The following is a 113,409-nucleotide window of genomic DNA, read 5'->3' as shown; positions in this document are numbered from 1 at the left end:
TGATCGAGCCATAGACCGGCGGCGCGGTAACCAGGTTGTAGCAGGCGGAGCCGCGGCAGCCGCCACCGGCCTGGGCGACCGAGGCGCCGAGCAGAAGCGCCGTCGCGAGGCTGGAAGCGGCGATGAACCCTGAGGAAAGCGAGCGCACCATGTTGGACCTGACCTGTCGGTTTCGGCGCCAGGCGCCGTTCGTTGAGGACAGGAAGCCCGCTCGAAGTGATGAACGCAAGGTAAACGCTAAAACAAGGTAAAATTAACCAGTTCGGCGCGGCCCGCGCATTCATGCAGATTGCGTCCAAGTAAAGGTAAACGCTCGATTTTTAGGGATCCGAAGGGCGGCCGACGGGGCGGCTGGGAGCGCTCCCGATATTAACGGCGGCGATCGAAGCGGCCTGCGGCCTGCTCGATCCCGTGCCCTTCGAACGAAGGATGCAGGGCCCGTGATCGTCCCGCTATGACACCCGAAAGGCATGGCCCAAACGCATGCCGCGGCCTCGGGCTGGCTCGTTGAGGGAAAAGGTCGCTGCGTCGCTTTTGCCGGAAGGTCACATGGACGATCTCAAGGACAACGCGTTCGTCGCGCTCTGCCTCGGCCTGGCTGGGGTCGTGACGCTCGCCTGGATCGGTGTGGTCGGTTACGGCGTCTGGCATTTCCTGTTCGGATAGCTCATCGCCTGCCGTACCGTTTCAGGGAAGGCGATGGTCCGGGCCCACCAATGGCCGGCAGCGGCGGTTCGGGCGATCAGGTCTGCCCCGGCCGTAGCTGATAGAAGACGTGCTGGCCGATCGTGTCCATCTTCTTGAGCTTCTTCGCCCAGTACGGACGCACGTAGTTCGCGTGGTAGTGAGTCGAGGCCCCGACATCCGGCAGGTAGGTCGTGCCGTCATAGACCTCGCGCGCGATCCTGACCGCATCGCGCCAGGAGGCAGGCTCGGTGATGCGCAGCGACTTGCCCTCGCAGGTGAAGGTGAACTGGCAGGCGAGATAGCGGTTGCTGTTCTGGTAGACCACCCCGCAGACGCTGCTCGGATAGAGCCCGCTCTTGACCCGGTTCAGCACGACCTGCGCCACGGCCGCCTGGCCGAGGAGCGATTCCGAGCGGGCCTCGAAATAGACGGCTTCCGCGAGGCAGCGCTGCTCCTTCGCCATGCTCTCCGGCGCGATCAACTGGGTATAGTCCTGCTTCACGCCGGGCTCGGCCAGCCGCAGGTCGCGACCGGCCGGCGCCGAGGCGAGCGCGATGCGTGCGCGCTGCTGCTGGGGTGCGGAGTGAGCGGGCAGAGCCGGCGGCGTGAGCGTGCCCATGACGGAGCCGACGAGCGGCGTCGACGACGAGACCTGGCTTGCCGCTGGCACCAGGGGCGAGGAACCGTCGATGCTTTCCAGATGCAGCTCGGCCTGCCGCGCCGAATGGATCTTCGGCTTCAATGGCGATACCGGCGAGGAATCCGACAGGGCCGGATCGGTCAATCCCTCGTCATTGGCGTCGAGCTCGAAGCCGATCTGCGGCCCGTCGATGGCTTCGGCCGCGCGCATCGCATCGATCGAGAATCCGCCCGAAATCAGCTTCGGCTGGGTCTCGCCGAAGACCACGCGCTCCAGCTCGACGGAAGGATGTTCGGTGAGGCCCGGCCGCAGGCTCGGCAGCATGTCGCCCTTGGCGGTGCGGTCGACCTCGGGAAAGGTCGCCGCGGCGGAGCGCTTCATGTCCTCGCGCGGCGCGCGCGGGTCGACGACGATGCGGCGCTCCGGATCTTCGAAGGAGAGTTTCGCCTGCGTGACGGCCGAGGTCAGGGCGAGGCCCGGTAGCCGGAAAGCGCTGGCGGCGACCAGCATGGACGGACCCTCGGCCAGTTCCGAGACGGGGCCGGGCGCGACCCGGGCAATGGCGCTCGACGGTAGGCCGTTGGGCCCGAAATTCTGGCCGGCGGAGGCGGTGAAGGACACGAGCATGCCGACGGACAGGGCCCAGGGCGCGACGGTGCTCGCGGCCCATCTGATGCCGAGGGGGCGCGCATTCCGCCCATGCCTGTGGACACGCCAATGACTCAAAGCGACAAAACCCGTCCCGATCGCACGGAACGAAAAGCGCAGCCGAACCCGCGCGCCTTCGTTGGATTCCGTTATCGCCTCGGTAAGGTTGAGCGCCGGTTAACGGCCGCTGCGCCTCTTGTCTTTCATCTGTCGCCGTGATGCGAGATTTCACGAAATCGCGCTGGTTGCCGTGCGGGCAGGGCGCTAACGTGTAGGCACACATTTGATGCTTCGGAGACATCCATGACGCCCACTCCAGCGCGCAGCTATGCTCCGGAGATCATCGTCGCGGCCGGCTGCCTGATCGCCCTGATCACCTTCGGCCCGCGGGCCAGCGCCGGCCTGTTCCAGATTCCGATGACGGTCCAGTTCAACTGGGGCCGCGATACGTTCAGCCTGGCACTGGCGATCCAGAACCTGCTCTGGGGCCTCGGAGCTCCCTTCGCCGGGGCGATCGCGGACCGTTACGGCACGGTGCGCGTGCTCTGCGTCGGCGCGCTGCTCTATGCCGGCGGTCTCGTCATGATGGCCTATGCGACGACGCCGCTGCAGCTCCATCTCGGCGCCGGCGTGCTGATCGGTTTCGGCCTCTCGGCCTGTTCGTTCAACCTCGTGCTCGCTGCCTTCGGCAAGCTCCTGCCGGAACAATGGCGGCCGATGGCCTTCGGCGCCGGCACGGCCGCCGGCTCCTTCGGCCAGTTCCTGTTCCCGCCGATCGGCAACATCCTGATCGACACGCTGGGCTGGCAGCAGGCGCTCGTCGTCTTCGCCTTCACGCTGCTGCCGATCCTGCCGATCTCGATCGTCATGGCGACGCGCAAGACCGGCGCTGCGGCCGGTGCCGCCGCGGCCAATCTGCCCAACCAGACCATCGTTCAGGCGCTGGGCGAGGCCTTCAAGCATCGCAGCTACGTGCTGCTCGTGCTCGGCTTCTTCACCTGCGGCTTCCAGCTCGCCTTCATCACCGTGCACATGCCGGCCTATCTCAAGGATGCCGGCCTGCCGGCCTGGGTCGGCGGCTGGACCTTGGCCGTGATCGGCCTCGCCAATGCCGTCGGCTCGCTCTCCTCGGGCTGGCTTTCGACACGGATGCCGAAGCGCCATCTCCTCGCCTGGATCTATCTCGGCCGGGCGGTGGCGATCGCCGCCTTCATCCTGCTGCCTCCCAGTCCGACGACGGCGATCACCTTCGGCGTCGTGATCGGCCTGTTCTGGCTCTCGACCGTGCCGCCGACCTCCTCGCTGGTCATGCTGATGTTCGGCACGAAATACATGGCGATGCTTTATGGCTTCGCCTTCTTCTCGCACCAGGTTGGCGGGTTCCTCGGTGTCTGGCTCGGCGGCGTGCTCTACGAATCGATGGGCAATTACCAGTTCGTCTGGTGGCTCTCGGTTGCGCTCGGTGTCGCCTCGGCCCTGATCAACCTGCCGATCGTCGAGAAGCCGGTGAACAGGCCGGAAGCGCAGCCGGCCTGATCGGGAAGACTGACCTACACACGGCCGATGGGGTTGCGGTGGCGCCACGCCGCTGCAACCTTGTCGGCGTTCGTGTTTGTGCATTTCGGAGATGGTGATGACGACGTTCAAGGCTCTCGTGGCGACCAAGGGCGAGACGGGGACCAATCTCGCCTTCACCGATTTCGCCGAGAGCGACCTGATGGAGGGCGACGTCACCGTCCGCGTCACCCATTCGACGGTGAACTACAAGGATGGCCTCGCCATCACCGGCAAGGCCCCGGTGGTGCGTCGCTGGCCGATGATCCCCGGCATCGACTTCGCCGGCCGGGTCGAAGCGTCCGACCATCCGGATTTCAAGCCGGGCGACCTCGTCGTGCTCAATGGCTGGGGCACCGGCGAAACTCATCTCGGCGCCTACGCCCAGAAGAGCCGGGTCAAGGGCGACTGGCTGGTGCCGCTGCCGGCAGGGCTGACGCCCGCCGAGGCGATGGCGATCGGTACTGCCGGCTATACCGCGATGCTCTGTGTGCTCTCGCTCGAGCGGCACGGCCTCAAGCCCGCCGACGGTCCCGTCGTCGTCACCGGCGCGGCCGGCGGCGTCGGGTCGGTCGCGATCGCGCTGCTGGCCAAGGCCGGCTGGCATGTCATCGCCTCGACCGGGCGGGCCGAGGAAGCCGATTACCTGAAGAGCCTCGGCGCCGCCGAGGTCATCGACCGCAACGAGCTTTCCGCGCCGGGCCGTCCGCTCGGCAAGGAGCGCTGGATTGCCGGCGTCGATGCCGTCGGCTCGCACACCCTCGCGAACCTGCTCGCCATGACGAAATATGGCGGCGCCATCGCCGCCTGCGGCCTCGCCCAGGGCATGGACCTGCCGGCCTCGGTCGCACCCTTCATCCTGCGCGGCGTCGCCCTGCTCGGCGTCGATTCGGTGATGTGTCCGAAGCCGCGCCGGATCGAGGCGTGGGCGCGCCTCGCCAGCGATCTCGACCGCGACAAGCTCGGCCTGATCACGACGACGATTCCGCTGGACGCCGTGATCGAGACCGGCAAGGCCATCGTCGAGGGCAAGGTCAAGGGCCGGGTGGTCGTCGAGATCGGCTGAGGCCTACCCCTCGAACAGCGCGCGCTGCCGTGCGAGCTCGTTGCTGCAGAAATCCATGAAGGCGCGCACGCGCGGCACATGCCGGATATCGGGATGGGTCAGCACCCATAAGCCGGTGGCGAAATCCGGATTGGGCGGCAGGAGCCGGATCAGGTCCGGCCGCTGGTCGGCGATGAAGCAGGGTAAAGGCCCGATGCCGAGCCCCTGCGCGACCGCTTCCGCGATGCCGAGAACGGCCGAGCTCTTCAGCGCGATCCGTTCCGGCGCGACATGCTCGCGCACGAAGCGTGCCGCCTTCACATGCGAGAGCTGGTCGCCGAGCGCGACCCAGTCGCGCTGGTAGAGCAGCGCCGGGCTCGCCTCCTCCTCCGTCGTGATGCCGTCCTGCGCGCGGCCATAGATCGCCCAGGCGATGGTGGCGATACGCCGGCCGACCAATGTCTCGCCCGGCGTGTCGCTGGCGCGGATCGCGATATCGGCGTCGCGTTTCGACAGGTTGAGCGCCTGGTTGCCGATGACGACATCGAGCCGGATCAGCGGGTGCGCCCGGCGAAACGCCGCGAAGATCGGCAGCAGCACGTTCTGGTAGAGCGTGTCCGTTGTCGTGATCCGCAATTCGCCGGATGGAGCGACGTCGCGCCCGGCGAGGCGCCGGGCGAAGGCGGTGACATCCTCGTCCATGCGGCTGGCCAGCGCCGCCATCTCTGCGCCGGCGACCGTCGCGACATAGCCGGTCTTGCGCCGCTCGAAGAGCGGCAGTCCTACCAGTTCCTCGATTTGCCCGAGCCGCCGGAACACGGTGGAATGGTTGACGGAGAGCGCCGCTGCCGCCCCGGTCAGCCCGTCATGATCGGCAATGGCCTTGATCAGTCGGAAATCGTCCCAGGCAAGCTTGGCATTCATCGGTAAGGCGTCCTCCAGTCGGCACGCAAGCCGATATCTTGCATCGTTGCAAGCTGGAGGAATTCAAATCCCGGAGAGCGGGGCTCAGCGTGGCGCGGCGGCGCGCCGCAAACGGTCGTTGATCGCCTCGCCGAGCCCATGCTCGGGAATGCGGGCGACTGCGATGGTCTTCCGCCCGATCTCATCGAGCTGGCGCATGTATCCAAAGAGATGGGCGGCTGCTTCGCGGAGGTCGGCGGTGGGGCTCAGATTGAGCGAGGCAGGGTATTCGCGCTCCCCGGGGCCGAAGCCGAGCCAGGCCTCGCCGTCATGAGGTGCGTCGGCATCCAGCCTCACGCGCGCCGCGGGCGCATAATGCGAGGCGAGCATGCCGGGCGAGATCGGCGCATGGCCGGCATCGCCCGCGATGACGAGCGGTCGGCCGATCACATGCTCGATCGCCTCCCGCGGCACCCCGCCGGGGCGCAGCAGCCGCGGCGCGCCGTCGAGGCAGGCGACGATGGTCGATTCGACGCCGACCTCGGTCGGGCCCGCATCGATGACGGCGTCGATGCGTCCATCGAGATCGGCCATCACATGGGCCGCGCTGGTCGCGCTGATCCGGCCGGAGCGGTTGGCGGAGGGCGCCGCGATCGGCCGCCCGGCCGCCTCCAGCACTGCATGTGCGACCGGATGGGCCGGAACGCGCAAGGCGACGGAGGGAAGTCCCGCCCGCGCCAGATCGCTCACCGTGCAGCCCGGCGAGGCCGGCACGACAAGCGTCAAGGGCCCTGGCCAGAAGGCTTGCGCCAGCGCCAGCGCGTTCGCATCGAACAGGCCCTGCCGGCGCGCGCTCATGAGATTCGGCAGGTGCGAGATCAGCGGGTTGAAGCTCGGCCGCTCCTTGGCGGCGTAGATGCCGGCGACGGCGGTGCCGGAGGTCGCGTCGGCCGCAAGTCCGTAGACGGTTTCCGTCGGCAGCGCCACGAGCCCGCCCGCCTGCAGCAGCGCCGCCGCATCGGCGATGCCGGAGGCATCGGCGGCGAGCAGCTTGGTCGGGCGGGAGGCGAGCATCTGATGGTTCACGACGAGATTGACCGAAGATAGTTTATATATAAACTAATCGGCGAGCAGGCCTTCGGACGAAGGTCGCGCTCGCTTGCGCGTGGCTTAGGCGATAGTTCCTCGCTACCATCGCGGCAATGGCAAATGCAGGTTGCAGCTGCCCTTGCGGGTTCATGCCGGCCTTGAGGAGAGAGAGATGAGCTATCGCGCCCCGGTTTCGGACATGCTCTCGACCATGCGCCATGTCGCGGGCCTTGATCGACTGATCGCTGATGGGCTGGCGCCGGAGCTCGAAGGCGGGGTCGCTGAGGCCGTGCTCGACGAGGCTGCGAAGTTCGCCGCCGATGTGATCGCACCGCTGAACCGCGTGGGGGATGCCCACGGCTCCAAGCTGAAGGACGGCGCCGTCACCACGCCGCCGGGCTGGAAGGAGGCCTACAAGGCCTGGGCCGAGGCCGGCTGGAACGCATTGCCGGCGCCGGAAGCCTATGGCGGGCAGGGATTGCCGACGCTGCTGCAATCGGCCTGCATCGAGATGTGGAACTCCGCCGCCTTCGCCTTCGCGCTCGGCCCGCTGCTGACCGTCGGTGCCATCGAGGCGATCCATGCCCATGGCTCGGACCATCTCAAGGAGACCTATCTCGCCAAGCTCGTCTCCGGCGAATGGATGGGCACGATGAACCTGACCGAGCCGCAGGCGGGCTCGGACCTCAACGCGCTGCGCAGCAAGGCCGAGCGCGTCGGTGACGGCACCTACCGCATCACCGGCCAGAAGATCTTCATCACCTATGGTGAGCACGACCTGACCGAGAACATCGTCCATCTCGTGCTGGCGCGCCTGCCCGACGCCCCTCCCGGCACGCGCGGCATCTCGCTCTTCCTCGTGCCGAAATTCATGGTCAATGCCGATGGTTCGCTCGGCGCGCATAACGACCTGCGCTGCTCCGGCATCGAGCACAAGCTCGGCATCCATGCCTCGCCGACCTGCTCGATGGCCTTCGGCGACAAGGACGGGGCGATCGGCTGGCTGATCGGCGAAGAGAACCGCGGCCTCGCCTGCATGTTCACGATGATGAACAACGCCCGCCTCAACGTCGCGCTGCAGGGCGTTGCCATCGCGGAACGTGCCTATCAGCAGGCGCTCGCCTTCGCGCATGAGCGCAAGCAGGGCGCGGCGCTCGATGCTCCAAAGGGCGCGCCGATGAGCCCGATCATCGTCCATCCGGACGTGCGCCGCATGCTGATGGACATGCGCGCCAAGACTCAAGGCGCCCGCGCCATTTCCTATCAGGTCGCCGAGGCGCTCGACCGCTCGCATCGCGAGACCGACGAGGCGAGGCGCAAGGCCGCTTCCGAACGCGCCGCCATCCTGACGCCGATCGCCAAGGCCTATGCGACGGATATCGGCATCGATGTCGCCTCGACCGGCGTGCAGGTCCATGGAGGCATGGGGTTCATCGAGGAAACCGGCGCAGCCCAGCATCTGCGCGACGCCCGCATCGCCGCGATCTACGAAGGCACCAACGGCATCCAGGCAATCGACCTCGTCACCCGCAAGCTGCCGCTGTCGCAGGGCGATGCGGTGCATGCTCTGATCAACGAGATGCGCGGCATCGTCATGGAAGTCGAGCGTGCCAACACGCCGGGCTTCGGCCATGCTGCCGCCCGGCTTGGCGCGGCTGTCGATGCGCTGGAGCGCGCGACCGAGTGGATGCTCGGCGCACTCGGCGGCAAGCCGGCCGACGCGCTGGCGGGTGCCACCCCCTATCTCAAGCTCTTCGCGCTGGCGCAGGGCGGCACGGGTCTCGCGAAGAAGGCGCTCGCCACCCGTTCGGAAGCCGACGGCACTGCCGATCTCGCCACCGCCCGCTTCTATGCCGAATGCATCGCGACCGAGGCTCCGGCCTTGGAACTCGCGGTCACGGAAGGTGCCGGCGCCATCGCCGATGCGGCTGCGGTCTTCGCCGCGTGAAAGCAGCGGCGCCCCGTTCAGGCGGCCGCGCCCTTGCGGGCGCGAATATGCAGGAACAGCGGGACGATATGCGTATCGGCGAGATAGGGGATGGCCCGCGCCGTCTCGGCGTCGACATGCGGCTCGGCCATGTGCTCGATCGTGAGCCCGGCCACGACGATCATCGCCACCCATTCGCTCAGCGTGCGGTGGAAGCGCGGCACGCGGAAGGGCACGACGCTGGCCTTGACCTCGGCTGGCGCGGCGCCGAAGCGCCAGGTCTCGATCTCGCCGTCGATGCCGTCGAAATAGCGGCCGACCTCGATCGCACGGATTTGGCCGGCATCGTCGCGCAGAACCTTGCGATAGGGCGGCGCAAAGCAGGGATGCAGGATAGAAAACTGCAAAAAACCGCCGGGCTTCAGCACGCGCGCCGCTTCCGCCAGCGCCTTGTCCTGCCGCGGCATGTCCATCATCGACATGAAGGCTGTCGCGAAGTCGAACTTGGCGTCCGGGAAGGGCAGGGCGGTGCCGTCTCCGAACCGGTAGTCGATGCCGAGCGGCGCTGCGGCTTCCGCCTCCTGCGCATGGCGGATGAAGGTCGGGGCGATGTCGACGGCAACCATTCTCCCGCCGGCTTCGGCCAGCTTGCGCGTGTTCGAGCCCTCGCCGCAGCCGATATCGAGACCGTTCAGTCCCGTGATATCCGGCAGGTTCGCCAGGAAGACCGGCGTGTTCAGCGCGTCGCGATAAAGGTCGTAGCCGGCCCGCGCATGCCGGGTCCAGGTCTCGGCATTGGCCTCCCAGCAGGCGGCGACATCGGTGCTGTCCATGGTGCGGCTCCGTTGCGAGGGGAGCGGGGCTATAGAGCAGGGGGCCGGCTCTGGCCAGCGGCGATTCGCCGGGAATGCTCATGACCCCCATGCAACCATCGCTCTCCGGCCGCATCTGCCTCGTCGCGGGCGCCTCGCGCGGGCTCGGACGCGGCGTCGCCAAGGCTTTGGGCGATGCCGGCGCAACCGTCATCGTCACAGGCCGCTCCAGCGAGGCGGGTCCCCGCACCGACCAGCGCCTGGAGACCTTCGAGGATGCCGCCCGCGAGGTCGAGGCGGCCGGCGGCAAGGGCTATCCGTATCGCTGCGACCATACCAGCGAGCGCGAGGTCGACGGGCTCGTGGCCTGGTCGTTACGCCGTTTCGGCCGGCTCGACTGCGTCGTCGATGCGGTCTGGGGCGGCAATGAAGGCTATGATGGCGAGCGCTATCCCGATGGCTCCGGCTTCGGCACGCCGTTCTGGCGCCGTCCCGTCGCAAGGCTGGGCGAGAGCTTCGAAAGCGGCGTCTATGCCCAGCTTTTGCTGGCGCGAGCGGTGGCGCCGGCCATGGTGCAGGCGCGCTCAGGGCTCATCGTCACGCTGAGCTTCGACATGGCCGGGGGCTATCTTGGCGATGTCTTCTATGACCTCGCCAAGGCGGCGATGAACCGCTTGAGCTTCGCGATGGCTGAAGAGCTGAAGCCCTTCGGCGTCACCGCGCTCGGCCTGTCGCCGGGCCATGTTCTGACCGAGCGCGTCCGCGATGCGGGTCTCGGCGCCGAGACCACCGAGACGCCGCTTTATGCCGGCCGTGCCGTCGCGGCATTGGCTGGTGATCCCGACGTCGCACGCCATGCCGGCCGGATGCTGCATGTGGCCGATCTCGCGCGCGCCTATGGCTTTACCGACCGGGACGGTTCGCAGCCGGCCCGTTACGTCATCAGCAACGAACAGGGAGGCGGGGATGTCGCTCAAGGGTAAGACGCTTTTCATCACCGGCGGCTCGCGCGGCATCGGTCTCGCCATCGCGCTCAGGGCAGCGAAGGACGGCGCCAACGTCACCATTGCCGCTAAGACCGCCGAGCCGCATCCCAAGCTTCCGGGCACGATCTACACCTCGGCCGCCGAGATCGAGGCGGCCGGCGGCAAGTGCCTCCCGCTGATGGTCGATGTCCGCGACGAGCAGAGCGTGGCCGAGGCCATCGCGAAGACCGCCCAGACCTTCGGCGGCATCGACATCGTCGTGAACAACGCCAGCGCGATTTCGCTGACCAATACCGAGATGACCGACATGAAGCGCTACGATCTGATGAACCAGATCAATACGCGCGGCACCTTCATGGTCTCCAAATACGCCATTCCGCATCTGGAGAAGGCGGAGAATCCGCATATCCTGATGCTTTCGCCGCCGCTCGACATGAAGACGCAGTGGTTCGCGCCGCATCTGGCTTATTCCATCGCCAAATACGGCATGAGCCTGTGCGTGCTGGGGCTTGCCGGCGAGCTGGCGCGCAAGGGCATTGCGGTCAACGCACTCTGGCCACGCACGACCATCGCGACCGCGGCCGTCCAGAACCTGCTCGGCGGCGACAAGATGGTCCAGGCGAGCCGCACGCCGGAAATCCTTGCCGACGCCGCCCATATGATCTTCTCGAAACCGTCCCGCGAGTTCTCCGGCAACTTCCTGATCGACGACAGCTTCATGGCCGGCGAGGGCGTCACCGACTTCACGCCCTATCGCGTCGATCCGTCGGTGCCGCTGATGCCGGATTTCTTCGTGCCGGCCGACAGCCTGCCGCCGCAGGGCGTGAAGGGCGGGGTTTGACAGCACGCAGTGCTCCGATCCGGGCCGTCATCGGTTTGACACGCGCCCCATATCGGAGTTCCTGCCGGTTTCCATCCCGACCGTGCAGCGAGATTCGCGCCCATGCTGACGATCCACGGCACATGCCCCGATTCGCGCGACAAGCTCCGCCCTGGCACGCTCGGTACGGAGGGTGCGTTTCCCGACGATATCGTCTGGATCGATCTGCTCAATCCGACGCCCGAGGAAGACAAGCGGGTCGAGCGGCATCTCGGCATCTCGATTCCGACGCGCGAGGAAATGCACGACCTCGAGCCGTCCGAGATCATCTATACCGAGAACGGCGCGCGCTACATGACGGCACGGGTGATCTGCCAGTCAGACACCATCGTGCCGGTGCTGGCGGACGTCACCTTCATCCTGACCGACAAGGCGCTGGTGACCGTGCGCTATGACGAGCCGGGCGCCTTCACCATCTTCCTCAACCGCGCGACCAAGCCCGGCGGCTGCGGCCAGCAGCCGGAAGCGGTGCTGGACGGGCTGATCGAGGCCATCGTCGACCGCGCCGCCGAGGTGCTGCGCGGTGTCGGCGACAAGATCGACATCGCCTCGCGCCGCGTCTTCGCCGGGCGCGGCCAGGATGTCGAGCGCGGCGGTGTCTATCAGCTCGTGATCCAGAAGATCGGCCAGTACGAGCACATCATCTCCAACGTCCGCGAGAGCATGGTCTCGGTCGAGCGGGTGCTGCTCTTCCTTTCGGCCAACTACACGCGCCCGAAAAAGGCGCAGACCGGCTTCTCGGCCGAATGGCGTTCCGCGGTCCGCGATGTGCAGGCGATCGAGGAGCACGCCGCCTTCCTGTCGAACAAGCTGCAATTCATGATGGACGCCACGCTCGGCCTCGTCTCGATCGAGCAGAACAAGATCATCAAGCTCTTCTCCGTCGTCTCCGTCGCGCTGATGCCGCCGACGCTGATCGCCTCGATCTACGGCATGAACTTCAAGACGATGCCGGAGTTGGAATGGCAGTGGGGTTATCCGCTGGCGATCGGACTGATGATCCTGTTCGCGGTGCTGCCCTATCTGTTCTTCCGCTGGAAGAAGTGGCTGTGAGATGAGAAGCGTGCGCGACACGTTGAAGACCGGATGACCCAGCCGCAGATTCTCTCCGTTCTTGTCGTCGCCGGCATGATGGCGGCGTTTCTATGGGGACGGCTGCGTTACGACATCGTCGCGATGCTGGCGCTGCTCGTCGCCGTCGCGCTCGGGCTGGTGCCGGCGGCCGATGCCTTCAAGGGCTTTTCCGACGACATCGTCATCATCGTCGGCAGCGCGCTTGTGCTGAGCGCTGCGGTCGCGCGCTCACGCATCATCGAGCGGCTGTTCTCGAAGCTGGGCACGGGCCTGACCTCGACGCAGCTGCAGGTGCCTCTGCTCGTTTTCGTCGTCGCGGTGATGTCGGCGATCATCAAGAATATCGGCGCGCTCGCGATGATGCTGCCGATCGCCTATCAGCTCGCACGCAAGAGCGGGAAATCGCCCTCGGTCTTCCTGATGCCCATGGCCTTCGCCTCGCTGCTCGGCGGCATCGTCACGCTGGTCGGCACCTCGCCCAACGTCATCGTCGCGCGCGTCCGGCAGGAACTCGGCGGCGAGCCGTTCCGCATGTTCGATTTCGCACCCGTAGGCATCGTGGTGGCGCTGGCGGGCTGCCTCTTCCTCAGCGTCGGCTACCGCCTGCTGCCGCGCGACCGTCGCGGCGCCGTCTCGCTCGACCAGGCGATCGACATCAAGGACTATCTGACCGAGGCCAAGCTCCGCGAGAAATCTCCGCTCGCCGGCAAGACGGTTGCCGATCTCAAGGCGATCGGCGGCGAGGCCATCGAGATCGTCTCGATCCTGCGCAACGAGCGCCGCGTCCAGGCGCCTCTTCCGGATGCTTCGTTGAAGACTGGCGACATCCTGCTGTTGCGCGGCGACGCCGCCGTGCTGGAGCGGGTCGTCGCCGAAGGCGGGCTCGATCTCACCGGCAAGGACCGGCCGACGCAAAAGGAGGATGCGCTCGACCCCGACCGCATCGCCGAAGCCATCATCGGCCCGGATTCGACGCTGATCGGCCAGTCGGCCGGCGACATCGCATTGCACAGCCGCTTCGGCGTCAACATGATCGCGATCAGCCGCTCGGGCGAGCGCTTCAGCCAGCGGCTGCGCGATATCCGCCTGCGGGCCGGCGACATCGTCGTGATCCAGGGCGACGAAAAGCTGCTGCCGGAGAAGCTGTCTGAGCTCAGCCTGCTGCCGCTCGCCGACCGGCTGGTGCCGCTGGGCTCGACGCGCCGCGTCGTCCTGACCGTGACGATCGTGCTGACGGCCATCATCGCGCTGGCCGCGGGGCTGGCTCCGGTGCCGCTCGTCTTCTTCGCAGCCGCCGTGCTCCTGATCGCCTGCCGTTGCGTGCCCCTGCGCGAGGCCTATCACAGCATCGATGCGCCGATCCTGCTGATGCTGGCCGCGCTGATCCCGGTCTCCGACTCTCTGCGGACGACCGGGGCCACCGATCTCTTCGCCTCGTGGCTGGCGATGATCGGCGGCGGATTGCCCGGCTGGGCATCCGTCGCGCTGATCCTGGTGGCGGCGATGGCGGTGACGCCGTTCCTCAACAATGCCGCGACGGTGCTGGTCATGGCGCCGATTGGCGCCGGTTTCGCGAAAAACCTCGGCTACAATCCCGATGCCTTCCTGATGGCCGTCGCAATCGGCGCGGCCTGTGACTTTCTCACGCCCATCGGGCACCAGTGCAACACGCTGGTAATGGGGCCGGGCGGCTATCGTTTCAGCGACTATGCCAGGCTGGGCGCACCGCTCTCGCTGCTGGTCATCCTGCTCGCCGTGCCGATGATCCTGCTGGTCTGGCCGCTGCGCTAGCTAAAGCCATCCGTTCTGCTTGAAACGCCAGTACAGGATCGAGCAGGTGCACACGATCACGCCGATGACCGCGAAATAGCCGTACTGCATCTCCAGTTCCGGCATGTTCTTGAAGTTCATGCCGTAGATGCCGGCCAACGCGGTCGGCACCGCCAGGATCGCGGCCCAGGAGGCCAGGCGCTTGGTGATCAGGCTTTCCTGGCTCTGCCCGACCAGCAGGCTCGCCTCGAAGGCGAAGGCCAGCACTTCGCGCAGGCTGTCGATCTTCTCCTGCACGGTGCGGACATGGTCGGTCACGTCGCGGAACATCGGCGCGAGCGTCGGCCGGACCTGCGGGACGGTGCCGTTCATCAGGCGCTGGCAGACATCGACCAGCGGCGCCACCGCATTGCGCAGGCGCAACAGGTCGCGGCGCAGCATGTAGAGCCGCTCGATATCGGAGCGCGCCATCGGCTTGGCCAGGACCTTGTCCTCGATCTCCTCGACCTCGTCATGGATCGCTTCCAGCACCGGCATGTAGTTGTCGACGATGAAATCGAGGATCGCATAGAGGATGAAATCCTCGCCCTTCGCCAGCGAGGTCGGGCAGGTCTCCCAATGCTGCCTGACCGACTTGTACGAGGTCGAGGCGCCGTGCCGGACGCTGACGATATAGCCGCGGCCGACGAAGATATGCGTCTCGCCGAAGGCGATGCGCCCGTCGGTCAACTGTGCCGTGCGGGCGACCACGAAGAGCGCGTCGCCATATTGCTCCAGCTTGGGCCGCTGATGCGCATTGGTGGCGTCCTCGACCGCGAGCGGGTGCAGGTTGAACTGCTGCTGCACGCAGCGCAGCAGTGCAGGTTCCGGTTCGAGCAAGCCGATCCAGACGACATGGTCATCCTTGCGCGCCCATTCGCCGGCTTCGGTGACGGGGATGTCGGCGACGCGCACGCCATGGACATAGACGCCCGACGCGATGACGCCGTCCTGCGGCTGGTGATCCTGCTCGAGCGGAACAGCCGCAGGCGCCGTTTCCAGCGTGGCGGAGGAGGTAAACCGGACTTCCGAGACTGACATGCGACCACCTCGCCGATCGCTGGATCATCGGAGTGCAGGCTAGAACTGTTCGATCTCCGTGGAAATCACTTTTCCGACAAGCGAGAGCGCTGCTGCGCGGCAGTTTTGGTCCTGACGAGAACATCATTCGCGCGGCAGCCGGCCTTCTGCTTGGGATGGGTAGCGAAAGAGAATATTTTTATCGCACGGTGGTCAAAAAACAAAAATATCCGCTTTTGCGGAGGCTGGTTCCGGAGGTGTATAGGAACATTCATCTACGGCCAGGGGCCGAGCCAGAAGAGATCCTGTCATGACAACCGCAATTCCCCGGACCGGCACAGCCGGAGCCGGTTCGAAACCGTTCTACTCCAGCTTCGGCTTCCAGGTCCTGGCGGCCATGGTGATCGGCCTCGTGCTCGGCTGGGTCGCCCGCAACATGGGCCCGGTCGCGCCGGGCCAGCCGAACTGGCTCACCGTCACGCTTTCGACCACCGGCTCGATCTTCGTGCAGCTCCTGCAGGCGCTGGTGCCGCCCCTGATCTTCACCGCCATCGTCGCCTCGATCAGCAACCTCCGCCAGCTCTCGAACGCCGCCGCTTTGGTCTGGCAGACGTTGCTCTGGTTCGCGATCACGGCCTTCATCGCCGTGCTGATCGGCATCGCGCTCGGTCTCCTGATCCAGCCCGGCATCAACGCCGGCGTCGCAGCCGCCAGCGCCAAGGCGCCGGGCAATGTCGGCTCCTGGCTCGATTTCCTCAAAGGCCTCGTGCCCGCCAACATGTTCGGCCTGCAGGCGACGACGCGCGTCGAGGGTAGCGGCGCGACCACCCGTCTCGGCTTCAACGTGCTGCAATTGCTGGTGATCTCGATCGTCGTTGGCGTCGCCGCGCTGAAGGTCGGCGAGCGCGCCAACAGCTTCCTCGCGCTGAACGAGTCCTTTCTGGCGATCGTCCGCAAGGTCCTGTGGTGGGTGATCCGTTTGACGCCGATCGGCACCATCGGCCTGCTCGGCAATGCCGTCGCGCAATATGGCTGGCAGACGCTGGAGCAGCTCTCCTGGTACGCCTTCGCGATCTATCTCGGCCTCGCGATCGTGCTGCTCCTCGTCTATCCCGCGCTGCTGGTGCTGCACGGCCTGTCGCCGGCGCGCTTCTTCGCGGGCGCCTGGCCGGCGATCCAGCTCGCCTTCGTCTCGCGTTCCTCGATCGGCACCTTGCCGGTGACCGAGGCCGTGACCGAGAAGAGCCTCGGCGTGCCCCGCGAATACGCCGCCTTCGCCGTGCCGCTCGGTGCGACAACCAAGATGGACGGCTGCGCCGCGATCTACCCGGCGATCTCCGCGATCTTCGTGGCGCAGTTCTACGGCGTGCCGCTCGGCATCCAGGAATATGTGCTGATCGCCTTCGTCTCGGTGATCGGCTCGGCCGCGACGGCCGGCCTCACCGGCGCGACGGTGATGCTGACGCTGACGCTCTCGACGCTCGGCCTGCCGCTCGCCGGCGTCGGCCTGCTGCTCGCCATCGACCCGATCCTCGACATGGGCCGCACGGCGGTGAACGTCGCCGGCCAGGCACTCGTGCCGACGCTGGTCGCGAAGCGTCAGGGCTTGCTCGATCAGGCGCAGTACGACCGAGCCGGCGATATCGAGGCGATCGACGCGACGCCGCGCGCGGCGTGATCTCGAATGGCCTGGGGCGGCTGCCGCCTCAGGCCATGACCTTGCTGACGACCTGCTTCAGCGCCGAGCCGTCACGCTCCAGCCAGCCGGGAACCGGCAGGTTCTTCGAACGCAGGAACTCCGGGTTGAACAGCTTCGACTGGTAGCGCGTGCCGTAGTCGCAGAGCACCGTCACGATGGTATGACCCGGTCCCATCTGCTTCGCGAGCCGGATGGCCCCCGCGACATTGATGCCGGACGAGCCGCCGAGGCAGAGCCCCTCATGCTCCAGCAGGTCGAAGACGATCTGTACCGCTTCCGCATCCGGGACCTGGAAGGCGATATCGACGGGCGCGTCCACAAGATTGGCGGTGATCCGCCCCTGGCCGATGCCCTCTGTGATCGAGGAGCCTTCGGCCTTGAGCACGCCCGCCGTGTAGTAGGAATAGAGCGCCGCGCCCATCGGATCGGCGAGCCCGATCGTCACCATTGGATTGCGCACCTTCAGCGCGATGCCGACGCCGGCGAGCGTTCCGCCCGAGCCGACCGCACAGATGAAGCCGTCGACCTTGCCCGCCGTCTGCTCCCAGATTTCCGGGCCGGTCGTGTCGATATGGCCCTGCCGGTTCGCGACATTGTCGAACTGGTTGGCCCAGACTGCTCCGTTCGGCTCGGTCTTCGCCAGTGCCTCGGCGAGGCGGCCCGAGACCTTCACGTAGTTGTTCGGATTGGCGTAAGGCGCCGCCGGCACCTCGACCAGCGTCGCGCCGGCCAGCCGCAGCATGTCCTTCTTTTCCTGCGACTGCGTCTCCGGGATGACGATGACCGAGCGATAGCCCAGCGCGTTGCCGACGAGCGCGATGCCGATGCCGGTATTGCCGGCCGTGCCCTCGACGATGACGCCGCCGGGCTTCAATTGTCCCCTCGCCTCGGCGTCGCGGATGATCGCGAGCGCGGCGCGGTCCTTCACCGACTGGCCGGGATTCATGAACTCGGCCTTGCCGAGGATGGTGCAGCCGGTTTCCGCCGAGGCGCGCTCGAGCTTGATGAGCGGGGTGTTGCCGATGGCTTCGATGACGCCGTCTTTAATGGCGCTGCTTGCGCGGATGGTCATGGCCGGATTTCCCAATTCGTCCCTGACCTGATAGGCGAAAGCCTTGCTTAGGTCATCAGTGAGCGGGCTCTGCGCCCCGAGTTCGGAACAATGTCAGTCGCCAAGCCGCAGGTCGGAGAAAATTCTTCTCCGAAGCTCGCCATGAATGAAATCCTGACCGTCGATCGCCTCGGCCAGCGCGGCGATGGCATCGTGCAGGCCGCCTCCGGCAGCATCTTTATTCCCTATGCATTGCCGGGCGAGACCGTGCGTGCCGTGGTCGATGGCGAGCGCGGCCAGCTCGTCGAGATCATCGCGCCGTCCGAATCCCGCATCGCTGCGATCTGCCCGCTCTTCACCCGCTGCGGCGGCTGCGCCGCCCAGCACATGGCGCCCGGCCTCTATCGCGAATGGAAGCGCCAGCAGGTCGTCACCGCCCTCAGCCGCGCCGGCATCGAGGCGCCGGTCGGCGACCTCGTCGATGCCCATGGCGCTGGCCGTCGCCGCGTCACCTTCCATGCTCGCCGGCAGGGCGAGACCATGGTCGTCGGCTTCATGGCGGCGCGCAGCCATGACCTGATTTCGGTCGAAGCCTGCCCGGTGCTGGCCTCGGGGCTCGATCGCGCGCCTGCCGTCGCCCTGATGCTGGCGAACCGCATGGGCGGTGCCAACAAGCCGCTCGATATCCAGGTCACCACCTCGGAAGCCGGGCTCGATGTCGATATCCGTGGCCACGGCCCGCTCGGTGACAAGCTCAGGCTCGCCCTGACGCAGCTCGCCGAACGGCTCGACCTTGCCAGGCTCTCCAACCATGGCGAGATCGTCGTCGAGCGCCGCCCGCCCTTGCAGCGCATGGGCAAGGCAGTTGTGGCCCCCGCACCGGGCGGCTTCCTGCAAGCGACGGCGACAGGCGAGGAGACGCTCGCCGGGCTCGTCATGGCGGCTCTGCCCAAGGGCAAGCGCGCGGCCGATCTCTTCGCCGGCTGTGGCCCGTTCAGCTTCCGCATCGCGGAGAAGATGCAGGTGCTCGCCATCGAAAGCGACAAGGCGGCGATGCTGGCGCTGGCCAAGGGTGCAGGGGCGACGCAAGGCCTGAAGCCGATCGCGACCGAGACGCGCGATCTCTTCCGCCGCCCGCTGCTGGAGCATGAGCTCAACGGCTTCGACGCCGTCGTGCTCGATCCGCCGCGGGCCGGCGCGGAGGCGCAGGCCAAGCGCTTGGCGGCGTCCAAGGTCAAGGACGTGATCTACGTCTCCTGCGATGCGGCGAGCTTCGCGCGCGACGCCGCGACCCTCGTTGCGGGCGGCTATGCGCTGGAGGCCGTGACGCCGGTCGACCAGTTCCGCTATTCCGCTCATGTCGAGCTCGTCGGCGTGTTCCGGCGAGGCAGGAAGGGCTAGGGCAGGGCTTCAGGATGAGCGCAATTCTCGATCGCATGGCCGGCATCGTCGGCGCGAAGAACGTCATCACCGATGCCGACGCGATGGTGCCCTATCTCAAGGAATGGCGCGATCTCTTCCGCGGCAAGGCGCAAGGCATCGTCCGCCCCGGCTCGACCGCCGAGGTCGCGGAGCTGGTGAAGCTCGCGGCCGAGACCGGCACGGTGCTGGTGCCGCAGGGCGGCAATACCGGCCTCGTCGGCGGCCAGATCCCGATCTCCGAGGGCAAGGAAGTCATTCTCTCGCTGCAGCGGCTCGACAAGGTCAGGGCCGTCGACACCGATGGCGATACGATGATCGTCGAGGCCGGCGTCACCCTGAAGCGCGCGCAGGATGCGGCCGAGGCGGCCGGCCGGCTGTTCCCGCTCTCGCTCGCCTCGGAAGGGTCCTGCACCATCGGCGGCAATCTCTCGACCAATGCCGGGGGCACCGCCGTGCTGGCCTATGGCAATGCCCGCGAACTCTGCATGGGGCTGGAGGTCGTGCTGCCGGACGGGCGCATCTGGAATGGGCTGCGCCAGCTCCGCAAGGACAACACCGGCTACGACCTGAAGAACCTCTTCATCGGCGCCGAAGGCACGCTCGGCATCATCACCGCGGCGGTGCTCAAGCTCTTCCCTGCGCCGGCTGCGCGCGCCACCGCCTTCCTCGCGGTGCCCGATCCGGCGGCTGCACTGGAGCTGCTGAACGCCGCCAAGGCTGGCGCCGGTGGCACGCTCACCACCTTCGAACTGATGCCGCGCATCGGCATGGATTTCGTTCTGCGCCATGCGTCCGGCACGCGCGATCCACTCTCCGAGCCGTCGCCCTGGTATGTGCTGATGGAGGTCTCGGCCCAGCAGGCCACGGGGCTCGACGAGCATGTGGAGACCTTCCTTGGCGAAGCGCTGGAGAAGGGCATCGTCACCGATGCGGCTTTGGCGGGTTCGCTGACCCAGCGCGCCGATTTCTGGAAGCTGCGCGAGATGCTCTCCGAGGTGCAGACCTATGAGGGTGGCTCGATCAAGCACGACGTCTCCGTGCCGATCCACGCGACGCCCGAGTTTCTGGCACGCGCCATCGCCACGGTGGAGGCGATGGTGCCGGGCTGCCGGCCGGTGCCCTTCGGCCATCTCGGCGACGGCAACATCCATTTCAACGTCAGCCAACCGGTCGGCGCGGACAAGGCCGGCTTCCTCGCCCGCTGGAGCGAGATGAACGAGGCGGTCCACGCCATCGTCGCCGAATTGCATGGCTCGATCTCGGCCGAGCACGGCATCGGCCGCCTGAAGCGCGACCTGCTGCCGGGCGTGAAGGACCCGGTCGAGCTCGATCTGATGCGGACGCTGAAGAAGACGCTCGATCCGAAGGGGATTCTGAATCCCGGAGCCGTGCTTCAGGCGTAGGGCACCGTCATTCTCGGGCGAAGCGAAGCTTCGACCCGAGAATCTCATGACGAGAAGGCACTCGTTTCCGAGATGCTCGGGTCAAGCCCGAGCATGACGGCTCTCGACTACGGCGTCGCGACATAGCCATCGCGGCGCGGATCGGCGGCGCCGGTGAACACGCCCGTCGCCGGATTGACCGCTACCGCCTGCATGCCGCCGCAGCGCATCGTCCAGCCGACATCGAAGGCGCGTGCCTCGTGCCCGCGCCTGACCAGCTCGGCGATCGTCTCCGGCGTGATCCGGTTCTCGATCTCGACGAGCCGCCCGTCCCAGAGACGTGCCCTTGGCGCCTCGATCGCCTCCTGCAGCGGCAGGCCGTAGACGAGATGCTGGACCATGGCCTGCGCCTGCGTCTGCATGATGCCGTAGCTGCCGGGCGTGCCGAGCGCGAGCACCGGCTTGCCGTCACGGGTCGAGAGCGAGGGCGACATGCACATCGGCAGTTCGTCGCCGGGCTTGGAGCGGTTCGGGCTGCCGGGCTGGACATCGGCCCAGTACAGGAAGTTGTTGAAGCATAGCCCCGTGCCGGGCACGACCACGCCGCTGCCGAAGGGGCTGCCAAGGCTCTGCGTGATGCAGATCAGATTGCCCTCGCTGTCGGCGACCGAGAGCGAGGTCGTGTGCGCCGGGTCTTCCTTATCCTGCGGCACCCATTGTTCGGTTGGCCCGGTCACCGGCTTGCCGTCGGTCAGGCGCTGGCGCAAACGCGCGACCGAGGCCTCCGACATGATCTCGGCGAGCTTCTCCGGTGAAGGATTGTTATGGGCGATGCGCTCGCCTGCGGCGAGGCGGATCGCGCGATAGACGAGGTCGAGATGATCCGCCCCGTCCCTCGGCTTGGACGCGAGATCGACCCCGTCGAGCAGCTTGAGCGTCAGCAGGAACTGGAAGCCTTCGCAGGGCGGCGGCGGCACATGCACCGACAGCCCCTTGAAGCTCACGGCCATCGGCTCGCGCCAGACCATCTTCACTGCGGCGAGATCAGCCATGGTCAGCGAGCCGCCGAGCGCCTGGAGATGGGCGATGACCTTCTCGCCGAGCGCGCCGCGATAGAAATGGTCCGGCCCCTTCTCCGCGATCTCGCTCAATGTCTTCGCCAGATCGGATTGCACGAGCACGGAGCCGAGATGCATCGCGCCGTTGGGCTGGTAGTTCTTCGACCAGGCCGGATAGAGCGCGGGAATCTTTTCCAGCAGCGGGTCGTTCTCCTCGAACTCCGCCGCGCCGAACTCGGCCAGCGCGAAGCCGTCCCGCGCCAGCGCGATCGCGGGTGCGAAGACCTCGGCCAGCGATTTGCGGCCATAGGTCTTCACCAGCTCGCACCAGCCGGCGAGATTGCCCGGCGAGGCGATGGCGAGCGCGCCGCGCTCCAGATCGGTGCGCTTGCTGAAGCGGTCGGCGGGGAAGCTCGCCGGAATCGGCGGCACGAAATCGAGCACGCGCACCCGCTTCTCGGCCGCGACCCACATCGTCGAGAGGCCCATGCCCGCAAGCCCCGACATGAAGGGCTCGACCACGTTCAGAGCAGCGGCGGTGGCGGCAGCGGCGTCGAAGGCGTTGCCGCCCTGCGCCAGCAATTTTGCGCCGGCCTGTGCCGCCAAGGGATGGGCCGCGGCAACCATGCCGTGGCGAGAGGTCATCGTGGGGCGGCGGCCGTGCATCTTCAATCTCCTCCTCGTCGTCTTCTGGCGACGATCAGAGCACGAATCCGGCGCTAGAACAGGCTGCCTTGCCCGTCATCTGCGGGAGGCCGGGTCGCTTTGCGCGCATGGCGCTTCGGTTCGTCGGGAACCTCCTCTTGCGGAAGCTCGGCCAGCGGCAACTGGATCTCGGCCGCGTCATTGGCGACCTTGTTGACGGCATTGCCGATGGCGACGGCCTCGAGCAGATCGTCGGGCGGCGGCTTCAGCAGGCGCCCGGTCTGCTCCTGTGTCGCCTGCGGATCGAGCCAGGCGTCGTGATCGCGGGGATCGAGGATGATCGGGCTGCGATGATGGATTGGAGCCATCGTGCCGTTGGCAGGTCCCGTCATCATCGCGACCGTGTCTATCTCGGACCCATCCGGCGAATGCCAGGTCTCCCACAGCCCGGCGAAGGCGAAGAGGCCGCGATCCGGCTTGCGGAACAGGAAGGCCTCGCTGCGGGCCTGCTTGCCGGTGCCGCTGCGCCGCCATTCGTAGAAGGCATCGGCCGGCAGCAGGCAGCGCCGCCGCGTCAGGGCGTTGCGGAAGGAGGGCTTCTCGGCGGCGCTCTCCATCCGGATATTGATGACGAGCGGGAAATCCTTGGGGTCCTTGACCCAGCCGGGAATGAAGCCCCAGCGCATCAGCAGGAATTGCCGTGCTCCGTCATGCAGCCGGACGATCGGCACGGGCTGCGTCGGCGCGATGTTGTAGCGCGGCGGGAAGTTCGGCTGCTCGCGATAGCCGAAGGTCTCGCGCATCGCCTCGGGGGGCAGGGTGATCGCATAGCGTCCGCACATGCCCGCTGTTTACGTCGAGACGAGCGTTCGGAATCAACACTTTATTTGCGGTTGGGCCAACATAGTCGCCCCGGTTTGGGGTAGCGGATGAGCGTCATCGCGACGGAGATGCTGGCTGGAACGGCGGCCGATCGGCTTGATGCCGGTGTCCATCCGCGTCTGTCGACCGACTTTCTCAACCGTTACAGCGAAGCGCTGATGCTGATCGAGATGGTCGCGATGGATGAGAGCATCCTCGCCGATCTCCAGGCCTGGCAGGCTGTCGGTTATCGCGAGCATTTCGCGACATCCGCACTGCGCTGTGCTGCTTCTGCGCTCGCCGCCTATGACGAGCTGAATCCGAACAGGGCCCGTGCCTTCGACGAGGCCTGCCGTGCGATGACGCGCCTGATTCGTACGGTCACCGCGCTGCTCACGGAAACGCCGCCTCCGCCGGAATTGCCGGCGATCATCGAGGTCGCTGGTGAAGCGCTGCGCCGACAGATCGCCCGCGCGACCCAATTCATCAACGCGAATGGCGCGATCGATATCGGGCTGTTCGAGGATACGGCCCTGCAAGCCGAGATCGACGCGCTGTTGGCGCGCTGATCAGGCTGGCCGACGCGCCCCGACCAAAAACTCGCGATTGCCGTCGCCGCCCTCGATCGGTGAGGGGATCGGCCCATCCACTGCAAAGCCAAGTGTCTTCAGCACCGCGACGATCTCCTCGCAGACCTGAAGCTGGATCGCCTCGTCGCGCACGATGCCCTTCTTGAGCGCGGCACGGCCGGCTTCGAATTGCGGCTTGATCAGCGCAGCGATGCCAGCCTCAGGGGAGAGCAGGGCAGCGACCGCCGGCAGGACGAGCTTGAGCGAGATGAAGCTGACATCGATCGCGGCGACGCTCGGCGGTTCGGGTAGCGCGCCCGCATCCAGCGTGCGGATATCCTGCCCCTCGAAGCTGGTGACGCGCGGATCGGCTCGCAGCGAGGCATGGAGCTGGTCGCGCCCGACATCGACGGCCACGACATGGCGTGCGCCGCGTTTCAGCAGCAGGTCGGTGAAGCCGCCGGTCGAGGAGCCGACATCGAGGCAGGTCAGGCCTTGCGGATCGAAGCCGAAGGCATCGAGCGCGCCGGCGAGCTTCAGCCCGCCGCGCGAGACGTAAGGATGCGGCGCCTGCGCGGTCAGCTCCGCATCGGCAGCTACCATCTCCGAGGCTTTGCGTACGGCTGCGCCATTGACGGTGACCAATCCTGCCGCGATCGCGGCCTGCGCACGCGCCCGGCTCTCGAAGAAGCCGCGCTCGACGAGCAACTGGTCGGCCCGGCTCTTCATGGCAGGGTCGTTAGGCCAGTTTCACGGCGCTGGGCCGGCCCAGCGCGGTTTCGACGGCCTTGACGATGCCGGCGGCATCGAGCCCGGCAGCGGCATACATCGCATCCGGCTTGTCATGGTCCTGGAAGACGTCGGGCAGCGTCAGGCTCCGGATCTTCAGGCCGGCATCGAGCGCGCCGTTCTGCGCCAGCAGATGCAGGACATGGCTGCCGAAGCCGCCGACCGAGCCTTCCTCGACCGTGACGAGGACCTCATGCTCGCGGGCGAGCTTCAGGATCAGGGCCTCGTCGAGCGGCTTGGCGAAGCGGGCATCGGCGACCGTCGTCGACAGGCCGCGCTGCGCCAGCAATTCCGCTGCCTTGAGACTTTCACCGAGGCGCGTTCCAAGCGAGAGCAAGGCGATTCGCGTGCCCTCGCGGACGATGCGGCCCTTGCCGATCGGGAGGGGCACGCCGACATCCGGGATCTCGACGCCGACGCCTTCGCCGCGCGGGTAGCGCAGCGCGATCGGCCCGTCGTCATAAGCCGTGGCGGTCGCGACCATATGGGTCAGCTCGGCCTCGTCCGCGGCCGCCATCACCACCATGTCCGGCAGGCAGGCGAGATAGGCGATATCGAAGGAGCCGGCATGGGTCGCGCCATCCGCGCCGACGAGCCCGGCCCGGTCCAGCGCGAAGCGCACCGGCAGCTTCTGGATCGCCACGTCGTGGACGATCTGGTCGTAGGCCCGCTGCATGAAGGTCGAGTAGATCGCCACAAACGGCTTGTAGCCTTCAGTGGCGAGGCCGGCCGCGAAGGTCACGGCGTGCTGCTCGGCGATGCCGACATCGAAGGTGCGGCCCGGGAACTCCTTGCCGAAAGCGTCGAGCCCGGTGCCGGACGGCATCGCGGCGGTGACGGCGACGACCTTGTCGTCCTCGCGCGCCTGCTTGATCAGCGCGCTGGCGAAGACATTGGTGTAGCTCGGCGCGTTCGCCGGCGCCTTCGCCTGCTGCCCGGTGACCGGATCGAACTTGACCACGCCATGGTACTTGTCGGCGCTGGCCTCGGCCGGGGCATAGCCCTTGCCCTTCTGCGTCACGACATGGACGAGGATCGGCCCGCTCTCGGCGTCGCGGACATTGCGCAGCACCGGCAGCAGATGGTCGAGATTATGCCCGTCGATCGGCCCGACATAGTAGAAGCCGAGCTCCTCGAACATCGTCCCGCCGGTCCAGAAGCCGCGGGCATATTCCTCGGTGCGCTTGGCCTTGTCGTGGAAGAAGCGTGGTAGCTTCTCGGCGAGTTGCTTGGCGACCTCGCGGATCGAGCGATAGGTCCGCCCCGAGACGAGCCGCGCCAGATAGGCCGACATCGCGCCAACCGGCGGGGCGATCGACATGTCGTTGTCGTTGAGGATGACGATCAGCCGCGAGCCGAGCGCACCGGCATTGTTCATCGCTTCATAGGCCATGCCGGCCGACATCGCGCCGTCGCCGATCACGGCGATGACATTGTTCTTGCCACCCGCAAGATCGCGCCCGACAGCCATGCCGAGCCCGGCCGAGATCGAGGTCGAGGAATGGGCGGCGCCGAAGGGGTCGTAGGCACTCTCCGTGCGCTTGGTGAAGCCGGAGAGCCCGCCCGGCTGGCGCAGCGTGCGGATGCGCTCGCGCCGCCCTGTCAGGATCTTGTGCGGATAGGCCTGATGGCCGACATCCCAGATCAGCCGGTCGCGCGGCGTATCGAAGACATGATGCAGCGCGACGGTCAGCTCGACCACGCCGAGCCCGGCGCCGAGATGGCCGCCGGTGACCGAGACGGCATCGATCGTCTCGAGCCTGAGCTCGTCGGCGAGCGCGTGCAGCTTCGCGTCGTCGAGGGCGCGCAGATCGGCGGGCTCGTGGATCGTGTCGAGGAGCGGCGTGGCGGGACGGGGCACGAGGCTGTCTGATCCTTCACTGGGGCGCTCCCGAAATAGAGCCTGCGCGGCGCGCTGGCAAACCGTGCTTGCGTTTCCGCGTCGACCGACGGCGGTGCCCCGCCTTGCCACGAAACGGGTGGTTCCCGTGCCGGCAAGGCGTTTCAGTACGCTGACGACTGTTTCCGAGGACGCCAGGTCATGCAATCGACCGATATGACGCCCCTGCCGACGGCATTTCGCCGCATCGGCTGGTCCAATCTCTTTGCCCAGTTCTCGGAGCAGATCGCGCTCGCCGCAGCGCCTCTGGCCGCGGTTCTCCTGCTCGCGGCCGGGCCGGCAGAGACAGGCTGGCTGCAGACAGCGCAGACCTTGCCCTTCCTCCTGCTGTCGATTCCCGCCGGCCTGATGGTCGACCGCGCCTCGCGCCGCCGCCTCATGGTCGGCACCGAGGCGCTACGCGCGGTGTCCCTGCTGGCGATCCCGCTGCTGCTCGCCGCCGGTAGCCTCAACCTGACCTGGCTCGCCCTGCTCGGCGCGCTCGGCGCCATCGGCACGGTCTGCTACAGCGTCGCGGCGCCGGCTTTCGTTCCCTCCGTGGTGCCGCGCGAGCGGCTTGCCGACGCCAATCGCTGGCTGGAACTGGCGCGCAGTGCCGCCTATGCCGGCGGGCCTGCGCTCGGCGGGGCGCTCGTCGGCTGGATCGGCGTCTCCACCGCTTATGGGCTGGCGGCCGGGCTCTCGATCCTAGCCGTGCTCATGCTTTCCGGCCTGCCGAAGGACGAGGCGCCGTCCGGTCCGCGCCGCGACCTGCTGCATGATCTGAAGGAGGGCGCCCGCTTTGTCGCCGGCCATGATCTGCTCCGGCCGATCCTGATGACGGCGGTGTTCTTCAACGTCTCCTGGTTCATCTTCCAGGCGGTCTATGTCGCCTATGCCGTCCAGAATCTGGGCTTGAGCGCCACGCAGGTCGGCATCACGCTCGGAATCTACGGCGCGGGCATGATCGTCGGCGCTGTCCTCGCGCCGGCCATCGCGAAGCAGGTCACCTTCGGGACGCTGATCCTGCTCGGGCCCTTCGCCGGGCTTTGCGCAGCCGGCGTGATGTTCGCGACGCTCTGGATGCCCTCGCTCTATCTGGTCGCGGCGAGCTTCTTCCTGTTCGGCGTCGGGCCGATCATCTGGACGATCTCGACGATGACATTGCGCCAGGCCGTGACGCCGAACGCCATGCTCGGCCGCGTCTCCGCTCTGATCATGACCGCGACCTTCGGTGCCCGCCCGATCGGGGCCGCGATCGGCGCCTCCGTCGCGGCACATCTCGGCATCGCGGCCTGCCTGGGCCTCGCGGCCACAGGCTTCCTGGTCCAGTTGCTGGTGATCGGCTTCTCGCGGGTCCCGAAACTGCGGGACATCTCCGAGGCCGTCTGAGGCGGCCTCAGCCTTCGGGCAGGGGGATGAACTCGCTCTCGTCGCCGGGCACGGTGTCGAAGCGGCCGGTCTTCCACTCCTGCTTGGCCTGCTCGATGCGCTCTTTCGAGGACGAGACGAAGTTCCACCAGATGTTGCGCGGGCCGTCCATCGGCTCGCCGCCGACGATCATCACGCGGCTCTGGTCGATGGCGAGGATCGAGATGCGGTCGCCGGGCTTGAAGACGAGGAGCTGGCCGGCGCCGAACTCGTCGCCGGCGATATCGACCTTGCCGGAGACGATGTAGATCGCGCGCTCGTCATAGTCGGGGTCGAGCGGCAGGATCGCGCCGGGCGAGAGCACGGCCTCGGCATAGAGCGCGTCCCAGGGGAATTTGACCGGCGAGGTCTGGCCATAGGCCGAACCCATGATCAGGCTGATGCGCTTGCCGCCCTCGACGATGCGCGGCAGATCGCCGGCGCCGTGATGCTTGAACTCGGGCGCGACCTCCTCATGCGTCTTCGGCAGGGCGAGCCAGGCTTGGATGCCGTAGAGCTTCGGGCCGCTGGCGCGGGCTTCCATGCCGGTGCGCTCGGAATGGACGATGCCGCGGCCGGCCGTCATCAGGTTGACCGCGCCCGGCTTGATCGCGAGCGCCGTGCCGAGCGAGTCGCGATGCATGATCTCGCCGTCGAAGAGATAGGTCACGGTCGAGAGCCCGATATGCGGATGCGGGCGCACGTCCAGCCCCTCCCCGAGATGGAATTCGGCCGGGCCCATCTGGTCGAAGAAGATGAAGGGGCCGACCATGCGCTGGCCGATCGCCGGCAGCGCCCGGCGGACCTGGAAGCCGCCGAGGTCGTGGGAGCGGGGCACGATCACCTTCTCGATCGCCTCGCAGGAGCGGGCATCGCCCAGGATCGGATCGTCGGCGGGGAGTTGCGACATGATGGCCTCCTTGGTTGAGGCCGAATCTGGCCCCGTGGAGGCGGGCAGGCAAGCGCCGGCTCGCAACCGGTCGCTGGCAGAAATGCAATGCCGCGACACCAGGGGCGCCGCGGCATTGCGTATTGATCTTGCGAGGCGCTAAAGGCGCCGCCGGGGTCGGTTCAGTTCTCGACGTCGAGCGGGGCAGCGCCCGTCGGCTTGCCGTCGGCGCCGAGCGTGATGCGCTCGATGCGGGCTTCCGCCTGCTTCAGCAGTGCATCGCAACGCGCCTTCAAGGCCTCGCCGCGTGTGTAGATCGCGATCGATTCCTCGAGCGGGACGTCGCCGCGCTCCAGCCGCGCAACGATGCCTTCGAGCTCCTTCATCGCTGCCTCGAAGGGCAGGGTGGCGACATCAGTGTTGGTCTTCTCTTCGCTCACAGGCCTGATTCCTCTTTGCGCTGAGCTTATCGGCTGGAGCGAGCCCGGCCGCAACCCGCTTCGCGGCGCTGCTGACTCAGACCGGCAGGGCGGAGGTCTTCTTGATCGTGCGCAGCGTCAGCGTCGACTGCACGCGGGTCACGCCTGGCAACTGGGTGAGAATATCGGTGTGGATGCGCTCGAAATCGGCGCTGTCGCGGTAGATCACCCGCATCAGATAATCATGCGCGCCGGCGAGCAGGTGACATTCGAGGATCTCGGGCAGGCTCTGCACGGCCTGCTCGAAGCTTTCCAGCGAGGCGCGGCCCTGCTGGTCCAGCGTGACGAAGACGAAGGCCGTGCCGGGGAAGCCCGCGATCTTGTCGTCGAGCATCATGGCATAGCCGCGGATCAGGCCACTTTCCTCAAGCTGGCGCACGCGCCTGAGGCAGGCCGAGGGCGACAGATGCACCCTCTCGGCAAGATCCGAATTGGTGATGCGCCCGTCCTGCTGGAGAATCCGCAGGATGGAGCGGTCGCGCGAGTCGAGCTCGATCGTCATTGTCACGGTGAAGGCCTCCCGCGCGATGCATCGTCGCAAAATTCGTCCGATGCAAGCAATTTTCTGCAGCGAACTGACGCGGGCGCCGTAGCAATCACAGCTATGGCGGGAAATGCGCGCAGGAAGCTGCGCGGCGGGAAGCGCGGATTCAGGCCAGCGGCATGACGAAGGGCGTGCCTTCGAAGGCATCGGCGCCGCGCCCGATCCGGTCGATCGCGCAGATCATCCGGCCGCGCCGCCCCAGCGCTGCATCGGCCAGGGCGACGAGCCGGGCATTCGGCGTGGCGGAGGGCGCGACGCTGCGCAGCACGTCCGCTACCTCGTCTTCGTCACGCTCGGGTCCAAGCGCGCAGGCTGCGATATAGGCCGCCGCCGTCGAGCGGCTGATTCCGGCCCAGCAATGGACGACCATCGGCGCGGCGCGGTCCCAATCGCGAAAGAACGCGAGGAGCCGCGCCATATGCTCCTGGCCGGCGAGGACATGTCCATCCAACGCCTGGTTGATATCGGACATCCCCAGGAAAAGATGCCGCTCGGGCGCGATTCCGGCCGGACGGGGAACTGTCGTGCCGACATTGATCAGCGTCACGAGATGCCGGGCGCGGACGGCGGCAACGGTCTCGTCCAGCCGTGACAGCGGGGAAACGTGAAGGGTGGGCAAGGGCCGGCTCCGTGACGGTGGGCAGACGATAGCATGATCGACAGTGCCGGCGTCTCCATGACATGGAGGCGCTGCCCCGATCGATCCCGCGCGAAAAAACTCCCCATGAATCTCTGGTTCCGCCTGATCTGGCTCCTGCTGACGACGCGGTTCCGCAAGCGGCTCGACCTGCCGGCCGACGCGTCCGTCCTGCCCTTCCGGGTCTGGTTCCACGATCTCGACACCAGCCTGCACATGAACAATGGCCGCTACTGGTCGCTGATGGATCTCGGCCGGCTCGACCTGATGCTGCGCAGCGGGTTGTGGCGGGCGGTGCTGCGCCATCGCTGGCTGCCGGTGGTCAATGCCGGCACCATCCGCTTCCGCCGCGAGATGCGCCTGTTCCGCCCGTTCCGGGTCGAGACGAAAATCCTGTGCTGGAGCGAGAGCTGGCTGGTGATGCAGCACCGCATGCTGATGGCGGGCCGCGATGCCACCGAGATCGTCGCGGCGGTCGCGCTCGTCCGGGCGGCGCTCTACGACAAGAAGGCGCGGGCCTATGTCCCGGTGGCGCGTTTGCTTGGAGAGATCGGCATCACTGCGGAGAGCCCGGAGCCGAGCCCGGAAGTCGCGGCTTTCCTCGCCTCCGAGGACGCCATGCGCAGCGCCGCTTCGGCCGCAGGCTAAGCGGTTACTCCGCCGCCAGCCGCGTCGCCCGCCATTGTGCCAGCAGCGCGCGAAGGGCAGCGGGCTTCAGCGGCTTGTTGAGCAGGTGCACGTCGAGCGCGTTTGCCGCCTCGCGCACATGCTGCGTCCGGTCGGCGGTGAGCAGGATCGCCGGCATCGGCGTGCGCGCGCGGGCCCGGAGCGCGCTGATCGCGGTCAGGCCGTTGCCATGGTCGAGATGGTAATCGGCGATCAGGACATCCGCCTCGCCCTTGCTGCCAACATGCGGCAGCGCCTCTTCGAGGCTGGCGGCGATCGTGACCCGGCAGCCCCAGCCTTCGAGCAGGCGCTTCATGCCGTCGAGGATGGCGGGCTCGTTGTCGATGACGAGAAGTCGCATGCCGGCGAGCTGCCCGGCAGGCGCGCTGCGCGCCGCTGTCGCCGTCGTCATCGCCGGCAGCGGCGCGGCGCGCGGGACCGAGACCGAGAAGCGGGTGCCGCGGCCCGGCGCCGAATCGAGCGTCAGTCCGTGGTCGAGCGCCCGCGCGATGCGCTGCACGATCGAGAGGCCCAGGCCGAGGCCGCGCGCCACCTTGGCGCCCTGGTCGAGCCGCTGGAACTCGCGAAACACGGTCTTCTGCTTGCTCTGGGGAATGCCGAGCCCAGTATCGATCACCTCGACCGCGACCTGGTTGCCCCGGCGCCGGCAGCCGATCAGCACCTTGCCGCCCGGCGTGTACTTGATCGCGTTGGAGATCAGGTTCTGCAGCAGACGCCGCAGCAGCCGCCGGTCCGAGCGCAGCGTCAGGCTGGTCGGCATGAACACCAGCTTCAGGCCCTTTTCCTGGGCGCTTGGCTCGAATTCGCGCTGGAGCTGACGCATCAGCTCGTCGAGTCGGAAGGAGGACAGCTCCGGCTTGAGCGCGCCGCCATCGAGCCGCGATATCTCCAGAAGCGCGGTCAGGATCTCCTCGACGGCGTCGAGCGAAGCGTCGATGTTCTCGGCGAGTTCGGGCTGGCCACTGCCTCGGTCGCGCTCGACCAGTGAGGTCGCGTAGAGGCGCGCGGCGTTGAGCGGCTGCAGGATGTCGTGGCTGGCGGCGGCGAGGAAGCGCGTCTTCGAGGCGTTGGCGGATTCTGCCTCGGCCTTGGCGCGCTGGAGCTCGGCATTGACGTGCAGCAGTTCCTCGGTGCGTTCGGCGACGCGGCGTTCGAGGCCCTCGTTGGCGCGTTCGAGCTCTTCCTCGCCCGCGACCGTGTCGGTGATGTCGGTATAGGTCGTGACGAAACCGCCGTCCGGCAGGGCGTTGGTGCGGACCTCGATGACCTTCTTCGACGGGTAGAGCTTCAGGCGCACCGGCTCGCGGTCGTTGATGAAACTTTCCAGCCGCGCCGCCATCAGCTCGTCGCGTGCGCCGGTGCCATAGGCGCCGCGCGCCGCGTTGTAGCGCACGATCTCGTCGAGGCCGGTGCCGAAACGCACCAGCGAGGCCGGCAGGTCGTAGAGCTGGATGAAGGCCTGGTTCCAGGCGAGCAGCCGGAGATCCCGGTCGAGCACGGTGATGCCCTGGCCGGCATGGTCGAGCCCGTGCTGGAGGATGTCGCGGTTGTACTGGAGCGCGGCCGAGGCATCGTCGAGCAGCTTGAAGGCAGCCTCGGTCGAGAGGTTCCGCCGCTTCAGCAGGAGCGACAGCACCAGGCGCGAGGAGGCCGCGCCGATCGCCGAGGAGAGCAGGTGTTCGCCGAAGCGCAACAGGTGGATATCGGCCTGGCGGCCGCTTTCGGAAGCCTCGCCGCGGCCGCTGTTGAAGCTCTCGAAGGCGCGCTGCGTGCGCTCCGCTCCGAGATAGCGCGCGATCGTCGATTGCAGCTCGCCCTCGGTGATTGTGGTGCGCCACAGCGAGAAGGACTGCGCCATCGTCGCCGGCTGGGACTCGACGAAGGCATTCGCTTGCAAGCGCTCCATCGCATTGGCCGGACGCAGCAGCGAGAAACCGATATAGGCGAGGATGTTGAGCCCGAGGCTCCAGAACACGCCATGCGGCAGCGACGGCCATTCCACTCCGAACAGGGCTTCGGGCCTCAAGATGCCGGCTCCGAACGGGCCTGATGCGACGACGCTGCTCCACCAGCCGCCGGGCAGCGCCAGACTCGGCATCAGCAGCGTATAGGCCCAGACCAGCGTGCCGATCGTCAGCCCGGCGGCGGCGCCGAGCGCCGTGCCGCGCCGCCAGAACAGGCCCCCGAAGAAGGCGGGCGCGATCTGTGCCGTTGCCGCGAAGGACAACAGGCCGATCGAGACCAGAGCCGCCTCGCCGGAGGCGCGATAATAGACATAGCCGAGCAGGATCACGAGGAAGATGCTCAGCCGCCGGATGATCACCACCTGGGAGCCGAGATCGCCGCCGAGATTGCTGTCGCCCGCGCTGCGCCCGCCGAACAGTCTGACCGCGCGGCCGGGATCGCTGAGGCCGCGCCGGCCACGCAGCAGCAGCGGCATCACGAGATGGTTCGAGATCATGATCGCCAGCGCGACCGAGGCGACGATCACCATCGCCGTCGCGGCCGAGAGTCCGCCGACGAAGACGAAGAGGGCGATCACCCCGGCCTCGCGCTGCAGGGGCAGCAGCAGCACGGTCATGTCGCGGTCGACGCCGCTGCCGGGGATCAGGATCTCGCCGGCCGCCGCCAGGGGCAGCACGAACAGGTTGATCAGCACGAGATAGAGCGGGAACATCCAGGCCGCGCGGCGCACGTCGCGGACATCGCGGTTCTCGACGATCGTCATGTGGAACTGCCGCGCCAGCAGCAGTGACGCGCAGCTCGACAGCAGCGTCAGCGTCAGGAAATTCGGCCAGCTCGATGTGCGCTCCCAGATCGGCAGGGCGCCGCCCATCGGTTTGGCGGCTTGCGCCAGCAGGTCGCCGGGGCCGCCGAACAGCCCGTAGACGATGAAGAAGCCGAGCACGAGGAAGGCGACCAGCTTGATCAGGGATTCGACCGCGATCGCCAGCACGAGCCCGTCCTGGTGCTCGGTCGCGTCGATATGGCGGGTACCGAAGGCGCAGGCGAAGCCGGCGAGCACGATCGCGACCAGGAAGGGCAGGTCGCTCAGCACCGGCACGTCCGGCGTCGGCGCATGGCCGCCGGTCGCCGCCAGGAAGACCGAGAGCGAATTGGCGACCGCCTTGAGCTGCAGCGAAATATAGGGCAGCGCCCCGATCACCGCGACGATGCAGACCAGCGCTGCCACGCGCTCGCTCTTGCCATAGCGCGCGCCGACGAAATCGGCGATCGAGGTGATGTTCTGCGACTTGGCGATGCCGACGATGCGGCCGACGAAGCGGTTGCCCAGCCCGATGACGAGGATCGGACCGACATAGATGCCGAGGAAGTCGAAGCCGGCGCGATTGGCGAAGCCGACCGAGCCGTAGAAGGTCCAGGAGGTGCAGTAGACGCCAAGCGCCAGCGCATAGATCGTCGTCCGCGCCCGCCCGGTCATCAGCCTGCGCCCGGAGGTATCGGCGACATGGGCGACGGCGAAGAGCCCGCACAGATAGGCGAGCGCGACCAGCACCACGGACCAGGCGGGGATCATGCCGCCCTCATGGGGGTTGGGTGCGAACGGGGCCGGGATGCAGGCGCCATAGTGCTCGGTTTCCGGATTTTCCGTAGAGTATCGGACGGCCTGTCGGCTCGCCATAGGCCATTGGCGCAAGCCTTCAAACGCGTTTCATCCCCAACTCTTTGCGTTTCAGGTGCCGTTGGGCCGGCTTTGGTGTGTTTTCGGGCTTTCCCTGCTCTGTACGGCTGGTTTAGCGTCCGGCGCAGGCTGTTGGGGTAGCCTTGCCGATTCTCAAGGGGTGCAGCATGTTGGAAGAATTCAAGAAATTCGCCCTGAAGGGCAATGTCGTCGATCTCGCCATCGGTGTCATCATCGGTGCGGCGTTCGGCAGGATCGTCGACTCTCTCGTCACCGACATCATCATGCCGTTCATCGGCGCGCTCGGCGGCGTCGATTTTTCGAACTATTTCTTCGGCCTCAATAGCGGCGTCACCTCGCCGATCCTCTCGGAAGCCCGGAAACAGGGCGCCGTGCTGGCCTATGGCAACTTCGTTACGGTCGCGATCAACTTCCTGATCATCGCCTTCGTTCTCTTCCTCGTGGTCAAGGGCATCAACAAGCTTCAGAAGAAGCCGGCGCCGGTGGACGAAGCCCCCGCGCCCAAGGCGGAAGATGTTGTCCTCCTCGGCGAAATCCGCGACCTGCTCAAGCAGAAGCAGGCCTGATCCCGCTATCCGCGCGGTCGTGATTCATCACGGCCGCCGATCGACCCGATCTCGCGATTTCATGTCTCGCAGCGCCGCAATCGGCTAAAGGTGGAGCACTGATTTTCGCGAGGTCGATCCCGATGAACACCGCCATCTTGCCGGGCAGCACCCTGCTTGCCGAGCTTCGCCCCGAAGCCCGGAATGCGCCGGAAAGCGGCATCGTCGAGGTGGTCAACCACGGCCGGCTCAAGCCGGGCCTGATCCCGCTCTGGGTCGGGGAGGGCGATCTCTCGACCCCCTCGTTCATCGCGGACGCTGCGGCGCGCTCGCTCGCGGCCGGCGAGACCTTCTACACCTGGCAGCGCGGCATCCCGGAACTGCGCGAGGCGCTCGCCCGCTACCACCAGCGCCTCTACGGCCGTGCCTTCTCGCCCGAGAGCTTCTACGTCACCGGCTCAGGCATGCAGTCCGTCCAGATCGCGGTGCGGATGATCGCCGGCCCCGGCGACGAGATCCTCATCCCGACGCCGGCCTGGCCGAATTTCGGCGCCGCCGTCGGCGTCAGCGGTGCGGCGACCGTCTGCGTGCCGATGGATTATACGCAGGGCCGTTTCACCCTCGATCTCGATCGGCTCGCGAAGGCGATCACCCCGCGTACCCGCGGCATCCTGGTGAACTCGCCGTCCAACCCGACCGGCTGGACGGCGACGAAGGCTGAGCAGGAGGCGCTGCTGGCGCTCTCGCGCAAGCACGGCATCTGGCTCGTCGCCGACGAGATCTACGGCCGCTTCGTCTATGACGGCTCGGAGCGCGCTTCCTCCTTCCACGACATCATGGAGGCCGAGGACCGCGTCATCTTCGTCCAGACCTTCTCGAAGAACTGGGCGATGACCGGCTGGCGCATCGGCTGGATCGAGGTGCCCGTCGCCTTCGGGCAGATCGTCGAGAACCTCATCCAGTACTCGACCTCCGGCTCGCCGGTCTTCGTCCAGCGCGGCGCCATCGCGGCTCTCGACGAGGGCGAAGGCTTCGTCGCCGAGCAGATCGCGCGCGCTGCCGAAGGCCGCCGGATCGTGTTCGAGGGGCTGAAGGCGACGAACCGCGTCACGCTCTCGGCCCCGGTCGGCGCGTTCTACCAGTTCTTCTCGGTCGATGGCCGCGAGGATTCGCGCAAGCTCGCGCTCGATCTGGTCGACAGCGCCAATGTCGGCCTCGCTCCCGGTACCGCCTTCGGCCCCGGCGGCGAGACCGGGCTGCGCCTCTGCTTCGCCCGCAACTCGGCCGATCTGGTCGAGGCCGTGGCGCGCCTGCAGAAGGCCCTCGCCACCCTCTGATCCCGCAGCGGGTAGTGCAACGCCGCCCTGCGCCCGGCGGGCAGCCGGTCGGTTGACCCGCCGCCGGACCATCGCCATGAACGCCCGGCGCCTCCTGTCCTCGGCGCGGCGGGAAGGCGATGAAAGCGTTCGGCTATCCTTCGAACCGGCTGACGCTGCTCTGGCGGGAAATTCTGGTCATCGCGCTGGCGGCGGTCGGGGGCGGGACCTTCGCCCTGCTCGGCATGCCCGCCGCCTGGCTCTCCGGTTCGATGCTGCTGAGCGCGGTGGTGGCGCTGATTCGCCCGTTGCCGAACCTGCGCCGGCCCTGGTTCGATTCGACCATGGTCCTGTCCGGCGCGATCCTCGGCTCGGCGGCGACGCCCGAGGCACTGGCGGCGGCGGCGCGCTATCCCGCCTCCCTCGTCATTCTCCTCGTCGGCGTCGCGGTGATCATGCTCGCGACCGGCGCCTATCTGCGCCATGTCGCGCGCTGGCCCTGGATCGATGCCCTGCTGGCCGCGGCGCCCGGCGCCTTGTCGACCGTGCTCGCCGTGGCACAGGCGAAGGGCGCCAATATCGGCCGGATCTCGGTCGTCCAGCTGTTTCGCCTGCTCGTGCTGGTCGCGCTCCTGCCCAGCGTGATGCAATTGAGCGGCGCTGCCACCGGCATGCCGACACCCGCCGTCCAGGAAGTCGATGCGGGCACGATGTTCGGCGTGACGATGGCGGGACTGACGCTCGGGCTGGTCTTCGAACGGCTTGGCCTCTCTGCCCCGCTGATGTTCGGTGCCACTTTCGCCAGCGCCGCCCTGCATGGCAGCGGCCTCGTCGAGGGCGCGTTGCCGATGCCGATCCAGATCGCCGTGCAGGTCCTGCTCGGCACGACCATGGGCGGGCGCATCGCGCATATCCCACGTAACGAGCTGAAGGGACTGTTTCCGCTCGCTATCGGCGGCTTCGCCGTCTCGATCGTCGTGGCCTTCCTGTTCGCCTGGCCGGCAGCCTGGCTTGCCGGCGTCTCCTACGCCAGCGGCATGGCGGCTTTCGCGCCCGGCGGCCTGGAGGCGATGGCGATGCTCGCCTTCGCGATGGGCTTGGATACGCTTTATGTCGGCGCGCATCACCTCGTGCGCTTCGTCATCATCGGCCTGGCGATGCCGCTGGTCCTGGGCCGCATGAAGAATGTGCCGCCGCGCTGATCTGCAGCCGGACTGGGCTTAACGATCCCTTATGTTCGGGCTCGACGATTGCGGCTTTTCCGCAAATCCGAATTCATTCGCTCCTGATATATATTGAGCCGTCGACATAGGTCGATGGACGCGGAGCGACCGCCATGACCACCGCCGTGCAGGCTCCGAACGTCTGGCGCCGCTTCGCCAAGCCCGTCGCGATCGTCGGCGCCGGCATTGCCGGCCTCACCGCCGCTCTCGATATCGAGCGCCGGGGCTTGCGCGCCACGGTCTTCGAAAGCGGCCGCGCCGTCGGCGGCATGGCCTCCTCCTTCAAGGATGCCGAGGGTTACACCTACGATTTCGGGGCGCATTTCGTCAGCAATCGCTTGGCCGATGCCATGGGAGCGAGCGCGATCTCGCGCACCGTCCGCCATTACGGCGAGGCGGTCGCACTGGGGCAGAAAAGCTACAGCTATCCCTTCGGCCTGGCGCTCTCGCCGCGCTATGCCGCGAGCGCAGTGTCCGCGCGCCTGAAACCGCAGCCGGTCGCGAACGCCGCCGACTGGTTCCGCAATGCCTATGGCGAGGCGCTCGCCGAAGATGTCGCGATCCCGCTCGCCGAGGCCTGGTCGGGCGCGCCGGCGAGCGAGCTTTCGCCTGCCGTCGGCAACAAGCTCGCGGCCGGGGTGATGAAGACCTTTCTCCTGAAGGCGGCGTCGCGCCTGTCGGGCCGGGCGGTCTGCAACGGCTACTCGCACGAGATGCCGGAGAGCCCGCGCGTCTACCATGTCTATCCGGAAGGCGGCGTCGCCAAGCTGCTCGAGCCGACGGTGGCACGCCTCGGCGACAGCATCGCGCTGGAATCGAAGGTCGAGCGCATCTTCGTCGAGAACGGCAAGGTCGCGGCCGTCAAGGTCAACGGCCGCGAGATCGGCGTCTCCGCCGTGATCAGCACGGCGCCGGTCCATGTCCTGCCCAGGCTCGTCGAGGGCACAGATGCGCTCGAGGAACTTGGCGGCTTCCGCTACCGCCCGATGATCTTCGTCAACCTGCGCTTCGAGGGGCGCAACCTCCTGCCGGATACGATGCTCTGGGTGCCGGATCGCTCGCAGCCCTTCTTCCGTGTCACCGAAGCGCCGTTCTCCATGCCCTGGCTCGCGCCGGAGGGGCGCACGCAACTGACCTTCGATATCGGCTGCGAGGTCGGCGACGCCTGGTGGACCATGTCGGACGAGAAGCTGGCGCAGGCCTGCCTCGACGGCCTGTGCCGGATCTACCCGCATCTGCGTGAGCGCTATATCGGCGCCGGCGGCATGCTGAAGACGCCCTTGGCCTATCCGGTCTATCTCGCGCGCTACGAGAAGCGCCGTCAGGATTTCGCCGAGAGGACCGGCGTCGCAGGTCTCTACAGCATCGGCCGCAACGGCGAGTTCGCCCATCTCCTGATGGAGGACATCTACTGGCGCACGCTGAAGCGCATGAGCGACGTCGCCAGCTATGTCGGGCAGGATGTCTGAAGAGACGCCCTAAGACGGCCGCACCGCCCCGTTTGTATGCGTCATCACCGAATACAGCGAGGTCGTGCCGCAGATGAACAGGCGGTTGAGCTTGGGGCCGCCCCAGCAAACGTTCGCGACGATTTCCGGGATCGCGAGCTTGCCGACCAGCGTTCCGTCCGGGTGGTAGATGTGGACGCCGTCGGCAGCGCTGGTCCAGATCCGGCCTTCGATATCGAGACGGAAGCCATCGAACAGCCCGGCCGTGCAGGTCGCGAACACCTTCGACTCGCCGAGCGCGATGCCGTCCCGCCCCATCCGGAAGCTGCGGATATGCCGAGGGCCGTTCTCGGGATCGTGGCTCGCGCCGGTATCGGCGATGTAGAGAATGCTCTCGTCCGGCGAGAAGGCGAGACCGTTGGGCTTGACGAAATCATCAGCGACGATGGCGATCTCGCCGGTCCGCCCATCGATCCGGTAGACGTTGCAGGCGCCGATCTCCCCGGCGGACTTGTCACCTTCGTAGTCGCTGAGGATGCCGTAATCGGGATCGGTGAACCAGATCGAGCCATCCGACTTCACCACGGCGTCGTTTGGTGAATTCAGGCGCTTGCCGCCGAAATGGCTCGCCAGCACGGTGATCGACCCGTCATGCTCGGTCCGCGTCACCTGTCGTCCGCCATGCTCGCAGGTAACGAGCCGGCCTTGCGTGTCGACCGTGTTGCCGTTGGAATTGCGCGCCGGCTGGCGGAACGTGCCGACCTGACCGCTCAGCGCGTCGTAGCGCAGCATGCGGTCGTTCGGGATATCCGACCAGACCAGCGTGTTATGGGCCGGGAACCAGGCAGGACCCTCCGACCAGCGCGCGCCGGTCCACAGCCGCTCGACACGGGCCGAGCCGGGAATGACGCGATGAAACCGCGGGTCGAGGACCGTAACCCCCGTGCCTTCGAGCACGCCGAACATGCCAAATCTCCCTGAAGCTTTGTCTGGAGCATCCCCGCCCGCACGGGGCAGGGCAATGCCTTACAATGCAAGCCCCGCATCCCAATAGGGCGTGGCGCCGTAGAGCTCGCCGAGATAGTCGACGAAGGCGCGGACCTTCTGCTCCATGTGCCGGCGGCTCGGATAGACCGCATAGATCGCGACGCGGGAGCCGACGGCATAGGCCGGCAGGACCCGTTGCAGAGCGCCTGACTTGAGCTCCGGCCCGACATCCCAGGTCGAGCGCAGGGCGATACCGACGCCGCCGAGCAGCGCTTCGCGCACGACTTCGCTCGAATTGGTCCGGAGCGGACCGTTGACCCGGACCGAGACCGGTCCCTCCGGCCCGTCAAGCCGCCAGTGGTCGGCGTTATGGGCGATCAGCGTGTGGCGTGACAATTCGGCGATATCGGCCGGCATGCCATGCTCCGCCAGATAGCCCGGCGTCGCGCAGAGCACACGGTGGTTGGGGGCGAGCCGTTTGGCGACGAGGCTCGAATCCTGCAGGTCGGCGATCCGGATTGCCAGGTCGAAGCCCTCGCCGACGACATCGACGAAGGCGTCGCTCAGCACGAGCTCGACCGTGACCAGCGGATTGGCGTCGAGGAAGCGCTTGAGATGCGGCGCGACATGCATCCGGCCGAAGGAGGTCGGCGCCGAGACCCGGAGCGTGCCGCGCACCTGTCCGGCCCCGCTGGACACCCAGGATTCGGCCTCCTCGATCGAGGACAGGATCGAGACGACGCGCTCGTAGAAGCCCTGCCCGGCCTCGGTGAGGGCGAGCTGCCGCGTCGTGCGCTGGAGCAGGCGCACGCCGAGTCGCTCCTCCAGCCGGCGGATGCGCTTCGAGATCACGGCCGGCGACAGGTTGAGCTGCCGGCCGGCCGCCGACATGCTCTTGGTCGTCACCACATGTGCGAACACGTCGAGATCGCCGAACCGGTCCATTGGCACGCCACCTTTTCCAATCTGGAAATAATGGCTGGCTTTGGCCGCGCTGCAAGTGCCATTGAATTGATCTAATCTGCCGCGCAGACAAATGCCCTGTCAGTGGTGTGGATGAGTCGTCGAGAGTGGAGGGAGAGATGAGCGCGATAGCCTTTCCGGTGCCGGATGCCGGCATTCTCGCCCGTCGCGAATCGATCATCGCCGGCCTTGCGCGCCTCGTCCCGCCGCAGGCGCTGATCACCAGCGACGACGAGCGCCGCCCTTATGAGACCGATGCGCTGACCGCCTATCGCCGCATGCCGCTCGCCGTCGTGCTGCCGTCGACCACGCAGGAGGTTGCGGCCGTCCTGCGCTATTGCCGGGAGGAGGGCGTGCCGGTGGTGCCGCGCGGCTCGGGCACCTCGCTCGCTGGCGGCGCGATCCCGCAGGAGGACGCGGTCGTGATCGGCGTCTCCAAGATGAACCGCATCCTCGAGATCGACTATGCCAACCGCGTCGCGCGGGTCGAAGCCGGCGTGACCAATCTCGCGGTCACCGGCGCGGTCTCGGCCGAGGGCTTCTTCTATGCGCCTGATCCGTCCTCGCAGCTCGCCTGCTCGATCGGCGGCAATATCGGCATGAATTCGGGTGGAGCCCATTGCCTGAAATACGGCGTCACCACCAACAACGTGCTCGGCGTCACGATGGTCATGCTCGATGGCAGCATCGTCGAGATCGGCGGCGCCCATCTCGATTCGCCCGGGTACGACCTGCTCGGCCTGATCAACGGCTCGGAAGGCCAGCTCGGCATCATCACCGAGGCGACGGTGCGCATCCTGCGGACGGCAGAAGGCGCGCGGCCCGTGCTGTTCGGCTTCCCGACCAGCGAGCAGGCGGGCGCGGCGGTCGCCGCCATCATCGGCGCCGGCATCATCCCGGTGGCGATGGAGTTCATGGACAAGCCGGCGATCGAGATCTGCGAAGCCTTCGCCAAGGCCGGCTACCCGATGGACGTCGAGGCGCTATTGATCATCGAAGTCGAAGGCTCGGACGACGAGATGGACGCCCAGCTTGCCCGCATCGTCGCGATCGCCAGGGAGCATGGTGTCTCGACGGTCAAGGAATCGAAATCGGCGATGGAGGCGGCAGCGATCTGGAAGGGCCGTAAATCCGCCTTCGGCGCCACCGGCCGCATCGCCGATTATATCTGCATGGACGGCACGATCCCGACCGGGCAGTTGCCCTATGTGCTCAAGCGCATGGACGAGATCGTCAAGGGCTATGGCCTGCGCGTCGCCAATGTCTTCCATGCCGGCGACGGCAATCTCCATCCGCTGATCCTCTATAACTGCAACGATCCGGTCGAGGCGCAGAAGGCCGAAGATGCCGGCATGGACATCCTCAAGCTCTGCGTCGAGGTCGGCGGTTGCCTCACAGGCGAGCACGGCGTCGGCATCGAGAAGCGCGACCTGATGACCTTCCAGTTCAATCCCGAGGACCTCGCCCAGCAGATGCGGGTGAGGGCGGTCTTCGACGAGCGCTGGCTGCTCAACCCGGCGAAGGTCTTCCCGCTGGAAGGCAGGGTGGCAGCGTGATCGTCCATACCCCCACCACCGAGGCGCAGGCCTGCGCCGTCGTGAAGTCGGTCGTCGACAGCGCCACGCCGCTCACCTTGCGCGGGGGTGGCACGCGCGCCGGCCTCGGCCGCCCGGCACAGGCCGCGAGCACGCTCTCCAGCGCCGGTCTCACCGGCATCACCCTCTACGAACCCGCCGAGATGGTCATCGCCGCCCGCGCCGGCACGCCGCTGGCGCTGGTGCAGGAGACGTTGGCCGAACGCGGCCAGATGCTGCCCTTCGAGCCGATGGACCACCGCGCCCTCTATGGCAGCGAGGGCGAGCCGACGATCGGGGCCGTGGCCGCCTGCAACATCTCCGGCCCGCGCCGGATCAATGCCGGCGCCGCCCGCGATTCCCTGATCGGCGTCCGCCTCGTCAATGGCCGCGGCGAGATGATCAAGTCTGGCGGACGGGTGATGAAGAACGTCACCGGGCTTGATCTCGTGAAGCTGCTCAGCGGCAGCCATGGCACGCTCGGGTTCCTGACCGAGGTGACCTTCCGCGTGCTGCCGCGGCCGGAGCGCCTCGTCACGCTGCAATGGAGCGGCCTGTCGGACAGCGACGGCGTCACGCTCTTGTCGAAGGCATTGGGCTCGCCCTTCGAGCCGATGGCGGCTGCGCATCTTCCCGCAGGGCTCGCGGGTGACACGGCACGGACCCTGCTTCGCCTGGAGAATTTCTCGGACTCGATTGAGTACCGTGGCAGTGAATTCGCCTTGCTGCTGGGCGAATATGGCGTGCCGGAACGTCTCGAAGGAACGACACCCACCGAGCTCTGGCGCGATATCCGCGATGCCGCTTTCTTTGCCGGGAGCGATGAGGCGGTCTGGCGTCTCTCGCTCGCGCCGACCAGCGGTCCGAAGGCCGCCGCCGCGATCGCCCGCATGGTCCCAGGCGCCCGCTGCTTCTACGATTGGGGCGGCGGGCTGGTCTGGCTTGCGGTTCCCGCCGACAACGATGCTGGCGCTGCTGCCATCCGCGCCGCGCTGAAGCCGCTCGGCGGCCATGCCACGCTGGTGCGGGCGCCCGACGCGGTGCGCGCCGCCGTCGATGTCTTTCAACCGCTGGCTGAACCGCTGATGCGGGTCACCGCCGGCATCAAGAAAAGCTTCGATCCCGCCGGCATTTTCGAGCCGGGCCGGATCTATGCGGGGATCTGATGACGCTCGCTGACACGCTTTCCGCCGAAACCCGCGATCGTCGCACCAGCTGGGCACCCAACCAGCTCGGCCCCATGACGCTCGTGCTTGTCGCCGCACTGCTGATCGCGGGCGTTGCCGCGATCCTGCTCTGGATGGGCCGCGAGCCGATCTGCAAATGCGGCACGATCAAGTTCTGGCAGGGCACGGTGGTCTCCTCCGAGAACTCTCAGCACATCGCTGACTGGTACAGCTTCTCGCACATCATCCACGGCTTCCTGTTCTACGGCCTGTGCTGGCTGATCCGCCGCCTGACCGGCCTGCCGATCTCCTTCGGCCTCGCGCTCCTGCTCTCGATCCTGCTCGAAGGCGCCTGGGAGATCGCCGAGAACACCAATGGCGTCATCGAGCACTATCGCTCGGCGACGATCTCGCTCGACTATTACGGCGACAGCGTCCTGAACTCGGTCAGCGACATCCTCTCGATGGTGCTGGGCTTCTTCTTTGCCCGCTTCGCGCCGGTCTGGCTGACTGTCACCAGCGCGCTGGCGATGGAGCTGATCGTCGGCTGGCTGATCCGCGACAACCTCACCCTCAACGTCATCATGCTGCTCTGGCCGATGGACTGGATCAAAGCCTGGCAGGGCGGGGCCTGAACGATGCAGACCAATTTCACTCCCGAGCGCCTCGCCTCCGATCCGCGCATGCCGGCCTCGGAGAAGATCCTGCGCACCTGCGTGCATTGCGGCTTCTGCACCGCGACCTGCCCGACCTATCTGCTGCTCGGCGACGAGCTCGATTCCCCGCGCGGGCGCATCTACCTGATCAAGGACATGCTTGAGAACGGCAAGCCCGCCACCGAAGAGGTGGTGAAGCATGTCGACCGCTGCCTCTCCTGCCTGTCCTGTATGACGACCTGTCCGTCGGGCGTGCATTACATGCACCTCGTCGACCACGCCCGCGCCCATATCGAGGAAACCTATACGCGCTCCCTGCATGATCGTTTGCTGCGCAAGGTGCTGGCGGCGATCCTGCCCTATCCGGGGCGCTTCCGCGCGGCGATGCTGATGGCGCTGATCGGCAAGCCCCTGGCGCCGGTGCTGGGCGTTCTCCCGGTCGTCGGCTCGCGCCTGAAGGCGATGCTGGCGCTGGCGCCGACGCGCTTGCCGACGCGCTCCGCCATGGAAGGACCGCAGAACTTCCCGCCGCCGGCCGAGCGCAAGCGCCGCGTCGCCTTGCTCTCCGGCTGCGCCCAGCCGGTCCTCGATCCCGCCATCAACGAGGCGACGATCCGCCTGCTCAACCGCCACGGCGTCGAGGTCGTGCTGCCGAAGGGGGAGGGCTGCTGCGGCGCGCTCGTCCACCACATGGGCCAGGAACACGATGCGCTCGCCTTCGCCCGCAAGAACATCGACGCCTGGATGGCGGAGGTCGATGGCGAGGGGCTCGACGCCATCCTGATCACGGCCTCCGGCTGCGGCACGACGATCAAGGATTACGGCTTCATGTTCCGCAACGAGCCTGATTATGCCGAGAAGGCGGCGAAGGTCTCCGCGCTGGCGAAGGACGTCACCGAGTTCCTGGAGACGATTGAGCTTGCCCCGGTTCGCGATGTCGCGATGCCGATCGCCTATCACTCCGCTTGCTCGATGCAGCATGGCCAGCAGCTCAAGGACGGGCCGAAGCGCCTGTTGTCGGGGGCCGGCTTCAAGGTGAAGGAGGTACCGGAGGGGCACATCTGCTGCGGCTCGGCCGGCGTCTACAACATCCTCCAGCCCGAGATCGCGGGGAGGCTGCGCGAGCGCAAGATCGGCAATATCGAGCGAACGAAGCCGGTGCTGGTCGCGACCGGCAATATCGGCTGCATGACCCAGCTCGCGAAGGGTTTCTCGGATAAAGGCGCGACGACGCCGGTGGTGCATACGGCCGAATTGCTGGACTGGGCGACCGGCGGGCCGCTGCCGGAGAAGCTGGCGCGGGCGGGGATCGAGGATCGGCCGTTGCGGGTGTCGGCACTGGTGGCAGCCGAATAGCCAAGCAGCGCGTCATGCTCGGGCTTGCCCCGAGCATCTCCCGCCGAAGGGGGCGTCAGTACCTTCGTGTCCTGAGATTCTCGGGTCTGCGCTTCGCTTCGCCCGAGAATGACGCCCTGTGACTTGCTCCATGCGTCGTGGCGGTCTAACCCGCCTCGTACGTTTTGTACTGCACGCCCCAATTCGAGCTCGCTCCATGTCCGCCGACAAGACCGCCCCTGCCAAGCTGAAGGCCCGCCAGCCGCGCGGCTTCGTCGATCGCGGCCCGGCTGATGTCGCCGCGACCGAGCGCATGCTCTCGGTCATCCGCGAGAGCTTCTCGGTCTATGGCTTCGATCCCGTCGAGACGCCCTTCGTCGAGTACACCGACGCGCTCGGCAAGTTCCTGCCGGACCAGGACCGGCCGAACGAGGGCGTCTTTTCCTTCCAGGACGATGACGAGCAGTGGCTCTCGCTGCGCTACGACCTGACGGCGCCGCTCGCCCGCTATGTCGCCGAGAATTTCGACGCGCTGCCGAAGCCCTATCGCAGCTATCGCGTCGGCTATGTCTTCCGCAACGAGAAGCCGGGGCCGGGCCGCTTCCGCCAGTTCATGCAGTTCGACGCTGATATCGTCGGCTCGGGCACCGTCGCGGGCGATGCCGAGATCTGCATGCTCGCCGCCGATACGATGGAAAAGCTCGGCATCAAGCGCGGCGACTATGTCGTGAAGGTCAACAACCGCAAGGTGCTGGACGGGGTGATGGAGGCCATCGGACTCGGCGGCGAGGAGAATGCGAGCCGGCGGCTGACCGTGCTGCGCGCGATCGACAAGCTCGACAAGTTCGGGCCGGAGGGCGTGCGCCTGCTGCTCGGCGAGGGCCGCAAGGATGAGAGCGGGGATTTCACCAAGGGCGCGGGGCTGAGCGACGAGCAGGCTGAAAAAATCATCATCTACACCCTGCTTGAAAGCGGACAGATCACTGAACTTGAGGACGTGACGAATCTTCCGGTTGCGGAACGCGCAGTTAAGGGGGACGTCCTGACGTTTCGCTCGGCTGATGATGACAAGTCCTACTTTGTTGAGAGCAACAAAGGTGTCTTGGATGGCATGATGACGCATTTCGGAGATAATCCGACATCGCGCGCTGGCATTGAAGAACTTCAACAGTTTTCAGCACTTTGCGAAGCTGCAGGCTATGATCGTGGCCGCATCCGTATCGACCCGTCCGTCGTCCGCGGCCTCGAATACTACACTGGCCCGGTCTACGAGGTGGAGCTGACCTTCCCGGTTACCAATGATGACGGGCAGGTGGTGCGCTTCGGCTCGGTTGCGGGCGGCGGGCGCTATGACGGCCTTGTGGGCCGCTTCCGGCCCGAGCCGGTGCCGGCGACCGGGTTCTCGATCGGCGTCTCCCGGCTCTTCTCGGCTCTGAAGGCGGTAAAGTCGCCCATCGTCGATACGAAGAATGAGCTGCCCCTCGTCGTCGTCACTGCCATGGACAACAAGTCGCCGGAATTCATGCCGGGCTATCAGGCGATGGTCTCGGCCCTGCGTCAGGCCAAGGACGCCAACGGCAAGCCGCTGCTGCGCGCCGATCTCTATCTGGGCAGCTCCGGCTTCAACGCCCAGATGAAATATGCCGACCGCCGCGGCGCGATCTGCGCGATCATTCAAGGCTCGTCCGAGCGTGAGGCCGGAACGGTCGTCATCAAGGACCTGATCCTCGGCGCCGAGCTCGCCGCCGCCAGCCGCGACGTCAAGGATTCCGCCGAGCACAAGGCCAAGCAGGCCGAGGCCCAGTTCGCCGTGCCGGTCGCGGAACTGGTCGAGGGCGTGAAGCGGGTTCTGGCGCGACATTCGTGAGGCACTGCCGTCATGCTTGCCCTTGTGGCGAGCATCCACGTCTTGAACACGGCCTCTGCCTGGTGAAGACGTGGATGGTCGGGACAAGCCCGACCATGACGATGGCGGCGCCTTTCGATTCCCGTTCACCCATTTCCCTCAAATCCCTCGAAAATGCGCCGCATCGCTGCTAGGACGGCGCTCGCAACAGGACAGGACGAGCCGTGCCCGCAAGCCGCGCCAGCATCGAGACCGTGATCGCGCTCTTCGCCGGCGAGGGCTATGCGCATGCCGAGCCGGCGATCCTCCAGCCGGCCGACGTCTTCCTCGATCTCTCCGGCGAGGATATCCGCCGCCGCATCTTCATGACGCAGGATGCCGATGGCCGCGACTGGTGCCTGCGCCCGGAATACACCATCCCCGTCGCGCTCGATCACATCGCCTCGGGCCGGGCGGAGCCGGCCGCCTATGCCTATGCCGGCCCGGTCTTCCGCATGCGCTCGGGCGAGCCGGGCGAGTTCCTGCAGGCGGGCCTTGAATCCTTCGGCCGCGACGATTTCACCGCCACTGACGCCGAGATCATGGCGTTGACCATCGACGCGACGGCGATGCTCGGCCTCGCTTCGCCACGTATCGTGATGGGCGATGTCGCCGTGCTCGGTGCACTGCTTGACGGGTTGAACGTGCCGCAAGGAGCCCGCCGCCGTCTGGTCCGTGCCGTCGTGCAGGGCAAGGGCACGGACGCCGTAGATGCGCTCGATCCCCCGGCCGCCGAGGGCGATGCCGCTCATGCCGGCCTGCTCAAGGCGCTGGAAGGGCAGGACCCCAAGGCCGCCCGCGCCTTCGTCGAGGACGTATTGTCGATCGCCGGCATTTCGACGGTTGGCGGGCGCTCCGCCGCCGATATCGCCGAGCGCTTCCTGGCCCGTGCCGCCGAGCGCGAGAACCCGGTCAATGGCGACGTCAAGGCGCTGCTGGCGCAGGTGCTCGCCGTCTCCGGCGATCCCGACGCGGCCTCGGCCTCGCTACGGGCGCTTGCGGACCAGGCCTCGCTCGATATCGGCCGGCAGCTCGACGCCTTCGACGAGCGCACCGGCTTCCTCGCCGCGCGCGGCGTCGATATCGGCGCGATCCGCTTCTCGGCCGGCTTCGCCCGCAACCTCGACTACTATACCGGCTTCATCTTCGAGCTTCACGACACGGCCCGCGGGGACGGCAAGCCCGTGGCCGGCGGTGGCCGCTATGACAACGTCCTCGGGCGTCTGGGCGCGAGCCGGCCGCTTCCGGCCGTCGGCGCCTCGCTCTGGCTCGACCGCCTGACGGGAGACGCCGCATGAGCCAGATGCCGGACAACGATGCCCCGCTCGTCCTCGCCGTGCCCTCCAAGGGCCGGTTGCAGGAGAACGCCACCGCCTTCTTCGGCCGCGCGGGTCTGAAATTCGTCAAGTCGCGCGGCGAGCGCGACTATCGCGGCGCCATTGCCGGCGTCGATGGGGCTGAGGTCGCATTCCTCTCGGCCTCCGAGATCGTGGCGCAACTCTCCTCCGGCGCCGCCCATATCGGCATCACCGGCGAGGACCTCGTCCGCGAGCAGCTCTCGGATGCCGATGCGGCGGTCGAGATGTTGACGCCGCTCGGCTTCGGCCATGCCAATGTCGTGGTCGCCGTGCCGCAGGCCTGGATCGACGTGCGCAACATGGCCGATCTCGACGACGTCGCGTCAGTGATGCGGGCGCGCCATGGCAAGAAGCTGCGCGTCGCGACCAAATATGTGAACCTGACGCGCCGCTTCTTCGCCGAGCACGGCCTCGCCGATTACCGCATCGTTGAAAGCCTCGGCGCGACCGAAGGCGCGCCGGCTGCCGGCACCGCCGAGATCGTGGTCGATATCACCACCACCGGCGCGACGCTTTCTGCCAATGCGTTGAAAGTGCTCGACGACGGCGTGATGCTGGCGTCTGAGGCTAATCTCGTCGCCTCGATGCAGGCGCCCTGGGGCGCGCGGGCGAAGGCGGCGGCGAAGACCATCCTGTCGCGGATCGCGGCCGAGGAGGAAGGGCGCACGCTCCGCGAGGTCCGCGCCAGGCTCGACCTTGCCGCCGATGCGCTGGCCGTACTGGAAGAGCGCTTCGGCGCCCGCCTGCCGTTCGGGGCGCCGGCAACGAGTGCGCCGCTGACGCTGCATTGTCCGGAGAAGGCGGTCTTCGCGCTGGTCGAACATCTCGACGGGCTTGGCGCCGACGACATCACCGTCAGCGCTCCGGCCTATGTCTTTCGCCGCGCGAACCGTTTGCTGGAGCGGTTGAACGCCCGCATCTGATGCTGCGCGGCCGCATCGGAATGACGCGATCGACAGCGGTTCAGCCTTGATCCCGAACCAATTGGCCTCTAGGCGTGTTAACCGGTTTGGCGGCACGTCGCGTTGCCGTGCGAGTGATGAATGCGGGTAAGACGATCATGATCCGACGCCTTGGCCTTGCGGCCGTTCTTGCGACCCTGGCCGTGCCGATGCTGATGCCGGGCGAAGCGATGGCGCAGCGCCGCCAGCAGATGCCGTCTCGAGAGGAACTCGGCGGCGGGACGACGGCGATTCCGTTGCCGCAGCAGGAGAAGACCTTTCCGCTCGGCGCGAGCTGGAGCGTCGTGGCGATGAACGGCAAGCCGGTTCAGGACCGGCGCGCGACCCTGATCGTCGACCAGAATCTGCGGGGCACCGGCTTCGGCGGCTGCAACACCTTCTCGGCCTCCGCCTATCCGCTGCGCCAGCAGGGCTTCGCGGTCGGCCCGATCGCCATCACCAAGCGCAGTTGCGACAAGGGCACGCTCGATTTCGAGAAGGCGTTCCTGATGGCGCTGCGCGCGACGAACAAATGGGATCTCGTCAACGGCCGCCTCGTGCTGAAGGGCGGGGCGGGCGAGCTGACCCTGAGCCGGTCGCTTTGACCGAGGCGCTTTCTTCCCTTTGAGGGGAGAAGGCTCCTGCCCAGCAGATGAATCGGAAAAGGGTCGCGCGAGCGACCCTTTTCGTTTCGGCAAGCGGAGGGCGCGCCGGCGTCAGGCCGCCGGCGTTTTCGCGGTGGGCGTCGGCGTGAAGGTGCCGTCCGCATTGGGCTCCATGGTGACGATCGCGTCGTGCATGCTGCGCAGCGTCGCGCGATGGCCGATCGAGACGATCCGGGTCTGCGGCAGCTCACGGTCGATCGTTTCATAGATCTCGCCTTCCAGCTTCTCGTCGAGCGAGGCGGTGGCCTCGTCGAGGAAGAGCCAGTCCGGCTTGCTCAGAAGGGCGCGCGCCACGGCCAGGCGCTGCTGCTCGCCGCCCGAGAGGCGCTGGCCCCAGAGGTCGACCTCGTCGAGCTTGTCAGCGAGGTGGCCGAGCTTGACCTTCTCCATGGCCGCTCGGGTCGCGGCGTCGTCATAGGCACCTTCCTCGGCCGGATAGGCGAGCGCTGCCCTCAGCGAACCCTGCGGCAGATAAGGGCGCTGCGGCAGCAGCATGATCTGCGCCTCCGCGGGAATGCCGACCTTGCCGTCGCCGAACGGCCAGATGCCGGCAATGGCGCGGAACAGCGTCGACTTGCCCGAGCCGGAGGGGCCGATCAGCAGCGTCGAGCGTGTCTTGCCGAGATCGAGCGCGCCGAGCTTCACGATCGGCTTGCCGTTGGGCAGGAGGAGCGTGGCGTCGCGGAGATGCAGGCTCTCGTCATCAGAGGTCTCGCGGCCGAGCGCCTCCTCGCTGATCGCGCCGTGCTGCGCTTCTTCGACGGCGGTCTCGAAGGAGGTCAGGCGGTTGATCGAGGCGAGATAGGAGGCGATCGAGGAGTAGCTGTTGATGATGAAGGAGAGGGCCGTCTGCACCCGGTCGAAGGCGCCGGCGACCTGCATCATGATGCCGAGCGTGATCGTGCCCGCGAAATAGTACGGAGCAAGAATGATGTAGGGCAGGACGACGCTGAGCTGGTTGTAGGACAGTGTGAAACTGGTCAGCTTCAGCCGGCGCCAGACCAGTCGGTAGAAGTTCTCGACGATATCGCGGAAGCGCTGGGCGAGATGGCTGCGCTCGGTCGGTTCGCCGACCATCAGCGCGATCTGCTCGGAATATTCGCGCAGGCGCGCCAGCGAGAAGCGGAAATTCGCCTCGCGCTTCTCCTGCTCGAATTCGAGCCGGATCAGCGGGCGGCCGATCACATGGGTGAGCCAGGTCGCCGCTACCGCATAGAAGAACGCCACCCAGAAGATATAGCCGGGGATCGCAAGCGAGGTGCCGGGCAGGGTGAAGCTGACCTGGATGTTCCAGAGGATGATCGAGAACGAGACCAGCGTGGAGACCTGCGAGAGCAGGGGCAGCGCGAAGCCGTAGGTCGAGTTGACGAAGGACCGCGTGTCCTCGGCGATACGCTGGTCGGGGTTGTCGACGCTGCCGGCAAGCGCGATCCGGTAATGCGTCGCGTGGTCGAGCCAGCGCCGCGTGTACTCGTTCGCCATGAATTGCCGCCAGCGGATCAGGATCGTGTAGTTGGCGAACAGCTCGATCAGGTTCGAGGCGACCCAGAGCACCGCCCAGACGCAGAAGACGTAGAAGAGCTGGTACCAGAACGCCGTCGCATCCTTGTTCTGCAGCGCGTCGTACATGTCGCGGTTGAAGAAGGAGAGGCGCAGCGTGATGCCGACCTGAATCTGGTTGAGGACGATCAGGAAGACGAAGAGCGAGACCGCCAGCGTGCCGAGCCTGATCTTGAACGGGCCGATCGGCCAGAGATTGGCGGTGGTGATCTGGTCGGATTCGAAATAGGGCGAGGCGATGCGCGCGATGCGCGCGATCACCGGCACGAAGGAGATCGCGTAGATCAGGATCGCGAAGACGCCGACCGTCGTCGGCAGGCTGGTCGGTATCGGTGGAATCCCGAATGTCGCAGGCCACCAGCCCAGATGGGCTGCGATCGCGGCCGCACCGAACACCAGGTACTCGATGGCGAAGACGCCCGAGAAGATCCTCAGGAAGAAGGGCAGGGCCGGCGAGCGAAAGGTCACGACCGCCAGCAGCAGGCCGACGACACCCATTCCGATAAGGGCAGCCGAGCCGGCTTGCTGGCCGACGATCAGGGTGGCCGCCGCCAGCACGGCGACGAGGATGCTCAACAAGCGCATAGACGGGGATCCTGGCGGGAGACGGTGAAAGCCACGATTCGGACCATGTCGCAGCGGGAGTGGCCTTTCAATGGCGACGCGCCCGGATGAGCAAATTGTCATCTGTCGGAGAGGTCGCGGCGAGCCGTCCACGATCAGCGGACCCAGAAGCGAAACGCCCCGGACGAGCGGGGCTCGTCCGGGGCGCAAAGCTTGAAAGGGTTGGCGGTTGGACCGCCGGCCGATTACTGCGCGGCGACGATCTTGCCGGCGTCCCACTTGTACATCGAGAAGCTCGGCGAACTCAGGTCGCCGGTCTTGCCATAGGTCAGCGTGCCGATCGCGGTCTTGACCGGCATGCCGGAATGCAGGGCCTTGGCGGCGCCATTGGCATCGCCCGGCTTGCCGGCCTTCTCGATCGCGGCCTTGAGCACCTCGACCGCGGCATAGGCGTTGAGTGTGAAGGCCTCCGGCGGGATGCCCTTCTCCTTCAGCGCCGCGACGGCCTGGGCCGAGTCGGGGTTCTTCAGCGCGTCCGTCGCGTTGGTGAAGAGCGTGCCGGTGGCACGGTCGCCGCCGATCGCCGCGAACTCCGTGTTGGAGAGGCCTTCGCCACCGATGATCGTCGCCTTCACGCCGGCGTCGGCGAGCTGGCGCGCGAGCAGGCCGCCCTCGGGGTGGTAGCCGCCGAAATAGATGGCGTCGACATTCGCAGCCTTCAGGCGCGTCACGACGGCCGAGAGGTCCTTGTCGCCGGGATTGACCGTCAGGGCGATCACTTCCTTGAGCCCGCCGGCATTGATGCCCTTCTGGAAGGCGTCGGCGAGGCCTTTGCCGTAGGTGCCCTTGTCATGGACGATCGCGATCTTCGCGTCCTTGAAGTTCTTCAGGACGTAAGCGGCGGCGATGTCGGCCTGCTGGTCGTCGCGGCCGCAGGTGCGGAAGACATTGGTCAGGCCGCGGGTGGTCAGCGCCGGCGAGGTCGCGGTCGGCGTCACCATCAGCACGCCGCTTTCGGAGAACACGTCCGAGACCGCCATGGCGACGCCGGAGGTCACCGGGCCGACCACGAACTTGACCTTGTCGCCGACGAGCAGGTTGGCGGAGGACACGCCCTGCTTCGGATCGCCGGCATCGTCGGCGAGCTTCAGCACGAGCTTCTCGCCGAGCACGCCGCCATTCTTGTTGATCACGTCGACGGCGGTCTGGGCGCCATTCTTGACCTGGTCGCCATAGGCGGCGACCGGACCGGTCAGCGGCGCGACGAGGCCGATGGTGATGTCAGCCTGCGCGGCCTGGGCGGAGAGGAACAGCGCGGCAGCGAGCGCGGCGCCGGACAGAAGTTGTGACTTTTTCATCTGCATCTCCCTACGACATGCAACTTTGGCGCGCGAGCCCGACAGGGATCGCTTGCCGCCTGTATAAGCCAGGAAGCCGGCGGAAGGCACTGCCCAAGCTTTCATCAGTCCTGTCGGGAAATGCATGGCGGTGCGGCAGGCGGTATCGCGAGGCTGGAAAAGGCCCCGCCCGCGCTCAGCCGCTGCGCGCCTTGCGCTGGGCTTCCAGCTCCTCTGTAACGGCGATCACGTCGAGATAATCCTCGTGCCGGGCCGGCGCATAGTGCGAGACATGGCCGTCGGTGAAGCTCTTCCAGGCCTCGGGAGCCGCCTCCTTCATCCCGTTCATGGCGGCGACGAAATCGTCCTTCAGCCCCTGCGGCAGGTTGGCACGGGTCGAGAACGGGCTCGCCGGGATCAGCGGCGAGGTCCAGATCACCCGGGTCGAGCCGGCCGGGATCATCCCACGATCGGCGAGCCTTTGCGCGACGCCGTGCTCTGCATTGGTCTGGTGGGTCGCGACGATATCGAACTGGCCGCGCACCAGCGCCAGAACCGAATTGTCATGGCCGCCGGAGAAGACCGTGCCGCTGAAATGGGTCTTCGGATCGATGCCCTGCTTGCGCAGGAAATAGGAGGGGAAGGCGTAGCCGGAGGTCGAGTTCGGATCGGCGAAGGCCATCACCTTGCCCTTGAGATCGGCGAGGTTCTGGTAGGGGCTTTCCGACCGCACCAGCAGCACGGAGTAATAGCCTTCCTGCCCGTGGTTATCGACATCGCGCAGCAGCGGCTGGAGCTTGTCGCCGAGCACGCGGCGGCCGAGCGCGTAGACCGCGGGGCCGAAGCGGGCGAAATCGACCTGATCGGCGCGCATCGCCTCGACCAGGCCGGCATAGTCGGCGACCCGGAAGAAGCGAACGGGCACGCCGAGGCGTTGCGACAGGTAATCCACCATCGGCTGGGTGCGGGCGATGGCGCCGGCCTCGTTCTCGGCGGAGGAGACGCCGAAGCGCACCTCCTTGATGCCCTGCCGCCAGTCCGGAGCCTGCGCGAAGGCGGGAGCGACGCTGCTGGCGGCGAGGCCGGCGAGGACGAGGCGGCGTGTGGGCATGATCATCTCTGTCGCGGTGAAGTTGAAGGCGCCTCGATGCGCGCCCGCGACGACAGCCGGATGGCCGGCGGATGACAGTGTCGTGAAATGAAAAAGGCCCGGCTTGCGCCGGGCCTTCCGTAGTCTCGGTAGGTAGATGGATCAGAAGTCCATGCCGCCCATGCCGCCGCCGCCCATCGGGGGCATCGGGGCGTCCTTCTTCGGCTGCTCGGCAACCATCGCCTCGGTGGTGATCAGCAGGCCAGCGATCGAAGCCGCGTCCTGGATCGCCGTGCGCACGACCTTGGTCGGGTCGATGATGCCGGCCTTGACCAGGTCGCCGTACTCGCCGGTCTGGGCGTTGTAGCCCCAGGCGTAGTCCTTCGACTCAAGCAGCTTGCCGATCACGACCGCGCCGTCATCGCCGGCGTTGTCGACGATCTGGCGGGCCGGAGCGGCGATCGCCTTGCGGACGATCTCGACGCCGGTCTTCTGGTCGTCGTTCTGGGTCTTGATCGACTTCACGGCCTGGAGCGAACGCAGCAGGGCAACGCCGCCGCCGGGAAGGATGCCTTCTTCGACCGCAGCGCGGGTCGCGTTCAGGGCGTCGTCGACGCGGTCCTTCTTCTCCTTGACCTCGACCTCGGTCGCGCCGCCGACGCGGATGACCGCGACGCCGCCGGCGAGCTTGGCCAGACGCTCCTGGAGCTTCTCACGGTCGTAGTCCGAGGAGGTCTCCTCGATCTGGGCCTTGATCTGGCCGACGCGAGCCTCGATGTCCTTCTTCTTGCCGGCGCCGTCGATGATCGTGGTGTTCTCCTTCTCGATGCGCACCTTCTTGGCGCGGCCGAGCATGTTGAGCGTCACGGTCTCGAGCTTGATGCCGAGGTCTTCCGAGATCATCTGGCCGGCGGTCAGGATCGAGATGTCCTCGAGCATGGCCTTGCGGCGATCACCGAAGCCCGGAGCCTTGACGGCCGCGACCTTCAGGCCGCCACGGAGCTTGTTGACGACGAGCGTGGCCAGGGCCTCGCCCTCGACGTCCTCGGCGATGATGAGCAGCGGCTTGCCGGTCTGCACGACGGCCTCGAGGATCGGCAGCATCGCCTGGAGCGAGGACAGCTTCTTCTCGAAGATCAGGATGTAGGGGTCTTCCAGCTCGGCGACCATCTTCTCCGAGTTGGTGATGAAGTACGGCGAGAGGTAGCCGCGGTCGAACTGCATGCCCTCGACGACGTCGAGTTCGGTCTCGGCGGTCTTGGCCTCCTCGACGGTGATGACACCCTCGTTGCCGACCTTCTGCATGGCGGTCGAGATCATCTTGCCGACCGACTCGTCGCCGTTGGCCGAGATCGTGCCGACCTGCGCGACTTCCGCGTTCGACGTGACCTTCTTCGAGTTCTTCTTGAGGTCGGCGACGATGGCGTCGACGGCCAGGTCGATGCCGCGCTTCAGGTCCATCGGGTTCATGCCGGCTGCAACCGACTTGGCGCCTTCACGAACGATCGCCTGGGCGAGAACCGTGGCGGTGGTGGTGCCGTCGCCGGCATGGTCGTTCTGGCGCGAAGCGACTTCGCGGACCATCTGGGCGCCCATGTTCTCGAACTTGTCGGAAAGCTCGATTTCCTTGGCGACGGTGACGCCGTCCTTGGTGATGCGCGGGGCGCCGAACGACTTCTCGATCACGACGTTGCGGCCCTTCGGACCCAGCGTGACCTTCACGGCGTTGGCGAGGATATCCACGCCGCGCAGCATCTTGTCGCGGGCATCGGTGCCGAACTTGACGTCTTTAGCAGCCATGAGAGCTACTCCTTGAACTGGAAACGGAAGAGAGCGGTCAGGCGGCTATCAGCCGACGACGCCCATGATGTCGGATTCCTTCATGATCAGGAGGTCCTGACCATCGATCTTGACCTCGGTGCCCGACCACTTGCCGAACAGGACGCGGTCGCCCTTCTTGACGTCGAGGGCAACGAGCTTGCCGGCCTCGTCACGCGCGCCGGAACCGACGGCGATGACCTCGCCCTCCTGGGGCTTTTCCTTGGCGGTCTCGGGGATGATGATGCCACCCTTGGTCTTCTCTTCGCCATCCAGGCGACGGACCACGACGCGGTCATGCAAAGGACGGAACTTCATGGTTCTGTCTTCCTCTCGGTCTTATTCGTTTCGGGTGCCGCTGAAGGGCTCCCGGGGGAGACTGTTAGCAGTCACCCGATGGGAGTGCTAACAGATGGCGGGGAGATAGGCGCGGGCGTCCGGAGAGTCAAGGAAGCGCCCCGCGATAAAGTGAACGCCGGCGGATGCGATGTCGCAGGTCGCAGCAGGCCTGCTGGCAGCAGCGCTTGAACACGCTAACATGGCGGAATGACGACGCCCTCGCCCGACCCGCGCCTCGACGCCATCGCCCGCTCCTGCGTCGCGCTGCATGTGCGCATGACCGCACGCGCCGTGACGCGGGCCTATGACGAGGCGATGCGCCCGAGCGGCCTCAAGATCACCCAGTTCGTGCTGCTCTCGGCGCTCAGCACGGGGCAATGGAAATCGGTCACGGAGCTGGCGGAACGCTTCGCGCTGGAGCGGACCTCGCTGACGCGCAACCTCCAGCTTCTGGCGACTGAGGGCATGGTCGAGCCGGTCGAGTGCCGGGGGCGGGCCTCGGTCTACGCCGTGACCGAAAAGGGCAGGGCCGCGATCGAGGCCGCCATTCCGTACTGGCGCGCGGCGCAGGACAAGATCGAGGGCGGTTTCGGCGAGGAGCGCTGGCGCGAAACCCGCGACGGTCTCAGGGCGCTGCGCCGGGCTGCGCGCGGCGAGCGCTGAAGCCGCGATTGGCGGTTGACCGGCGCTCGATCGCATCTCTATCGTGCAGATACACGAATGGAGCTCGATACGATGCGCGCTGTTGGGGTGGTATCTCGCGAGGAACTGGTCGCGGGCGATGGCTTGAGCTTTCTGCGCGGGATCATCGCCGGCACCAATCCGGCGCCGCCCTTCGCCGACGCCATGGATTTCGAGCTGGTCGAGGCCGATGAGGGCAGGGTGGTTTTCTCCGGCCAGCCTTCGGCGCGCTTCTTCAATCCGCTGGGCACGATCCATGGAGGCTGGACCGCGACGATCCTCGATTCCGCCATGGCCTGCGCCGCCCACGCGACGCTGAAGCCGGGCGAGGGCTACACCACGCTGGAGATGAAGTTGAACTATGTCCGCCCGGTCATGCCGGACAGCGGCAAGGTGCGCTGCGAAGGCAGGCTGATACACCGCGGCAATACGGTGGTGACGACGGAGGGCAGGCTCGTCGACGCGCGGGGAAAGCTGCTCGCGCACGGCACCGAGACCTGCCTGATCTTGCAGACCAAGCCCTAGCGCCGGCTGACGGCGACGGCCCCGGCGACGATCAGCAGCGCGCCGGCATAGGTCGTGTAGAGCGGCACCTCGCCGAACACGAAGAAGCCGAGCAGGCTCGCCCAGACCAGCGCCGTGTATTCGATCGGCGCCAGGCGCGAAGCGGCCGCGTGGGCATAGGCCGAGGTCAGCGTGAGATGGCCGGCAACGCCGAGCGCTCCCGCGAAGAGATAGGCGGCGAGGTCACCGAAGCTCATCGGCACGAAGGCGTACCAGGCCGGAATGGCGAGGCACAGCGCCGGCCCGCAATTCTGGAAGGCGACGATGACGGTCGGGTGCTCGCGCACGGCGATGCGCCTGAGCAGGATCAGGTTGAAGGCGTAGCTGACGGCCGAGAACAGCGCGGCGGCGACGCCGAGGCTGGCCCCGCTGACATGGCCCTGGAGGCGCGGCCAGACCATGACCAGCATGCCGGCAAGCCCGAAACCGAGCGCCTGCAGGATGCGCCTGTCGATCTTCTCCTTGAGGATCAATCCCCCGAGCAGCGCGACGAAGACCGGCGCGAGGAAAGACAGCGTCAGCGCTTCCGCCAAGGGCAGCACCGAGACCGAGTAGAAGAAGCTGCCTGCCGTCAGCACGACGATCGGTACGCGCACGATGTTGCCGATGAGGCTGGCGCGGGTCGGGCGCGCCGGGCGCGCGATCGCCAGCACCGCAAGAGCACAGAGCCCGCCCATCAGGAAGCGCATGAACAGCGCCACGATGAAGGAGTGCTGCTGCATCTGGCCCTTGATGACCGCATCCATGGCAGTCAGCAGGGCGATGCCGAGCGCGGCCCGGAAGGCGATGGACAAGGTCATGGGCCGGGGCGCAGCCGCTTGCGGAAATGATACTCCCAGCTTTCCGAGGCATCGCCGAGATAGCGCTCGCCCGGCCAGCGCATGAAGCCGAGCTTCTCGTAGAAGCGATGACCGCGGGTGAAGCGCGTGTCCGACCAGAGCGTCATCTCGGCGAAGCCGCCCTGTTCGGCGAAGTCCATCGCCCTGGCGAAGAGGGCCTGTGCCAGCCCGGCGCCCCGGAACGCGGGGTCGACATAGACCTTGGCAAGCTCGGCGGCGTTCTGCTCGGGAACCGGCACGATGCCGAGGGAGCCGGCAATGCGTCCGTCCGGTCCATCCACGATCCAGAGCATGCCGCCTTTGGCTGCGAAAGCGGTCGCGGGCCGGCGCAACTCCGGAAGCTCCGCCTCGACGAAAACGCAGCCCGGATATTCCGCGAAGCTCGCTGCGATCAGGGCGGAGAGCGGACCGGAATCGTCGTCATGGGCAAGCCGGATGGGCGGGGTCATGACGCCTGCCTTAGGGTCAAATCCTCCCGCCGTACAGGTGTGGGAACGGCGTTGCGCAATGCCCTGGCAGCAGGGCGGGCGGGAGCGCCTTCGCAGCTTCCCCTTGGAAATATCGCCCCGTCCGGCTACCCCCGATCCGAAGGGCGGCGCGGCTGGTTTGAGTCGCGCGCTTCAACCGTGGCAACGCAGAGATCGGGACGAGGCGGCGAAGGCACGATGACCGTTCTTCTGCCCTTCATCGTCAATGCCGGGCTGAATTTCGTCCTCGGGCTGCTCGTCGCCCTGTTCCTTGGCCCGGAGGCCTTCGGGCTCTACGCCATCGGCGCCGCCACCGTCGTGCTCGTCAACACGGCGCTGCTCGACTGGCTGAAGCTCTCGGTCGTCCGCTTCTACTCCCTGCAGAGCCGCGAGAGCGACCCCGGCATCCGCGCGACGCTCGATCTGCTCTTCGCCGGTGTCGCTCTGTCGCTCTCGGCCCTTCTGGCGGCGGCGATGCTCGCCGGGGTCGATACCGGATTGCCGTCCACGCTGCTGGTGGCTGCGGTTGCCGGCGGTATCGCTGCCGGCTGGTTCGACTATCACGCCGCCATCGCCCGCGCCCGCTTCCTCGATGCGGCCTATGCCCGGCTCGTCCTGGTCAGAAGCGTGGCGGCCCTGCTGCTGATGGTCGGCGGTGCCTGGTGGACCCGCGATCCGACCGTCGTCCTGCTCGGCGGCGTCCTCAGCGCGGGCGCTGCCGTTCTCGCCAACCGCGGCCGCCTGGCCGATGCGAAGCCGGCACCGGGCGCACCGCGGACGGATTTGATGCGCAATTTCGCGCGCTATGCCCTGCCGCTCGTCGCTGGCAATGCGGTCTATGCCGCGATCCCGCTCATCAACCGCGCCATCCTGGCCGATCGCCACGGCTTCGCCGAGGCCGGCTATTTCTCGCTGGCCTCCGATATCGGCCTGCGGCTTTTCCCCGTGCTGGCCTCGATGCTCGAGATCGTGCTGCTGCGCGAGATCATCCGCCTCGACGAGACGCGCGGACGCATCGCCGCGCAGAAGCGCATCGCTCGCAACATGGTCGTGGTGAAGGCCTGCGTGCTGCCGGTCGCGCTTGGCTTCTGGCTGATCCTGCCGGCCTTCGAGCGGCTCTTCGTTCCTCAGGGCTTCCGCGGCCATTTCGCCGATCATATGGCGCTGCTGCTGCCCGGCTTCGCTGCGATCGCACTGTTCCAGGCGGCGCTCGCGCCCGTCTTCCTGCTGGCGAAGCGTACGCTTATTGCCGCGCTGGCTGCCCTGACGGGGCTGGCCGTCGACCTCGCCATCATCTTCGCCCTGCCGGGCACGCTCGCGCCGACGACGGTCTCGATCGCGCAGAGCGCCGCCTATCTGACGGCGCTGCTGGTCACGGCGGTGGTGGCGCTGCGAGCGCTTCCGGCATCGCCGCCTTGGCGCGAGATCGCATGCGTCCTCGCCGCCGGCGCCGCGATGGGGCTCGCGATCTGGCCGCTGCGCGGCACGCTGCCGGCGCCGCTCGAACTGCCGCTCCAGGTCGCGCTCGGCGGGCTGGTCTATGCGGCGGTGATCCTGGCGTGTGATGTCGGCCGCTGGCGCACGGGCCTGAAGCTGCGCTGGCTCGCCCGGCGCTCCGCGCGCCGGTGAGGCTGCGCTGGCAAGGTTTCCTTCACCCTGTCGCTTGACCGCCTGCTAAGGTTAATTCCGCGAATTCAGCGGCTTCGGGCCGGTTTCTGCGCCCGAGAGTCAACGATTCACCATTCCTTTGAAGGCAAGCCGCAGGCTTCCGGCAGTTGATGTCGAGAGTGCTTGCGTCATGCGTCGAAAGATCCTTCTCCCGCTCCTCGCCGTTGTCGGGGCCATGGCGGTTGCCGCTCCGGCTGCCGCGCAGGGCACTCGCCAGAACTACGGCTATGCCGCCCCGGGGGACCCGATGGCCGCGAGCCGCGGACACGGCAATTATGGCGGCGGCTTCATCGAGATGCTGATGACCGGGCGCGATCCGACGCCTTATGGCCGCGGTGGCGCGGTCTATAACCGCCCCGGCGGCTATGCCTATGGCCAGCGCATGCAGCCGCAAGGCGGCTACGAGCCGGACCCGTTCGAGGCTGCGCGCCAGCCGCGTGCCACACGCCGCATGGCCGCGCTCGGCGAGCCGGTCGAGCCGCAGCAGGGCATCCAGCAGATCGTCGACCCGCGCTTCCGCAAGCAGGAAGTCGCCTATGACGGGCCGCACAAGCCTGGCACGATCATCATCGACACGCCGCAGCGCTTCCTCTTCCTGGTGCAGCCGGGCGGCCGGGCCATGCGCTATGGCATCGGCGTTGGCCGGCCGGGCTTCTCCTGGGCCGGTATGAAGACGATCACCCGCAAGGCGGAATGGCCGAGCTGGACGCCTCCGTCCGAGATGCTGAAGCGCCGGCCCGATCTGCCGCGCTTCATGGCCGGCGGCCCCGACAACCCGATGGGCGCGCGCGCCATGTATCTCGGCTCGACGCTCTACCGCATCCACGGCACCAACGAGCCGAACACGATCGGGCAGGCGGTCTCGTCGGGCTGCATCCGCATGACCAATGACGACGTCACCGATCTCTACGAGCGTGTCCGCGTCGGCGCCAAGGTGCTGGTGATCTGAGGCACAGCCTCATCTGACACCGATCGACAAAAACGGCGGCCTCGCATCGCGGGCCGCCGTTTGCATTCTATCCCGGTGACAAGACGGGGAAGGCGATCTCAAACCCAGCTGTCGTCGTCCCCGCCGCCATCGTCGAAGCCGGGATCGGCGTCGTCATGGCCGGCGTTCTGGTAACTGGCCTCGCCGTCATAGCCCTGGCCGTAGCCGCCATCCTGCGCGGTCTGGTCGGCGGCAGGCTGGGCTGCGGCTGCCTGGTCGGCAGCCGGTTGCGGCGTCGCCGCCGCGTTGCTGCCGGAGCTGGCGGTGTCGCTCGCGGTCTGGGCCGCGGGCTTGCTGCCGCCACCGAAGGCATTGGTCAGCACATTGCCGAGCATCATGCCGCCGGCGACGCCGGCCGCGGTGGTCAGCGCGCTCGCCATGAAGCCGCCGCCGCCAGCTTGCTGCTGCGGCTGGTTGCTCCACGGGCCGGGCTGCGCTGCCTGCTGCATCGGCATGGCCTGGCCGGGGGCTCCTTGCGCCTGCGGCTGCGTGTTCCAGGCGGCGGAGGGTGCGGCTGCGTCGGCTCGCTGCGGCACGGGTGGAACCGAGCCGGTGCGCGGCACCGACCCGCCGCCGAAGATGCCGGACAGGAAGCCGCCGGCCTGAGGCTGGGCGGCCTCGCTGGCGCGCGTCTGCGCCTCTCGCAACTGCGCCTGCAGGCTTTCGACTTGCTGGTTCAGGTTGGCGAGCGCCTGCTCCTGCACATAGACCGCCTGGGCCATGGCATAGGGCGCATAGGGCTGCTCGCGCAGCCGCTCTGCGATGAAGGTCTCAGCCTCGGGGTCGCGGGGCTGATTGGCCGCCTGCTTCAGGCGGTCGAAAATCCCGGCGATCACGTCGCGTTCCTGCGGCGTCATCGTCATCTCCTCTCGTTGCGCGGTGCGGTTGCGCCGCGCTCAAGAGGTGGGATCGGCCTGTGACGGTATCAAGGCGGCGTCGTGACTGCATCGGACCGAGAAGCGAATTTCACTTGTCGGGAGAATCCGGTGCGGCCTCAGGTAGGCTGCTGGGCCTCAGATGCTGCCGAAATCGTCGTCCGGCGGCGGCGCCTCGTCGATCTCGGACGGTGCCTGCAGCGTGCCGCGGTTGAGCACCACGACGGTCGTGCCGGTCGGGACGCGGCCATAGAGGTCGATGATATCCTGGTTGAACAGGCGGATGCAGCCCGAGGAAACGGACTTGCCGATCGACCAGGGCTCGGAGGTGCCATGGATGCGATAGAGCGTGTCGCGGCCGCCCTGGTAGAGATAGAGCGCGCGGGCGCCGAGCGGGTTCTCGAGGCCGCCGGCCATGCCGCCGGCCCAGGGGCGGTTCCGCTCCGGCTCGCGGGCGATCATCGCCGGGGTCGGGGTCCAGCGCGGCCACTGCGCCTTGCGCGCGACCGTGGCGCGTCCGCGCCAGGACATGCCCTGCTTGCCGACGCCGATGCCGTAACGCACGGCGCGGCCGCCTTCCATCACGAGATAGAGATAGCGGTTGTCGGTATCGACGACGATCGTGCCGGGCTGCTCGCGGGTCGGGTAGGAGACGATCCGGCGCAGGAACTGCGGCTCGACCTCGGAAAGGTCCGTCGCGGGCAGCGGGTGCTGCTCATCCGGCCGCTCGCCATACATCGCCAGATATTCGGCGCTGATATGCGGCCCCTGATGCGCGACCTCGAACGGCTCCGGGCGTCGGTTCGCGACGCAGGCGGCAAGGAAGAGCGGGCTCAGCGCAGCGAAGACGCGGCGGGTCGGCCGGGCGAGGGGGGAGGCGGATGGGCGGTCGGGGGACATCGACAGACAACTCGGTGTTACGGGCGAAATGAACGGCGGGGCGGCGCCTTGAGTTCCATGCGCCGTTGCTCACCCTCGTTCAAGGTTGCCGAGATGGCCGTGGGGTGAACAGGAGATGGCCAAATTGTGTCCGTGCAACGCTGTTGCCGTTCGGCAACAGGGCGGATGGCCGCCTAGCCTGGGTCAGGTGGCTTCCCGCAATCCCCATTTGAGCAGGCCGAGCTTCTCGCGCGCCCACCAGCGCCAGAGCATCATCACGGCGACGAGCGAAAGCCCGATCACCAGCCCGATCCAGATGCCGCTGCCGGCGAGTGGAGTCAGGAAACCCAGCGCCGCGGAGAGCGGCAGTCCGATGCCCCAGTAGCCGATGCCGGCGAGAATCATCGGCAGGCGCGTGTCGCCGAGGCCGCGCAGGATCGACGACCCGATGACCTGCGCCCCATCCGCGATCTGGAAGAGGGCGGCGTAGAACAGGAAGGCCACCGCGATCTGGGCCACCGCTTCCGCACCGGGCTTCGAGCGGTCGAGGAAGGGGGCGATCAGCCAATGCGGCACGGTCGCCATCAGCAGCGCCGTGAAGCACATGAAGCTCAGCGCCAGGATGAGCGCCATCATGCCGGCGCGCCGGATGCCCTCCTTGTCGCCGGAGCCGAAGGCGCGCCCGACCCGCACCGTCCCGGCCTGGCCGATGCCGAGGGGCACCATGAAGGCGAGTGAGGCGATCTGGATCGCGATGGCGTGGGCCGCGAGCGCGGTCGAGCCGATCAGCCCCATCATGAAGGCGGCGCCGTAGAAGATCAGCGATTCGAAGGAGAGCGTCAGCGAGATCGGCAGGCCCATGCGCCAGAAGGCGCGGTAGCGCGGCCAGTCCGGCACCCAGAAGCGGCCGAACAGCTGATAGCGCCGGAAACGCCTGTCCCACATGACCACGAGCGCGAGGCCGAGGAACATGAGGGTTGAGGACAAGGCCGTGGCCATTCCGGAGCCGGGCAGGCCGAGCGCCGGAAAGCCGAGCCGCCCGAACATCAGACACCAGTTGGCGAAGGCGTTGAACGCCACCGCGAAGAGCACGACGATGAAAGCCCAGCGCGGCCGCTGCAGCGCGGCGACGAAGCCGCGCAGGCACAGATAGAGGAAGAAGGGCAGCAGCCCCCATTGCAGCGTGTGGAGATAGGACGCGGCGGCCTTCGACAGGGCGGGGTCCTGACCCATCGCTCTCAGGATGAATTCGGCCTGCCAGAGGAAGAGCCACATCGGCCCGACCATGGTCGCCGCGGCCCAGAAGCCCTGGCGGACGGTGCGGCGCAGATCGCGCACCGCATGCCGGTTGCGGCCGAGCTCGATCGCGATCATCGGCGAGACCGCGCCCATCGCGCCGATGCCGAAGATCAGGGTTGCATTGTAGAGATTGGTGCCGAGCGCGCCGGCTGCCAGCGCATCCGGGCCGAACTGGCCCATCATGATGACGTCGGTGGCCGTCATCGCCGTCTGCGCGACATTGGTCAGCACCATCGGCCAGCTCAGGGCCAGCATGGCGCGGGCTTCCCCGAGCCAGGAATGATGCGGGCGGGATTCGGCGATCTCGGACATGGGGCGCTGCTTCTACCCCCGATCGGAGCATCGAAACAGCCGCCGCTACGCGCTTCACCGTTCGGAGCCGATGCGCTGGACGCGGGTCGACAACCGTCGCCGCGGTCTGCATCTTGCCTCGGAAATTGCTGGAGGGCCTGAACCGATGAGCACCAATCTGAGGATCGACGGCGCGAGGTTGACCTCGCGCCTCGCGGAACTCTCGATGATCGGCGCGACGCCGGAAGGCGGCTGCCGCCGGCTTGCCCTGACTGATGAGGACAGGCAGGGCCGCGACTGGCTCGTCGCCCAGATGAAGGCACTCGGCCTCGATACCCGCGTCGATGCCATCGGCAATATCGTCGGCGTCCTGAAGGGCCAGCAGGACGGTCCGGCCGTCATCATGGGCTCGCATATCGACACGGTCGGCACCGGCGGGCGCTTCGACGGTGCGCTCGGCGTCGTCGCCGGCGTCGAGGTTCTCGCCGCCTTGCGCGATGCCGGACTGACGCCGAAGCGCGACATGGCGGTGATCGCCTTCACCAACGAGGAGGGCGCCCGCTTCCACCCCGACATGCTCGGCTCCTATGTCTGGGCCGGCGGCATGAGCGTCGAGGCGGCGCACAGGGAAGTCGATTCAGACGGCATCGGCCTCGGCGCCGAATTGAAGCGCATCGGCTACGAGGGCGCCGAGAAGCCGGGCTTCCTGCCGGCCCATGCCTATATCGAGATGCATATCGAACAGGGGCCGATCCTCGAGAACGAGGGCGGCGGGCTCGGTGCCGTCACAGGCATCCAGGGCATCTGCTGGCTGGAACTCACCCTGAAGGGCCGCCCGAGCCACGCCGGCACGACGCCGATGGCCTATCGCAAGGACCCGGGGCTCGCTGCCGCGCGCATCAACATCTTCGCCAACGAGCTGACCAAGACGATTCCGAACCAGCTCGCCAATAGCGGCGTCATCCGCGTCCAGCCCGGCAACGTCAATGTCGTGCCCGAAACCGTGGTGATGACGCTCGACCTGCGCAACCCGCTCGATGCGCCGCTCGCAAAGGCTGAGGCGGCGGTGCGGGCGTTTTGTGCCGAGCTCGCCGAGCGCGACGGCATCGAAGTCTCCTTCCGCGATCTCGCCCGCTTCCCGGCGACGCCCTTTGCCGAGGAGCTGATCGCGGAGGTCGAGCGCAGCGCCGGCGAATTCGGCTTGGCCGTCCGGCGCATGATCTCCGGCGCCGGCCACGACGCGCAGATGATGGCGCGGCTCTGCCCGACGGCGATGGTGTTCATCCCCTCGATCGGCGGGCTCTCGCACAACCCGGCCGAGTTCAGCACCGATGACGACATGATCGCCGGCGCGAATATCCTGCTCACCACCGCCTGGCGTGTCGCCAACGCCTGAGAGGTCCCCAGATGACGACGATCGCCTCGCTTTCCGCCGCCGAGCTCGGCCCGCTCTATGCCAGCAAGCAGCTCTCTCCCGTCGAGGTCGCGAAGGATGCGCTCGCCCGCATCGAGCGCTTCGAGCCCGCGGTCAATGCCTTCGCCGTCCGTGACGAGGCGGTGACGCTGGCCATGGCCGAAGCCTCGCAGGGGCGCTGGCTGAAGGGCGAGGCGATCGGCCCGCTCGATGGCGTGCCCGTCACCATCAAGGACAATCTCGGCGTCGCCGGCTGGTCGATGCAGCGCGGCTCGGCCATCGCCTCCGATGCGCCCTTCGCCGAGGATTCCCCCATTACCGCGCGCTTGCGTGAGGCCGGGACGGTCTTCCTCGGCAAGACCACCATGCCGGAATATGGATGGAAGGGCGTCGGCGATTCGCCGCTCACCGGCATCACCCGCAATCCCTGGAACACCGGCACGGGGCCGGGCGGCTCCTCGTCGGGTGCGGCCGTCTGTGCCGCGCTCAATCTCGGCTGCCTCCACATGGGCACCGACGGGGCGGGCTCCATCCGCATTCCCGCAGCCTTCACCGGTGTCGTCGGCCTGAAGCCGAGCTACGGCCGTGTCCCGGCCTGGCCGATCTCGGTCATGGGCTTCCTCGCTCATCTCGGCCCGCTGACCCGCACCGTCACCGACACCGCGCTGGCGATGAAGGTGATCGGCCAGCCCGACGCGCGCGACATGACGGCGCTGACCGATCGCCCGCCGGATTATGTCGACGGGCTCAAGGGCGGCTTGAGGGGTCTGCGCGTCGCCTGGTCTCCGCGCCTTGGCCAGGACGTGACCGTCGATCCCGAGCTCGCGGCGCTGACGGCCGCCGCCGCGCAGGTCTTCGCCGAGCTTGGTGCGACGGTGGAGGAGGTCGATCCCGGCTTCGACGATCCGATCGAGATCCTGATGACCCTCTGGGCCTCGGGAGCGGCGCTGGCATTGAAGAGCATCGACGCCGCTGGCCGCAAGCAGATGGACCCCGGCCTCGTCGCGGTGGCGGAACAGGGCGAGCGTATCCCGGCCTCGAATTATGTCGACGCGCTGCTGAACCGGCGCAATGCGCTTGCCTATCGGATGGCGCAATTCCATCAGACATACGACCTGCTGCTGACGCCGACACTGCCGCTGCCAGCCTTCACTGTGGGCTGCGATACGCCCCAGCATGGCGCCTATGGCGAGGACTGGACGCGCTGGACGCCCTTCACCTACCCCTTCAACATCACCGAGCAGCCGGCGATCTCGGTGCCCTGCGGTCTGACGAAGGCCGGCCTGCCGGCCGGGCTCCAGATCGTCGGCGCCTTCGGCAAGGACGCTCTCGTGCTGCGGGCTGCGGCGGCGTTCGAGCTGGCACGGCCCTTCGCGCGCGTCGATGAACCGGTCAAACCGATTTAATCGCGATTTTTCATTCTTTCCGGAACCGGGCCCGAAATGGCCCGTGCGGAACCGAAACAGCGGGCTCCCGCCCGAAAGTTCCGTCTGGCACGAACCGTGCAGGCGGCGAGGTGGCCCTGGTCGGGTGCTGCTGCGAGTTGTCAGGCGGAGTTTTTCTGCCCAAACTCGCGCCAAGGCAGCCCGTCTAGAGGCGCCGTTCCAGGGGAGAGCAAGATGGATCGCAGGACGTTTCTGAAATCCGCGACGGGCGCCGGCATGGCTGCCGCGACCGGCGGGCTGGCGATGCCGGCCCTCGCGCAAAGTCCAAGCAAGACCCTACGCTTCGTACCGCAGGCCAATCTCGCCAATTTCGACCCGATCTGGGGGACGCAATACGTCGTTCGCAACGCAGCGGCGCTGGTCTGGGATACGCTTTACGGCATCGATTCCAAGTTCCAGCCGCAACGCCAGATGGTCGAGGCCGAGGAGGTCTCCTCCGACGGCCTGAACTGGACCTTCAAGCTGCGCTCGGGCCTCAAGTTCCATGATGGCACGCCCGTCACCTCCAAGGACGTGGTCGCGAGCCTCGTTCGCTGGTCGGCGCGCGATCCGATGGGCCTGATGCTCCGGGCCATCCAGGTAGAACTGGCGCCCGTCGATGAACTGACCTGGAAATGGTCGCTGAAGCAGCCCTTCCCGAAAATGCTGCTGGCGCTGGCCAAGAACAACGCGCCCTGTTCCTTCGTGATGCCCGAGCGCATCGCCAAGACCGATCCCTTCACCCAGATCACCGAATATATCGGCTCCGGCCCGATGAAGTTCCTCCAGAAGGAATGGGTGCCGGGTGCCAAGGCGGTGTTCGAGAAATTCGCGGACTACAAGCCGCGTTCGGAGAAGGCCGATTGGCTCGCCGGCGGCAAGAACATCCTCGTCGACCGCGTGGAATGGGTGATCATGCCCGACCCGGCGACGGCCGCCGCTGCCCTCCAGAATGGCGAGGTCGACTGGTGGGAGACGCCGCTCGCCGATCTCGTGCCGGTGCTGAAGGGCCACAAGGACATCAATGTCGATATCGGCGATCCGCTCGGCAATGTCGGCGCCTTCCGCATGAACCACCTGTTCCCGCCCTTCAACAACGTGAAGGTGCGCCAGGCCGTGCTGACGGCCATGAACCAGGAAGACTACATGCGGGCCGTCGTCGGCGATGACGACAAGCTCTGGAAGCCGCTGCCCGGCTTCTTCACCCCGGGCACTCCGCTCTACACCGAGGAGGGCGGCGAGATCCTGAAGAAGCGCAACGTCGCCGAGGCCAAGAAGCTCCTCGCCGAGGCCGGCTACAAGGGCGAGCCCGTGGTCTGCGTCGTCGCGCAGGACATGGCCGCGACCAAGTCGATGGGCGACGTCACGGCGGAATTGCTCAAGAGCATCGGCATGAACGTCGATTTCGTCGCGACCGACTGGGGCACGGTCGGCTCCCGCCGCGCCCAGAAGACGCCTCCGGGGCAGGGCGGCTGGAGCATGTTCCACACTTGGCATGCCGGTGCCGACTGCATCAACCCGGCCGCCTATACCGCGATCCGCGCCAATGGCGACAAGGCCTGGTTCGGCTGGCCCGACGTGCCCGCCGTCGAGACCGAGGTCACCAACTGGTTCAACGCCAAGGACCTGGCCGAGGAGAAGGCGGCGATGGGCCGCCTCAACAAGGCCGCCGTCGAGAACGTCGTCTTCGCGCCGACGGGCTTCTATCTCGGCTACCAGGCCTGGCGGAAGAACGTCACCGGCGTGGTCAGCGGACCGCTGCCGTTCTTCTGGGACGTCAAGAAGGACTGATAGCCCCGCGCGGGTCGGCTTTGCCGCTCCGCGCTTCCGGAGCCGTCCGGCTCTGTTGTCTTGCTTCGTCGCGACCCGGAAGAAGTCCGGGCCGCGATCCCTGGTACCGCTGTGAACGAGGTCCGACTGCCTTATGCTTGCTTTCGTCGTCAGACGCATCGTCACGACCATCCCGGTGATGGCCTTCGTGGCGCTGTTCGTCTTTTCGCTGCTCTACATCGCGCCGGGCGATCCCGCCGCCATCATCGCCGGTGACCAGGCGTCCCCTGCCGATGTCGAGCGCATCCGCGCCAGCCTGGGCCTGGACCGCCCCTATCTCGTGCGCTTCGCCGAATGGTCGTTCCGCGTGATCCAGGGCGATCTCGGCACCTCGATCTTCACCAACCTGCCGGTGACGCAGCTCATCGCCCAGCGCATTGAGCCGACGCTCTCCCTGATGGTGCTGACGTTGATCTTCGCCGTCGTGATCGCCGTCCCGATGGGCGTGGTCGCGGCCTGGAAGGCGGGCAGCTGGGTCGACAAGGCAGCGATGGGCTTTGCGGTGCTGGGCTTCTCCGTGCCGGTCTTCGTCGTCGGTTATCTCCTCGCCTATCTTTTCGCGCTCAAGCTCGACTGGCTGCCGGTGCAGGGCTACACGCCGATCTCGCAGGGCTTCTGGCCCTGGCTCCGGAATCTCATCCTGCCGACGGTGACGCTGGGGCTGGTCTATGTCGCGCTGATCGCGCGCATCACCCGCGCCACGATGCTGGATGTTCTTCAGCAGGACTATGTCCGCACCGCCCAGGCCAAGGGCGTGGCGCAGAAGGACGTGCTCTTCCTGCATTCGCTGAAGAACGCGGCCGTGCCGATCGTCACGATCATCGGCATCGGTATCGCCCTCCTGATCGGCGGCGCGGTCGTGACCGAGAGCGTCTTCGCCATCCCCGGCCTCGGCCGGCTCACCGTCGACGCGATCCTGCGCCGTGACTACCCCGTCATCCAGGGCGTCGTGCTGATGTTCAGCCTGGTCTACGTGCTGGTGAACCTGCTGATCGACCTGACCTACACCCTCGTCGACCCGAGGATCCGCTATTGACCGCTCAATCGCTCACCGCGGCTCCTGCCGCTGAAGCGGTGCAGGCCGAACTCGGCCGTGCCGCCCGCTTCCGTCGCTATCTGCGCCGGCATCCTTCCGTCGCCATCGGCGGCGGGCTCCTCATCCTGATGGCGCTGATCGGCATCTTCGCGCCGCTGCTCGGCACGGTCGACCCGACCGCGATCGCGCCGTCGAGGCGCACCCGCGTGCCCTCCGAGCTCTACTGGTTCGGCACCGACATGCTCGGCCGCGACATCTATTCGCGCGTCGTGTATGGCGCCCGCGTCTCGCTGCTCGTCGGCTTCAGCGTTGCGATCCTGTCCTCGATCGTCGGGCTCACCATCGGCCTCTTCGCCGGCTTCGTCCGCTGGTCCGACGGCATCATCATGCGCATCATCGACGGCATGATGTCGATTCCGCCGATCCTGCTCGCCATCGCCCTGATGGCGCTGACCCGCGGCTCGGTCCAGAACGTCATCATCGCCATCACCGTCGCCGAGATCCCGCGCGTCGCGCGGCTCGTGCGCGGCGTCGTGCTGTCGCTGCGCGAGCAACCCTATGTCGAGGCGGCCGTGGCCAATGGCGCGCGGGTACCGCGCATCATCTTCCGCCACATCCTGCCCAACACCTTCGCGCCGATGAGCGTGCAGGCGACCTATATCTGCGCCAGCGCCATGATCGTCGAGGCGATCCTGTCCTTCATCGGCGCGGGCGTGCCGCCGGCGACGCCGTCCTGGGGCAACATCATGGCCGAGGGCCGCGCCCTCTGGCAGGTTCGGCCGCATATCATCCTGTTCCCGGCCGTGTTCCTCTCCATCACCGTCCTCGCGGTGAACATGCTTGGCGACGGCCTGCGCGACTCGCTCGATCCAAGGCTCGCCAAGACGCTCTGAGAGCTTGCCCCGCAGCTGGGACAACCCACGCCCCGCATTGCCGGCGCTTGACGCGCCGGCTCAGCACATCGAAGCCTTGCCCTAAAGGGTGATCTTCATCCGGAGCCTCTGACGTGACCCGCATCCTCACCGTCGCCGCCGCCCAGCTCGGTCCCATCCAGCGCGATGAGAGCCGGGCTTCGGCGGTTGCCCGCATGATCGAACTCATGCGGCAGGCCAAGAGCCACGGCGCCGATCTGGTGGTTTATCCGGAGGCCGCGCTCACCGCCTTCTTCCCGCATTGGTGGATCGACGGCGAAGCCGAGATCGACAGCCATTTCGAAAGCGCGATGCCCTCGAACGAGACCGCGCCGCTCTTCGAGGAGAGCAAGCGCCTCGGCGTCGGTTTCCATCTCGGGTATTGCGAACTGGCCTTCGAGCAGGGCCGCAAGCGCCGCTTCAACACCGCGATCCTCGTCGACAAATCGGGCGCGATCGTTGGCAAGTACCGCAAGATCCATCTGCCCGGCCATCCCGAGCACCGCCCCGCCGCACCCTTCCAGAACCTGGAGAAGCGCTATTTCGAGACCGGCGAGCTCGGCTGGCCGGTCTGGCGGACGATGAACGCCAATATCGGCATGATGATCTGCAACGACCGCCGCTGGCCGGAGAGCTATCGCTCGATGGGTCTGCAGGACGTCGAGTTGATCGTGCTCGGCTACAACACCCCCAAGCACAACCCGCCGGCCCCGGACCATGACCGGCTCGGCAATTTCCACAATCAGCTCGTGATGCAGGCCGGCGCCTACCAGAACGCCACCTGGGTCGTGGGCGTCGCCAAGGCGGGGCTGGAGGCCGGCGTCGACCAGATCGGCGGCTCCTGCATCATCGCGCCGACCGGAGAGGTCGTGGCCCAGGCCGTGACCGAGGATGACGAGCTCATCGTCGCCCGCTGCGACATGGATCTCGGCAAGAGCTACAAGACCTCGACCTTCAATTTCGCCAGGCATCGCGAGCCCCAGGCCTACGGCCTGATCGTCGAGCGCAAGGGCGCCGTCTCCCCGGTTTGATCCGTATCCAGAGGACTAGACATGACCCACGATCTCATCCTGAAGGGCGGCCGCGTCATCGACCCCTCCCAGAAGCATGACGGCATCCTCGATGTCGCCTTCACGGACGGCAAGGTCTCCGGCTTCGGCAAGGACCTGAAGGGCGCCAAGGAAATCCGCGACGTCTCCGGCTATATCGTCTCGCCCGGCCTGATCGACCTGCACACCCATGTCTACTGGGGCGGCACCTCGCTCGGCATCGATGCGGACGAATTCTGCCGCGTTTCCGGCGTCACCACTTCGGTCGATACCGGCTCGGCCGGCCCCGGCAACTGGGCCGGCTTCCGCAAGCACGTCATCGAGCCGAGCCAGGCGCGCATCCTCGCCTATCTCCATGTCTCGCATGCCGGCATCTACGGCTTCGACCACCGCGTCATGGTCGGCGAGAGCGGCGACATGCGCATGATGAACCCGATCGACTGCGCCAGGGTCGCCGACGAGAACCGCGACTACATCGTCGGCATCAAGGTCCGCGTCGGCCTGCATGCCTCGGGCGACCAGGGCACCAAGCCGCTGAACATCGCGCTGCAGGTCGCCGACGAGGTCGGGATGCCCTTGATGTGCCATATCGACCATCCGCCGCCATCCTATGAGGAAGTCATCGGCATGCTCCGGCCGGGCGACGTGCTGACCCATGCCTTCCGCCCGTTCCCGAACGCGCCTGCGACCGCGCAGGGCACGGTGAAGCCCGAGGTGCTGGCGGCCCGCAAGCGCGGCGTCATCTTCGACATCGGCCACGGCAAGGGGTCGTTCTCCTTCAAGACCACCCGCGCCATGCTGGCCAACGGCTTCGAGCCGGACGTGATCTCGTCCGACGTGCACAAGCTCTGCATCGACGGCCCGGCCTTCGACCAGGTCACCACGATGTCGAAGTTCCTCTGCATGGGCATGAGCCTGAGCAACGTCATCGCCGCCTCGACGGTGAACGCCGCCATGGCGCTGAAGCGCCCGGAATACGGCTCCCTCAAGGTCGGCTCGCTCGGCGACGCGACGATCCTGACCGTGAAGGAAGGCAAGTTCGACTATGTCGACGTCGTCGGCGAGCACCTGATCGGCGACAGGAAGTTCGTCTCCGAGGGTGTCGTGCTCAAGGGCAAGTGGTGGCACCCGAAGCGGACCGGCAAGTTCCCGAAGGTCGCGGCGTAGGCTTCCATGTCACTCGAAACGGGCTGGCGCCGCATGGCGCCGGCCGATCTGCCGGCCGTGATGGCGATCGCGGCCGTCGTGCATCCGGACTATCCCGAGGACGAGGCGGTCTTCGCCGAGCGGCTGAAACTGGCGCCCGAGGGGTGTCATGTGCTGTCCGGTGAAGGCGGGGCGTTACAGGGCTATCTCGTCAGCCATCCCTGGCCGGCCGGCGCCGTCCCGGCCCTGAATTCCCTGCTGGGAGGCATCCCGCCTGGCGTCGCCAACTGGTATCTTCACGACCTCGCGCTGCTGCCGGCAGGGCGCGGCAGCGGCGCGGCGGGAGCGATCGTCGCGGCGATCGCCCGTCATGCCACCAGAGCCGGCTATACGAGCCTGGCGCTGGTCGCGGTCAACGATTCGACCGGCTTCTGGCGCCGGCAGGGTTTTCGCGAGGTGCATGAGCCCGCGCTTGATCGCAAGCTTGCGAGCTATGACGATGCGGCCCGCTATATGCGCCGCGATATGAATGGCTGATGCGACAGGCATCGGCGAGAAAAGACCGACGTGAGGAGAGAAACGCCATGAGCGCCGAAGACAGGCTGAAGGAACTGGGGCTGACCCTGCCGGACGTGCCGACGCCGGTCGCGACCTATGTCAGCTTCAAGCAGGTCGGTGATCTGGTCTATCTCTCGGGCCAGGGTCCGAAGCGGGCCGACGGCACCTATCCGACCGGCAAGGTCGGCAAGGACGTCACGATCGAGGAAGCCTACCAGCACGCGCGGCAGACCGGCCTCGGCCTGCTCGCCGCGATGAAGAAGGCGGTCGGCTCGCTCGACAAGGTCGAGGTGGTCAAGCTGCTCGGCATGGTCAATGCGGTCCCCGATTTCGCCGATCAACCCAAGGTCATCAATGGCTGCTCGGACCTCTTCGTCGCCGTGCTCGGCGACCGTGGCCGCCACGCCCGCTCGGCCGTCGGCATGGGCTCGCTGCCCAACAACATGACCGTCGAGATCGAAGTCATCATCAAGGTGCTGCCATGACCGTCACTGCGACCACCTCAAAGGCCGTCGACCAGCCGGCCGCCACCCCGCTCGCGGCCGAGATCGCCCGCGTCTACGGCACGCCTGCCGTGGTGATCGATCTCGACAAGGTCGATGCCAATATCGCCCGCCTCCAGGCGGCCTGCGACGCCGCCGGCGTCGCCAATCGCCCGCATATCAAGACGCATAAATCGCCCGAGCTGGCGCGGCTTCAGATCGAGGCCGGCGCGCGCGGCATCACCTGCCAGAAGCTCGGAGAGGCCGAGGTGATGGCGGATGGCGGCATCGACGACATCCTGATCAGCTACAACATCATCGGCGAAGAAAAGCTGGGACGTCTGGGGGCCCTGCAAAGACGCGTCCGGATGATCGTCGCCGCAGACAACCCGGTCACCATCTCCGGCCTGCCGCGGGCCGGCGAGATCGCGGGCCGCGATCTGGAAGTCGTCATCGAATGCGATACCGGCCGCAAGCGCGCCGGCGTCGAGACGCCGGGCGAAGCGGTCGAACTCGCCAAGATGGTCGCGGCCTCGCCCGGCCTGCGCTTCGCGGGCTTCCTGATGTACCCGCCGGAAGATGGCTGGGAGCGGACCCAAGTCTTCCTCGATACCGCCAATGCCGGCCTGCGCGATGCCGGCCTCAAGGCCGATATCGTCTCGACCGGCGGCTCGCCGAACATCCCCAACATGGGCAAGCTGAAGGGCTCGACAGAGCATCGCTCGGGCACCTCGATCTTCAACGATCGCATGCAGATCGCGGCCGGCGTCGCTACGCTCGAGGATTGCGCGCTCACCGTCTACGCGACGGTGGTGAGCCGGGCAGGTCCGGAGCGCGGCATCCTCGATTCAGGCTCGAAGACGCTGACCAGCGACAAGGGCAATCTCGACGGCCACGGCTATATCCTCGAATACCCGGCGGCACGGATCGCGCAGTTCGCCGAGGAGCACGGGTTCCTCGACCTCTCCGCCTCGAACAAGCGCCCGCTCGTCGGCGAGGTTGTCCGCGTCGTGCCGAACCATGTCTGCGTCGTCGTCAACATGGTCGATCGCCTGATCACCGTGCGCGGCGACAAGCTGATCGGGGAGCTGCCGGTCGCGGCGCGGGGCAAGCTGACCTGAGTCAGTTCTGCAGGATCTTCGATCCCTTGATCGTGACATTGCCGGACGCCTTGGCTTCGAGGCGTCCGGAAGCCTTGAGGGCGATATCGCGCCCCTGCAATTCGATGCTGCCATCCTTCTTCATGCCCAGCCTGGCATCGCCGCTTTTCAGCGAAGCGGCATCGGCGCTTTCGATCGCAAGCGTCTTGCCGACATGGACGGCCATGCCCGCTCCGATGCTCATGGCCATCTCCTTGCCGGCCGTGATGGTGCAGTTCTGCCCGCTGTCGATATCGCAGCCCACCGCCGCAGCGACGTTGAAGCTCCGGGTTTCGAACGAGGCTTCATGACCGCTGCTGACGCGCAGGCGGTTGCCGACGACCATGGTTGCGTTGGCACCTGCGGTCACGGCGAGGTTGGCGCCCGCGGTCAGCGTCATCACGCTGCCCGCGGTGAGCGCAATGCCCATCCCGCAATTGATGGTCAGCGAGCCCGGCGCGTTGATCACGACATTGCCGCCGCGATCCGCCGATATCGCCTGGAGCAGGGCTGAGACCTGCGCCTCCAGGGTGGCGATGCGCTTCTGGAGGGCTTCGGTGTTCGGATCGGCCATCGCATTCCCCGCTCGTCGGCATGGCAGGATGACGAAGCGTCACCCTATCACGGGCCGAGCGCGGCGAGAATGCATTTGGCCGGTCAGCTTTCCGGGTGCCGGGCGTTCCAGGCAGCCGCATATTCCGTGCAGAGACGATCGAGCTCGGTCCGGTCGGTGACACCGGCGGGGCGCCCGCGCGAGGGCGAGGCCTGCTGGAACGGCACCGAGCGCTGATGCGCCACGCGCCAGAGCCGCCGCAGCTCCTTCAGCGGGTCCGTGTGGTCGTCGACGCGGATATCGATGCTCGGCACCGGTTCACCGGCCCAGATGCGGATCGCGGCGGACTGCTTGCCGCGCTTGTCGCCGCCGGCCTTCTCGCCGGCTTCCAGCGCCACGAGAAGGCGTTCGTCGAAATCGAGCGCCGAGGAGGCGATATAGGCCTTCAGGGTCTCCTGCACGACCTCAGGCCCGGCGAGCATGTTGCCGGCGACCGAGACCTGCGGCCCGTCGACGGCGCCGCACCAGTCGATGCAGGCGGCGCCTGTGTGAGAGGCGATCTTGCCGTCGCGGTCGATGACATGGAGCTGGCGATGGGCGCGCCCCTCGTCGGCAGCTGTCAGGGTCGCGATGATCTCAACGGCCGAGCGCCCCTCCTGCAGCAGCCTGAGGCCGTCGATTCCGTAGAGCGGGTTGACGAAGGCCTGTGTCGCGATCGCCCCGATCCGCCCGCCGCCATAGGGCACGCGGGCACCGACGGCGAAGGCGCAGGTCGAGACGGCGACGCCATAGGCGCCGGTCGCGGCGTCGCGGGCGACGATGGACCAGGTCATGCGGTTGCTTCCTCAGCGGCCGGCGGCATAGGCCTGCATCAGACGCGGCGTCGCGGCGGCGCGCAAGAGCCCGTCATTGCCGCGTTCTGCCGCAGTGAGCCGTCCGACCGTCCAGGCCGGCGCCTTCTCGATCGCGTGGCCACGGCGCTCGAGCTCGGCGAGTGCCGCAGTGCCGATGCTCTCCTCGATCATCAGATGGCCGGGCCGCGACGAGCGCGGATAGAAGGAGGAGGGGAAATGCTGCGTATGGAACAGCGGCAGGTCGATCGCCTCCTGCAGGTTGAGGCCGTGATGGACCCGGCGCAGGAAGAGGCCGAGCTGCCACTGCTCCTGCTGATCGCCGCCCGGCGTGCCGAAGGCGAGACGTGGGCGTCCGTTCTCGAAGGCGATCGTCGGCGTCAGCGTCGTGCGCGGCCGCTTGCCCGGCGCGAGCGAGGCGGGCAGCCCCTCTTCCAGCCAGAACATCTGGGCGCGCGAATTGAGCGGGAAGCCGAGCTCCGGGATCACCGGCGAGGATTGCAGCCAGCCGCCCGAAGGCGTCGCGGCGATCATGTTGCCCCATTTGTCGATGACGTCGATATGGACGGTATCGCCCTTGCGGCCGGCGGCGACCATCGAGGCCATGGTCGGCTCGCCGACGCTGGCGCCGCCCTGGGTCGGCTGGGCGATGGCGCCGAGCGCCTTCATCGCGTGCGCGACCTGCGCCTCGTAGCCGGAGACGATGCCCGGACGCAGCTCCAGCGAGGCGCGCTCGCCGATCAGCCCGCGCCGCCCTGCCGCGTAGTCGTCGGAGAGCAGCGTCGCCAGCGGCACCTTCACGAAATCCGGGTCGCCGTAATAGGCTTCGCGGTCGGCGAAGGCGAGCTTCATCGCCTCGACGACGTGATGCACGAAGTCCGGGCTCGCCGGTCCCATCCCGGCGAGGTCGACGCCTTCGAGAATCTTCAGCGTCTGCAGGAAGGCCGGGCCCTGGCCCCAGGGGCCGATCTTGAAGACCTCCCAGTCGTGATAGCTGACCGAGGTCGGCGTCTCGTAGGTCGGTTTATAGTTCGCCATGTCCTGCGCGGTCAGCAGGCCCTTGTTGCGCCGGCCGGAGGAATCCATCACCTCCTGCGTGCGGCAGAAGCGGTCCATCGCCTCGGCGACGAAGCCCTTGTACCAGGCGTCATAGGCGCCCTGGATCTGCTCCTGCCGGTCGCTGCCCTTGGCTTCCGCCTCGGCGAGGATGCGCTTGTAGGTCTCGGCTGCCGCCTTGTTGGCGAAGAGCTTACGGGCTTCCGGCACATGCCCGCCGGGCAGATATACCTCTCCCGAGGTCGTCCATTCGTTGGTGAAGAGGTCGGTCAGCTCCCGGATCGAATCCGAGACGCGCGGCAGCATCGGGTGGCCGTTCTCGAAATAGCCGATCGCGGGTTCGAGAACGTCGCGCAGCTTCAATCGGCCATGGTCGCGCAGCAGCGTCATCCAGCCGCCGAAGGCGCCGGGGATCACGGTCGCGAGCAGGCCGGAGCCGGGGATCAGGTCGAGGCCGAGCGCCTTGTAGGCTGCGATGGTGGCCGCCTGCGGAGCCGGGCCTTGCGCGCAGAGCGTCTCGACCTTCCCGGTTTCCGCCGAATAGAACACCGCCGGCATGTCGCCGGCCGGGCCGACGAGATGCGGCTCTACGACTTGCAGCACGAAGGCGGCGGCGGCGCAGGCATCGAAGGCGTTGCCGCCCTTTTCCAGCATCGCCATGCCGGATGCGGTGGCGAGCCAGTGCGTCGAGGTCACGACGCCGAACGTGCCGAGGATTTCGGGGCGGGTGGTGAACATGGGCGTATCCCTGAAGCCTAGTTTTCTTTTGGATCGAGCGCGTCGCGCAGGCCGTCGCCGAGCAGGTTGAAGCCGAGCACGGCGAGGAAGATGCAGATGCCCGGCGCCACCGACATCCACGGCGCCTGCTCCATGAAGTTCTTGGCGACGTTGAGCATCTGGCCCCAGGAGGGTGACGGCGGCTGCTGGCCGAGGCCGAGGAAGGAGAGGGCTGCTTCCAGGATGATCGCCTGCGCCATGAACAATGTCGACTGCACCACGATGGGGGACAGGGTGTTGGGCAGGACATGGCGGAACATCAGCCGGAGGTCGCGGGCGCCGACCGCCCGCGCCCCCTCGACGAAATCCTCAGCCTTGACGCTCATCACCTGGCCCCGGATCAGCCGGATGAAGATCGGCACCGCCGACAGGCCGATCGCGATCATCGCATTGGTCAATGACGGGCCGAGCACCGCCGCGAAGGCGATGGCGAGGATCAGGAACGGGCAGGCGAGCAGGGCCTCGGTGACGCGCGAGATCACGATGTCGATCCAGCCGCCATACCAGCCCGCCAGCAGCCCGAAGGGCAGGCCGATCGCGACCGCGATCAGCACCGAGACGATGCCGGCGAGGAGCGAAGCCTGCGCGCCGTAGAACAGCCGCGTGACCTGGTCGCGGCCGAGTTCGTCCGTGCCGAACCAGTAGAGCTCCGAGGGCGGCTTGCGGATGGCGAGGAAGTTCGACTTGAACGGATCGGCCAGGGGCAGCACCGGCGCGAGCACCGCCATCAGCAGGAAGGCCAGCACGATGCTGCCGCCGATCAGGGCCGACTTGTTGCGGATCAATCGGGAAAGCACGCCGGGGCGGGCGCTGACGCCGCTCGCGGCGCCGGTCGAGGAGATGGAATCGAGCGATGCCATCAGCCGGTCCTCAGGCGCGGGTTGACGACGACGTAGAGGATATCGGCGATGAGGTTCATCAGGATGAAGCCGATGGCCGTGCACAGCACCACGCCCTGCACCACGCCGTAGTCGCGGTTGAACACGGCATCGACGATCAGCTTGCCGAAGCCGGGAATGGTGAAGACCTGCTCGGTCAGCACCGCGCCCGCCAGCAACTCGCCGAAGAGCAAGGTGGTCAGCGTGATGATCGGCATCAGCGCGTTGCGCAGGGCGTGGCGGTGGATGACGGCATCCTCGTCGAGCCCCTTGGCGCGGGCGGTGCGGACATAGTCCGAGCGCAGCACCTCCAGCATCGCCGAGCGGGTATGGCGCATCAGGAAGGCCGCGAGCCCGTTGCCCAGCACGAAGGCCGGCATGATCAGCCGCTGGATCGCCTCCCAGGGATGGACGAAGATCGATTCATAGCCCGAGGCTGGCAGCCATTTCAGGTGCACCGAGACGAGCAGGATCAGCATGATCCCGAACCAGAAATTCGGGATCGACAGCCCGGACAGCGCAACCGCGCTGGCGGAGTAGTCGACGACCGTGCCCTTGTGCCGCGCCGCGAGGATGCCGATCGGAATGCCGATGACGATCGCGACGAGGATCGAGGCCGTGGCGAGCTGGATCGTCACCGGCAGCTTCTGCAGGATCAGCCCGAGCACCGGCTCGCCGGTGCGCAGCGAGCGGCCGAAATCGCCCTGCACGACCTGCCCCAGCCAGGCGAAGAACTGGACGATCACGGGATCGTCCAGGCGGTAGATCTCGCGCAGCCGCGCGATCACCTCGGGGTCGCGCTCCTCCCCGGCGATGACGAGGAAAGGGTCGCCCGGCAGCGCGCGCTGCAGGGCGAAGACGAAGAGCGATACCAGGAAGAGCGTCGGTATCGCGATCAGGATGCGGCGGAGGATGAGCGTGGCCATGGGCCACCCGTCACGGCATGAGCGCCCTCACGAGCGCTTCAGCCCGGCCAGCCGGATCATCCCGTCCGGATTGATCGCGAAGCCCTGGATATTGGAGCGCATCGCGAAGAACACCGTCTGGTTGTAGAGATAGATGATCGGCAATTCGTCCTGCAGGATCTTCTGCGCGGCGTCGTAGCGCTTCTTCCGCTCGGCCGGCTCATAGATCGTGCGGGCCTCGTCGAGCAGCTTGTCGACTTCCGGATTGGCGTATTTGCCGTCGTTCTGGTTGCCCTTGGAATGGGCGAAGGGGTGGATGTTGCCGTCCGGATCGATGCGGCCGGACCAGCCGACGCGGCTCATCTGGAACTTGCCCTGCTGCTGGTCGCGCAGCTGGCTGGCGAATTCGGTCGAACGGATCTGGATGTCGATGCCGGCTTCCTGCGCCATCGCCTGGATCACCTGTCCGAGCTGGGCGTCGACCGGGTTGTTGGTGACGAAGAGCTCGACGGAGACCTTGGATTGCCTGGCCTCCTTGAGCAGCGCCTTCGCCTTGGCGAGGTCGCGGGCCGGAATCGGCAGATCGGCGCTGACGTAGAAATTGCCGGGGTTGAAGGGCTGGTTCGATGGCGCATAGAGCCCCTCGAACACGACCTGGCTCAGTACCTTGCGGTCGATCGACAGCGAGAGCGCCTGACGCACGCGCTTGTCCTTGCCCATCGGCTGGTTGGCAGCCTCGCCGTTGTTGGTGTTGATGGTGATGCCCTGGTAGCCGAGATTGGCGACGCTCTCGACCTTGAGCGACTTGTCCGATTGCGCGGATTTCACGTCGGTGGGGGCCAGCCGCTCCAGCATGTCGAGTTCGCCGGAGCGCAGATTGGCGAGCCGCACCGTCGTGTCGGGAATGGCGCGGTAGAGGATGCGGTCGAAGCTGTATTTGTCGGCCTCCCAATGCTCCTTGAACTTCTCCAGCACGATCCGGTCGTTCTGGACGCGCTCGACGAATTTATAGGGGCCGGAACAGATCGGCTTGGCCGCGACGTCGCCGGAGAGGCTCTTGGGCGAGAGCATCATGCCGGCGCGGTCGGTGAGCTGCGAGAGCAGCGTGGCGTCCGGGCGCTTGAGCTTCAGCACCAGCGTTGTGGCGTCGGGCGCCTCGATGGTGTCGACCGAGGCGAGTTCGGCCTTGCGCAGCGAATCGGGCAGGGTGCGGGCACGCTCGAGATTGGCCTTGGCGGCCTCGGCGTTGAAGGCTTCGCCGTCGTGGAACTTCGCATCGCTGCGCAGCTTCATCGTCAGCGTCAGGCCATCAGCGGAGAAGTTCCATTCGGTCGCCAGCCGCGGCACCAGCTTCAACTCCGGCGTGATGTCAACCAGCCGGTCGCACAGCCCCATGAAGACGATGCGGCCGACGAAGGTCCGCGCCTTGTGCGGATCGAGCATGTCGGGGTCTTCCTGCAATCCGATCCGCAGGGTCGACGGGGCCTGTGCCAGCGCCGGCACTATCGCGAGCGCGAGTGCGGCAGCCGAGATCGCAACCTTCAAAAGCTTCATCTTTTTCCCCTCGTTCCGGACGTTGTCGGCGAACGTTCCCGCCGCGTCATCAGCGGGTCGTCCTGCTCAATTCGTTCCTTGTGGCACTAACCTGACTCAGATCGCGCGCGCCGTCGATGATGCGCCGCATCAATTCGCAAGCAGCCTTGCCTGTCCTATGGGCAGGCGCGGCTTCGCCGGGAAACGGGGTTCCATGTCCGGGGCGGGCGTGCACGATGCGGCCATGGCGGTCGTCACCTGCACCGGCAGAGGCTAGAACGGCGTTCGACAAGGCAAGGCCCGCGCGGGCAGGGGAGATTTGGGCATGCTGCTGGGCGTGATCGCCGACGATATGACGGGCGCGACCGATGTCGCGCTGATGCTGAACCGGGCGGGCATGCGGACCGTGCAGGTCATCGGCGTGCCCCCGGCCGGCTCCGCCCTGCCGGAGGCCGATGCTGTCGTCGTCGCGCTGAAATCGCGGACCAACCCGGTCGCGGAGGCCGTCGCGGATTCGCTTGCCGCCTGCGAGGCGCTGCTGAAGGGCGGCGCGCGCCAGATCCTGTTCAAATACTGCTCGACCTTCGATTCGACGGCCGAGGGCAATATCGGGCCGGTGGCGAATGCGCTGGCGGAGCGCCTCGGCGCGAAGCTCGCCATCGTCTGCCCGGCTTTTCCCGCGAATGGCCGCTCGATCTATCAGGGCTATCTTTTCGTCGGCGCGGTGCCGCTCCATGAAAGCTCGATGAAGGACCACCCGCTCACGCCGATGCGGGATTCCAGCCTGATGCGGCTGATGTCGACGCAGGCGAGAACCGAGACGGGCCTCGTTGATTACGCCACTGTTCTCTCCGGCCCCGCCGCGGTGAAGGCGCGTCTCGCCAAACTGCAAGCCGACGGCATCCGCTACGCCGTCACCGACGCGCTGACCAACGAGGACCTGATGACGCTCGGCCATGCTGTGTCCGAGCATGTCCTGCTGACCGGTGGCTCGGGCATCGCCATGGGCCTGCCGCAGAATTTCCGCCGCGCCGGCCTCTTGCCGGAACGCCCGGGCCCGGTGGAACTACGGGCGCCGGCCGGCCGTGCCGGCATCATTTCCGGCAGCTGCTCGACTGCGACGCGCGGCCAGATCAAGGCGGCGCTGGAGGCCGGCTATCCCGCGCTCAAGGTCGATCCCTTCGCTCTGGTCGATGGCAGCCAGAATGCGGAAGGCCTTGCCGCCTGGGCGCTGGCGCAGCCGGCCGACAAGCCGTTTCTCGTCTATTCCAGCGACGACCCGGCCGAGGTCGCGGCGGTGCAGGACAAGCTCGGCCGCGAGAAGGCCGGCAGCATCGTCGAACATGCCTTCGCCGAGGTTGCGCGCCGGCTCTCGGACGGCGGCGTGACGCGGCTTCTCGTCGCGGGCGGCGAGACCTCGGGCGCGACGGTGCTGGGCCTTGGCATCCACACGCTGGAAATCGGCCCTGAAATCGATCCCGGCGTGCCCTGGACGCGCGTGGTCGACGGGCCGGAGATGGTCGTGGCGCTGAAATCCGGCAATTTCGGCACGCCGGACTTCTTCCTGAAGGCCTGGAACCTGCTGCGCTGATGCCCGATTTGCCTGCGCTGAATCTCGTATAGGATCAGCCTTCCGAACTGGGAGCCGGCATGGATATGGCATTTCTCGGCGAACTCCTGACCAACGTGGCGGATCGCGGCCGCGCGCTGATCGGCTTCGAGCGTTTCCTCGGCAACCGCTCGCGTCCGATCGACAAGCTCTGCGAGGACCTGCTCTCCGGCCGCGGCGAGGCCTCTGGAATGGCACTGGCACAGGCCGTGCTGGAAGCCTTCCAGCGGCTCGACAAGCCTGGCCGGCTCGCCTTCTTCACCATGCTGCGGGAGCGCTTCGGTCCCGATCACGAGCGGCTCGACGCGGCGATCGAGGCCTATCGCGCCAAGCCCTATCCGGCGACCGTCGCTGCCCTGCATCAGGCTTCCGAGCCGCGCCGGCAGGAGCTGTTTCGCCGCCTGAACCTCGCCCCCGAGGGCACCCATGTGCTGGTGCGGATGCGCGAGGCCCTGTTCGAAGCCATCGCGGCGGAGCCGGAGCTGAAGGGCATCGACGAGGATTTCCGCCATCTCTTCGGCTCCTGGTTCAACCGCGGCTTTCTCGTCCTGCGCCGCATCGACTGGCGTACGCCGGCGAACGTCCTGGAGAAGATCATCCGCTACGAGGCGGTCCATGAGATCCAGGGCTGGGATGATCTGAGGCGCCGGCTGGAGCCGGCTGATCGTCGCTGCTTCGCCTTCTTCCATCCGCAGCTCGTCGACGACCCCCTGATTTTCGTCGAGGTCGCGCTGACCGGCGATATCCCGCGCAGCATCGGCGAAGTGCTGGAGCCGGAGCGCGAGGTCCTCCCCGCGCAGCAGGCGACGACGGCGGTGTTCTATTCGATCTCGAACTGCCAGGAGGGCCTGCGCGGCATCTCCTTCGGTAATTTCCTGATCAAGCAGGTGGCCGAGGACCTCAAGCGCGAACTGCCGGGGCTCGACACCTTCGTCACGCTCTCGCCGGTACCCGGTTTCGCGCGCTGGCTCGCCGGTGTTGCGGAAGAGCCTGGCGATCTCGTTCTCACCAACGAAGAGCGCGCCGAACTGGCCCGCCCGGCCGGCGAGACGATTTCGCTCGACGAGGCCACACGGGCCCGCCGCGACAAGCTGCTCGGCCAGATGATGGCGCAGTACATGCTGCGGGCGCGCACCGCGTCTGGCCGCGTGATCGATCCGGTCGCGCGCTTCCATCTCGGCAACGGCGCACGGCTGGAGCGCATCAATGTCGGCGGCAATCTCTCGGCGCGAGGCCTGCGCGAGTCGCACGGCGTGATGGTCAATTACCGCTATGACCTCGACGACATCGAGACCAATCACGAGGCCTTCGCCACCCGCAACACGGTGGTGGCCTCGTCGAGTGTGCGCAAGCTGCTGCGCCCGGCCACAAGCTGATACGGAAACGCCTGAAAGGACCCGAAATCATGGGCAATCACCTCTTCGACCTGATCCGCTCGCGCATGCCGGCGCCCGACGCGCCCTTCGCGCTGCTCGATGACGGCAGGCGTTTCTCCTATGGCGACATGGTCGCGGCCTCCGCGCGCTTCGCCGATGCGCTGGTCGGGCTCGGCGTCAAGCCGGGCGACCGCGTGGCGGTCCAGGTGGAGAAGAGCTTCGAGGCGCTGATGCTCTATCTCGGCACCGTCCGGGCCGGCGCGATCTTCCTGCCGCTCAACACCGCCTATACCCCGGCGGAGATCGAGTATTTCCTGGGCGACGCCGAGCCTGCGGTCTTCGTCTGCGATCCCGCCAAGGCCGAGCCCTTGCGCCCCTATGCCGAAAAGGCCGGCGCGAAGCTCGAGACGCTCGGCATCGGCAACGGCAGCCTGCTCGACAAGGCCAATGCCGCGTCGAGCGACTTTACCGACGTCGCGCGAGGGCCGGACGATCTCGCCGCGATCCTCTACACCTCCGGCACGACGGGCCGCTCCAAGGGCGCGATGCTCAGTCACGACAACCTGTCGTCGAACGCGCTGGCGCTGGTCGATTACTGGCGTTTCACGAAGGGCGACGCGCTGCTGCACGCCTTGCCGATCTTCCACACCCACGGGCTCTTCGTCGCGACCAACGTGATCCTGCTCGCTGGCGCCTCGATGATCCTGCTGCCCAAGTTCGATCCCGAGCAGGTCTTCAAGTACCTGCCGCAGGCGACGAGCATGATGGGCGTGCCGACCTTCTATGTCCGCCTGCTTCAGGACGCCCGCCTCAGCAAGGAGGCGACCAGGCATATGCGCCTCTTCGTCTCCGGCTCGGCGCCGTTGCTGGCCGAGACGCATCGTGAATGGCGCGACCGCACCGGCCACGCCATCCTCGAGCGCTATGGCATGACCGAGACCAACATGAACACCTCGAACCCCTATGACGGCGATCGCGTCGCCGGCACGGTTGGCTTCCCGCTGCCGGGGGTCTCGGCCCGCGTCACCGAGCCCGAGACCGGCAGGGAGATCGCCCGCGACGAGATCGGCATGATCGAGGTCAAGGGCCCCAACGTCTTCAAGGGCTACTGGCGCAATCCCGAGAAGACGGCCGCCGAGTTTAGGGCCGATGGCTTCTTCATCACCGGCGATCTCGGCAAGATCGATCCCGCCGGCTACGTCCATATCGTCGGGCGCGGCAAGGACCTGATCATCACCGGCGGCTACAACGTGTATCCGAAGGAAGTCGAGACCGAGATCGACGAGATGCCGGGCGTGATCGAGAGTGCCGTCATCGGCGTGCCGCATCCCGATTTCGGCGAGGGCGTCACCGCGTGCGTGGTCTGCAAGCCCGGCGCTGAGATCACCGCGAAGGGGATTGCCGCGGCGCTGGAGCAGCGTCTCGCCAAGTTCAAGCAGCCCAAGCAGGTCTTCGTCGTCGCCGAGCTGCCGCGCAACACCATGGGCAAGGTCCAGAAGAACCTGCTGCGCGAGCAGTACAAGGATATCTACGCCAAGCAATTGAAGGCGGGGGAGTAAGCCCTTGCCACGTCATGTTCGGGTCAGGCCCGAGCATGACGTCTAGCTGAAACGACTCACACCAGCGCCGGCACGCCGAGTTCGATCGTCTCGCCATCGGCGGGGATGCGCAGGCGTCGCGTGTCGACGCCGCGTGCCTTCGCCGCCTTGCGCAAGGCGGCGCGGCTGACGGTGGCGTGGTCGAGCGCCTCCATATGCGTCGCGATGATCGTCGCGAGCGGGAAGGCCTCGGCGAGGTCGAGCGTCTGCTCGTCATCCATCACGATGAGCGTGTTGTCCCACATCGCCCCGCAGGAATGACTGACGATCACGTCGGGGCCAGTCGCCGTGGCGGCGTCGCGCAGCGGCGGATAGAGCACGCTGTCGCCGCACCAGTAGAGCGTCGGCTCGCCCGGCGCCTCGAAGCTCAGGCCCATCACCGGCCCCATCTTCTCGACGACCGAGCCGGTGCCGTGCTGAGCCGCATGCCGCTTCAGGATGATCGGTCCCAGCCTGACATAGCAGTCGACCGCCGTGATCGAGGAGAAGCCCGCCTGCGCGATCGCCGCCTCGTCGCCGGGCCGGCAGATGATCGGCAGGTTCTTCGGGATGCGCTCCTTGGCGACCTCGTCGAAATGGTCGGCATGGAGATGCGAGACGATCACGGTGTCGACGCCGGCGATGATATCCTCGATCGGTTCGGGCAGGTCGACCATCGGGTTCTGCGACCGCCCGGTGAAGGAGCGGCGGCTGTGCCGCGGCCCGAAATCGGGGTCGATCAGGAAGGTCCTGCCGCCGAAATCGAGTTTCAGCGTCGCGTTGCGGAGAAGTTTGAGCTTCATATCCGTTCCTCGTCCCAGGGGCAGGCATTGTTCCGCATCCCGCCACGGTGAGACCAGTTCGGATTTGTGAAGCTCTTTCCACGTTCGCGTGACGTATCAAGCCGCGGCGAACTGGCCGTAGGGCACGCTTTCGCGCGCCTTGCGCAATGCGCTTGCCCACCAGTGGAGCTGCGCCAGCATCGTCGCCATCGCCTGTTCGGCCCGGTCGGCATCGCGCAAGGCGCCCTCCGCGTCGAAGCGACTCCAGACATCCGCGAAGGCGACGCCGTCGCGGATCGGCGCGGCATGCAATTCCCCGAAGACGAGGCGCAATTGCTCGACGGCGCGCAGGCCCCCCGAGATCCCGCCATAGGAGACGAAGCCGACCGGCTTGCCGCGCCATTCCGGCCCGACGGCGTCGATCAGGAACTTCAGGATCGCCGGATAGCCGCGGTTGTACTCGGGCGTCACCACGACGAAGCCGTCGGCCCAGCCGATGATGCTCCTGAGCTCTTCAAGCGCTGGGTGCTTGCCGCTGACATGGCGCGGGGGCAGGTCGATCTCGCCAGGGTCGACGACCGCGAGGTCGAACGGACCGTCGCCCGCGATCTGGGAGATCGCCCAGCCGGCGACCTTGTCGCAGAAGCGGCCTTCGCGGCTGCTGCCATAGATCAGGGCGAGCCTGATCCGCGTATCGACCTTCTGGTGCATGGAAACGCTCCGGTTTGCATCACGGGAGCGGGGCTTATAGAACCTCAAGTAAGGTTAAGGTCAAGAGGCGTTTCCGATGTCCCAGCAGGCGCGTTTGCCGGGCGAGCTCAGCGTCGGCGATGTCGCGCGCCGCAGCGGCCTCGCTGTCTCGGCATTGCATTTCTACGAGGCGGAGGGGTTGATCCGCAGCCACCGCACGCAAGGGAATCAACGTCGCTATGCCCGCGAGGTGCTGCGCCGGGTCGCGATCATCAAGGTGGCGCAGCGCGCCGGCATTCCGCTGAAGACCATCCGCGAGGCCTTCAAGGCGCTGCCGCAGGAGCGCACGCCGACCGTCGCCGACTGGACGCGGCTCTCGTCGGCCTGGAAGCAGGAGCTGGAACGCCGCATCGACCGCCTGACGCAGCTGCGCGATCAGCTCAACGGCTGTATCGGCTGCGGCTGTCTCTCGGTGCGGGATTGCCCGCTGCACAATCCGTTCGATCGCCTGGCCGAGGAGGGGCCGGGGCCGCGCCTCCTCGATCCGGAGTGAGGCTCAGCCCGCCTTGTAGAGCGTGTCGAGCGGCATCCGCGCGACATCCGCCATCAACTGGGCGAAGCCCTTCGCCTGCAGCGCAGCCGTCGCCTTGCCTTTCGCTGCGGTCGCGAGGCTGGCATCGCCGGCCGCGCCCGCGCGGTTCACGTCCTGCGCCATCCAGGCGAAGGCATGCGGGCCGGTCGGGCGCAGATGGGTATAGCCATCCTCGGCCATCGTCACCGTATGGGGCTTGAACAGCGCAGCCCGGCTCATGTCGACGAGGTCCGGCCGGAAATGCAGCATCAGCGAGGTCTCGACATCGCCGGCATGGATGCCGTGGCGGATGTCGAGTTCGCCATAGAGCCCGTCCGGCAGGCCGAAGGACATCCAGGCCGTGCAGACGGCGAGCATGCCGTGGTCGACGCGCAGTTCCCGCGCCGCGATCTTCATCGGGTCGACATTGCCGCCATGGGAGGTGATCAGCACGAGCTTGCGCAGGCCCGCCCGCTTCACGCTCTCGCCGATCTCGATCCAGGAGCGGACGGCGCTTTCCCAGCCGATCGTCAGGGTCCCCGGCGAATGCAGATGCTCGTTCGACTTGCAGACGGCCTGCGTTGGCAGCACGAGCACGTCGAGATCATCAGGCACCAGCGGCATCGCCTCCGCCAGCATCCCGTTCATCACGGTGGTGTCGACCGAGACCGGCAGATGCGGGCCGTGCTGCTCGATCGCCGCCAGCGGCAGCACCGCGACGGTGCGGTCAGGCGAAAGCGTGGCGAAGTCGGAGCTCTTCAGGTCGCCCCAGAAACGTGCGGTCATGATCAGGCCTGTCAGGAGCCGATGCGATCGCCTTGTTTCTGTGCAGAAACCTGGCGGCACGGCGTTGCATTGTCCCGTCGTCCTATCGCATGGGATAAGGAGACGGGCCAGTGGCCGGGCCGGCCGCAGCGTGAGGGGAGAGAGCGAGATGACGACGATGAAATATCGCGTGAACCGGCGCGCCGCGCTCGGGCTGATCGGCGGCTCCACCGCGTCCCTGCTGATCCCCGTTCCGGGCGCGCGCGTCAACGCGCAGACGCTCGACAAGGTCAGCTACCAGACCAATTGGCGCGCCCAGACCGAGCATGGCGGCTTCTATCTCGCCGCCACCAACGGCATCTACAAGAAATACGGGCTCGACGTGGAGATCCGCCCCGGCGGCCCGCAGCAGAACCCGACCCAGCTCCTGCTCGGCGGCCGCGTCGACATGATCATGGGCAACTCGCTGGAGGCTCTCAGCTTCGCGCATGAGAACCTGCCCTTCCTCTGCATCGCCTCGATCTTCCAGAAGGACCCGCAGGTCCTGATCTCGCATCCCGGCCAGGGCAACGACACGCTCGCCGATCTCAAGGGCAAGCCGATCCTGATCGCGGCGCAGGCCCGCGTCGGCTTCTGGCCCTTCCTGAAGCTGAAATTCGGTTTCCAGGACGAGCAGATCCGCCCCTACACCTTCAACATGGCGCCGTTCCTGGCCGACAAGAAGCTGACGCAGCAGGGCTTCCTCTCCTCCGAGCCCTTCGTCATCCGCAAGGCGGGCGTCGATCCGGTGGTGCATCTCCTCGCCGATGCCGGCTTCGAGAACTACAACACCACGATCACGCTTTCCCGGAAGATGGTGCAGGAGAAGAAGGACGTAGTGCAGCGCTTCACCGACGCGACGCTGGAGGGCTGGGCCGAGTACATGAAGGGCGGCCCCGGTAACGAAGCCGCCAATGCCCGGATCCTGAAGGACAATCCCGACATGGATCAGGAGAAGATCGATTACGCGCTCAAGGTGATGAACGAGCGCGGCATCGTCGTCTCCGGCGACGCCAAGACGCTCGGGATCGGCGCGATGACCGATGCGCGCTGGGCGAGCTTCTACAAGACGATGAGCGAGGCCGGCGTGGTTCCGGCCGGCGTCGACGTGAAGAAGGCCTATAGCCTCGACTTCGTCAACAAGGGCACCGGCAAGGGCTGAGCCGGACGAGCGCTGCTGAAAAGATGACTGCGACGATGGACGAGACGAAGCCGCAACCCGCCGCGAGCACTCCGCTGGTGGCGGTCCGGCATGTCTCCAAGCAATTCGCGAACGGCACGCTTGCCGTTCGCGACGTCGATCTCGAACTGGGGGCAGGGCAGTTCATCAGCCTGCTCGGCCCTTCCGGCTGCGGAAAGTCGACGCTGCTGCGCATGATCGCAGGGCTGGGCGCGCCTAGTTCCGGCACGATCACCTGGCCGGGCGAGACCGGCGAGGCGCAAGGGAACGCCGGCCATGGCGGACGCGATCTCGGCTTCGTCTTTCAGGACCCGACGTTGATGCCCTGGGCCAGCGCGCTGGCCAACGTCATGCTGCCGCTCAAGCTGAAGGGCGTCGCCCGCGCCGAGGCCGAGGCGCGCGCCGCCGAGATGCTGGCGCTGGTGGGGCTCAAGGGCTTCGAGAAATCCTATCCCCGCGAGCTCTCGGGTGGCATGAAGATGCGCGTTTCGATCGCCCGCGCGCTGGTGATGCGGCCGAAGATCCTGCTGATGGACGAGCCCTTCGCAGCTCTCGACGAGATCACCCGCCATCGCCTCAACGACGACCTGCTGGCTTTGTGGGAGCACGAGCGCTTCACGGCCGTCTTCGTCACGCATTCGGTCTTCGAATCCGTCTATCTCTCGCAGCGTATCGTGGTGATGGCGGCCCGGCCCGGCCGGGTCATGGCCGACCTTTCGGTCGATGCTGCCTATCCCCGCGACGACCTGTTCCGGACCTCCGGCGAATACGCCCATCTCTGCCGCGTCGCCTCCACCAAGCTGAAAGAGGCGATCGGCCAATGAGCGTGCCCGTCGAAACGCCGAGGTCCGGTGGCACGGATGCGCACGCGCTGCCCATCGCTATGGCAGAGGCCCGCATCCTCGGTCTGCCGGTCAGCGTCTGGCCGCGCATCCTGGCGCCTTTGGTCATCGGCGTGATCGTGCTGGCGCTCTGGGAGTTCGCGGTCCGCTGGAACGAGATTCCGCACTATGTCCTGCCGGGGCCGATCCTGGTCGGCCAGACGCTGGTCGCGGACTGGGGCACGCTCTCCGGCTCGCTCTGGGTCACGCTGAAGATCACCTTCATGGCGCTCGCCGCGGCGGTCGTCGTCGGCGTGACGCTCGCCGTGCTGTTCAGCCAGTCGAAATGGCTGGAAATGGCGCTGCTCCCTTATGCCGTCATCCTGCAGGTCACGCCGATCGTCGCCATTGCGCCGCTGATCATCATCTGGGCCAACGATATCGACCTGTCGCTGCTGATCTGCGCCTGGATCGTCGCCTTCTTCCCGATCCTGTCGAACACCATCCTCGGACTGAATTCGGCCGACCACAATCTGGTCAACCTGTTCGAGCTCTACGGCGCCTCACGCTGGCAGACGATGCGCTATCTCAAGCTGCCGGCGGCGCTGCCGTACTTTCTGGCGGGGTTGAAGGTATCAGGCGGCCTCGCGCTGATCGGCGCGGTGGTCGCGGAGTTCGTCGCCGGCACCGGCGGCAGCGCTTCGGGGCTGGCCTATCGCATCCTGGAGGCGGGCTATCAGCTCAAGATTCCCCGTGTCTTCGCGGCACTGGTGATGATCTCGCTCTCGGGCGTCGCGATCTTCCTGGCCACGAGCCTGATATCGCACCTGCTGCTGCATCGCTGGCACGAAAGCGCGATCCGGCGCGAGAATTGAGCGCTGCCGGTGGCCCGCTAGACGAAATAGGCGAGCTTGCGATCGGCCGGCAGAGCGTCGATCTCGCGCAGGGTGGTTTCCGAGGGACTCGCCGTCAGGCGTGCAGGAGCCGGTTGTGTATCGGCCGGATCGCTGAAGACGATATCGTCGTCGAGCAACGGAACGGTGGCGAAACGCGCTTCGGCCGCCATCCGGCCGGTGAACTCCAGTGGGACCGGCTCGCGGCCTCCGGTTGCGACGTCGATATCCTCATAATGGCGCGGCGCGGAGGAGGGAGCCGGCACGGTCATCGCTTCCGCGGTGGCAGCCATCGCCTCGAAGCTCACGCTGCTCTCGCGCGCGGCTTCACCGAAGGCCCGCAGGCTCGAATCCAGCATGGCGATGGTGTCGGCGATCTTGTCGATGCGCTGGACCACGCTGTCGACGATGCCGATCGCCGTCGAGATTTCGGCGGCGCGGCGGTCGAGCGCGTCACAGGCCTCGTCGTCCGCTCCGGTCTCGCGCAGGCCCCAGGCGGCCTCCTGGATACTCTCGGTCGCGGCGAGCACCGAGCCGGCAGCCTTCTCGATCTGGGCGGCGAGCCCGGATGAGCGGGCCTCGGCCTTGCCGCTGATGCGTTCGAGATCGGTGCGCAGGTCGCTGATCAGCGCGGCCGCCTCGATCAGGTTGGTCTCCCGGCTCGTCTCCTGCACGCCGAGCCCGACGACCCGTTCGATCCGCTGGATCGCGCCGAGCAGTTGCAGCGTATCCGCCTGCCGGTTGCGCTTGGCATATTCGACCATGAACCAGCGGCCACGCGCCGTCTCCATGACCGCAGCTTCGATCGCCTCGTAATCCGCCTCGGTCAATGGTGTCAGCGAGCGCGCGTCGCCCATGACGAATCTGCCTTCGAAGGACCGGCCGAATCAGCAAGGCGGTCGTGACGGGATGGCCCGAGCCTGCCTTGCGATTTCTTAAGGAATTGCTGCCTGCGCCCCGATCTGGAACAAACCGCCGGCGAAGCGGCCGGTTCGCCTGCCTCCGGGGCTTCGGCAACGGAGCGGAAGCTGCTGGAATGCCCGATGCTTGCCAAGTGGGCGCGGCACGGCAATACAGGGCATGGGGTGGAGGATGGTGCGGCCGGCGACGCGCGGTCGCACGAGGCTGTTTTGGCCAGGGACAAGGACCTCACGGCGACATGGCGAGCCTCGATACCGCCGAACCGCAGGCGACCTTCCGCGATGATGCGGGCACGCTCGCGGTGGCGCTCTCGGGCTCGTGGAGCGCCGACCGCGGGCCCCGCATCGAAGAGCTGGTCGGCGAGATCACCGAGCGCCTGAACGAAACGCCCGGAGCCCGCATCGACCTGTCGGAGGTGACGCGGCTCGACACGCTCGGCGCCTATGTCCTCAATCGCCTGAAGGCACGGCAGGAGAGGGACGGCGCAGCGGTCGAGCTCGTCAGCAGCAGGCCCGAGCACGGTATCCTCCTGTCCGAGGTCCAGGTCCATGATGACGACCCTCCGAAGCCGCATCGGCATTTCAGGATCGTCGATGTCCTCGTCGATATCGGCGAGGGGGTGGTGCGCTTCGGCCGCGACATGGTGGGCGGTGCCATGTTCCTCGGCGAGGTCGTGGTCGGTTCGGCCAGCGTCGTCCTCGGCCCGCGCAAGTTCCGGGGGCCATCGCTGGTCAACCAGATCGAGCTGATCGCCTTCAACGGCGCGCCGATCATCATGCTGATCTCGTTCCTCGTCGGCTGCATTGTCGCGCAGCAGGGCATCTTCCAGCTCCAGCAATTCGGCGCCTCCGCCTTCGTCGTGAACCTGACCGGCATCCTGATCCTGCGCGAACTCGCGGTGCTGTTGACCTCGATCATGATCGCGGGGCGTTCGGGCTCGGCCTTCACCGCCGAGATCGGCTCGATGAAGATGCGTGAGGAGATCGATGCCTTGCGCGTGATGGGCCTCGACCCGATCGAGGTGCTGATCGTGCCGCGCATCCTCGCGCTGATCATCTCGCTGCCGATCCTGACCTTCATCTCGGCGATGGCGGGACTGGTCGGCGCCGGGCTGGTGGCCTGGCTCTATGGCGGCATCGGCGTCGATACCTTCCTCGCCCGGCTGCAATCGGTCATCACCTGGAAGCATTTCGCCGTCGGCCTGATCAAGGCGCCCTTCATGGCTTTCGTCATCGGATTGATCGCCTCGATCGAAGGGCTCGCGGTCAAGGGCTCGGCGGAATCGCTCGGCCGTCAGGTCACGGCTTCGGTGGTCAAGGCGATCTTCATGGTCATCGTCGTCGACGGGCTCTTCGCCATGTTCTTCGCCTCGATCGAGTTCTGACGATGGTGCAACAAACCACGCCGCCCCCCGATCGGATTCAGGCGCCCGGCGAGCCCGAGACCGTCATTCGCGTCCGCGATCTCAAGGTCGCCTTTGGTGACAAGGTCATCATGGACGGGCTCGATCTCGACGTGCTGCGCGGCGAGATCCTCGGCTTCGTCGGAGGCTCCGGGCAGGGCAAGTCGGTGCTGACGCGCACGATCCTCGGCCTCGTGCGCAAGCGACGCGGGACGATCGAGGTCTTCGGCGAGGATGTCGACGATCTCAACCTGCAGCAGCGCCGCGTGCTCGAGCGGCGCTTCGGCGTGATGTTCCAGCAGGGCGCGCTGTTCTCGGCCCTGACGGTCAAGCAGAACATCCAGGTGCCGATGCGGGAATACCTTCACCTTTCGCCCGATCTGCTCGACGAGCTGGCGATGGTGAAGCTCGATCTCGTCGGCCTGCCGCGGGACGCCGCCGACAAGGCACCCTCAGAGCTCTCGGGCGGCATGATCAAGCGGGCGGCGCTCGCCCGCGCGCTGGCGCTCGATCCCGAGATCGTCTTCCTGGACGAGCCGACATCGGGGCTGGACCCGATCGGCGCCGCCGAATTCGACGACCTCATCATGACCTTGAAGCAGACGCTGGGGCTGACCGTCTTCATGGTAACCCACGATCTCGACAGCCTGTATCATGCCTGCGACCGAATCGCCGCTCTGGCGGACAAGAAGGTGATCGCGGTCGGCACGCTGGCGACGATGCTGGCGTCCGATCATCCATGGTTGAAGGCCTATTTCGGCGGGGAGCGCGCCATGGCCAGGCTGCCGGCGGGAGAGCAGGGACAAAGCAGCTAGACGATGGAATCGCGCGCCAACTACGCACTCGTCGGTCTGTTCACGCTCGCGGTCCTCGCGGCGGCTTTCGGCTTCGTCTACTGGTTCAACAGCGGCGGAACCGGGCGCAAGGAAAATGTCCGCGTCATCTTCACCGGCACGGTGACGGGGCTGGGCCGTGGGTCGAGCGTGCTGTTCAACGGCTTGAGGGTCGGCGAAGTCACCAATATCGAGCTTCAGCCGGACGATCCGCGCCGCATCTACGCGGTGATCCAGGTCGCCAGCACGACGCCGCTGCGCGATGACACGCGCGCGCGCATTGAGGCGCAAGGCCTGGCCGGCGTGGTCGCACTGCAGCTTATCGGCGGCGATCCATCTGCGCCGGTGCTGATCGCCAAGCCCGGCGAGCCGATGCCGACGATCATCGCCGAGCGCTCCGAACTGCAGGATATCATCGAGACGGTCCGCAACGTCGCGCAGAGGGCCGATGGGATGCTCACGTCGCTCGACGGGTTGATCAAGCAGAACGCCACGCCGATCAACAACACCGTCCGCAATGTCGAGAAGTTCTCGCAGGCGCTCGGCAACAACGCCGAGGGTCTCGACAAGCTGATGGCCGGCTTCGGCAACATCGCCGAGACGATCCAGCCGCTTTCGCAGAAGCTGCAATCGCTGAGCGAGGAGCTGACCGCCGTGGTCCGCTCGGTCGATCGCGAGAAGGTCAGCAGCATCATCGCGAATGTCGACAAGTTCACCGGCGCGCTCGGCGGCTCCAGCGCTGACGTCGCGAAGGTGGTCAAGGACGCGGCCTCGATCTCGGCCAAGCTCGACAAGGCGGCCGATCAGGTCGAGGGCGTGCTGCAGGCGGCGAAGGGTTTCCTCGAATCCGGATCTGGTCCCGATGGTCGCAGCGCCTTCCAGGAGGTCGCGGATGCCGCCAAGTCGATCCGGACGCTGGCTGATAACCTCGACAAGCGCACGGCCGAGATCACGGCCGGCATCAGCCGCTTCACCGGGCCGGGCCTGCGCGATGTCGAGTCGCTGGCTGCCGACGGCAAGAAGACCCTGACGGAACTCAACCGCACCTTGCGGAATTTCGAACGCAACCCGCAGCAGTTCATTTTCGGTGGCAAGCCGCCGCTCCCCCAATACAACGGATCCCGCTAGCCCCATGACGACCGAGGTTCAGCATCCTCCGGCCCGCCGGACTCGCCGCTTCCTCCCGGCCCTGGCCCTGGCTGCGGCCGCGCTCCTTGCCGGCTGCGGCGGCGGGGCGACCCCGACCACCTTCGACCTCTCGGCGCCCGGAGGCTTCGGCAAGGTCGGCGGCTCGCGGGGCGCGATGGTCGTGGCCGAGCCGACGGCGGTCCAGGCGCTCGATTCCGACCGCGTCATCGTCAAGGATTCGAGCGGTGCGCTCTCCTTCGTCGGCGGCGCGCAATGGGCGGACCGGGTTCCGGCGCTGGTACAGGCCCGCCTGATCCAGACCTTCGAGAATGCCGGCCGGGTCGGGTCGGTCTCAGGTCCCGGCCAGCGCATCTCGCCCGATGTCCAGCTCAACACCAATATCCGCAGCTTCAACATCGACGCTGCAACGGGAACGGCTGTCGTCGAAATCACCGCCCGGATCGTCGGCGACCGCACGGGGCAGATCCAGCGGGCGCGGCTGTTCGCAGCGCGGGTGCCGGCCGGCGCGGTCGACGGGCCGGGTGCGACCCAGGCGCTCGACCGGGCGCTGTCGCAGGTGCTGGTCGAGATCGTGCGCTGGGCGCGCTGAGCGCGCCTCGCCGGCAGGCCGCGATTTCCTTCACTGCGCCTCTGCGCTAGGCTCTGATTCCGGCTCCGCCCGAGCCTCCCCCCTCCAGCCGGGGCAGCATCATCATGCGGGGCATTTCCGACGACCTGACCGACTGTCCGGGCATCACGCATGAGGAGGGATTGCGCCAGCTGCTCGCGATAGGAGGTTCACGTCATGAATTTGTCGGCCCCGATCCATGAGTTGAAGCGCAAGGCCAAGCTGCAGAGCCGCGCAGAACGCATCCCGCTCCACGTCGCGCTTGATCGCATCGCGGCTCAGGAAGGCTATCGCAGCTGGAGCCTGCTCACGGCGAAGCAGCCCGGGATGACATCCGTCCGCGCGCTGTGGCCTCTGCTGGAACCGGGCGATCTCGTCCTGATGGCGGGGCGGCCTGGGCAAGGCAAGACGCTGGCGAGCCTTGCCCTGCTGGCGGAAGCGATGCGGGCAGGGCGCCGGGGCATCTTCCTCACCCTCGAATACACGCCGGCTGACGTGCTGGCCCGTTTGCGCGCGATCAACATCGAGCCGCGTGAGTTCGCGGATCTGTTCGACTGCGATTGCTCCGATGCGATCAGCGCGGACTATATCGTCGCGGCCCTCGGCAACGCGCCGCGCGGCACGGTGGCGGTGATCGATTATCTGCAACTACTCGACCAGCGCCGCGACACACCGGAGCTGGCGCTTCAGGTGAAGGCGCTGAAGGCCTTCGCGCGGGAGAGGGGCCTGATCCTCGTCTTCATCTCGCAGATCGACCGTGCCTATGAAGCCTCGGGCAAGCCGTTTCCCGAGATCGCGGATGTGCGATTGCCCAATCCGCTCGACCTCGCCTTGTTCGACAAGACCTGCTTCGTGAACCGGGGCGAAGCGCGTTTCCAGGCAGCGGCTTAGGCGGCCGTTCGGCGCTTTCGGCGCGCCCCTGAAAAGCAAAGGCCGCCCTCTCGGGCGGCCTTTCTCGTTTCGATCGGGAAGCGGACGCCTACTCGAAGCGCCCGCTGGCATGGGCCAGCATCGTGTAGACCTTGCCGGTCTCCGAGGTCAGGTAGGTCTTGGCCACCATCGAGTCGCGGTCGTCCTTGGCGGCTTCGCCGAGCAGGCGCTCGAACTCGTCGATATAGCGGTCGACCGTATCCTTGAACTCGGCATCGCGGCGATACTTGCGGCGGATCTCGTCGAAGGTCTGCTGGCCCTGCAGCGTGTAGAGCCTGCGGGTGAAGACGTTTCGTTCGCCGCGCTTGTAGCGGTCCCACAACTCGACCGCGGCATCATGGTCGATCATCCGCGCGATATCGACGGAGAGCGAATCGAGCTTCTCGATCGAATGCGTCGTCGTCTTGCTCGGCTCCGGCTGCTTGTCCTCGCGCGAGGCGCGAGTGAGCAGATCGGAGAGCCAGCCCGCCTTGGGCGGCTGCGCAACCGGCTCCGGCTGGCGGCGCGGCGCTTCCTGCACCGGAGCCGTGCGGCTTGGCGCAGGCGCCGGCTCGGCGCGCGTGCTCCCGCGCGGCGCGGCGGGCTGTTCGGGCTCGCTTGCCGTGGCATCGAGGGACGGCCGCAGCAGCGGTTCCTCCGCGGCCGGGGCGGGCTGGGTCACGGGCGAGAGCACCTGGGCAGGTCGGGCCGGAGCTGCCGGGGCAGGGGCGGCAACGGCGGCGGTCACAGCCGCAGTCGCGGCCGAGCGCCGGTTGGCAGCATGGTCGATCGGCAGCGAGACATCGCCGCGCCGGCCGGCGCGCGTCACGATCTCGGTGAGATCGTTCAGCGCCTTGATCTGCTCGGCCACGACCCGGCGCATGGCCGAGGTCGATTCCTGGGCTTCCGCCGGCAGTTCGAGCACGCCGCGCTTCAGTTCGGCGCGGGTCGCCTCCAGCTCGCGCTGGATGTCGCCGGTGATCCCGCGCATGTCCTGCGCCGCTTTCTGGAAGCGCTCGGTCACCTTGGCGATCTCGCCGCCGATCTCGGTCGAGACCTGGGCATAGGCCGCACGCAGGGCCTCCGCTGTGCGCTCGCGCTCCTGGCCGGTGGCGGAACGGATCGCCTCGAACTGTTGAGCGATCGCGTTCGTCGTCGATTCCGCCGAGTCGGACAGGACCGTGCCGATCTGACGGGCCCGCGATTCCGCTGTGTTGAGGGAGTCGTCGATCAGCGAGGCGAAGGAGCGGGTGATCGCCTCGACATCGTCGGTGCGGTTGGCGATGAGCCCATGCAACTGCTCCAGCGCCTCGCGACGCTCGGACAGCGCCTTGCCGACGCGGCCCTCGATCTGCTCCAGCCGGCCGGCGACGGCGTTGAGCGCCGCGCTGCTGGCCTGGGTCGCCTCGTTGAGCGAGGTGCCGCGATCGTCGAGCTGGCCGATCAGCGCGGTCGTCTCCCGCAGCGTGCCTTCCGAGAAGCTCTTCAGCTCGGCGATCTGCGTCGTGACCTGCTGCGAGGCCGAGCCGGCCTCGGCCATCACGGTGCCGATGACGGTCTGCAATTCGCCGACGCGGGTCGACAGGCTGTTCTCGACAGCGGCGAGGTTCTTGTTCGCGCCGTTGACGATCTGCTGCATCAGCTTGTTGGCCTCGCCGAGACGCCCGAGCATGCCGCCGAGTTCCTCGCGCAGCTGCTCGTTGGTGCCGACCAGCGCGTCGACCGATTGCTTCGAGCCGGATTCCAGCGTTTCGCGCAGCGCGTTGGACGAGGCTTCGACCGCGTTGGCGATGGCGGCGCCGCGATCGCGCAGGCCGGCGACAAGCGCGTTGCCGCGGCTTTCGAGTGCGCGCACCACCGTCTCGCCGACCGTGGCGAACTCGTTGGCCAAGGCCTCGCCGCGCTCGTTCAGCGCCTCGACGGCGCCGTTGCCCTTGGCGTCGAACGCGGCGCGCAGGGCCTCGACACGCTCGTCGACCGACTGGGTGAAGGCAGCGCCCTGCTGCCCGAGAGCCTCGACCAGGCCGTTACCCTTGGCGTCGAAGGCGGCGCGCAGTGCCGCGATGCGCTCGTCGATCGACTGGCTGAAGGTTGCACCATGCTCTCCGAGAGCGGCGACAAGGCCGTTGCCCTTTGCGTCGAAGACTGCGTGGAGAGCATCGACGCGCTGGTCGAGCGATTGCGTGATCGTCTCGCCCTGGCGGCCGAGGGCAGCGACGAGGCCGCTGCCGCTGGCGTCGAAAGCTGCTTGCAGGGCGCTCGTCCGTTCGTCCAGCGAAGAGGCCACGGCCGCACCCTGGCGCTCCAGCGCCGTGACGAGGCCGGCGCCCTGGCCCTCGAAGATCGCGCGCAGTTGCTCGGCACGCTGGTCGAGCGCGCCGGAGATGGCGTCGCCACGGCGGCCGAGCGCCGCGACGATGCCGAGTCCGCGATCGTCGAAGAGGGTGCGCAACTGCTCGGCCCGCTCGGTGAGCGCGGCCGCGATGGCCTCGCTCTGGCCGGCGAGCGCCGAGACCATGCCGCCGCCCTGGTCGTCGAACAGCGCGCGCAATTCCTGCGCGCGCTCGGCGAGCACGGAGGCGATGGCCTCGGAGCGGCCCTGCAGCGTGGTGGCGATCTCGTCGCCGCGCGTGTCGAGCGTATGCGAGACGGTGTCGAGCCGGTTGACGACGCGCTCCTCGAAGCGCGCGACGCTCTGGTCGAGCGTGTCGGCGATCTGGAGGGCACGGCCGCCCAGCGTCGCGTTGATCGTATCGGCCTTGTCGCTGAGCGTGCGGGTGAGCGACTCGCTCTTGGAGGTGACGACCTCGCCGATCTCGTCGGCCTTGGCCGCGAGCGCCTTGGTCACCTCGCGTCCGCCTTCGGCCAGCACGCGGGCGATGTCGACCGTGCGCTCGACCAGCGCCTCGTTGAGGGCGGTGGCGCGCGAGCCGAGGCTGCCGTCGATGCGCGCGATCAGGCTGTCGAGCGTGCCGGCGATCTCGGCGCTCTTGGCGCCGGAGCGATCCTCGAACAGCTTGATCTGGCTCTCCATCGCGTCCGCGGCCTCGCGGGTGCGGCTGGCGAGCAGCTCGGCTGCCTCGAGAGCACGCGTCCCGGCCTTGTCGGCCAGCGCGACGCCATCCTCGGAGATCAGCTTCTCGACCTGCGCGATTCCGGCATGCAGCGCGGTGGTGAGCTGCTGAGCATCGCCGGAGATCTTGGCGGTCAGGGTGCCGCCCTGGACGACGATCAGGTCCTCGAAGGCACCCAGACGCGCGGCGAGCGCATTCTCGACGTCGCGGCCCTGCGTGTCGAACAGCGCCGCAAACGCCGAGAGGCGTCCGCCGAGCGCGGTTTCGATTTCATGTCCCCGCTCGTCGAAGAGCTTGGTCAGCGCGTCGTGGCGCAGCGCCAGCGCCTCGTTGAGCGCCTGGGCCCGGCCCTCGACCGAACGCAGCATCGACTCGGCATTGGCCGAGAGCGCCTCGTTCACGCGCCCGCCCTGCTGGGTCAGCGCCAGCACGATCTCGCGGCCGGTGCCGGCGAGCAGGGTGCGCGCATCCTCGGCATGGACGGTGAAGGTGTCGCGCAGCCCCTGCGTCGCCTCGGTGACGCGGTCGGCGACATGGCGGCCGTCGACATTGATCGTCTCGGTGAGCGTGCGGGTGGCCTCGGTCATGCGGCGCGCCAGATCCTCGCTCTGCTCGCCGAGCAGGGTGTGGACCTCGCGGCCGGTGCTGACGAGGTCGCGCACCATGGTCTCGCGCTGCTCGCCGAGCAGGGAACCGACCTTCTCAGCCGTGTCGCTGACGCTGGCGAGGAAGCCGGTCTGCTGCTGTTCGAGGGCGTTCTGCGCCGCCTCGATGCTGCCGGTGATGCGGGAGGCCAGATGGGCGCCGCGCTCGTCCAGCTGCTGGTCGATGCTGGCGCCGGTCTCGGCCAGGCGGGAGATCAGGGCGTTGCTGCGCTCCGACAGGATGCCATGCACCGAGCGGCCGACATCGGCGACGCGGCTGGCCAGGGCCTGGCTCTCGTTGCCGAGCAGGTCCTTGATCTCGAGCCCGGCCTGCGAAACCTTGACGGTCATCGCGCCGGCCTGCTCGTCGAGCAGGGCGCTGACGCGCATGCCGGTCTCGGACAGGCCGGTGATCAGGCGCTCGCTCTCGTTGCCGACGATGGTGCCGACCTCCTGGCCGGCCTGGGTCAGGCGGCTGACGAGCAGCTCGCTCTCGTCGCGCAGGCGCGTTTCGACGGTGTTGACGGCGCCCGAGACGCTGGAAACCAGAGCTTCGCTGCGCTCCGACAACAGCTTGGCGACATCGGCGCCGGCATTGGAGACGCGCGAGACCGTTGCATCGCTGTGCTCGCCCATCAGGCTGGCGAGGTTGCGGCCGGCTTCGGCGACGCGCTCGACGACGCCGTCGCTCTGCTGGCCGACGAGATCGGCGAGCTCGCTGCCGGCGCTGGAGACGCGGCCGACCAGCTTCTCGGCCTGCTGGTCGAGCAGGGTATGGACGGTCTGGCCGGTTTCGTTCAGGCGGTCGACGAGCTTGCTGCCCTGGTCGGTGAAGAGCCCGTTGACCTGGCCCGCGACGTCGGTGATGCGGCCGGTGAGCGCGTCGCCATGCTGCGCGACAGACTCGCTGAGGGACTGGCTGGCATCGTTGACGCGCAGGATGATCGCCTCGCTGCGCTCGCGCAGCACGTCGTCGACGGTGCGGGCGGTCTCGTTGAGGCGGCTGACCAGCGTGTCGCCATGCGTGCCGATCAGGCCGTGGACGCTCTCGCCGACCTCGGTCAGGCGGGTGGCGATGGCTTCGTTCTGGCGGACGAGCAGGCTGTTGACCCCGCGCCCGACCTCGGCGAGGCGGGTGGTGACGCTCTCGCCCTCGTCGGAAAGCGCGCTGCGCAGCGCCTCGCCGGATTCCGCCAGGCGCGCCTGCAGGGCCTCGCTCTGGCTCTCGATCAGCGCGACCATGCTGCGGCTGCTGACCTCGAAGCGCTCGGCCGCTTCCGTGCCACGCGCCGAGATGTCGCGGGCGAGCGTCTCGCCGGTGTTCTTGAGCAGTTCGTTGACGGTCTCGACGCGGCCGGTCAGCGTTTCGGCGACCTGGTTGCCGGTCTCGCTGATGGCGCGGGTGACGTCCTGGGCGCCGGTGGTCAGGCCTTCGGTGAGGACGGCACCGGTGCGCTCCAGCGAACCGGCGATTTCCTTGGCCCGGCCGTCGAGCATGGTCGAGAGATTGTCGCTGGCTCCTGCCAGTCGCTCGGAAACCTCGCCGGAGGTGACCTGCAGGCGCTCGACCAGGTCGTGGCTGCGTCCGCTGATCTCCTCGATCATCTTTTCGCCGGCACGGCCGAGCGCCTGGGTGATCTGGTCGCCCTTGGCGCCGAGCGAGCCGGTGACGCGGTCGCCGGCCTGCGAGACGGCTTCCGCGATGGCGCGGCTGGCGCTGTCGAGGTCCTTGGCGAGCCCGTCATGGGCGCCGCTGATGGCGATCTTGACGCGCTCGGCATTGCCGACCACGGCCTCGCGCTGGGTGACGAGCTCGTCGATCAGCGAGCGCAGTCGGATCTCGTTATCGGCATAGGCGCGCTCCAGCGTCGAAATTTCGCCGCGCACGATGGTTTCAAGTTCGCCGGCGCGCGCAACCGCGCGCTCGATGCCGTCGCCCATGGCGGCGACCTCGCGGCGGATGGTCTGGCTCAGCGACAGCACGGAATCGGCGCCGGCGACCTCGGGCTCGGCCAGGCGCAGCGCGACCTCGGTCATGGCGCGCGAGATCAGGCGCATTTCCTGGGTGCGGCGATAGAGCGCCGCCAGGACGAAGAAGAACACGACCGGCGCGCCGATCGAGAGCGCGAGCAGCGTCCATTCGCCGATGCCGAAGCTGGCGACCGGCTCGGGCAGGCCGTTGCTGAACGAGCCGTAGCGGCCGAGCAGGACGAAGGCGGCGCCTCCCAGCCAGGCTAGCGACGACAGCGCGGCGAACCAGTAGGGCTTGCGCGACGGGCGCACGGCGAAGGCCTGGACCAGCGAGCTGGAATCGCGGCGGTCGTCATTGGCGACGCGGCTGGTATCGGGCGCGATCGCGGCGCGCGGCTGCGCCGGCTGCTGGGGAGGAGTGGCAAGGGCCGGCGGAGGCGACGCCGGAGCCGGCTCGACGCGCGGCAATTCGAGCTTCAGGTCGTTCTCGCTGGTCGAGGGCAGGCGCGGCTCGGTCTCGACCGGCGTCTCGGCGCCGTCCTTGGACTGGTCAAGGCGAAGAGCCTCTTCGATCGCCGACATCGCAGCTTCAGTGGGGTCCTGGAGCTTCTTGGGTCGATTCATCGTTGCCGCCTCGTCACGCTACTGACGATGGGCGCGTACGATGACCACCGTCGCCCCATGCCGCCTCTGGCCGGGTGAACGGAGACACTGCGCCCATCATTTACCAATTGGAAGGGTAGTGGACCCCTGGACCCTTGGAAACCCATTTGACCACGCGATTCACAAACGTCGTTAACGCCTCGTTCACCATCCGGGCGCTTCCTGAAGGGCATGAGACCGGCCCGTGCGGCCATTTGATGACCGATGTCGAAGAGTTCCTGACATGACCGAGAAGGCCATCGATTTCGCCTATCTCTCCCGCCAGACCGCAGGCGATCACGAGTTGGAGCGCGAATTGCTGGTGCTCTTCGCCCAGCAATGCGTCGTCCATCTGCGAGCCATCCACGGCAGCACCGACCGGCAGATGCGGATGGATGCCGCCCACAGCCTGAAGGGTGCGGCGCGCGCCGTCGGTGCCTGGCAGGTCGCCGAGGCTGCCGACCGCATCGAGGAGGGTCTTGCCGGGCCGGAGCAGAAGGCGAGCGAAAGCGCTCTCGATGCGCTCGCCCTCGCGGCGGCCGAGGCGAGGGCGGTGATCGCACGCTCCGATTGCGCCGCCTGAGCACGGCTGCGGCGGGAAAACCCGTTCCGTGCCGCTTTGAAATGCTCTAAGCGGTGCCGGAGATCGCGCCGCCGGAGTTTCCCATGCCTAACATCACCTTCATCGACGCTCATGGAGAGAGCCGCACCGTCGAGGCCGAAACCGGCTCGACCGTGATGGAGACGGCGATCCGCAACGCGGTTCCCGGCATCGAGGCGGAATGCGGCGGCGCCTGCGCCTGCGCCACCTGCCATGTCTATGTCGACGATGCCTGGACCGCGGCGGTCGGCCCTGCCGAGCCGATGGAGGAGGATATGCTGGACTTCGCCTTCGACGTTCGCCCGAATTCGCGCCTCTCCTGTCAGATCCGCATCCGCGACGATCTCGACGGGCTGATCGTCCGTACGCCCGAGCGCCAGGGCTAGACCCGCGCGGCATCGCACCGCATCCGGCATTTTGCGCTGGATCATGGCGCCGATGCTGGCAAACTCCATGATGGTTGCACACCCGTCTGGATCGGCGCGCATTCCACCGGGCGCGGCAACAGCGATCCAGGCATTTGTGATATCATCCGGACTCCCGAAAAGTGGCGCCCATTTTTCGGTCCGATGCCTAGGAGGATGCGATGTACAGGTCGATCATGGTCCCCGTAGATCTCGCCGAAGCCGAGCTTGCCCAGCCGGCGCTCGCAGCGGCCGTCTCCTTCGCGAAGGCTTCGGGCGGGCGGCTGCGTCTGGTCTATGTCCGCTCGCTCATCCCGGTCACCTACATGGAGTTCGTGCCGGCTGATTTCGATTCCGAGCAGCAGGAAGATGCCGAGGCGAAGCTCGCCGAGATCGCAGCGAAGGTCGATCTTCCCGCCGAGCAGGTCTCGGCCAAGGTCCTGATCGGCTCCGTCCATGGCGAGGTGCTGGCAGAGGCCGACGCCAGCGGCGCCGATCTCATCGTCATAGGCTCGCATGAGCCCGGCATGCTCGCCTATGTCATCGGCTCGAACGCCTCGGCTATCGTGCGCCGGGCGAAATGCTCGGTGCTGGTCGTCCGCTGAACCTCAGCTCGTCCCACCCGGGACGAGGCTGTCGGGCACCTCGCCGGTCGCGAGTTCGCGCGGCCGGTTGAGACTGACCAGCGGCCAGACCTGCCAGAACGAGGCGGCGATCAGCAGGATGCCGAGCAGCCCGGCACTGTTCGCGCCCTGCTGGAAGGCGCGCAGCGTGAAGGCCGCGAGCATCAGCATCGACAGCGCGCCGAGGGCGGCGACGCCGAGCCAGATCGGCCTGGGTCGTCCGGCGACGAAGCGCGCGCGCGGATTGGCCCGCGCGATCGCGGCCGACAGCGCGGTGACGAAGCGGCGATAGCGCGGATCGTCGCGGTCGAGATCGGTGAGCGAACGCCAGGACAGGTTGCCGAAGGTCACGGTGCGGCCGTCGCTGAGCCGGAGTTGCGTCTTGTAGCCCTTCGACGAGATATTGCCGGGCGCATAGACGAAGCGGACCTGCTCGACCGCGCTCAGACGGATGCTGTCGACCCGGCGCGTCCGATCGACCTCGAGGGTGTCGCCGTCGAGCTTGTAGGCGATCTCGAAGCCCACCGGCTTGGGGCGCTGGCGCCAGCTCGGGGCGGGGCCGTCATCGTCCTCGTCCATGATCGCTTTCGTCACCGTGCCAGAACCTTCATCGCGCCATCCAGTCCGTCGAGCGTCAACGGGAACATGCGCCCGCCCATCAAACCGCCGATCTGGCGGATCGACTGGGTGTAGTTCCAGAGGTTCTGCTGCACCGGATTGAGCCAGACCGATTTCGGGAATTTGGTCGCCAGACGCTCCATCCAGACCTCGCCGGCCTCCTCGTTCCAGTGCTCGACGGAGCCGCCGGGCATCGCGATCTCGTAGGGGCTCATCGAGGCATCGCCGACGAAGACGAGCCGGTAGTCGGAGGGATAGGTCCTGAGCACGTCCCAGGTCGCGATCTGCTGGTCGTGGCGCCGGCGGTTCTCCTTCCAGACCCGCTCATAGGGGCAGTTATGGAAGTAGAAATGCTCGAAATGCTTGAACTCGGCCCGCGCCGCCGAGAACAGCTCCTCGGCCAATTCGATATGCCAGTCCATCGAGCCGCCAACATCGAGGAAGAGCAGCACCTTGACCGCGTTGCGGCGCTCGGGGCGAAGCTTCACGTCGAGGTAGCCGTGCCGGGCGGTCTCGGAAATGGTGTTGTCGAGGTCGAGTTCCTCGGCCGCGCCGGTGCGTGCGAAGCGGCGCAGGCGCCTGAGCGCGATCCGCATGTTGCGAACGCCGAGTTCGCGCGTGTCGTCGAAATCCTTGAACTCGCGCTTGTCCCAGACCTTCACCGCCCGGAAATTGCGGTTCTTGTCCTGGCCGATGCGGATGCCTTCGGGATTGTAGCCATAGGCGCCATAGGGCGAGGTGCCGGCGGTGCCGATCCACTTGTTGCCGCCCTGATGGCGGCCCTTCTGCTCGTCGAGCCGCTGTTTCAGCGTCTCCCAGAGCTTCTCCCAGCCCATCGCATCGATCTGGGCTTTCTCTTCGTCGGTCAGGAATTTCTCGGCGAGCTTGCGCAGCCATTCCTCGGGAATGCCGGCTTCCTCGATCGCCTGCTGCAGCGTCTCCATGCCCTTGAAAACCTGGGCGAAGACGCGGTCGAACTTGTCGAGATGGCGCTCGTCCTTCACCAGCGTGGCGCGGGCGAGATAGTAGAACTCGTCGACCCTGTGTTCGGCCAGATCGGCCTCCACCCCTTCGAGCAGCGTCAGGTACTCGCGCAAGGTCACCGGGACCTTGGCGGCGCGCAGATCGGTGAAGAGACGGAGAAACATGCCGCTAATGTGAGGGCATGGGGCGCAGGGTCAAGCAGCGTCCACGTTTCATGCGCGAACGCTGCCTGAGCCCGATGATGGCCTTACGCCACCGCGTCGGCGAGGTCCTTGGTGACCTTGAACTTCACGACGGTCTTGGCGGGCACCTTGATGGTCGCGCCGGTCGAGGGGTTGCGGGCCTCGCGGGCCTCGCGCTTGGCGGCGGAGAGCTTGCCGATGCCGCCGAGCGTGACGTCGTCGCCCTTTTTGAGGGACTTGGCGACGGTCGCGCCGAGAGAGGCCAGGATGGCCGAGACGTCGGCCTTGGTCTTGCCGGTCTCTTCGGCAATGGCGGCGATCAGTTCGTTCTTGGTCATGAATTCCTCCTAGAGAAGGTGGTTCAGGCGTCGCGTGCTGGATGACGGCCGTTCATGCTCGTTTCCGACACGAGCGACCGCGACACATGGATGCCATTCGCGGCGCGCAACTCACGCAGTTGCCACGGTTACCGCGGAAAGACGATGGCCGCGGCGGTAGATACGCACAGGAAACGCCTTCGTTCCATCGGTTTCAGGCCGGTAACGGCCCAGTTGAGAACGAAAACAGGTTAACGGGGTGGGTTGACGGAGCGTCAGGCGGATAGAGCCGGCGAATCGCTGCGGCGGCGCGAGCAGCCCGCCGCAGCGAGAATTCATCGTCAGGCCTGGATGCCGTCGACGTACCAGTCCATCTTCGAAAGCATCTCGTCGCTGGCCTTCTCGCCGGCCTTCAGGCGGACTTCACCCTTCTGGTCCTTGAGCTCGCCGGTGAAGGGGTGGAGCGTGCCGGCGACGATGGCCTTGGTGACCTCGTCGGCGGCGGCGCGGGCGGCCGGCGTGATCGCATCGTTATACGGGGCTAGCTTGACGAAGCCGTCCTTGATGCCGCCCCAGACCGCGCCGCTCTTCCAATTGCCGTCCATGACCTCCTTGACGCGCTTGATGTAGTAGCCCGACCAGTCGTCGACGATGGCCGAAAGATGGGCCTTGGGCGCGAAGGACTTCATGTCGGAGGCCTGGCCGAAGGCGAAGACGCCGCGCTGCTCGGCCGCCTGGAGCGGAGCGGCGGAATCGGTGTGCTGGGTGATCATGTCGGCGCCCTGGTCGATCAGCGCCTTGGCGGCGTCGGCCTCCTTGGCCGGATCGTACCAGGTCGAGCACCAGACGACCTTGGTCTTGAAGTTCGGGTTCACCTTGCGGGCGGCGAGATGGAAAGCGTTGATGCCCATCACGACTTCCGGAATCGGGAAGGAGGCGACGTAGCCGGCTTGTCCGGTCTTCGACATGTGTCCGGCGATGGTGCCGATCACGGCGCGGCCCTCGTAGAAGCGCGCATCGTAGGTCGCGACGTTCTCGGCGCGCATATAGCCGGTGGCATGCTCGAACTTGATCTTCGGGAATTGCTTGGCGACCTGGATCGTCGGGTTCATGAAGCCGAAGGAGGTCGCGAAGATCAGCTGGTTGCCGGCCTGGGCGAGCTGGCGCAGCGCGCGGGCGGCGTCCGGACCCTCGGCGACGTTCTCGATGAAGCTGGTCTTGATCTTGGTGCCGTATTCCTTCTCCAGCGCCAGCCGGCCCTGGTCATGCGTCCAGGTATAGCCGTGGTCGCCGATCGGGCCGACATAGATGAAGCCGACGCCGAGCGGGGCCTGCGCCGAGGCGCCGCGGCCGAGCAGCGGCAGGGTCGAGGCGGCGGCGGCGCCGAATGTCAGCTTGCGGCGGGTGATGATGCTGGTCATGTCCTAAAACTCCCCGTTGTCGGTTGCGGCGTCAGGACGCCGAGAAGGGTTTGCCGAGGCAGGCGGGCGCGTCGAGCCGGCCGGTCTTTCGTCCTAGCGACATCATGGTCAGAACCGCAATCGTCGCAAGGTAGGGGGCCATCGCCAGAACCTCGGGTGCAAGCCAGCTGACGCCGGCCGCCTTGGCCTGCAATTCGAGCGTCATGACGGCGCCGAAGAGGTAGGCGCCGAGCAGGAGCCGCCCCGGTTTCCAGGCCGAGAAGACGACGAGCGCAAGTGCGATCCAGCCGCGGCCCGCCGTCAGCCGGTCCGCCCACATCGGCGTCAGTGCCAGCGAGAAATAGGCGCCGCCGAGACCTGCCAAGGCGCCACCGAAGGCGATGGCGCCGTAGCGGATGGCGATCACGGGATAGCCGATCGCATGGGCCGAGGCGTCGTTCTCGCCGATGGCGCGCAGGATCAGGCCCGGCCGCGTCCGGCGCAGGAACCAGCTCACGGCTGCAACGAGCGCAAGTGAGAGATAGACGAGGATGTCGTGTCCGAAGATCACCCGCAGCAGCGGATGTTCCGACAGCGCTTCCGGAAACACCGGCTGAAGCCGCGTCACGGTGCGCCCGACGAAGCCCGCGCCGATCAGCGAGGAGGCGCCGATGCCGAAGATCGTCAGCGCGAGCCCCGTGGCGACCTGGTTGGCCATCAGCGAGAGCGCGAGCACCGCGAAGACCATCGAGGCCGCGACGCCTGCGAAAGCCGCCGCGACCAACCCGATACCGGTGCTGCCGGTCGAGAAGGCGACCGCGAAGCCAGCGACCGCGCCGCACAACATCATGCCCTCGACGCCGAGATTGAGCACGCCGGCCTTCTCTGCGACGAGCTCGCCGAGCGATGCGAGCAGCAGCGGCGTCGAAGCCGCGATCAGCGTCATCAGGATGGAGATGAACATGGCGGAGGTCATGCCGCTCTCCGCTTGAAACCGATACGCCAACGCACGAGCACGTCGGTTGCCAGCAGCATGAACAACAGCGTTGCCTGGAACAGGCCGGTCGCGGCCTGCGGCAGCCTCACCGTCGATTGCGCGATCTCGCCGCCGACATAGGTTCCCGCCAGCACGATGCCGCCGAAGACGATGCCGAGCGGGTTCAGCCGGCCGAGGAAGGCGACGATGATCGCGGTGAACCCATAGCCAACCGGGAATTGCGGCGTGAGCTGCCCGAACGGACCGGCCGCCTCGAACAGGCCGGCGAGGCCGGCGAGCGCGCCGCTGACCAGCATGGTCGCCCAGGTCGTGCGCGCCGCGCTGAAACCGCCATGACGTGCGGCTGCGGGTGCCAGGCCGACGACCTTGATCGCGTAGCCTGCCGTGGTCTTCTCCATCAGCAACCAGGCGATGATCGCGAGCACCAGCGCGGCTGGGATGCCGAGATGGACCAACGTTCCTTCCAGCACTGTCGGCAGCGTCTGATCGGCCGTGAACATCCGCGTCTGCGGGAAATTGAAGCCGCCCGGATCCTTCCACGGCCCGCGCACGAGGAAGTACAGCAACTGCACGGCGACATAGGTCAGCATCAGGCTGGTCAGGATCTCGCTGACCTGCAGCTTGACGCGCAGGAAAGCCGGGATCGCGGCCCAGGCCATGCCGCCGAGGATGCCGGCCAATGCCATGGCGGGCAGAATCCACCATCCCGTCATGTCATAGGTCAGGAGGGCGACGCCGGTGCCGGCGATGGCGCCCATGACGTATTGCCCCTCGGCGCCGATATTCCAGACATTGGCTCGGAAGCCGATGGCGAGCCCGAGTGCGATCATGACGAGCGGCGCGCCCTTGACCCCGATATCGCCCCAGCGTTGCGGCTCCAGGAAGGGGGTCAGGAAGATGCTGCCGACCGCGTGGAAGCCGTCATAGCCCATGGCGGTGAAGACGATCATGCCGATGAGCATGGTGAGCCCGATCGCGATCAGTGGGCTCAGGCCCAGCATCAGCAGGCTGGGCTCGCGGCGGCGGCGCCATTCAAGCATGGGCTGCCTCCGCGCCATGGACGCCGCCCATCATCAGGCCGATCTCGTCGATGCCGAGGCTCGCGACCGGTCGCGGCGCTGACAACCGTCCCTCGTTGATGACGCAGAGCCGGTCGGCGAGCTCCAGCAATTCGTCGAGATCCTGCGAGATCACCACCACGGCCGAGCCCTTGGCCGCGAGGTCGA

100 protein-coding genes (2 of these 100 running past the window's edge) are annotated in these 113,409 nt (G+C 67.1%); 54 read left to right on the top strand and 46 right to left on the bottom strand.

Annotated elements, in window-relative coordinates; translation table 11 throughout:
- Together BLQ70_RS03570 and BLQ70_RS03565 are read right to left on the bottom strand one after the other, a co-directional pair.
- Window positions 1-151: the 5' end (the start) of a hypothetical protein gene (locus BLQ70_RS03570; RefSeq protein WP_091855826.1), read on the bottom strand. 443 nt of this gene lie to the left of the window's left edge; the window shows 151 of its 594 coding nt (coding positions 1-151); it begins with the start codon at window positions 149-151; its stop codon lies off the left edge, out of view.
- A 591-nt stretch (window positions 152-742) separates the two neighbouring features.
- A complete protein-coding gene (locus tag BLQ70_RS03565; RefSeq protein WP_170843295.1) occupies window positions 743-1,948 on the bottom strand; it encodes a cell wall hydrolase in 1,206 nt (401 codons plus the stop codon).
- A 330-nt stretch (window positions 1,949-2,278) separates the two neighbouring features.
- Here BLQ70_RS03565 and BLQ70_RS03560 point away from each other — a divergent pair, with 330 nt between their 5' ends.
- Together BLQ70_RS03560 and acuI are read left to right on the top strand one after the other, a co-directional pair.
- The gene (locus tag BLQ70_RS03560) at window positions 2,279-3,511 is read left to right on the top strand and encodes an MFS transporter (RefSeq protein ID WP_091855824.1); all 1,233 of its coding nucleotides are present in this window, start codon (window positions 2,279-2,281) and stop codon (window positions 3,509-3,511) included.
- 97 nt (window positions 3,512-3,608) lie between these two features.
- The gene (gene acuI, locus BLQ70_RS03555) at window positions 3,609-4,595 is read left to right on the top strand and encodes an acrylyl-CoA reductase (NADPH) (RefSeq protein WP_091856163.1); all 987 of its coding nucleotides are present in this window, start codon (window positions 3,609-3,611) and stop codon (window positions 4,593-4,595) included.
- A gap of 3 nt (window positions 4,596-4,598) precedes the next feature.
- Here acuI and BLQ70_RS03550 read toward each other — a convergent pair whose 3' ends face one another.
- Both BLQ70_RS03550 and BLQ70_RS03545 read right to left on the bottom strand, forming a co-directional pair.
- Window positions 4,599-5,498: a LysR family transcriptional regulator gene (locus BLQ70_RS03550; protein WP_061964675.1), complete on the bottom strand. Its 900-nt coding sequence runs from the start codon at window positions 5,496-5,498 to the stop codon at window positions 4,599-4,601.
- An 84-nt stretch (window positions 5,499-5,582) separates the two neighbouring features.
- Window positions 5,583-6,551: an L-threonylcarbamoyladenylate synthase gene (locus BLQ70_RS03545; protein ID WP_091855823.1), complete on the bottom strand. Its 969-nt coding sequence runs from the start codon at window positions 6,549-6,551 to the stop codon at window positions 5,583-5,585.
- Between the two features lie 187 nt (window positions 6,552-6,738).
- Between BLQ70_RS03545 and BLQ70_RS03540 the strand changes: the two genes are divergently transcribed.
- Window positions 6,739-8,514, top strand: coding sequence for an acyl-CoA dehydrogenase family protein (locus BLQ70_RS03540; protein WP_091855822.1), 1,776 nt, complete (start codon window positions 6,739-6,741; stop codon window positions 8,512-8,514).
- A gap of 17 nt (window positions 8,515-8,531) precedes the next feature.
- Here the strand turns inward: BLQ70_RS03540 and BLQ70_RS03535 are convergent, their stop codons facing one another.
- The gene (locus tag BLQ70_RS03535) at window positions 8,532-9,326 is read right to left on the bottom strand and encodes a class I SAM-dependent methyltransferase (RefSeq protein WP_091855821.1); all 795 of its coding nucleotides are present in this window, start codon (window positions 9,324-9,326) and stop codon (window positions 8,532-8,534) included.
- 89 nt (window positions 9,327-9,415) lie between these two features.
- Here BLQ70_RS03535 and BLQ70_RS03530 point away from each other — a divergent pair, with 89 nt between their 5' ends.
- The 4 genes from BLQ70_RS03530 (at window position 9,416) to BLQ70_RS03515 (ending at window position 14,036) form a co-directional block, all read left to right on the top strand.
- Window positions 9,416-10,288 (top strand): SDR family NAD(P)-dependent oxidoreductase, encoded by an 873-nt coding sequence (locus tag BLQ70_RS03530; protein ID WP_091856162.1) that lies wholly within the window; start codon window positions 9,416-9,418, stop codon window positions 10,286-10,288.
- On the top strand, window positions 10,272-11,132 hold the full coding sequence (locus BLQ70_RS03525; RefSeq protein ID WP_091855820.1) for an SDR family oxidoreductase: 861 nt from the start codon (window positions 10,272-10,274) through the stop codon (window positions 11,130-11,132). Before BLQ70_RS03530 ends, BLQ70_RS03525 begins: the two co-directional genes overlap by 17 nt.
- A gap of 102 nt (window positions 11,133-11,234) precedes the next feature.
- Window positions 11,235-12,224 (top strand): magnesium transporter CorA family protein, encoded by a 990-nt coding sequence (locus BLQ70_RS03520; protein WP_061964667.1) that lies wholly within the window; start codon window positions 11,235-11,237, stop codon window positions 12,222-12,224.
- A 33-nt stretch (window positions 12,225-12,257) separates the two neighbouring features.
- Window positions 12,258-14,036 (top strand): SLC13 family permease, encoded by a 1,779-nt coding sequence (locus BLQ70_RS03515; RefSeq protein WP_091855819.1) that lies wholly within the window; start codon window positions 12,258-12,260, stop codon window positions 14,034-14,036.
- Here the strand turns inward: BLQ70_RS03515 and BLQ70_RS03510 are convergent, their stop codons facing one another.
- Window positions 14,037-15,095, bottom strand: a complete 1,059-nt coding sequence (locus BLQ70_RS03510; RefSeq protein ID WP_091855818.1) for a magnesium and cobalt transport protein CorA — start codon at window positions 15,093-15,095, stop codon at window positions 14,037-14,039.
- 289 nt (window positions 15,096-15,384) lie between these two features.
- Between BLQ70_RS03510 and BLQ70_RS03505 the strand changes: the two genes are divergently transcribed.
- Window positions 15,385-16,752 (top strand): dicarboxylate/amino acid:cation symporter, encoded by a 1,368-nt coding sequence (locus BLQ70_RS03505; protein WP_091855817.1) that lies wholly within the window; start codon window positions 15,385-15,387, stop codon window positions 16,750-16,752.
- Between the two features lie 28 nt (window positions 16,753-16,780).
- Here BLQ70_RS03505 and BLQ70_RS03500 read toward each other — a convergent pair whose 3' ends face one another.
- Window positions 16,781-17,845 carry a cysteine synthase A gene (locus tag BLQ70_RS03500; protein WP_091855816.1) on the bottom strand — a complete coding sequence of 355 codons (1,065 nt, stop codon included), beginning with the start codon at window positions 17,843-17,845 and terminating at the stop codon, window positions 16,781-16,783.
- Window positions 17,846-17,986: 141 nt separating this feature from the next.
- On the opposite strand from BLQ70_RS03500, the gene BLQ70_RS03495 reads away from it, so the two are divergent.
- Together BLQ70_RS03495 and BLQ70_RS03490 are read left to right on the top strand one after the other, a co-directional pair.
- Window positions 17,987-19,225, top strand: coding sequence for a class I SAM-dependent RNA methyltransferase (locus tag BLQ70_RS03495; protein ID WP_091856161.1), 1,239 nt, complete (start codon window positions 17,987-17,989; stop codon window positions 19,223-19,225).
- 14 nt (window positions 19,226-19,239) lie between these two features.
- Window positions 19,240-20,649 (top strand): FAD-binding oxidoreductase, encoded by a 1,410-nt coding sequence (locus BLQ70_RS03490; RefSeq protein ID WP_091855815.1) that lies wholly within the window; start codon window positions 19,240-19,242, stop codon window positions 20,647-20,649.
- Window positions 20,650-20,756: 107 nt separating this feature from the next.
- On the opposite strand, the gene BLQ70_RS03485 is transcribed toward BLQ70_RS03490, so the two are convergent.
- A complete protein-coding gene (locus tag BLQ70_RS03485) occupies window positions 20,757-22,352 on the bottom strand; it encodes a gamma-glutamyltransferase family protein (RefSeq protein WP_091855814.1) in 1,596 nt (531 codons plus the stop codon).
- Window positions 22,353-22,405: 53 nt separating this feature from the next.
- Entirely contained in the window at window positions 22,406-23,173 is a 768-nt protein-coding gene (locus BLQ70_RS03480; RefSeq protein ID WP_091855813.1) for an SOS response-associated peptidase, read from the bottom strand.
- Window positions 23,174-23,260: 87 nt separating this feature from the next.
- Between BLQ70_RS03480 and BLQ70_RS03475 the strand changes: the two genes are divergently transcribed.
- On the top strand, window positions 23,261-23,761 hold the full coding sequence (locus BLQ70_RS03475; protein WP_091855812.1) for a hypothetical protein: 501 nt from the start codon (window positions 23,261-23,263) through the stop codon (window positions 23,759-23,761).
- Here BLQ70_RS03475 and BLQ70_RS03470 read toward each other — a convergent pair whose 3' ends face one another.
- Together BLQ70_RS03470 and dxs are read right to left on the bottom strand one after the other, a co-directional pair.
- On the bottom strand, window positions 23,762-24,490 hold the full coding sequence (locus BLQ70_RS03470) for a TlyA family RNA methyltransferase (RefSeq protein ID WP_091855811.1): 729 nt from the start codon (window positions 24,488-24,490) through the stop codon (window positions 23,762-23,764).
- 10 nt (window positions 24,491-24,500) lie between these two features.
- Window positions 24,501-26,411, bottom strand: coding sequence for a 1-deoxy-D-xylulose-5-phosphate synthase (dxs, locus tag BLQ70_RS03465; RefSeq protein ID WP_091855810.1), 1,911 nt, complete (start codon window positions 26,409-26,411; stop codon window positions 24,501-24,503).
- A 180-nt stretch (window positions 26,412-26,591) separates the two neighbouring features.
- Here dxs and BLQ70_RS03460 point away from each other — a divergent pair, with 180 nt between their 5' ends.
- A complete protein-coding gene (locus BLQ70_RS03460) occupies window positions 26,592-27,821 on the top strand; it encodes an MFS transporter (protein ID WP_210184234.1) in 1,230 nt (409 codons plus the stop codon).
- Window positions 27,822-27,828: 7 nt separating this feature from the next.
- Here the strand turns inward: BLQ70_RS03460 and BLQ70_RS03455 are convergent, their stop codons facing one another.
- From BLQ70_RS03455 to BLQ70_RS03440, 4 genes are all read right to left on the bottom strand, one after another.
- A complete protein-coding gene (locus BLQ70_RS03455) occupies window positions 27,829-28,749 on the bottom strand; it encodes a pirin family protein (RefSeq protein ID WP_091855809.1) in 921 nt (306 codons plus the stop codon).
- 161 nt (window positions 28,750-28,910) lie between these two features.
- A complete protein-coding gene (locus tag BLQ70_RS03450; protein WP_082617056.1) occupies window positions 28,911-29,168 on the bottom strand; it encodes an exodeoxyribonuclease VII small subunit in 258 nt (85 codons plus the stop codon).
- Between the two features lie 76 nt (window positions 29,169-29,244).
- On the bottom strand, window positions 29,245-29,709 hold the full coding sequence (locus BLQ70_RS03445) for an Lrp/AsnC family transcriptional regulator (protein WP_170843328.1): 465 nt from the start codon (window positions 29,707-29,709) through the stop codon (window positions 29,245-29,247).
- 148 nt (window positions 29,710-29,857) lie between these two features.
- Window positions 29,858-30,370, bottom strand: coding sequence for a tyrosine phosphatase family protein (locus tag BLQ70_RS03440; RefSeq protein ID WP_091855808.1), 513 nt, complete (start codon window positions 30,368-30,370; stop codon window positions 29,858-29,860).
- A gap of 105 nt (window positions 30,371-30,475) precedes the next feature.
- Here BLQ70_RS03440 and BLQ70_RS03435 point away from each other — a divergent pair, with 105 nt between their 5' ends.
- Window positions 30,476-31,036 (top strand): thioesterase family protein, encoded by a 561-nt coding sequence (locus tag BLQ70_RS03435; RefSeq protein WP_091855807.1) that lies wholly within the window; start codon window positions 30,476-30,478, stop codon window positions 31,034-31,036.
- Between the two features lie 4 nt (window positions 31,037-31,040).
- Here BLQ70_RS03435 and BLQ70_RS03430 read toward each other — a convergent pair whose 3' ends face one another.
- Window positions 31,041-34,613, bottom strand: a complete 3,573-nt coding sequence (locus BLQ70_RS03430; RefSeq protein WP_091855806.1) for a PAS domain-containing hybrid sensor histidine kinase/response regulator — start codon at window positions 34,611-34,613, stop codon at window positions 31,041-31,043.
- A 272-nt stretch (window positions 34,614-34,885) separates the two neighbouring features.
- Here BLQ70_RS03430 and mscL point away from each other — a divergent pair, with 272 nt between their 5' ends.
- The 4 genes from mscL (at window position 34,886) to BLQ70_RS03410 (ending at window position 39,292) form a co-directional block, all read left to right on the top strand.
- On the top strand, window positions 34,886-35,305 hold the full coding sequence (gene mscL, locus BLQ70_RS03425) for a large conductance mechanosensitive channel protein MscL (RefSeq protein WP_061964634.1): 420 nt from the start codon (window positions 34,886-34,888) through the stop codon (window positions 35,303-35,305).
- 122 nt (window positions 35,306-35,427) lie between these two features.
- A complete protein-coding gene (locus tag BLQ70_RS03420) occupies window positions 35,428-36,621 on the top strand; it encodes a pyridoxal phosphate-dependent aminotransferase (protein WP_091855805.1) in 1,194 nt (397 codons plus the stop codon).
- A gap of 119 nt (window positions 36,622-36,740) precedes the next feature.
- Window positions 36,741-37,802 carry an AbrB family transcriptional regulator gene (locus BLQ70_RS03415; protein ID WP_091855804.1) on the top strand — a complete coding sequence of 354 codons (1,062 nt, stop codon included), beginning with the start codon at window positions 36,741-36,743 and terminating at the stop codon, window positions 37,800-37,802.
- A 134-nt stretch (window positions 37,803-37,936) separates the two neighbouring features.
- Entirely contained in the window at window positions 37,937-39,292 is a 1,356-nt protein-coding gene (locus BLQ70_RS03410; protein ID WP_091855803.1) for a protoporphyrinogen/coproporphyrinogen oxidase, read from the top strand.
- A gap of 9 nt (window positions 39,293-39,301) precedes the next feature.
- Here BLQ70_RS03410 and BLQ70_RS03405 read toward each other — a convergent pair whose 3' ends face one another.
- Window positions 39,302-40,237 (bottom strand): SMP-30/gluconolactonase/LRE family protein, encoded by a 936-nt coding sequence (locus BLQ70_RS03405; RefSeq protein ID WP_091855802.1) that lies wholly within the window; start codon window positions 40,235-40,237, stop codon window positions 39,302-39,304.
- A gap of 60 nt (window positions 40,238-40,297) precedes the next feature.
- On the bottom strand, window positions 40,298-41,203 hold the full coding sequence (locus BLQ70_RS03400) for a LysR family transcriptional regulator (protein WP_061964624.1): 906 nt from the start codon (window positions 41,201-41,203) through the stop codon (window positions 40,298-40,300).
- Between the two features lie 137 nt (window positions 41,204-41,340).
- Here BLQ70_RS03400 and BLQ70_RS03395 point away from each other — a divergent pair, with 137 nt between their 5' ends.
- The 8 genes from BLQ70_RS03395 (at window position 41,341) to BLQ70_RS03360 (ending at window position 50,741) form a co-directional block, all read left to right on the top strand.
- Entirely contained in the window at window positions 41,341-42,777 is a 1,437-nt protein-coding gene (locus tag BLQ70_RS03395; protein WP_091855801.1) for an FAD-binding oxidoreductase, read from the top strand.
- On the top strand, window positions 42,774-43,961 hold the full coding sequence (glcE, locus tag BLQ70_RS03390) for a glycolate oxidase subunit GlcE (protein WP_091855800.1): 1,188 nt from the start codon (window positions 42,774-42,776) through the stop codon (window positions 43,959-43,961). Before BLQ70_RS03395 ends, glcE begins: the two co-directional genes overlap by 4 nt.
- Window positions 43,961-44,596, top strand: a complete 636-nt coding sequence (locus tag BLQ70_RS03385; RefSeq protein ID WP_425284547.1) for a DUF2585 domain-containing protein — start codon at window positions 43,961-43,963, stop codon at window positions 44,594-44,596. The genes glcE and BLQ70_RS03385 overlap by 1 nt, the downstream gene beginning before the upstream one ends.
- A 3-nt stretch (window positions 44,597-44,599) precedes the next feature.
- On the top strand, window positions 44,600-45,973 hold the full coding sequence (gene glcF / locus BLQ70_RS03380) for a glycolate oxidase subunit GlcF (protein WP_091855799.1): 1,374 nt from the start codon (window positions 44,600-44,602) through the stop codon (window positions 45,971-45,973).
- A gap of 196 nt (window positions 45,974-46,169) precedes the next feature.
- Window positions 46,170-47,819 (top strand): histidine--tRNA ligase, encoded by a 1,650-nt coding sequence (gene hisS / locus BLQ70_RS03375; RefSeq protein ID WP_091855798.1) that lies wholly within the window; start codon window positions 46,170-46,172, stop codon window positions 47,817-47,819.
- Window positions 47,820-48,022: 203 nt separating this feature from the next.
- Window positions 48,023-49,135, top strand: coding sequence for an ATP phosphoribosyltransferase regulatory subunit (locus tag BLQ70_RS03370; protein ID WP_091855797.1), 1,113 nt, complete (start codon window positions 48,023-48,025; stop codon window positions 49,133-49,135).
- Window positions 49,136-49,140: 5 nt separating this feature from the next.
- A complete protein-coding gene (gene hisG, locus BLQ70_RS03365) occupies window positions 49,141-50,118 on the top strand; it encodes an ATP phosphoribosyltransferase (RefSeq protein WP_091856157.1) in 978 nt (325 codons plus the stop codon).
- A gap of 137 nt (window positions 50,119-50,255) precedes the next feature.
- The gene (locus BLQ70_RS03360; protein WP_162260059.1) at window positions 50,256-50,741 is read left to right on the top strand and encodes an META domain-containing protein; all 486 of its coding nucleotides are present in this window, start codon (window positions 50,256-50,258) and stop codon (window positions 50,739-50,741) included.
- A gap of 111 nt (window positions 50,742-50,852) precedes the next feature.
- Here the strand turns inward: BLQ70_RS03360 and BLQ70_RS03355 are convergent, their stop codons facing one another.
- The 5 genes from BLQ70_RS03355 to groES form a co-directional block, all read right to left on the bottom strand.
- Complete coding sequence (locus BLQ70_RS03355; RefSeq protein ID WP_170843294.1) at window positions 50,853-52,946, bottom strand: ABC transporter ATP-binding protein/permease; 2,094 nt, start codon at window positions 52,944-52,946, stop codon at window positions 50,853-50,855.
- A 224-nt stretch (window positions 52,947-53,170) separates the two neighbouring features.
- Window positions 53,171-54,283: a branched-chain amino acid ABC transporter substrate-binding protein gene (locus BLQ70_RS03350; protein WP_425284546.1), complete on the bottom strand. Its 1,113-nt coding sequence runs from the start codon at window positions 54,281-54,283 to the stop codon at window positions 53,171-53,173.
- A 175-nt stretch (window positions 54,284-54,458) separates the two neighbouring features.
- A complete protein-coding gene (gene phnD / locus BLQ70_RS03345; RefSeq protein ID WP_170843293.1) occupies window positions 54,459-55,373 on the bottom strand; it encodes a phosphate/phosphite/phosphonate ABC transporter substrate-binding protein in 915 nt (304 codons plus the stop codon).
- 141 nt (window positions 55,374-55,514) lie between these two features.
- Complete coding sequence (groL, locus tag BLQ70_RS03340; protein WP_091855793.1) at window positions 55,515-57,152, bottom strand: chaperonin GroEL; 1,638 nt, start codon at window positions 57,150-57,152, stop codon at window positions 55,515-55,517.
- A 48-nt stretch (window positions 57,153-57,200) separates the two neighbouring features.
- Window positions 57,201-57,488 (bottom strand): co-chaperone GroES, encoded by a 288-nt coding sequence (groES, locus tag BLQ70_RS03335; RefSeq protein ID WP_061964603.1) that lies wholly within the window; start codon window positions 57,486-57,488, stop codon window positions 57,201-57,203.
- 228 nt (window positions 57,489-57,716) lie between these two features.
- Between groES and BLQ70_RS03330 the strand changes: the two genes are divergently transcribed.
- Window positions 57,717-58,172, top strand: a complete 456-nt coding sequence (locus BLQ70_RS03330) for a MarR family winged helix-turn-helix transcriptional regulator (RefSeq protein ID WP_061964601.1) — start codon at window positions 57,717-57,719, stop codon at window positions 58,170-58,172.
- 72 nt (window positions 58,173-58,244) lie between these two features.
- Window positions 58,245-58,715: a PaaI family thioesterase gene (locus BLQ70_RS03325; RefSeq protein ID WP_113585928.1), complete on the top strand. Its 471-nt coding sequence runs from the start codon at window positions 58,245-58,247 to the stop codon at window positions 58,713-58,715.
- Here the strand turns inward: BLQ70_RS03325 and BLQ70_RS03320 are convergent.
- Both BLQ70_RS03320 and BLQ70_RS03315 read right to left on the bottom strand, forming a co-directional pair.
- Window positions 58,712-59,554 carry a DMT family transporter gene (locus tag BLQ70_RS03320; RefSeq protein ID WP_244511884.1) on the bottom strand — a complete coding sequence of 281 codons (843 nt, stop codon included), beginning with the start codon at window positions 59,552-59,554 and terminating at the stop codon, window positions 58,712-58,714. The genes BLQ70_RS03325 and BLQ70_RS03320 overlap by 4 nt on opposite strands.
- Entirely contained in the window at window positions 59,551-60,042 is a 492-nt protein-coding gene (locus BLQ70_RS03315; RefSeq protein WP_091855791.1) for a GNAT family N-acetyltransferase, read from the bottom strand. Before BLQ70_RS03315 ends, BLQ70_RS03320 begins: the two co-directional genes overlap by 4 nt.
- Window positions 60,043-60,258: 216 nt before the next feature.
- On the opposite strand from BLQ70_RS03315, the gene BLQ70_RS03310 reads away from it, so the two are divergent.
- Both BLQ70_RS03310 and BLQ70_RS03305 read left to right on the top strand, forming a co-directional pair.
- The gene (locus tag BLQ70_RS03310) at window positions 60,259-61,689 is read left to right on the top strand and encodes a lipopolysaccharide biosynthesis protein (protein WP_091855790.1); all 1,431 of its coding nucleotides are present in this window, start codon (window positions 60,259-60,261) and stop codon (window positions 61,687-61,689) included.
- A gap of 169 nt (window positions 61,690-61,858) precedes the next feature.
- Window positions 61,859-62,677, top strand: a complete 819-nt coding sequence (locus tag BLQ70_RS03305) for a L,D-transpeptidase (protein ID WP_091855789.1) — start codon at window positions 61,859-61,861, stop codon at window positions 62,675-62,677.
- A gap of 98 nt (window positions 62,678-62,775) precedes the next feature.
- Here BLQ70_RS03305 and BLQ70_RS03300 read toward each other — a convergent pair whose 3' ends face one another.
- From BLQ70_RS03300 to BLQ70_RS03290, 3 genes are all read right to left on the bottom strand, one after another.
- Entirely contained in the window at window positions 62,776-63,573 is a 798-nt protein-coding gene (locus BLQ70_RS03300; protein ID WP_091856155.1) for a DUF2076 domain-containing protein, read from the bottom strand.
- 156 nt (window positions 63,574-63,729) lie between these two features.
- A complete protein-coding gene (locus BLQ70_RS03295; RefSeq protein ID WP_061964587.1) occupies window positions 63,730-64,491 on the bottom strand; it encodes a L,D-transpeptidase in 762 nt (253 codons plus the stop codon).
- Window positions 64,492-64,674: 183 nt separating this feature from the next.
- Window positions 64,675-66,081 (bottom strand): MATE family efflux transporter, encoded by a 1,407-nt coding sequence (locus tag BLQ70_RS03290; protein ID WP_061964586.1) that lies wholly within the window; start codon window positions 66,079-66,081, stop codon window positions 64,675-64,677.
- A gap of 145 nt (window positions 66,082-66,226) precedes the next feature.
- Between BLQ70_RS03290 and BLQ70_RS03285 the strand changes: the two genes are divergently transcribed.
- From BLQ70_RS03285 to BLQ70_RS03240, 10 genes are all read left to right on the top strand, one after another.
- Window positions 66,227-67,456 (top strand): M20 family metallo-hydrolase, encoded by a 1,230-nt coding sequence (locus BLQ70_RS03285; RefSeq protein ID WP_091855788.1) that lies wholly within the window; start codon window positions 66,227-66,229, stop codon window positions 67,454-67,456.
- An 11-nt stretch (window positions 67,457-67,467) separates the two neighbouring features.
- Entirely contained in the window at window positions 67,468-68,880 is a 1,413-nt protein-coding gene (locus BLQ70_RS03280) for an amidase (protein ID WP_091855787.1), read from the top strand.
- Between the two features lie 213 nt (window positions 68,881-69,093).
- On the top strand, window positions 69,094-70,689 hold the full coding sequence (locus BLQ70_RS03275; RefSeq protein ID WP_061964580.1) for an ABC transporter substrate-binding protein: 1,596 nt from the start codon (window positions 69,094-69,096) through the stop codon (window positions 70,687-70,689).
- Between the two features lie 133 nt (window positions 70,690-70,822).
- Window positions 70,823-71,764, top strand: coding sequence for an ABC transporter permease (locus BLQ70_RS03270; protein WP_061964578.1), 942 nt, complete (start codon window positions 70,823-70,825; stop codon window positions 71,762-71,764).
- 38 nt (window positions 71,765-71,802) lie between these two features.
- Complete coding sequence (locus tag BLQ70_RS03265) at window positions 71,803-72,657, top strand: ABC transporter permease (protein WP_244492723.1); 855 nt, start codon at window positions 71,803-71,805, stop codon at window positions 72,655-72,657.
- Window positions 72,658-72,770: 113 nt separating this feature from the next.
- Window positions 72,771-73,706, top strand: a complete 936-nt coding sequence (locus BLQ70_RS03260) for an N-carbamoyl-D-amino-acid hydrolase (RefSeq protein ID WP_091855786.1) — start codon at window positions 72,771-72,773, stop codon at window positions 73,704-73,706.
- 21 nt (window positions 73,707-73,727) lie between these two features.
- Window positions 73,728-74,891: an amidohydrolase/deacetylase family metallohydrolase gene (locus BLQ70_RS03255; protein WP_091855785.1), complete on the top strand. Its 1,164-nt coding sequence runs from the start codon at window positions 73,728-73,730 to the stop codon at window positions 74,889-74,891.
- A gap of 6 nt (window positions 74,892-74,897) precedes the next feature.
- Complete coding sequence (locus BLQ70_RS03250) at window positions 74,898-75,407, top strand: GNAT family N-acetyltransferase (protein WP_091855784.1); 510 nt, start codon at window positions 74,898-74,900, stop codon at window positions 75,405-75,407.
- A 47-nt stretch (window positions 75,408-75,454) separates the two neighbouring features.
- The gene (locus BLQ70_RS03245; RefSeq protein ID WP_061964568.1) at window positions 75,455-75,913 is read left to right on the top strand and encodes a RidA family protein; all 459 of its coding nucleotides are present in this window, start codon (window positions 75,455-75,457) and stop codon (window positions 75,911-75,913) included.
- A complete protein-coding gene (locus BLQ70_RS03240) occupies window positions 75,910-77,031 on the top strand; it encodes an alanine racemase (RefSeq protein ID WP_091855783.1) in 1,122 nt (373 codons plus the stop codon). Before BLQ70_RS03245 ends, BLQ70_RS03240 begins: the two co-directional genes overlap by 4 nt.
- A 1-nt stretch (window position 77,032) precedes the next feature.
- On the opposite strand, the gene BLQ70_RS03235 is transcribed toward BLQ70_RS03240, so the two are convergent.
- The 6 genes from BLQ70_RS03235 to BLQ70_RS03210 form a co-directional block, all read right to left on the bottom strand.
- Window positions 77,033-77,623, bottom strand: coding sequence for a hypothetical protein (locus BLQ70_RS03235; protein WP_091855782.1), 591 nt, complete (start codon window positions 77,621-77,623; stop codon window positions 77,033-77,035).
- Between the two features lie 83 nt (window positions 77,624-77,706).
- Window positions 77,707-78,435 (bottom strand): DUF1028 domain-containing protein, encoded by a 729-nt coding sequence (locus BLQ70_RS03230; protein WP_091855781.1) that lies wholly within the window; start codon window positions 78,433-78,435, stop codon window positions 77,707-77,709.
- A 12-nt stretch (window positions 78,436-78,447) separates the two neighbouring features.
- On the bottom strand, window positions 78,448-80,247 hold the full coding sequence (locus tag BLQ70_RS03225; RefSeq protein WP_091855780.1) for a gamma-glutamyltransferase family protein: 1,800 nt from the start codon (window positions 80,245-80,247) through the stop codon (window positions 78,448-78,450).
- Between the two features lie 17 nt (window positions 80,248-80,264).
- Window positions 80,265-81,146: an ABC transporter permease gene (locus BLQ70_RS03220; protein WP_091855779.1), complete on the bottom strand. Its 882-nt coding sequence runs from the start codon at window positions 81,144-81,146 to the stop codon at window positions 80,265-80,267.
- Window positions 81,146-82,090 (bottom strand): ABC transporter permease, encoded by a 945-nt coding sequence (locus BLQ70_RS03215; protein ID WP_091855778.1) that lies wholly within the window; start codon window positions 82,088-82,090, stop codon window positions 81,146-81,148. The genes BLQ70_RS03220 and BLQ70_RS03215 overlap by 1 nt, the downstream gene beginning before the upstream one ends.
- 27 nt (window positions 82,091-82,117) lie before the next feature.
- Window positions 82,118-83,623 (bottom strand): ABC transporter substrate-binding protein, encoded by a 1,506-nt coding sequence (locus BLQ70_RS03210; RefSeq protein ID WP_091855777.1) that lies wholly within the window; start codon window positions 83,621-83,623, stop codon window positions 82,118-82,120.
- A gap of 304 nt (window positions 83,624-83,927) precedes the next feature.
- Between BLQ70_RS03210 and otnK the strand changes: the two genes are divergently transcribed.
- Genes otnK through BLQ70_RS03195 form a run of 3 tightly spaced genes read left to right on the top strand, consistent with a single transcriptional unit; the run spans window position 83,928 to window position 88,146 of the window.
- Window positions 83,928-85,193: a 3-oxo-tetronate kinase gene (otnK, locus tag BLQ70_RS03205; RefSeq protein ID WP_091855776.1), complete on the top strand. Its 1,266-nt coding sequence runs from the start codon at window positions 83,928-83,930 to the stop codon at window positions 85,191-85,193.
- Between the two features lie 59 nt (window positions 85,194-85,252).
- Window positions 85,253-86,587, top strand: coding sequence for a malonyl-CoA decarboxylase (locus BLQ70_RS03200; RefSeq protein WP_091855775.1), 1,335 nt, complete (start codon window positions 85,253-85,255; stop codon window positions 86,585-86,587).
- 29 nt (window positions 86,588-86,616) lie between these two features.
- Entirely contained in the window at window positions 86,617-88,146 is a 1,530-nt protein-coding gene (locus BLQ70_RS03195) for a malonate--CoA ligase (RefSeq protein WP_091855774.1), read from the top strand.
- Window positions 88,147-88,202: 56 nt separating this feature from the next.
- Here BLQ70_RS03195 and BLQ70_RS03190 read toward each other — a convergent pair whose 3' ends face one another.
- On the bottom strand, window positions 88,203-88,967 hold the full coding sequence (locus BLQ70_RS03190; RefSeq protein WP_061964549.1) for an MBL fold metallo-hydrolase: 765 nt from the start codon (window positions 88,965-88,967) through the stop codon (window positions 88,203-88,205).
- A gap of 96 nt (window positions 88,968-89,063) precedes the next feature.
- Window positions 89,064-89,657, bottom strand: coding sequence for an NADPH-dependent FMN reductase (locus BLQ70_RS03185; protein ID WP_061964548.1), 594 nt, complete (start codon window positions 89,655-89,657; stop codon window positions 89,064-89,066).
- A gap of 76 nt (window positions 89,658-89,733) precedes the next feature.
- Here BLQ70_RS03185 and soxR point away from each other — a divergent pair, with 76 nt between their 5' ends.
- Window positions 89,734-90,189 carry a redox-sensitive transcriptional activator SoxR gene (gene soxR, locus BLQ70_RS03180; RefSeq protein WP_091855773.1) on the top strand — a complete coding sequence of 152 codons (456 nt, stop codon included), beginning with the start codon at window positions 89,734-89,736 and terminating at the stop codon, window positions 90,187-90,189.
- 3 nt (window positions 90,190-90,192) lie between these two features.
- Here the strand turns inward: soxR and BLQ70_RS03175 are convergent, their stop codons facing one another.
- Window positions 90,193-90,993 carry a creatininase family protein gene (locus BLQ70_RS03175; protein WP_091855772.1) on the bottom strand — a complete coding sequence of 267 codons (801 nt, stop codon included), beginning with the start codon at window positions 90,991-90,993 and terminating at the stop codon, window positions 90,193-90,195.
- 148 nt (window positions 90,994-91,141) lie between these two features.
- Here BLQ70_RS03175 and BLQ70_RS03170 point away from each other — a divergent pair, with 148 nt between their 5' ends.
- Genes BLQ70_RS03170 through BLQ70_RS03160 form a run of 3 tightly spaced genes read left to right on the top strand, consistent with a single transcriptional unit; the run spans window position 91,142 to window position 93,887 of the window.
- Window positions 91,142-92,173: an ABC transporter substrate-binding protein gene (locus tag BLQ70_RS03170; protein ID WP_091855771.1), complete on the top strand. Its 1,032-nt coding sequence runs from the start codon at window positions 91,142-91,144 to the stop codon at window positions 92,171-92,173.
- A 23-nt stretch (window positions 92,174-92,196) separates the two neighbouring features.
- Window positions 92,197-93,015, top strand: coding sequence for an ABC transporter ATP-binding protein (locus tag BLQ70_RS03165; protein ID WP_091855770.1), 819 nt, complete (start codon window positions 92,197-92,199; stop codon window positions 93,013-93,015).
- A 59-nt stretch (window positions 93,016-93,074) separates the two neighbouring features.
- Window positions 93,075-93,887: an ABC transporter permease gene (locus tag BLQ70_RS03160; protein ID WP_091856152.1), complete on the top strand. Its 813-nt coding sequence runs from the start codon at window positions 93,075-93,077 to the stop codon at window positions 93,885-93,887.
- Window positions 93,888-93,904: 17 nt separating this feature from the next.
- On the opposite strand, the gene BLQ70_RS03155 is transcribed toward BLQ70_RS03160, so the two are convergent.
- Window positions 93,905-94,762: a hypothetical protein gene (locus BLQ70_RS03155; protein ID WP_091855769.1), complete on the bottom strand. Its 858-nt coding sequence runs from the start codon at window positions 94,760-94,762 to the stop codon at window positions 93,905-93,907.
- Between the two features lie 302 nt (window positions 94,763-95,064).
- Here BLQ70_RS03155 and BLQ70_RS03150 point away from each other — a divergent pair, with 302 nt between their 5' ends.
- The 5 genes from BLQ70_RS03150 (at window position 95,065) to BLQ70_RS03130 (ending at window position 99,708) form a co-directional block, all read left to right on the top strand.
- Window positions 95,065-96,210: an ABC transporter permease gene (locus BLQ70_RS03150; RefSeq protein ID WP_091855768.1), complete on the top strand. Its 1,146-nt coding sequence runs from the start codon at window positions 95,065-95,067 to the stop codon at window positions 96,208-96,210.
- Between the two features lie 2 nt (window positions 96,211-96,212).
- Window positions 96,213-97,043, top strand: a complete 831-nt coding sequence (locus BLQ70_RS03145) for an ABC transporter ATP-binding protein (protein WP_091855767.1) — start codon at window positions 96,213-96,215, stop codon at window positions 97,041-97,043.
- Window positions 97,044-97,046: 3 nt separating this feature from the next.
- Window positions 97,047-98,189, top strand: coding sequence for an MlaD family protein (locus tag BLQ70_RS03140; protein ID WP_091855766.1), 1,143 nt, complete (start codon window positions 97,047-97,049; stop codon window positions 98,187-98,189).
- 4 nt (window positions 98,190-98,193) lie between these two features.
- Complete coding sequence (locus BLQ70_RS03135; RefSeq protein WP_091855765.1) at window positions 98,194-98,799, top strand: ABC-type transport auxiliary lipoprotein family protein; 606 nt, start codon at window positions 98,194-98,196, stop codon at window positions 98,797-98,799.
- Between the two features lie 195 nt (window positions 98,800-98,994).
- A complete protein-coding gene (locus BLQ70_RS03130; RefSeq protein ID WP_091855764.1) occupies window positions 98,995-99,708 on the top strand; it encodes a DNA helicase in 714 nt (237 codons plus the stop codon).
- 88 nt (window positions 99,709-99,796) lie between these two features.
- Here BLQ70_RS03130 and BLQ70_RS03125 read toward each other — a convergent pair whose 3' ends face one another.
- Window positions 99,797-106,039, bottom strand: coding sequence for an apolipoprotein A-IV repeat region-like domain-containing protein (locus tag BLQ70_RS03125; protein WP_091855763.1), 6,243 nt, complete (start codon window positions 106,037-106,039; stop codon window positions 99,797-99,799).
- Between the two features lie 262 nt (window positions 106,040-106,301).
- On the opposite strand from BLQ70_RS03125, the gene BLQ70_RS03120 reads away from it, so the two are divergent.
- The 3 genes from BLQ70_RS03120 to BLQ70_RS03110 all read left to right on the top strand — a co-directional run bounded on the left by BLQ70_RS03120 (window position 106,302) and on the right by BLQ70_RS03110 (window position 107,667).
- Window positions 106,302-106,640 (top strand): Hpt domain-containing protein, encoded by a 339-nt coding sequence (locus BLQ70_RS03120; RefSeq protein WP_091855762.1) that lies wholly within the window; start codon window positions 106,302-106,304, stop codon window positions 106,638-106,640.
- A gap of 83 nt (window positions 106,641-106,723) precedes the next feature.
- The gene (locus BLQ70_RS03115) at window positions 106,724-107,044 is read left to right on the top strand and encodes a 2Fe-2S iron-sulfur cluster-binding protein (RefSeq protein WP_061965556.1); all 321 of its coding nucleotides are present in this window, start codon (window positions 106,724-106,726) and stop codon (window positions 107,042-107,044) included.
- A gap of 200 nt (window positions 107,045-107,244) precedes the next feature.
- Window positions 107,245-107,667, top strand: a complete 423-nt coding sequence (locus tag BLQ70_RS03110; protein WP_061964521.1) for a universal stress protein — start codon at window positions 107,245-107,247, stop codon at window positions 107,665-107,667.
- A gap of 3 nt (window positions 107,668-107,670) precedes the next feature.
- On the opposite strand, the gene BLQ70_RS03105 is transcribed toward BLQ70_RS03110, so the two are convergent.
- The 7 genes from BLQ70_RS03105 to BLQ70_RS03075 all read right to left on the bottom strand — a co-directional run.
- Window positions 107,671-108,279, bottom strand: coding sequence for a hypothetical protein (locus BLQ70_RS03105; RefSeq protein ID WP_091855761.1), 609 nt, complete (start codon window positions 108,277-108,279; stop codon window positions 107,671-107,673).
- Complete coding sequence (locus tag BLQ70_RS03100) at window positions 108,276-109,451, bottom strand: vWA domain-containing protein (protein ID WP_091855760.1); 1,176 nt, start codon at window positions 109,449-109,451, stop codon at window positions 108,276-108,278. The genes BLQ70_RS03105 and BLQ70_RS03100 overlap by 4 nt, the downstream gene beginning before the upstream one ends.
- 83 nt (window positions 109,452-109,534) lie before the next feature.
- Window positions 109,535-109,807: an HU family DNA-binding protein gene (locus BLQ70_RS03095; RefSeq protein ID WP_061964514.1), complete on the bottom strand. Its 273-nt coding sequence runs from the start codon at window positions 109,805-109,807 to the stop codon at window positions 109,535-109,537.
- Window positions 109,808-110,127: 320 nt separating this feature from the next.
- A complete protein-coding gene (locus tag BLQ70_RS03090) occupies window positions 110,128-111,207 on the bottom strand; it encodes a BMP family ABC transporter substrate-binding protein (RefSeq protein WP_091855759.1) in 1,080 nt (359 codons plus the stop codon).
- Window positions 111,208-111,238: 31 nt separating this feature from the next.
- Complete coding sequence (locus BLQ70_RS03085) at window positions 111,239-112,162, bottom strand: ABC transporter permease (protein ID WP_091855758.1); 924 nt, start codon at window positions 112,160-112,162, stop codon at window positions 111,239-111,241.
- Window positions 112,159-113,223, bottom strand: a complete 1,065-nt coding sequence (locus BLQ70_RS03080; protein WP_091855757.1) for an ABC transporter permease — start codon at window positions 113,221-113,223, stop codon at window positions 112,159-112,161. Before BLQ70_RS03080 ends, BLQ70_RS03085 begins: the two co-directional genes overlap by 4 nt.
- Window positions 113,216-113,409: the 3' portion of an ABC transporter ATP-binding protein gene (locus tag BLQ70_RS03075; RefSeq protein ID WP_091855756.1), read on the bottom strand. Its footprint extends 1,351 nt past the window's final position; only the last 194 of its 1,545 coding nucleotides appear in the window; its start codon lies off the right edge, out of view — the gene reads right to left on this strand; it ends in the stop codon at window positions 113,216-113,218. Before BLQ70_RS03075 ends, BLQ70_RS03080 begins: the two co-directional genes overlap by 8 nt.

The organism is Allobosea robiniae, from assembly GCF_900102525.1.
GTDB lineage: Bacteria > Pseudomonadota > Alphaproteobacteria > Rhizobiales > Beijerinckiaceae > Allobosea > Allobosea robiniae.
Note: the sequence above shows the minus strand (reverse complement) of the source record. Positions and strands in the feature narration are given on the sequence as shown.

Coding starts and splice junctions, on each gene's coding strand:
- BLQ70_RS03560 (WP_091855824.1), top strand. CDS start 2,279: ATGACGCCCACTCCAGCGCGCAGCTATGCTCCGGAGATCATCGTCGCG.
- acuI (WP_091856163.1), top strand. CDS start 3,609: ATGACGACGTTCAAGGCTCTCGTGGCGACCAAGGGCGAGACGGGGACC.
- BLQ70_RS03550 (WP_061964675.1), bottom strand. CDS start 5,498: ATGAATGCCAAGCTTGCCTGGGACGATTTCCGACTGATCAAGGCCATT.
- BLQ70_RS03545 (WP_091855823.1), bottom strand. CDS start 6,551: ATGCTCGCCTCCCGCCCGACCAAGCTGCTCGCCGCCGATGCCTCCGGC.
- BLQ70_RS03540 (WP_091855822.1), top strand. CDS start 6,739: ATGAGCTATCGCGCCCCGGTTTCGGACATGCTCTCGACCATGCGCCAT.
- BLQ70_RS03535 (WP_091855821.1), bottom strand. CDS start 9,326: ATGGACAGCACCGATGTCGCCGCCTGCTGGGAGGCCAATGCCGAGACC.
- BLQ70_RS03530 (WP_091856162.1), top strand. CDS start 9,416: ATGCAACCATCGCTCTCCGGCCGCATCTGCCTCGTCGCGGGCGCCTCG.
- BLQ70_RS03525 (WP_091855820.1), top strand. CDS start 10,272: ATGTCGCTCAAGGGTAAGACGCTTTTCATCACCGGCGGCTCGCGCGGC.
- BLQ70_RS03520 (WP_061964667.1), top strand. CDS start 11,235: ATGCTGACGATCCACGGCACATGCCCCGATTCGCGCGACAAGCTCCGC.
- BLQ70_RS03515 (WP_091855819.1), top strand. CDS start 12,258: ATGACCCAGCCGCAGATTCTCTCCGTTCTTGTCGTCGCCGGCATGATG.
- BLQ70_RS03510 (WP_091855818.1), bottom strand. CDS start 15,095: ATGTCAGTCTCGGAAGTCCGGTTTACCTCCTCCGCCACGCTGGAAACG.
- BLQ70_RS03505 (WP_091855817.1), top strand. CDS start 15,385: ATGACAACCGCAATTCCCCGGACCGGCACAGCCGGAGCCGGTTCGAAA.
- BLQ70_RS03500 (WP_091855816.1), bottom strand. CDS start 17,845: ATGACCATCCGCGCAAGCAGCGCCATTAAAGACGGCGTCATCGAAGCC.
- BLQ70_RS03495 (WP_091856161.1), top strand. CDS start 17,987: ATGAATGAAATCCTGACCGTCGATCGCCTCGGCCAGCGCGGCGATGGC.
- BLQ70_RS03490 (WP_091855815.1), top strand. CDS start 19,240: ATGAGCGCAATTCTCGATCGCATGGCCGGCATCGTCGGCGCGAAGAAC.
- BLQ70_RS03485 (WP_091855814.1), bottom strand. CDS start 22,352: ATGCACGGCCGCCGCCCCACGATGACCTCTCGCCACGGCATGGTTGCC.
- BLQ70_RS03480 (WP_091855813.1), bottom strand. CDS start 23,173: ATGTGCGGACGCTATGCGATCACCCTGCCCCCCGAGGCGATGCGCGAG.
- BLQ70_RS03475 (WP_091855812.1), top strand. CDS start 23,261: ATGAGCGTCATCGCGACGGAGATGCTGGCTGGAACGGCGGCCGATCGG.
- BLQ70_RS03470 (WP_091855811.1), bottom strand. CDS start 24,490: ATGAAGAGCCGGGCCGACCAGTTGCTCGTCGAGCGCGGCTTCTTCGAG.
- BLQ70_RS03460 (WP_210184234.1), top strand. CDS start 26,592: ATGCAATCGACCGATATGACGCCCCTGCCGACGGCATTTCGCCGCATC.
- BLQ70_RS03455 (WP_091855809.1), bottom strand. CDS start 28,749: ATGTCGCAACTCCCCGCCGACGATCCGATCCTGGGCGATGCCCGCTCC.
- BLQ70_RS03445 (WP_170843328.1), bottom strand. CDS start 29,709: ATGACGATCGAGCTCGACTCGCGCGACCGCTCCATCCTGCGGATTCTC.
- BLQ70_RS03435 (WP_091855807.1), top strand. CDS start 30,476: ATGAATCTCTGGTTCCGCCTGATCTGGCTCCTGCTGACGACGCGGTTC.
- BLQ70_RS03430 (WP_091855806.1), bottom strand. CDS start 34,613: ATGATCCCCGCCTGGTCCGTGGTGCTGGTCGCGCTCGCCTATCTGTGC.
- mscL (WP_061964634.1), top strand. CDS start 34,886: ATGTTGGAAGAATTCAAGAAATTCGCCCTGAAGGGCAATGTCGTCGAT.
- BLQ70_RS03420 (WP_091855805.1), top strand. CDS start 35,428: ATGAACACCGCCATCTTGCCGGGCAGCACCCTGCTTGCCGAGCTTCGC.
- BLQ70_RS03415 (WP_091855804.1), top strand. CDS start 36,741: ATGAAAGCGTTCGGCTATCCTTCGAACCGGCTGACGCTGCTCTGGCGG.
- BLQ70_RS03410 (WP_091855803.1), top strand. CDS start 37,937: ATGACCACCGCCGTGCAGGCTCCGAACGTCTGGCGCCGCTTCGCCAAG.
- BLQ70_RS03405 (WP_091855802.1), bottom strand. CDS start 40,237: ATGTTCGGCGTGCTCGAAGGCACGGGGGTTACGGTCCTCGACCCGCGG.
- BLQ70_RS03400 (WP_061964624.1), bottom strand. CDS start 41,203: ATGGACCGGTTCGGCGATCTCGACGTGTTCGCACATGTGGTGACGACC.
- BLQ70_RS03395 (WP_091855801.1), top strand. CDS start 41,341: ATGAGCGCGATAGCCTTTCCGGTGCCGGATGCCGGCATTCTCGCCCGT.
- BLQ70_RS03385 (WP_425284547.1), top strand. CDS start 43,961: ATGACGCTCGCTGACACGCTTTCCGCCGAAACCCGCGATCGTCGCACC.
- glcF (WP_091855799.1), top strand. CDS start 44,600: ATGCAGACCAATTTCACTCCCGAGCGCCTCGCCTCCGATCCGCGCATG.
- hisS (WP_091855798.1), top strand. CDS start 46,170: ATGTCCGCCGACAAGACCGCCCCTGCCAAGCTGAAGGCCCGCCAGCCG.
- hisG (WP_091856157.1), top strand. CDS start 49,141: ATGCCGGACAACGATGCCCCGCTCGTCCTCGCCGTGCCCTCCAAGGGC.
- BLQ70_RS03360 (WP_162260059.1), top strand. CDS start 50,256: ATGATCCGACGCCTTGGCCTTGCGGCCGTTCTTGCGACCCTGGCCGTG.
- BLQ70_RS03355 (WP_170843294.1), bottom strand. CDS start 52,946: ATGCGCTTGTTGAGCATCCTCGTCGCCGTGCTGGCGGCGGCCACCCTG.
- BLQ70_RS03350 (WP_425284546.1), bottom strand. CDS start 54,283: ATGAAAAAGTCACAACTTCTGTCCGGCGCCGCGCTCGCTGCCGCGCTG.
- phnD (WP_170843293.1), bottom strand. CDS start 55,373: ATGCCCACACGCCGCCTCGTCCTCGCCGGCCTCGCCGCCAGCAGCGTC.
- groL (WP_091855793.1), bottom strand. CDS start 57,152: ATGGCTGCTAAAGACGTCAAGTTCGGCACCGATGCCCGCGACAAGATG.
- groES (WP_061964603.1), bottom strand. CDS start 57,488: ATGAAGTTCCGTCCTTTGCATGACCGCGTCGTGGTCCGTCGCCTGGAT.
- BLQ70_RS03330 (WP_061964601.1), top strand. CDS start 57,717: ATGACGACGCCCTCGCCCGACCCGCGCCTCGACGCCATCGCCCGCTCC.
- BLQ70_RS03325 (WP_113585928.1), top strand. CDS start 58,245: ATGCGCGCTGTTGGGGTGGTATCTCGCGAGGAACTGGTCGCGGGCGAT.
- BLQ70_RS03320 (WP_244511884.1), bottom strand. CDS start 59,554: ATGACCTTGTCCATCGCCTTCCGGGCCGCGCTCGGCATCGCCCTGCTG.
- BLQ70_RS03315 (WP_091855791.1), bottom strand. CDS start 60,042: ATGACCCCGCCCATCCGGCTTGCCCATGACGACGATTCCGGTCCGCTC.
- BLQ70_RS03310 (WP_091855790.1), top strand. CDS start 60,259: ATGACCGTTCTTCTGCCCTTCATCGTCAATGCCGGGCTGAATTTCGTC.
- BLQ70_RS03305 (WP_091855789.1), top strand. CDS start 61,859: ATGCGTCGAAAGATCCTTCTCCCGCTCCTCGCCGTTGTCGGGGCCATG.
- BLQ70_RS03300 (WP_091856155.1), bottom strand. CDS start 63,573: ATGACGCCGCAGGAACGCGACGTGATCGCCGGGATTTTCGACCGCCTG.
- BLQ70_RS03295 (WP_061964587.1), bottom strand. CDS start 64,491: ATGTCCCCCGACCGCCCATCCGCCTCCCCCCTCGCCCGGCCGACCCGC.
- BLQ70_RS03290 (WP_061964586.1), bottom strand. CDS start 66,081: ATGTCCGAGATCGCCGAATCCCGCCCGCATCATTCCTGGCTCGGGGAA.
- BLQ70_RS03285 (WP_091855788.1), top strand. CDS start 66,227: ATGAGCACCAATCTGAGGATCGACGGCGCGAGGTTGACCTCGCGCCTC.
- BLQ70_RS03280 (WP_091855787.1), top strand. CDS start 67,468: ATGACGACGATCGCCTCGCTTTCCGCCGCCGAGCTCGGCCCGCTCTAT.
- BLQ70_RS03275 (WP_061964580.1), top strand. CDS start 69,094: ATGGATCGCAGGACGTTTCTGAAATCCGCGACGGGCGCCGGCATGGCT.
- BLQ70_RS03270 (WP_061964578.1), top strand. CDS start 70,823: ATGCTTGCTTTCGTCGTCAGACGCATCGTCACGACCATCCCGGTGATG.
- BLQ70_RS03255 (WP_091855785.1), top strand. CDS start 73,728: ATGACCCACGATCTCATCCTGAAGGGCGGCCGCGTCATCGACCCCTCC.
- BLQ70_RS03250 (WP_091855784.1), top strand. CDS start 74,898: ATGTCACTCGAAACGGGCTGGCGCCGCATGGCGCCGGCCGATCTGCCG.
- BLQ70_RS03245 (WP_061964568.1), top strand. CDS start 75,455: ATGAGCGCCGAAGACAGGCTGAAGGAACTGGGGCTGACCCTGCCGGAC.
- BLQ70_RS03240 (WP_091855783.1), top strand. CDS start 75,910: ATGACCGTCACTGCGACCACCTCAAAGGCCGTCGACCAGCCGGCCGCC.
- BLQ70_RS03235 (WP_091855782.1), bottom strand. CDS start 77,623: ATGGCCGATCCGAACACCGAAGCCCTCCAGAAGCGCATCGCCACCCTG.
- BLQ70_RS03230 (WP_091855781.1), bottom strand. CDS start 78,435: ATGACCTGGTCCATCGTCGCCCGCGACGCCGCGACCGGCGCCTATGGC.
- BLQ70_RS03225 (WP_091855780.1), bottom strand. CDS start 80,247: ATGTTCACCACCCGCCCCGAAATCCTCGGCACGTTCGGCGTCGTGACC.
- BLQ70_RS03220 (WP_091855779.1), bottom strand. CDS start 81,146: ATGGCATCGCTCGATTCCATCTCCTCGACCGGCGCCGCGAGCGGCGTC.
- BLQ70_RS03215 (WP_091855778.1), bottom strand. CDS start 82,090: ATGGCCACGCTCATCCTCCGCCGCATCCTGATCGCGATACCGACGCTC.
- BLQ70_RS03210 (WP_091855777.1), bottom strand. CDS start 83,623: ATGAAGCTTTTGAAGGTTGCGATCTCGGCTGCCGCACTCGCGCTCGCG.
- otnK (WP_091855776.1), top strand. CDS start 83,928: ATGCTGCTGGGCGTGATCGCCGACGATATGACGGGCGCGACCGATGTC.
- BLQ70_RS03200 (WP_091855775.1), top strand. CDS start 85,253: ATGGATATGGCATTTCTCGGCGAACTCCTGACCAACGTGGCGGATCGC.
- BLQ70_RS03195 (WP_091855774.1), top strand. CDS start 86,617: ATGGGCAATCACCTCTTCGACCTGATCCGCTCGCGCATGCCGGCGCCC.
- BLQ70_RS03190 (WP_061964549.1), bottom strand. CDS start 88,967: ATGAAGCTCAAACTTCTCCGCAACGCGACGCTGAAACTCGATTTCGGC.
- BLQ70_RS03185 (WP_061964548.1), bottom strand. CDS start 89,657: ATGCACCAGAAGGTCGATACGCGGATCAGGCTCGCCCTGATCTATGGC.
- soxR (WP_091855773.1), top strand. CDS start 89,734: ATGTCCCAGCAGGCGCGTTTGCCGGGCGAGCTCAGCGTCGGCGATGTC.
- BLQ70_RS03175 (WP_091855772.1), bottom strand. CDS start 90,993: ATGACCGCACGTTTCTGGGGCGACCTGAAGAGCTCCGACTTCGCCACG.
- BLQ70_RS03170 (WP_091855771.1), top strand. CDS start 91,142: ATGACGACGATGAAATATCGCGTGAACCGGCGCGCCGCGCTCGGGCTG.
- BLQ70_RS03165 (WP_091855770.1), top strand. CDS start 92,197: ATGACTGCGACGATGGACGAGACGAAGCCGCAACCCGCCGCGAGCACT.
- BLQ70_RS03160 (WP_091856152.1), top strand. CDS start 93,075: ATGGCAGAGGCCCGCATCCTCGGTCTGCCGGTCAGCGTCTGGCCGCGC.
- BLQ70_RS03155 (WP_091855769.1), bottom strand. CDS start 94,762: ATGGGCGACGCGCGCTCGCTGACACCATTGACCGAGGCGGATTACGAG.
- BLQ70_RS03150 (WP_091855768.1), top strand. CDS start 95,065: ATGGCGAGCCTCGATACCGCCGAACCGCAGGCGACCTTCCGCGATGAT.
- BLQ70_RS03145 (WP_091855767.1), top strand. CDS start 96,213: ATGGTGCAACAAACCACGCCGCCCCCCGATCGGATTCAGGCGCCCGGC.
- BLQ70_RS03140 (WP_091855766.1), top strand. CDS start 97,047: ATGGAATCGCGCGCCAACTACGCACTCGTCGGTCTGTTCACGCTCGCG.
- BLQ70_RS03135 (WP_091855765.1), top strand. CDS start 98,194: ATGACGACCGAGGTTCAGCATCCTCCGGCCCGCCGGACTCGCCGCTTC.
- BLQ70_RS03130 (WP_091855764.1), top strand. CDS start 98,995: ATGAATTTGTCGGCCCCGATCCATGAGTTGAAGCGCAAGGCCAAGCTG.
- BLQ70_RS03125 (WP_091855763.1), bottom strand. CDS start 106,039: ATGAATCGACCCAAGAAGCTCCAGGACCCCACTGAAGCTGCGATGTCG.
- BLQ70_RS03120 (WP_091855762.1), top strand. CDS start 106,302: ATGACCGAGAAGGCCATCGATTTCGCCTATCTCTCCCGCCAGACCGCA.
- BLQ70_RS03115 (WP_061965556.1), top strand. CDS start 106,724: ATGCCTAACATCACCTTCATCGACGCTCATGGAGAGAGCCGCACCGTC.
- BLQ70_RS03110 (WP_061964521.1), top strand. CDS start 107,245: ATGTACAGGTCGATCATGGTCCCCGTAGATCTCGCCGAAGCCGAGCTT.
- BLQ70_RS03100 (WP_091855760.1), bottom strand. CDS start 109,451: ATGTTTCTCCGTCTCTTCACCGATCTGCGCGCCGCCAAGGTCCCGGTG.
- BLQ70_RS03095 (WP_061964514.1), bottom strand. CDS start 109,807: ATGACCAAGAACGAACTGATCGCCGCCATTGCCGAAGAGACCGGCAAG.
- BLQ70_RS03090 (WP_091855759.1), bottom strand. CDS start 111,207: ATGACCAGCATCATCACCCGCCGCAAGCTGACATTCGGCGCCGCCGCC.
- BLQ70_RS03085 (WP_091855758.1), bottom strand. CDS start 112,162: ATGACCTCCGCCATGTTCATCTCCATCCTGATGACGCTGATCGCGGCT.
- BLQ70_RS03080 (WP_091855757.1), bottom strand. CDS start 113,223: ATGCTTGAATGGCGCCGCCGCCGCGAGCCCAGCCTGCTGATGCTGGGC.